The following is a 114,781-nucleotide window of genomic DNA, read 5'->3' on the forward strand; positions in this document are numbered from 1 at the left end:
GCCCTGTTCGGCCACCGTGGGCACATCGGGGTTGGAGGCCGCGCGGCCTTTGGTGGTGACAGCGAGCGCGCGCAGGCGCCCGTCCTTCAGGTTGCCGATCAAGGGCGGCAGGTTTTCCATCATGGCGTCGACGTGGCCTCCCAGCAGGTCGGACAGTTGCGCGGCTGTCGCCTTGTAGGGAATCTGGCGCACGGCGGCGCCGGTCTGGGCGATGAAGAGCTTCACGCCGACCTCGCTGGTGGTGCCGGGATCCGCCGATGTCATGGTCAGGCGGTCGGGCTGGGCGCGGCTGGCGTCGATGAAGCTCTTGAGGTCGCGATAGGGCGAGGCGGCATTCACCACGATCACGTTCGGGGTTTCGGCCACCAGGCCGATGGGCGTTACGTCGCGGTCCAGGTCGTAGAGCTGTTGCTTGAACAGGAATCGGTGCAGCACCAGCGTGCCGACGTGGGCATAGCCGATGGTGTAGCCGTCGGCCGGGGCGCGCACCACCGCTTGCGTGCCGATGCGGCCGCCTGCGCCGACGCGGTTTTCCACCACGACGGGCTGGCCAAGCTGGCGGCTCATTTCCTGGCCGATCAGGCGAGCGGTGATGTCCGCGTTGCCCCCGGCAGCGGCCGGCACGATCAGCGTAATGGCACGCTCGGGATAGTCGGCTTGCGCGGAAGGCGCGGCAAGGCAAAGCAACAGGGCGGCAAGGCAGGCATTGCGTTTCATGACGATTCCCGAGGCGTTGAGAGCTGCGCCATTGTGGGGGCGCCGCCAGGAGAATCCGTTTGCCTTGATCAGATGGATGTTCAGTAAAAACTAATGGTCGTCGGGCTTGCGTGCGTCGGCCTGCTTACCCAGGCCGTAACCCACGGCGGCTGCGCCCAAGGCGACCGCCGCGCCCAGCAGCGCGATCAGCGCCGCGCCATAACCCAGCATGTCGACGCCCGCCTTGACCCACCCGCTGGCCGCGTCTCCGCCGCGGTAGACCACGGTGTCGATCACGCTCTTGGTCTTGTACTTGTCTTCGGGTGGAACCGCCGTGAACAGCATTTCGCGCCCGGGCCGGATCAGCGCGTATTCCCCGGCGCGGCGCAGGATCATCGCGGCCGCCAGCACCCCAAAAACCGGAAAAGCGGCCAGCGCCAGGAACGACAGGCCCACGGCCAGTGGCACGGCAGTCAGCAGGAAGCGCAGGCCCAGGCGGGCGGCGACCCGGCCCGTGATGAAGACCTGCGACAACAGCGCCAGCGTCTGGACGGTGAAATCCAGCGCGCTGAAGACCCGGATGCGTTGGGCGGTGTCGGCAAACGTGTCGGCCACCAGCCGCGCCTGCTCCATGTACAGAAACGTATTCAGCGTGGCCAGCAGCACGACCAGCAAGGAAATGCCCAGCAGGTAGCGCGAGCGGAAAATACGCGAAATGCCGGCCAGGACGGTACCTTCAATGGGATGCCGCATGTCTTCCAGCCCGGTTTCAGCGCGCGTGGCGGCGCGCCAGCGCAGCAGCCATTGTTTGAGCGGCAGCGTGGCCGTCAGCAGCAGCGCCGACAGGAGGAGCAGTCCGGCCGGCCCCAGGCTGCCCGCCAGCAGGGCGCCCAGCAACGGGCCGCACAGTCCGCCTGCGCTGGCGCCCGCGGCGATCAGCGCGAACAGGCGTTTGGCCGATTCCATGCGGAACACGTCGGCCATCAGGCTCCAGGCAATGGAGACCACGAACAGGTTGAACACGGACAGCCAGACGTAGAACGCGCGTGCCGCCCAGATGCTGTCTGGCCGCAGATGAAGCAGGGCGGCGAAGCCCGCCATGGTCAGGGCGAAGAGGCTGTAGACCCAGGTCAGCAGGGTGGCGCGCGGCACGCGTGCCGAGAGCCAGCCGAACAGCGGCACCACGGCCAGCGTGGCGACGAAAGTGGCGGTGAACAGCCATTGCAGCTGGTTCACGCCGGCCTGGATGCCCATGGTCTCGCGGATCGGCCGTAGCATGAAATAGCCGCAGAACAAGAAGAAGAAAAAGGCGAAGCCGCAGGCGGCCGGTGCGATTTCCTCGCCGTGGATGCCCAGCGCCCGCGCCGCGCGTTCGCGCAGGGAGGAGGGGGCGGCGGCTGCCATGGCGCTAGGCCAGCAAGGCGGCGATGCGTTCGCGCAGGGCTGCGTCCGGCTGGCGCCCGAACCCGGCCCGCGCGTTGTCGGCCATATTGGCGGGTTTGGACGTGGCGGGGATGACGGCCGTGACGGCTGGATGGCCGATGATGAATTTCAGGAAAATCTGCGCCCAGCTCGTGCAGTCGATCTCGGCGGCAAGCGCCGGCAGGGCGCGGCCCTTGACCTGCCGGAACAGCGCGCCGTCCTGGAACGGGCGGTTGATCAGCACCGCGACGCCGTTGGCCTGGCAGGCGGGCAGCAGGCGCTTTTCGGCATTGCGCGCGCCCACCGACAGGTTGACCTGAAGGAAGTCGGGTTTTTCGCGTTCGACCAGCTCGGTCAGTTCGTCGTGCGCGGAGTCGGTGTAGTGCGTGATCCCGATGTAGCGGGTGACACCTTGCTGCTTGAATTCGCGCAGCAGCGCCAGCTGGTTGCGGGTGTCGATCAGGTTATGCACCTGGATCAGATCGAGTTTGTCGCTGCCCAGCTGCTTTTGCGACTGCCGCACCTGGTTCATGGCGGATTCGCGGCCGTGGGCGCCGATCTTGGTCGCCAGGAAATACCGGTCACGCACGCCACCGTGCCCGGCCAGCAGCGAGCCGACAACCGCTTCGGCCTGCCCATAGCTGGGGGCGGTGTCGATGAGGAAGCCCCCTTCCCGGGTGAAGATGTCCAACACTTGCGCCAGCGGCTCCATCGCCGCCGTGTCGCCGGGCGAAACGTTGAAGGTGTCTGCGGTACCCAGGCCGATGACGGGGATCGAGTCGCCCGAGGCGGGGATGGCGCGGCTCAGCATGGCCTGTTTGACGCTGAGCGCTCGCGCCGTGCCGGCAGATCCCAGCAAGGCGGCGCAGGCGGCGGTCTGAAGAAATCGGCGGCGGTCGTGCATGACGAGGGGCGCTCCAAAGAAAAAAGGCCTACACGCGAATGTAGGCCTTTTGCAGGGGTCTTTCGACCGGTGCTTACTCGCGGTTGCCGCCGAAGATGCCCAGCAGCATCAGCAGGTTCGAGAAGACGTTGTAGACGTCCAGGTAGATAGCCAGCGTGGCGGACACGTAGTTGGTTTCGCCGCCGTTGACCACGCGTTGCAGGTCAACCAGCATGAAGGCCGAGAAGACCAGGATAGCCATGACCGAGATGGTCAGCATCAGCGCGGGCAGTTGCAGGAAGATGTTGGCCAGCGCGGCGATCAGGATGACCACGGCGCCGATGAACAGGAACTTCTGCATCCCGGACAGATCGCGCTTGATGGTCGTGGCCAGCGTGGCCATCGTACCGAATACGATCGCCGTGCCGCCGAAGGCCGTCATGACCAGTTGCGAGCCGTTGCTGAAGCCCATCACGAAGCCGAGCAGGCGCGACAGCATGACGCCCATGAAGAACGTGAAGGCCAGCAGCAGCACCACGCCCATCGAGTTGTTCTTGTTCTTCTCGATGGCGAACATCAGGCCGAACGCGCCCACCAGGAACACGATGGCGGACAGGCCGGGGCTTGCGCCCATGACGCGGTTGATGCCGGTGTAGAGGCCGACAGCGGCGCCCAGGACCGTGGGGATCAGCGACAGCGCCAAGAGCCAGTAGGTGTTGCGCAGGACCTGGTTGCGAGCGACCTCGCCCGGCGCGCCGGCAACTGCACCGGAACGGTTAAAAGGGGACGGACGATATTCGTTCATGGAGAACTCCTGTGTACGGCAAAAATAGTGATTGCCTAGAAGGCTTAGATGGGAAGGATACCTTACAGTTCCCTGAAGAATCCAGTTTTGGAAGATTTAGACTGGTTGCCGGACGCCCGCCGCCAGCCGGTTCACCCCGGCCTGACATCTTTCAGCACACGGGCAACGATACCCGGTAATTCGGCATCCATGCGGCTTTGAATCTGCTCGATGGCTTGCGCCAGCGCCTGGCGCATCAATTGCTCGACCTCGGCCTGCAGGCGGGCCGTCAGGACGGTGGGATCGGGCAGGGCGGCCACGGCGGCCTCGGCTTGCGCCTGGGCATCGGCTTCAGCCTCTTGCTCGTGGGCAACCTCGGTCAAGAGGGGAAACGCATCGTCGTCGAACGCGGGATCGGCGTCATCGGCCAATTCCGTCAGCAAGGGCGCGTCCGCCTCGTCGGCCGGCAGGGGGTAGAGCGTCGGCTCGGCCCGCTGGGTCAGGGTGGGGATGCCGGGATCGTTGGGGCGAGTAGGCATGGGGGCTTTCCGAATATCGATGGGCGGGGCGGCAGGGCCCGCCAGGGCGGGCAGGGCGTTCAGTCGCCGGACGGCTGGCGGCTGAGGTCGTGGCTTTGCGGCGTATGGCCGGCGTTCAGGTACACGCGCCAGCGTTGGCGCGCCGCCTGCTTGTCGTCAGGGTCGTCCGACACGATTTCAAGCAGGCGCTCGAAGGCGTCAAAGCCCGGGGGGCACTCGTTGTCCAGATTCAGCAGCCAGGGCAAGGGCTGGTCGGCGCCATCCGCCGGCCGGGCCGCCTGCGCGGCTTGCTGCGGATCGCCTGCCGTCAGCACCACCGGCGTTTCAGGCGCCAGCGGGTCATTGGCCAGCACGTGCGGCACGAACGACGTATCGTCGAACGCCCACAGCATGCGGTCAAAAGCAGCCAGGCGGGAACCGTCTCTACAGTACACCACCAGCCGTTGGCCGGCCAGGAAGCGCTTGCGCACGACCTGGCAGGCCATGCGCAGGCGGTCGGGCGCGCCGAAGGCGAAGTCGATCCGCGTCATGCCCGGTTCCGTTGCAAGCGCTTCAAACCTGGTCCAGCAGGTATTGCATCAGCAGGGGCACGGGGCGGCCAGTGGCGCCCTTGTCCTTGCCGCCGCGCCAGGCAGTGCCGGCGATGTCCAGGTGGGCCCAGCGGTAGGCCTTGGCAAAGCGCGACAGGAAGCAAGCCGCGGTGACCGCGCCGGCCGGAGGGCCACCAATGTTGGCCAGGTCAGCGAAGTTGGACTTCAGCTGTTCCTGGTAGGCGTCGTCCATCGGCATGCGCCAGGCGGTGTCCAGCGACTGGCGGCCGGCGGCAGCCAGGGCGTCGGCCAGCGCGTCGTCCTTGGAGAACAGGCCGGTGTTGACGTTGCCCAGCGCCACGACGCAAGCGCCGGTCAGCGTGGCGATGTCGATGACGGCGGACGGCTTGAAGCGTTCGGCGTAGGTCAGGGCGTCGCACAGGACCAGGCGGCCCTCGGCGTCGGTGTTCAGGATTTCGATGGTCAGGCCGGCCATGCTGGTGACGACGTCGCCCGGCTTGTTGGCCGTGCCGCTGGGCAGGTTCTCGCAAGCCGGGATCAGGCCGACGACGTCCAGCGGCAGCTCCAGTTCGGCCAGGGCGCGGAACGAGCCCAGCACGCTGGCGGCGCCGCACATGTCGTACTTCATTTCGTCCATGGTGGCGGCAGGCTTGAGCGAGATGCCGCCCGCGTCGAACGTGATGCCCTTGCCGACCAGCACGATCGGGCCCTGGGCGGCGCGCGCCCCCTTCTTGGCGGCGGCCTTGGCGCCGGCGTGGCGCAGCACGATGAAGCGCAGCGGTTCAGCGGAGCCGCGTGCGACGGACAGGAACGAGCCCATGCCCAGCGCTTCGACCTGCTTCTTGTCCAGCACTTCCACCTTCAGCGACTTGAATTCGCGGGCCAGTCGCTTGGCCGTGTCGCCCAGGTAGGTGGGGGTGCAAATGTTGCCGGGCAGGTTGCCCAGCGTGCGGGTCAGTTCCATGCCGTTGGCGATGGCGCCGCCTTCGCGCAGGCCCTTCTGGACCTGGGCGGCTTCGGCGCGCTCGACGATCTGGACGATCTTCTTCAACTTGGGGCGCGCGTCGCGGTCGGGTTTGCCGAAGCTGGCGTCGTAATGGTAAGTGGCGTTGCCGGCCGCGATGGCGGCGCTGCGGGCGCGGGCAATGACGGCCACGTCCGTGACGGGGTTGGCCACCAGCGTGGACACGCCTTCAGTCAGTTGAGCGGCGACGCAGACCGAGGCGAATGCCTGTTCGGCCGACGCGTGGGCGCGTGCCGAGTATTCGTCCTGCTTGCCCAGGCCCACCAGCACCACGCGCTGCGCGGTCACGCCGGGCAGCGCGCGCAAGGTCAGGGTGGAACCGGCGCGGCCGCGGAACTCGGCCTTGACCGCCGCCCGCACGGCGCCGTTGGAGGCGCGGTCGATGATGTCGGCGGCGGGGCTCAACACGCCATCCGCGTATACGCCGACAGCCAGGGCGGCGGTTTTGACTTGGTGCAGGGAAGCAGTGGTCTGTGTGCTAAATTCCATGAGGGTTTCCCGTGTGCGTCTGTGTATGATGCGGTCGATTATCCCGCATATTCTCCCATGTCTCTATTTAAACGCTCTGTCGTCAGCGAGATCACCAGTCACGCTGGCGTTGTCTTTTCCACGTTGCTCGTCGTGTGGCTCAGCGTGCTTCTTGTGCGCCTGCTCGGTGAAGCCGCGGGCGGCAACATCGGAGCCGACGTCGTGCTGGTGCTGGCCGCGCTGTCGACCATCACCGCCTTGCCGACCATTCTGGCCGTCTCCGTGTTCATCGCGGTGCTGACGACGGTCACGCGCAACTACCGCGAATCCGAAATGGTGGTGTGGTTCGCCAGCGGCCTGTCGCTGGCCGACTGGTTAAGGCCCGTGCTGCGGGTGGCCATCCCCATCGCCTTGGCGGTGGCCGGGTTGACGCTGGTGGCCGCGCCCTGGGCGTACCGCCAGATCGGCGAATACCACGAACGCTTCGAGCAGCGTTCGGACCTGTCCAAGGTTACGGCGGGACAGTTCGCGGAATCTTCCGGCGGCAACCGCGTGTTCTTCTCGGAAGACCCGGCCACGCCGTCCGACGAACTGGGCAACGTGTTCGCGCGCGAAATCGGGCCGGAATGGCTGAGCGTGCTGACCGCAAGCAGCGCGCACAGCGAGACGCTGCCCAACGGCGATCGTTTCCTGGTGCTGGGCGAAGGCCATCGCTATGACCTGAAGCCGGGCACGCCCGAAATCCGGCTGGTCCACTTCGACAAGTATGGCCTGCGCCTGGAAAGCAAGGCCGGCGGCGATCCCATTGGTGAAGCCCGGGCCGCCGCCGAGCGTTCGGCCAAGGCCCGCACCACCATGCAGCTGATGGCGGACAACACCGATAGCAGCTGGTCGCAGGTGATGTGGCGGGTGTCGCTGCCGCTGGCCGCGCTGAACCTGGCGCTGCTGGCCATTCCGCTGGGGGCAGTGAACCCGCGCCTGGGCCGTTCGGGCGACCTGCTGATCGCAGGTCTGGTCGGGCTGCTTTATATGAACCTGATCAACCTCTCGCGCGCCTGGATTTCCAACGGCAAGCTCAGCTTCGGCGTCGGGGTGTGGGCCATCCACGGGGTGGTGGCCTTGCTGACCGTGTTCCTGCTCATGCGCCGCCTGCGGGTGAAGGCGCCCAAGAACAGCGCGCCGGCATAGCGGGGACGGGGCCCTGGCCCCGCTTCACCCCGCGCCCGTCCCGCCCGTTACGGCAGGTATTTCATCGTGCCGCGCTTGCCGGCCAGGAGGTCGGCATTCTTCAGTACCGATTTCCGGATGAACTCCCACAGGACCGTCACGCGCTTGAGCTTGCGCAGGTCTTCGTGGCAGTACATCCAGAACGAACGCGTGATCTCCACCTCGTTCTCCAGCACCGGTTTCAGCCGCGGATCCTGCGCGGCGATGAAGCAAGGCAGGATCGCCAGCGACTGGCCCTGCAAGGCCGCGTGGTATTGCGCGACCACGCTCGTGCTGCGTAGCACCACCTTGCTGGCCGGCAGCAAGTCCTCCAGATAGCGCAGGCGTTCACTGAACAGCAGTTCGTCCACGTAGCCGATGAAGGTATGGTCGGCCAGGTCCGCGCGGCTTGTGATCGGCGGGTGGCGCGCCAGATAGCCCGGCGTGCCATACAGCCGCAATGTGTAGTCGCACAGCTTGCTGCAGACGTAGGGGCCGCGCTGCGGGCGTTCGATGGTGATGGCCAGGTCCGCCTCGCGCTTGGACAGGCTGACAAAGCGCGGCACCGGCAGGATGTCCAGCGTGATATGCGGATAGCGGCGTTGGAAATCGGCCGCCAGCGGCGTCAGCACATAGCTGCCGAACCCTTCGGTTGCGCCGATGCGCAGGTGGCCCGACAGGGCCTGGCCGATGCCCGACAGGTTTTCGCGGGCGGTGTGCACCGTGCTTTCCATCTGTTCGGCGTGCACGAACAGGCGTTGGCCGTCGTCGGTCAGTACAAACCCCGCGCTGCGGGATTTCTCGAACAGCAGGGTGTCGAGCTCGGTTTCCAGTGCCCGGATGCGTCGCGACACCGTGGTGTGTTCGACCCCGAGCTTGCGTGCCGCCGCGCTGACCCGCTGGGTGCGGGCCACTTCCAGGAAATATCGCAGGCTGTCCCAATCAAGCACGTTCCGGCTCTCCAGGCGCCTCGCGCCAACTGGCGGGAGGCACAAATATTGATTGTGCATGAATGCATAAGGAATGTGCATTTCTAGTGTTGCTTGTTGATTTTCACACATCTACACTGGGTCGGCAGGCCTCGGGGCATTGCCCTGAGGTCGCAGGCCGCACAGACGGCGCATAACGCTAAAAATCAGCGCATAACACTCAGGAGACAAATCCATGAAATTGCACGCACGCGGGCTGGCCGCAGGCTTGTGTCTGGGCGCATTGTTGGTGAGCCAAGCGCAAGCGGCGGATAAGCCGCCAGTGAAGATCGGCATTCTGACGGATATGTCCGGCACCTACGCCGGCATGGGGGGCGCGGGTTCCGTGGCGGCGGCGCAGTTGGCCATCGACGACTGCCTGGCGGCGGAATGCAAGGGCATGAAGATCGAACTGGTGTCCGCCGACAATCAGAACAAGGCGGACGTGGGGGCGGCGAAAGCGCGCGAATGGTTCGACCGCGACGGCGTGACCGCGATCGCCGACCTGACCAATTCCGCGGTGGCGCTGGCAGTGCAAGGCATTGCGCGCGAGAAGAACAAGGTCGTGATGTTCTCTGGCCCGGCCACGACGGCGCTGACCAACAAGGAATGCTCGCCTGTTGGTTTCCACTGGATGTTCGACACCTATTCGCAGTCCGCGGGCGGCGCCAAGGCCACCGTGCGGGCGGGCGGCAAGTCCTGGTACTTCATCACCGTCGACTACGCCTTCGGCCATTCGCTGGAAGCGGACACGGCCAAGGCGGTGCAGGCGCTGGGCGGGACGGTTGCCGGCAGCGTGCGCCACCCGTTGAACGCGCCTGATTTCGCGTCCTATCTGCTGCAGGCGCAAAGCTCCAAGGCGCAGGTCGTGGCGCTGGCAAACGGCGGCCAGGACACGGTCAATGCGGTCAAGCAGGCGCGCGAATTCGGCATCGTGGCCGGCGGGCAGCGCCTGGTGTCGCTCTTGATCTTCCTGTCGGACCTGCGTGCGCTCGGCCTGGAAAGTGCCCAAGGCCTGTCCTATGTGGACGGCTTCTATTGGGATTACGACGATGCGTCGCGCCAATGGTCGTCGCGTTTCGAGAAGGCCTTCCGCGGCCTGAAGCCCACGATGACGCAGGCCGGCGTGTATTCCAGCGTGCTGCACTACCTGCGTTCGGCGGCGGCAGCCGGCAGCACCGATGGCAAGGTGGTGGCGGACAAGATGCGTGAGCTGCCCATCAAGGACCCGATCATGCGCAATGCGTCGATCCGTCCCGACGGCCGCGTCATCCACGACATGTACCTGTACGAAGTGAAGAAGCCCGCGGAATCCAAGGGCGGCTGGGACTATTCCAAGCTGGTGGCCACCATCCCGGCCGCCGAAGCGTTCCAGCCCCTGGCCGATTCGACCTGCTCGCTGGTGAAGAAATAACCCCTTGCGCGCCGGCCGGGCCCTTGCCCGGCGGCGCGCCGCAAGATTCATGAACGCGGATTCCATCCGCATCGACTACGCAGTGTGAGGAGCATCAAATGAGTGAAGTCCCCCGCGTTCCGCTATTGATCGGCGGCAAGCTTGTGCAGTCCAAATCCACCGAATGGCGAGACGTGATCAACCCCGCCACCCAGGAGGTCGTGGCCAAGGTGCCCTTCGCGACGCGCGAAGAGCTGGACCTGGCCGTCTCCAACGCCAAGGAAGCTTTCAAGACCTGGCGCAACAGCGGGCAGGGCACGCGGATGCGCGTCATGCTGAAGTTCCAGGAACTGCTGCGCGCCAACACCGGCAAGCTGGCCGAGATGATCACCCGCGAACACGGCAAGACCCTGCCGGACGCCGAGGGCGAGATCGGGCGCGGCCTGGAAGTGGTCGAGCACGCATGCTCGATCGCCAACCTGCAGTTGGGCGAGTACGCCGAGAATGCCGCTTCGGGTATCGACGTCTACACCCTGATCCAGCCGCTGGGTGTGTGCGCGGGCATCACCGCGTTCAACTTCCCGGTGATGTTGCCGTGCTTCATGTTCCCGATTGCTGTCGCCTGCGGCAACAGCTTCGTGCTCAAGCCCTCTGAACAGGATCCGACTGCGTCGCTGTTCCTGGCCCAGCTGGCGCTGGAAGCCGGCCTGCCGCCGGGCGTGCTGAACGTGGTGCATGGCGGCCCGGATACCGCCAACGGCCTGTGCGAACACCCCGACATCAAGGCGGTGTCGTTCATCGGTTCGACCCGCGTGGGCACCGAGATCTACAACCGCGCTTCGGCGGCCGGCAAGCGCTGCCAGTCGATGATGGGCGCCAAGAACCACTGCGTGATCCTGCCGGACGCCGATCCGGAAGTCGCGCTGAACCAGTTGGTCGGCGCCGCATTCGGCGCGGCGGGCCAGCGTTGCATGGCCTCGTCCGTGGCCGTGCTGGTGGGCGACGCCCGCAACTGGCTGCCCGACTTCGTCGAGCGCTCGAAGAAGCTGAAGGTGAATTCCGGCACCGACCGCGAAGCCGACCTGGGCCCGCTGGTTTCGCCCAACGCCAAGAAACGCGTCGAAAGCCTGATCCAGAAGGGCGTGGACGAAGGCGCCAAGCTGCTGCTGGACGGCCGCAATCTGAAGGTGTCGGGCTTTGAGCAAGGCAACTTCGTGGGCCCCACGATTTTCGACGGCGTGGACGAAAACATGACCATCTACACCGAAGAAATCTTCGGGCCGGTCCTGTGCTGCGTGGGCGTGGAAACGCTGGAAGACGCGGTGGCGTTCATCAACCGCAACCCCAACGGCAACGGCGTGGCGCTGTTCACCCAGGACGGCGGCGCGGCGCGCTACTTCCAGAACAACATCGACGTCGGCCAGGTCGGCATCAACGTGCCGATCCCCGTGCCGGTGGCGTGGTTCAGCTTCACGGGTTCGCGCGGCTCCAAGCTGGGCGACCTGGGCCCCAACGGCAAGCAGGCAGTCCAGTTCTGGACGCAGACCAAGACGGTCACCGCCCGCTGGTCGGCTCACGCCAAGACCGTGAACACCACGATCTCGATGCGCTGAAACAGGGACGCCTTGCTCCTAAGCTTATATAAATAAGTCATATAACAAGGCGTCCTTATTACTTATAATTGGCCCATCTATTAGGGGCCAATTAATGAACCTCCAGCAATTTCGTTTTGTGCGTGAAACCATCCGGCGCGACTTCAACCTGACTGAAGCTGCCCGGATGCTCTATACCTCGCAGCCTGGAGTCTCCAAGGCCATCATCGAGTTCGAAGACGAACTCGGCATCAAGATCTTCGAACGCCACGGCAAGCGCATCAAGGGCTTGACCAAGCCCGGCCTGGCGGTCTCGCAGGTGATCGACCGCATCATGCGCGAAGTCGACAACCTGAAGAAGGTCAGCGACGAGTTCGCGCGCCGCGACGAAGGCGGCCTGGTGATCGCGTGCACGCACACCCAGGCGCGTTATCTGCTGCCGCGTGTGATTCCGGCATTCCGCAAGCAATTCCCCAAAGTGCATCTGTCGCTGGCTGAAGGCAGCCCCGCGCAATTGGCCGAGATGGTGCTGCACGAGCAGGCCGACCTGGCGCTGGCGACCGAATCCCTTGCGCTGACGCCGGGCCTGGCGACGTTGCCGGTGTATGCCTGGGAGCACACCGTCGTGGTGCGCCCCGACCATCCGCTGGCGGAACTCACTTCCAGCGCCGCCAAGCGCCTGTCGCTGACGCAACTGGCGGAATACCCCATCGTCACTTACGACCGCGCGTTCACGGGCCGCAGCACGATCGACGAAGTCTTCGCCAACCAGGGCATCCATCCGGACATCGTGCTGGAAGCCATCGACGCCGACGTGATCAAGACCTACGTGGACGTTGGCCTGGGCATCGGCATCATCGCCGGCGTGGCTTATGACCCGCGCCGCGACTCCAACCTGGTGGGTCTGCCGGTGGGGCACTTGTTCGGCACGCACACGACCCGCGTGGGCGTGAAATCGGGCGTGTTCCTGCGTGACTACGTCTACACATTCCTGGAAATGCTGGCGCCGTCGCTGACCCGCGCGGTGGTGACCGAAGCCGTGCAGGGCGCGCCGAAGTAGGGCGGCCAGGACGGTCTTGGCCTACAGCAAAAAAAGCGCGGCATTCCTGGAATGCCGCGCTTTTTCTTTTGGGCCCCGCGGCGCTGACTCGCCGGAAAGCCGCGAGTTCCCTGGCTGATAGCAAATCTCGCTATCCCTTTCGTGAAGCTCATTAATATTATTAAATAAGAACCGATCTCATTTAAGTTGACTAAAAAATAGGAATCATTATCATTACATCCAGGCTCAACGACCAGTGAGGTTCATCATGACGGCAGGACTCAGTGCAGTAGTGGTTGGCGCAGATCGACTGGGCAACATCCCGGATCTGCTGAAAGGACACAATATTTCGATCACGCACCACATCAGTGGCCGCGATCCTTCGCATCAGAAGAAAACGCTTCAACTTCCGTCGGGCACGCAGCTGGTCATCCTGCTGACCGACTTCCTGGGGCACAACGTCATGAAGACCTTCCGCAACGCCGCGCAGCGCGGCGGCATCCGGGTCGTGGCTTGTCGCCGTTCGGTATGCAGCATGCAGCAGGCCCTGCAGCAATGCGGCCTGTGCCCGCGCGCAGGCACCGTGCACTGATTTCCGGTTGCCGCTGGAACACAAGAACTGGGGAGGCCGAAACGGCCTGCGGCTTGGCACATGAATCCCCAAGCCGCGAAGAGCAAGAAAAAACGCCGTCAGACTTCAGTCTGACGGCGTTTTGCTTTTGGGGGATGGCGCCGGGCAACCTGCTTATGCGAGGATGCCGGAAACCGAATTCAATTCGCGGCGCGGGCGGACGCCATCAGGCTGTTGTCCAGGCGGCGGGCGCCGTTGTAGCGCTTGGTCCAGTAGGCCATGGTCATGCTTTCGACGCGGACGACGCCACCGGCGCTGGGCGAGTGCACGAAGCGGTCGTCGCCCAGGTAGATGCCCACGTGCGAATAGCGGCGGCCCATCGTGTTGAAGAAGACCAGATCGCCGGCCTTGAGTTCGTTCTTGGCGACGGAGACGCCTTGCTGGGCGATTTCGGCGGCGTTGCGAGGCAGCTTCAGGCCCAGCGAGCGCTCGGCGGAATAGGCGACCAAGCCGCTGCAATCGAATCCGGTATCGGGGGAACTGCCGCCGAAGCGGTAGCGGATGCCCAGGTAGTTGAGGGCTTCGCTGACCATGGCGTTGTCGCTGTTGGTGCCAGTGTGGTTTTGCTGGCGGTCGCGCTTGAATTTGTGCGTGACCAGCATGCCGATGGGGTCATCGGCGGTGGCGACCCACTCCATTTCGTACGGATCAATCTCGGACGTATGGGCGGTTGACTTCTGGCCAGTGCCGGCACAACCTGCCAAACCCGCCACACATGCCATTAACGCGAGCGTACGCAGACCGCGGTACGCTTGGCCATTGGATGAATTGAATCGCGCGAGTATGGAGTGTCGATGCATTCGCCTGGGATGACTTGCCGAGATGACAGCAAAAACCACGGGATTAGCCGTGGATCGAGCCGAGATGTCAGCAAAATCAACAATTATCTACAACTTCGCGGGCATTCTACCAAACTTTCAAGACCGGTCAGTGACAGATCGGCTATTTATCCATGACGCGTGGATATTTGGTGGAACATTTTTGACTTGTGGCAAGCCTCGTGCAAGGTTCGCCTACCAGAATGACCAAATGATTCGAAAGAAATCAATCAGCCTTAAGGCGTATGAACAATACCAGGAGACACAAATGCAAAAAACCCGGGATTTCCATTACAGATCATTGCATGACCGCGATGGCTTCTGGCGCGAAGAGGCTGGCCGCATCCACTGGGAGACGCCCTTCGAGTCTGTCCTGGACTTCTCGCGGCCGCCATTCGCCAAGTGGTTTGTAGGCGGCAAGACCAATCTTTGCTACAACGCGGTCGACCGGTGGCTGCCGACGCAGGCTGACCAGCCGGCCCTGATCTGGGTGTCCACCGAAGTCGACCGGGAACAGGTCTACACCCGGCAGGACGTCTATGAAGAGGTCAACGCGGCCGCCGCCATGCTCAAGGAGCTGGGGGTGGGGCGCGGCGATCGGGTGCTGCTTTATATGCCGATGGTGCCGGAAGCGGTGTTCACGATGCTGGCCTGCGCCCGGATCGGCGCGGTGCACTCGGTGGTGTTCGGCGGATTCGCGTCAGTCAATCTGGCCCAGCGCATCGACGACGCCGCGCCCAAGGTGGTGGTCTGCACGGATGGCGGGTCGCGAGGCGGCAAGGTCGTGCCCTATAAGCCGTTGCTGGATCGTGCGCTCGCCCTGGCCAAGACACCGCCGGCTGCCGTCGTGGTGTTCGACCGCGGCCTGGCGCCGTTCGAACCCGTGGCCGGGCGCGACCTGGACTACGCCACCCTGCGCGAGCGCCACCGCGGCGCGCGCGTGCCGGTGCAATGGCTGGAATCATCCGAACCCAGCTACATCCTCTATACGTCCGGGACGACTGGCAAGCCCAAGGGTGTGCAGCGCGACACCGGCGGCTATGCCGTGGCGCTGGCCTCGTCGATGGAATACCTGTTCAACGGGCGCGCCGGCGACACTTTCTTCTGCACCAGCGACATCGGCTGGGTTGTCGGACATTCCTACATCATCTACGGCCCCTTGATCGGCGGGCAGGCGACGGTGCTCTACGAGGGCACGCCCGTGCGCCCGGACGGGGCCATCCTGTGGAAGCTGGTCGAGCAGTACGGCGTGAATACGCTGTTTTCGGCGCCGACGGCGGTGCGCGTCCTGAAGCGCCAGGACCCGGCGCTGCTAAAGCGCCATGACCTGTCCAGCCTGCGCGCCGTCTACCTGGCGGGCGAGCCGCTGGACGAACCGACCGCCCACTGGATATCGGAAGGCCTGGGCAAGCCCATCATCGACAACTACTGGCAGACCGAATCCGGCTGGCCCATCCTGTCGGCCCAGCCGGGGGTGGAGCGCGTGCCGACCCGATTCGGCAGCCCGTCCTTTCCGGTGTACGGGTTCGACGCGCGCATCGTCAGCGAATCCACGGGCGAAGACCTGGGGCCGGACGAGAAGGGCGTGGTGGCGATTGTGCCGCCGCTGCCACCGGGTGCCATGTCCACCATCTGGGGCGACGACGCGCGTTTCGTGCAGACCTACTTCACGTCGATCCCCGGACGCCAGGTGTATTCGACCTTCGACTGGGGGCGGGTGGATGCCGACGGCTACTGGTTCATACTTGGCCGCACGGATGACGTGATCAACGTGGCGGGCCATCGCCTGGGCACGCGCGAGATCGAGGAGTCGGTCAACAGCCACAGCGGAATCGCGGAATGCGCGGTGGTCGGCGTGGCCGATGCGCTCAAGGGGCAAGTGGCCATGGCGTTTGCCGTGCTGAAGAATCCTGCCAGCGCCGACACGGAGCAAGGGGCAAAGCAGCTGGAAGGCGATATCATGCGGCTAGTGGAAGATCAGCTGGGAGCGGTGGCCAGGCCCGCCCGGATCCGGTTCGTGGGTGCATTGCCCAAGACCCGGTCCGGCAAGGTGCTGCGCCGTGCGATCGTCGCGGTATGCGAAGGACGCGATCCCGGAGACCTGACGACCATTGAAGATCCTAACGCCCTGGAACAGATCAAGGAGTCGCTGCAATGAATACCAAACCCGTGCTGAGCGCCGAAGACGTCAAGAAGATCCTCGCCGCGGCCGAAGCACACGCCGTGCAGAACAAATGGGCCGTGACCATTTCGGTGGTCGATGACGGTGGCCATCTGCTGGGCATGCTGCGCCTGGACGGCGCAGCCCCGATCTCGGCGCACATTTCGCCCTCGAAGGCCAAGACGGCCGCGCTGGGCCGCCGTGAATCGCGCATCTACGAAGAGATGATCAACACCGGCCGCGTGTCCTTCCTGTCCGCGCCGCTGATCGACGGCCTGCTGGAAGGCGGCGTGCCGATCACCGTCGACGGCCACGTGGTGGGCGCGGTTGGCGTGTCGGGCGTGAAGTCGACCGAAGACGTGCTGATCGCACAAGCTGGCATCGCCGCGCTGGGCCTGTGAGCCAAGCGCAGCAACCGGAGCCGTCTGCCGACGGTTCCGCGCCGAACGCCGGAGCAGGGGACGCAAGCCCCCTGAATCCCGGCGTGGCCAAACGCGAAGTCTGGGCCTGGGCCATGTACGACTTCGCGAATTCCGGCTACACCACCGTGATCCTCACGGCGGTGTTCAGCACGTATTTTGTCGGCGTGGTCGGCGGGCGTGCCCCGTGGGCCACGCTGGCCTGGACCGCGGCGCTGTCGCTGTCCTATCTGCTCATCATGTTGACGATGCCCACGCTGGGCGCCCGCGCTGATGCGAACGGCAGCAAGCGCCGGCTGCTCTATACCAGCACGATCGGCTGCGTGGCCGCGACTCTGGTGCTGACCCAGGCGGGGCCGGGCGATGTCTGGCTGGCGCTGGCCGCCATCGTCGTATCCAACTATTGCTACTGCGTGGGCGAGTCCGTGGTGGCGGCATTCCTGCCCGAACTGGCCAGGCCTGCGGCGCTGGGGCGCGTGTCGGGCTGGGGCTGGAGCTTCGGCTATTGCGGCGGGATGCTCACGCTGGGCCTGTCGCTCGTCGTCGTCACGCTGGCCGAGGGGCGCGGCATGACGGCGGAACACTTCGTGCCTTGGGTCATTGTCGTCACCTGCGCGGTGTTCGCGCTGGCGGCGCTGCCGTCCTTCTTCCTCTTGAAAGAGCGCACGCGCCCGCAAGCGGACAAGCCCGAAGCGCTGCACATGCTCAAGCGCCTGGCCTACGCCTGGCGCGAGACGGGCCAGCACTTTCCCGAATTCCGCCGGCTGCTGATGTGCATTGCCTGCTATCAGGCGGGCATTTCAGTCGTCATCACGCTGGCGGCCGTGTACGCGTCCGAAGTCATGGGCTTCACGACGCCGCAGATCATGCTGCTGGTGTTCACCGTGAACATCGGTGCGGCGCTGGGCGCGTTTTCGTTCGGCTATGTGCAGGACCGCATCGGCCACAAACCGGCTCTGGCCATCACGCTGTGTGGCTGGATCGTGATGGTGCTAGTCGCGTATGCCGCAACCACGGCGCCCGTGTTCTGGGTGGCCGCCACGCTTGCCGGCCTGTGCATGGGCACGACCCAAAGCGCGGGCCGCGCCATGACGGGTGCGCTGGCGCCCGCCGGCCGCCTGGCCGAGTTCTTCTCGCTGTGGACCTTCGCCGTGCAATTGGCCGCGGTGATCGGCCCGCTGACCTACGGTCTGGTGACCTGGGGCACGCACGGCGACCACCGCCTGGCCATCCTCGTGACCGGCCTGTTCTTCGTGGGCGGCCTGGCCCTGCTGTCGCGCGTGGACATGAAGCGCGGCCTGGCCCGCCGTCCCGCCGTCTGATGGAACGCCGCGCCACCGCCTGCCGCGGCTGCGGCCGGGCTGCTATCCTTATGAACTGCCTTTGATGCGTCGCGTGCCACGCGACCCATCAAGCGGATTGCTTTGCACTGCTATGCAGGTGCGTTGTCAGCTTGTGCGTGCCGCTGGGGTCGACGCCGTTCCGGTGTTTCCCGCCCTGAGCCGGCGCTGTCAGGTCTCTGCGTTCCCATGCGTATGCGGGCTCCGGCCCGCATTTTGCGTAAGGTGCCCGTAAGAGCGCGGCGATACGGTGGCGGGTGGGTAATAAAACAGCAGCACAAACAAACAGAATCACCGATTGGAGACAAGATCATGTCGAATGCCATTGAGTCCGTACTGGTAGAAACCCGCGTCTTCCCGCCGCCCGAGCGTGCGGCGCAGGGCGCGGCGATTCCCAGCATGGACGCCTATAACGCGTTGTGTGCCCAGGTCGAAAATGATTTCGACGGCTTCTGGGCCGGCCAAGCCCGCGACAACCTGACGTGGACCAAGCCGTTCACGCAGGTGCTGGACGAAACCGACGCCCCGTTCTACCGCTGGTTCGGCGACGGCGAACTGAACGTCTCGGCCAACTGCCTGGACGTGCACCTGACCAACGGCAACGCTGACAAGACCGCCATCATCTTCGAAGGCGACGACGGCACGGTGAACAAGGTCAGCTACCGCGAACTGCTGGCGCGCGTGTGCCGCTTCGCCAACGGCTTGACCGCGCTGGGCTACAAGAAGGGCGACCGCGCCATCATCTACATGCCCATGTCGATCGAAGCCGTGGTGGCCATGCAGGCCTGCGCGCGCCTGGGCGTGACGCATTCGGTGGTGTTCGGTGGCTTCTCGGCCAAGAGCCTGCAAGAGCGCATCGTGGACGTGGGCGCATCGCTGGTCATCACCGCCGACGAGCAAGTACGCGGCGGCAAGACGATTCCGCTGAAAGTTGCGGTGGAAGACGCCATCGCGATGGGCGGCTGCGAAGCCATTTCCAAGGTCATCGTGTACCGCCGCACGGGTGGCAAGGTCCAGTGGACCGAAGGCCGCGACCTGTGGATGCACGAGGTCGAGGCCGGCCAGCCCGACACCTGCGAGCCCGTGCCGGTCAACGCCGAGCATCCGCTCTTCATCCTCTATACGTCCGGTTCCACCGGCAAGCCCAAGGGCGTGCAGCATTCGTCGGCGGGCTACCTGCTGTGGGCGCTGCTGACCGTGAAGTGGACGTTCGACGCCCGCAAGGACGACGTCTACTGGTGCACCGCCGACGTGGGTTGGGTCACCGGCCACACCTACATCACCTACGGCCCGCTGGCCGCCGGCCTGACGCAGGTCGTGTTCGAAGGCGTGCCGACCTACCCGAACGCCGGCCGCTTCTGGGACATGATCGCGCGCCACAAGGTCACGACGTTCTACACGGCGCCCACCGCCATCCGTTCGCTGATCAAGGCGTCCGAAGCGACGCCCGACGCCCATCCGAAAAACTACGATCTGGACAGCCTGCGCATCATCGGCACGGTGGGCGAGCCCATCAACCCCGAAGCCTGGATCTGGTATCACAAGAACGTCGGCCGCGAACGCTGCCCGATCGTGGACACGTGGTGGCAGACCGAAACCGGCGGCCACATGATCACCCCGCTGCCGGGCGCCACGCCGACCAAGCCGGGTTCGTGCACGCTGCCGCTGCCGGGTATCGCCGCGGCCATCGTGGATGAAACCGGTGGCGACGTCGACAAGGGCAATGGCGGGTTCCTCGTCATCAAGCGTCCGTGGCCCGCGATGATCCGCAACATCTGGGGCGACCCGGAACGCTTCAAGAAGAGCTACTTCCCGCCGGAACTGCGCGGCTACTACCTGGCCGGCGACGGCGCGCAGCGCGACGCGGACGGCTACTTCTGGATCATGGGCCGCATCGACGACGTGCTGAACGTGTCGGGCCACCGCCTGGGCACGATGGAAGTCGAATCGGCGCTGGTGGCGCACGAGCTGGTGGCGGAAGCCGCCGTGGTGGGCCGCCCGGATGACACGACCGGCGAAGCCGTGGTGGCGTTCGTGGTGTTGAAGCAGGCGCGTCCGGAAGGCGAAGAGGCGCAGGCCATCGCCAAGCTGTTGCGCGACTGGGTGGCCAAGGAGATCGGCCCCATCGCCAAGCCCAAGGACATCCGCTTCGGCGACAACCTGCCCAAGACGCGTTCGGGCAAGATCATGCGCCGCCTGCTGCGCGTGGTGGCCAAGGGCGAGGAAGTCACGCAAGACGTGTCCACGCTGGAGAATCCCGCCATCCTGGAACAGCTGGCCAAGCCCCTGTAAGTGCCTCCGGCCGTGACGGGCCGGAGCCTTGCAGCGCGAGGGGAGCATAATGTCAGACGCCCGCACCGGTAATTGCCGGTCCGGGCGTCTTGTCTTTTTGCACCCCTCACTTGAATGGAGCCACGGACGTGAGCCGCAGCAGTTTTGATCGCGCCGGATTAGCGCTGATGCTCAGCACCATTGTGGTCTGGGCAGGCAGTTGGATCGCGATGAAACTGATCGTGCCCTACATCGGCCCGTTCGACTTCGTGGCGCTGCGTTATGTGACGGGCAGCATCGTGCTGTTCGCGCTGGCGATCGCCACGCGCCGGCCGCTGGCCATGCCGCCGTGGAAGCTGACGCTGCTGATCGGATTGACGCAGACGGCAGGGTTCCAGGGGTTCGTGCAAACGGCGCTGGTGTCGGGCGGCGTGGGCAAGGTGTCGCTGATGGCGTACACCATGCCGTTCTGGGTGGTGCTGTTCGCCTGGTGGCTGCTGGGTGAACGTCCGTCGATCCGGCATGGCCTGGGCATCGGCCTGGCAGCAGTCGGGCTGGTCTGTTTCGTGGAGCCCTGGAATGGCCTGGGCGACATCCGTCCTGTGCTGCTGGGGCTGGGCAGCGGCCTGTGCTGGGGCGTCGGCACCGTGTTGTCCAAGCGGATGTTCGAACGCCATGCTCCCGACGTGATGACGTTCACCGCCTGGCAGATGCTGTTCGGCGGTCTGGTGATGGTGCCTGTGGCCTATCTCGTGCCGCAGATGACCGCGCAATGGGGCTGGCCGCTCTGGACCGGCATGACCTACATCGTGCTGATCGCCACGGCGGCTGGCTGGTTGCTGTGGCTGCAGGTGGTGCGCCGCGTGCCCGCGTCGATCGCCGGGCTGTCCAGCCTGGGCGTGCCGGTGGTCGCCATGCTGCTGGCCTGGGCGATCCTGTCCGAGCGCCCCTCGTGGGGCGAAGTGGGCGGCATGGTCCTGATCCTGGCCGGCATCTTCATCGTCAGCCGGGCGGCGCCGGCGGTACGTGCTTCGTGACCCGGCTTGCCGGCAAGCGCTCCCGATACTCATCCCCCAAACTCCATTCCCTATCCAAGGATTTCCCATGATCGATCTGCGTAGCGACACAGTCACACGGCCTTCGGCTGCCATGTTGCAGGCGATGGTTTCCGCCCCGTTGGGTGACGACGTGATGGGCGACGATCCCACCGTGATCCAGCTGCAGGCGGCCGTGGCCGAGCGCGCGGGCAAGGCGGCGGGTCTGTTCTTTCCGTCCGGCACGCAAAGCAATCTGGCCGCGTTGATGGCGCATTGCGATCGGGGCGACGAATACCTGGTGGGGCAACAGGCCCACACCTACAAGTACGAAGGCGGTGGCGCGGCGGTGCTGGGCAGTATCCAGCCGCAACCCATCGAGCACGCGGAAGACGGTTCGCTGCCGCTGGACAAGCTGGCTGCCGCGGTCAAGCCGTTGGGCGACGCGCATTTCGCCCGCACCCGCTTGCTAGCCTTGGAAAACACGTTCCACGGCAAGCTGATCCCGGCCGCCTATATCCAGGCGGCGACGGCATGGGCGCGGGAGCAGGGCCTGGGCACCCACCTGGACGGCGCGCGCGTGTTCAACGCGGCCGTCGCCAGCGGCAAACCGCTAGTCGACATGTGCCAGCCGTTCGACTCGGTGTCGATCTGCTTTTCAAAGGGCTTGGGCGCGCCTGTCGGTTCGGTGCTGGTGGGCAGCGACGAGCTGATCGCCCGCGCGCGCCGCTGGCGCAAGATGCTGGGCGGCGGGCTGCGGCAGTCGGGCGTGCTGGCGGCCGCTTGCCTGTACGCGTTGGAGCACAACGTCGAGCGGCTGGCGGATGACCACGAGAACGCCCGCGCGCTGGCCGACGGCTTGCGCGGCATTGCCGGCGTCAAGGTCTTGAGCCAGGACACCAATATGCTGTTCGTGGAATTCGAGCCGGCACGCTGCGAGGCGTTGACGGCCGCGCTGGCCAAGGAAGATATCCAGATGCGCGCCGTGTACGGCGGGCCGACGCGGCTGGTGACGCACCTGGACGTGTCCGCCGACGACGTGCGGCGGGTCGTCCAGGCCGTGGCGCGCCATCTGGCCTGAGCGGATCAGGCGCTGGCGCGCAGTACGTCCGCCAGCACCGTGAAGAGCTCGTCGATCTGGGCGCGTTCGATGATGAGCGGGGGCGACAGCAGCATCGTGTCGCCCGCCGAACGGATCAGGCATCCGCGTTCCAGGCAGGCCTTGTGCACCGCATAAGCGCGCTGGCCGGGCTGGCCTTCCAGCGGCGCCAGCTCGATTGCGGCCAGCAGGCCGATGTTGCGGATGTCGACGACATGCGGCAGCCCCTTCAGGCTGTGCGCCGCATCCTCCCAGTAGCGTGACAGTTCCTGGCTGCGTTGGAACAGGCCTTCGCGGCGGCAGAGGTCCAGCGTCGCCAGGCTGGCGGCGCACGCGACGGGATGGCCTGAATAGGTGTAGCCGTGCGCAAGCTCGATGGCGCTTTCGGGCCCTTGCATGAACGCGTCGTACACGTGCTGCTGCACCAGCGTCGCGCCCATCGGGATGGCGCCGTTGGTCAGGCCCTTGGCGCTGGTGATGATGTCTGGCTTGACGCCGAAGAAGGACGACGCGAAGGCGCCGTCGATGCGCCCGAACGCGCAGATCACCTCATCGAAAATCAGCAGGATGCCGTGCGCGTCGCAGATCTCGCGCAGCCGCTGCAGATAGCCGCGGGGCGGCACGATCACGCCGGTGGAGCCGGCCACCGGCTCGACGATGACCGCGGCGATGGTCGAGGCGTCATGCAGCGCCACGATGCGGTCCAGCGTATCGGCCAAGTGGGCGCCCCAGTCCGGCTGGCCGCGCGTATAGGCCATCTGCTGGCGGTCATAGGTATGCGGCAGGTGGTCCACATAGGGCAGCAGATTGCCGAAGGGCTTGCGGTGGCCGCCGATGCCCGACACCGACAATCCCCCGAAACCCACCCCATGGTAAGAGCGTTCGCGTCCGATCAGCCGCACGCGCTGGCCCTGGCCGCGCGCCCGGTGGTAGCCCAGCGCGATCTTCAGCGCGGTGTCGACCGCCTCCGAGCCCGAGTTTGAAAAGAACACGTTGGAAAAGCCTGCGGGCGCTTCGGCGCACAGCGCGTCGGCCAGTTCGAAAGCCAACGGGTGGCTCATCTGGAAGGAGGGCGCGTAATCCAGTTCGTAGGCCGTGCGTGCGATGGCTTCGACGATTTCGGGCCGGCGGTGGCCCGCGTTCACGCACCACAGGCCGGCAATGCCATCCAGCACGCGGCGGCCGTCGGGCCGGATGTAGTGCATGCCTTCTGCAGCGGTGAACAGCACCGGGTCCCGCTTGACGCGCCGGTTGGCGGTAAAGGGCATCCAGAAGGCATCGGAATGGGGGGCGGAGGGGGGAAGCGACGGCATGGGCGATCCTGCAGGAGTCAGTTCAGGGTACGCTTATTTTGTATTAAATAGATGATAAATACAATACTGGCGAAAGCGAAGCGGCGTGCGCCGGCCTGCCGGGCAACGCGGCGCGAAAAGCGGGAGCGTGACGGGTCAGGAGGCTTGCAGCGAGGCTTTCAGGTGGCGGCGCATCAATTGCGCGGCCCATTCCTGGTCGCCCGATTCCAGGGCTTCGATGATCTGCAGGTGTTCGCTGCTGGAGTTGACGAAGCGGGCGTCGCGATAGAACGCGGCGTGCTCTTCCAGACGGCGCAACTGGTTCTGCTGCTGCACCGCCTGCAGGATGTAGCGGTTGCCGGAGAAGCGGGCCAGCAATTCGTGGAAGGATGCGTTCAGTCCGAAGAAATCGGTGGCTGAAATGTCGGCGTCGGCGCGCTGGATCAGCGCTTCGTGCGCCGCGCGCATGCGCGCAAGCGCCGGCTTGTCCACACGGAACGTGGGTTCCAGCAAACCGGCGCATTCGATGGTCATGCGAAAGCGATAGCTCTCGCTAAGCGCTTCGGCGCTTTCCAGCGAGGGGGCGAATTGCCACCCATGCCCTTTGCGTTTTTCGATCAGGCCGTCGGCGGACAGCTGCAGAAGCGTCTTGGCCAGCACGCTGCGCGGCGCGCCATAGCGTTGGAGCAGTTCGCGTTCGGTGAAGGTCTCGGGTAGGCCGCGCGAGGCGCGGTCGTCGATCAGCCGGCGATACAACTCGTTTTGCGTCGGGCCCGCGTCTTCGAACAGGGCGGCGCCCGCGCCCGCGTTTTCCGCCACGGTATAGCCGCTGTTGGGGCGGTGTTTGATCAGGCCCTGGGCGGCCAGCAGGCGCAACGCGCCGCGCACCGGGGTGCGCGACACCTTGTAGGCCGCGGCCAGGGTCTCTTCGGAAAGATGTTCACCCGGCGAGTAGCGCCCAACCGCGAGGTCTTCCGCGATATGGCGCGCCAGATCGACTTGTAGCGGCGTGGGGCGGGCGGGGGCGGCGGTGGACATGGCGCGTTGGCGAAGCGGAAAAGGCGGCGGAGCGGCAATGGTACCGGACACCCGCAGGCCGTTGCAGTGGTGAATGGCTCCGTAATATGAACTTTAATGGAAATTAATACAACGTGATTTGATCCTGTTCGGATCAGTCGTGACGGATGCGGCTGTCGGACGGCGCTTCGTCGCGCTCGGTCATGCCGTAATCGCGCAGCACCTGCGCCACCCGCAACCGATAGTTCTGGAACACGCCACCGCGTCCTGCTTCCTGCGCGCGGCGGTGCGATTCCAGCGATCGCCAGCGCTTGACCGCGTCTTCATCCCGCCAGAACGACAGCGACAGCAGCTTGCCTGCATGAGTCAGGTTCTGGAAGCGTTCGACGGAGATGAATCCATCAATGGCCTTCAGCTCGTCGATCAGGCTTGCGGCGATGTGCAGGTAGGGATCGGGGTTGCCGTTGGCAGGCTCGACTTCGAATATCACGGCGATCATGGCGTGGGTTCCTTTGAGAACGCAAACTGCGGCACGCGGGCATTGGGCAGCGGCCGATAACGAAAATGGGAGGCCAGGGCGGCAGGGTCGACCCCGGCTTGCAGCAGATGCACCAGCGCGTCCGCGGCGTGGCGCTGCGCCAGGCCTTGGCCAGGGCAGGCATGGCCGGGCGCCTCTGAGCTGGGCGCCCCTAGGCCGGGCGCCCCTCTACCGGGCGTCCCTGAGCCGGGCGCCCCTCTACCGGGCGTCCCTAAGCCGGGCGCCCCGAACGTCCAGCCGGCATCAGGGTGGACCGTTGCGGCGGCAGCCAGTACCAGCAGCACGGTCTGCCCGGCTTCGATCCGCTGGCCGTTGATCGTGATCGAGTCGGCCAGGAATCGCCGCGTGTTGTGCAAGGGCGGATCGTGGCGGATGACGTGGTCGATGATCGTCTGGGCATCGGCGCAGGCCGCGTCGGTGGACAGGCCCTGCCTGCCGGCATGGACCAAGGCATTGCCCAGCAACCCGGCGCCGGCCTCGCAGGACTGGAACAGCAGGCCGACAAGGTTCGCGGCCAGCACGGCAGCCGGAATCTGCGCACGCGCGCCGTCCTCGCGCAGCGTGCGTAATGCGGGGGCGGCGTCGCCAGCAGACAGCAAGGATTCCAGGCGGGATTGCAACGCCTGGGCCGCGGCATGACCGGCGGCAATCGCGTCGGCGCCAGCCGTGGCGGGCAGGGCGGCCAGGAAGGCGGCGATCTGCGCCGCGCTGTCGGCCTGTAGAGCGGGGCTCAGCCCCAGGAAGGCCGCTTGCGCATGCACGGGCGCGGCGGTCAGGTAGCGGTCCACGGCGGCCGCATCCCTGGTCGGCATCTCTGGCCAACTCCGCGTACAGGGCTGCGTGCCCTGTACGCGGAGGAATGCCGCCAGCAAGGCCTTGACCCGCGTGTGCAAGACGCTGTCGTTCATGCGCACGAAGCGTCCAAACAGCTCGCCGGCAGGGCCTGGGCACAAGCCCCGAGGCACGGGTTCCGAGGGAGGGCGCACTCGGGCGGCCGGGTCACGAATGACGGCCAGGATCGTGTCTGGATGGCTGGCGACCCAAAGGTCTAGCGCCTCATCCCGATACAGCGGCCTCTCGCGCGCCAGGGCGGCGTAGTAGGGGTAAGGGTCGGCGTGCGTGACAGCAAGCAGGGGATGGGCGGGAAGCATGGCGTGGCCGGCGGTGGATCTGGCTGCCAGTATCCACCGCCCGGACAAGCAACGATTCGGCGCCGGACGAACTATGCCTGCGCTGCGCCGGCGTCGGCCAGCAGGGCCGCGTATCCCACCCGTGAATCCGGCCACTGCAGCGTGAACCCGCTTGCCCGTAGACGGGCATTGCTGAGCTTCTTGCTGCCCACGTTTGCCGGGGCAGGCGCGATGCGCGGGGCAGGCGCGCCGGCCATCGCCGCCAGCTCGGCGTACAGCGCATGCAGCGGCAGCGGCGTGTCGTCGCAGCCGATGTAGACGGGATCGACGTCCGACAGCAACGCCAGATGCACGACCGCGGCCGCTGCATCGTCGATATGGATGCGGTTGGCCCAATGCTCGGGTTGCACGGGCGCGCCCGCCGCCCCGTTGCGCAGCCGCTCGATCAATTGCAGGCGGCCCGGCCCGTACAGGCCGGCCAGCCGCAGCGAGGTGGACGACAGCCCGCGCGCGGCCAGCGCCGCTTCGGCCTCCAGCAGCACCTGGCCGTTGAACCCTTGCGGCGCGGGCGGCGTGTCTTCGTTCACCCAGCCGCCCTCGTGTTCGCCATAGACGGCGCTGGACGACACGAACACCACGCGCTTGAGCCGCGACGCATCCAGTACGTCCAGCACGGCTTGCAGGCCATCAATGAAGACACCCCGGTAGACCGCTGCGTCGCGCGATCCAGGGGCAGGCAGGTGGATCAGGCGGGTCACGCCCGCGGGCAGGGCGGGCAGGCTGGCCGGCTGCGTGATGTCGCCTTGCAGCCACCGGATGCCGCTGTCGTCGTCCTTGGGCGGATGGCGGCGCAGCGCATGGACCTCGTCGCCGCGCGCCAGGAAGCGCCGGGCGACGCGCTGGCCCAGGTCGCCGCAGCCAATGAGTAGTACGCGTTCGGTCATGAAGGTCACCTGAAAAATGAAAAAGCGCCCCAAGGGGCGCCTTGTGGCGGGGCGGGCCCCGGCCGGATCACATGCCGCTATACACCGGCCCTTCGCCGCCTTGCGGTGCCACCCAGACGATGTTCTGGGTCGGGTCCTTGATGTCGCAAGTCTTGCAGTGCACGCAGTTCTGCGCGTTGATCTGCAGGCGGTCGTCGCCGTGGTCGTCCTTGATGAACTCGTATACGCCGGCCGGGCAGTAGCGCGATTCCGGGCCGCCGTACTTGGCCAGGTTGACGCTGACCGGCACCGACGGATCCTTCAAGGTCAGGTGGACGGGCTCGTTTTCCTCATGGTTGGTGTTCGAGATGAACACCGAGCTGAGCTTGTCGAAAGTGAGCTTGCCGTCGGGCTTGGGATAGTCGATGCGGGCGCATTCCGATGCCGGTTGCAGACAGGCGTGGTCGGGCTTGCTGTGGCGCAGGGTCCAGGGCATCTTGCCCTTGAGCAGCAGTTGTTCAACGCCGGTCATCACGGTAGCGATGGTGCGGCCCTTCTTGAACCACTGCTTGAAATTGCGCGCCTTGTTCAGTTCGGCGTGCAGCCAGGAGGCCTCGAACGCCTTCGGATAGGCGGTCAGCTCGTCCTGGCGGCGGTCGGCCACCAGGGCGTCGAACGCGGCTTCGGCGGCCAGCTTGCCGGACTTGATGGCGGCGTGGCTGCCCTTGATGCGGGACGCGTTCAGGAAGCCGGCCTCGCAGCCGACCAGCGCGCCGCCCGGGAAGGTCAGCTTGGGCAACGACAGCAGGCCGCCGGCCGTGATGGCGCGGGCGCCGTAGGCGATGCGCTTGCCGCCTTCGAACGTGCCGCGGATGGCCGGGTGCGTCTTGTAGCGCTGGAATTCATCGAACGGCGAGAGCCACGGGTTGGCGTAGTCCAAGCCGACGATCATGCCCACGGCGACCAGGTTGTTGTCCAGGTGGTACAGGAACGACCCGCCGTAGGTGTCGGAATCCAGCGGCCAGCCGGCCGTATGGATGACGAGTCCGGGCTTGGATTGCGCCGGATCGACTTCCCACATTTCTTTGATGCCGATGCCGTAGGCCTGCGGATCGCGGCCGTCGTCGAGCTTGAAGCGTTCGATCAGCTGGCGGCCCAGTTGGCCGCGTGCGCCTTCGCCGAACACCGTGTAGCGGGCATGCAGTTCCATGCCGGGCTGGTAGTGGTCGGTGTGCGAGCCGTCGCGGGCGACGCCCATGTCGCCGGTGGCCACGCCGCGTACGGCGCCGTTTTCGTCGTACAGCACTTCAACGGCAGCGAAACCGGGGAAAATGTCCACGCCCAGCGCTTCGGCCTGTTCGCCCATCCACTTGACGACGTCGCCCAGACGGACGATGTAGTTGCCTTCGTTGTGGAAACAGGGCGGCAGCAGCCAGTTGGGCGTGGCGCGCGCGCCCGTCTGGGACAGGAACAGGAACTTGTCCTGCGTGACGGGCACGTTCAGCGGCGCGCCTTTTTCCTTCCAGTCGGGGATGAGCTCGGTCAGTGCCAGCGGGTCCATGACGGCGCCGGACAGGATGTGCGCACCCAGTTCCGCGCCTTTCTCAAGGACGCAGACGCCGATCTCCTGATTCTTTTCAGCGGCCAGCTGCTTTAGACGGATTGCGGTGGCCAGGCCGGCGGGTCCACCGCCAACCACAACCACGTCATATTCCATCGACTCGCGTTCAGACATTTGCAAAGCTCCCCGTATGTATTCCATATATGGCTGGAAGTATTATCGGCGATTGTATTGCAGGCGGAGGCCATGTATGCCTTCGTATTTCTTTTAGCCTTCAGGAGTAATTGGTGAACCCGGACAATCTGTCTGCGCGGATTCTGGCGGTGGGCGATACCCATCAGGTGGAATTGCCTTTGCGGTGGGGCGACTCAGACGCCTTGAATCATCTGAACAACACGCTGTATTTCCGCCTGATGGAAGAGGCGCGCATGCAGATCCTGTACGACGCGGGCTTCGAGCTGCCTGCCGACAACGGCGCCATCCTGGCCCATGCCTCGTGCGATTTCCTGCGCCCGCTGACGTATCCGGCGACCGTACGCGTTACGCACAAAGTGACCCGCATCGGCCGTTCCAGCGCGGAATTCGAGCTGCTGCTGGAGAAGGTGGGCGACGATGCCGGCCCCTATGCCCGCGGGCGCAACGTGCTAGTCTGGATGGACTACGTGGCCAATACGTCCGCACCGTGGCCGCAGGAAGTGCTGGCGCAGATGGCGACGCAGTTCAAGGCAGCCGCCTGAGGGCGGGCAATCCCGCAGGGGCGATCCTCCGAAAGCCCGCGCGGAATTGGCCGTCATGCCGTTAAAATCAAGCGCAAAACCAGAATAGAAATAAAGGGGCGCGCCACCCTCGGCGCCGCGACCCAGAGACATCGGGCAATGTCGCGATGCCGTCTGGGGCCGACGCCGGCAGCCGCGCTCCAAGGAAAAACAGGGCCCTCCCCGAATTTCTTGATCCCCAGGCGGGACGGCCGCGCAAGCGGCGGGGCGGGCACTCTTGAGTTCGACCTTAACTAGGAGTTGGAGCGATGGACAAGGTTTTTGCAAGCGCCCAGGAGGCGCTGGCAGGCATCGTCAAGGACGGTCAGATGATCGCCGTGGGCGGTTTCGGCCTGTGCGGTATTCCCGAGGCCCTGATCGCCGCGCTGCGCGATTCGGGCGTGAAGGATTTGACGTGCATCAGCAACAATGCGGGCGTCGACGGTTTCGGCTTGGGCCAGTTGCTCAATACGCGCCAGGTCCGCAAGATGATCGCGTCCTACGTGGGCGAGAACAAGGAATTCGAACGCCAGTTCCTGTCGGGCGAACTCGAGCTTGAGTTCACCCCGCAAGGCACGCTGGCCGAGAAGCTGCGCGCCGGCGGCGCGGGCATCCCCGCGTTCTTCACGCGCACCGGCGTGGGCACCATCGTGGCCGACGGCAAGGAAATCCGCGAGTTCGACGGCCAGCAATACGTGATGGAGCGTTCGCTGGTGCCGGACGTGTCGCTGGTCAAGGCGCACATCGCCGACCGCAGCGGCAACCTGGTGTTCCGCAAGACGGCCCGCAACTTCAACCCGAACGTCGCCATGGCAGGCAAGTTCACGGTGGTCGAGGTCGAAGAGATCGTTGACACCGGCAGCCTGGATCCCGATCAGATCCACCTGCCCGGCATCTATGTGCAACGGATCGTGCTGAACACGACGCCGGAAAAGCGCATCGAACAACGCACCACTCGCCCGGCCTAAGGAGAAGACGACATGGCATGGTCCCGCGATGAAATGGCGGCGCGCGCCGCGCGCGAGCTGCAAGACGGTTTTTATGTGAACCTGGGTATCGGCTTGCCGACCCTGGTGGCCAACCACGTGCCCAAGGGCGTGGAAGTGTGGCTGCAATCCGAGAACGGCCTGCTGGGCATCGGCCCGTTCCCCACCGATGATGAAGTCGACGCTGACCTGATCAACGCCGGCAAGCAGACGGTGACGACGTTGCCGGGCTCGTCGATCTTCTCGTCCGCGGACTCGTTCGCGATGATCCGCGGCGGCAAGATCAACCTGGCCATCCTGGGCGCGATGCAGGTGTCCGAAAAGGGCGATCTGGCCAACTGGATGATTCCGGGCAAGATGGTCAAGGGCATGGGCGGCGCAATGGACCTGGTGGCCGGCGTCGGCCGCGTCGTGGTCCTGATGGAGCACGTGGCCAAGAAGAAGGACGGCACCGAAGACATCAAGCTGCTGCCCGAATGCAATCTGCCGCTGACCGGCGTGGGCGTGGTCGATCTGATCATCACCGACCTGGGCGTGATGGAAGTCACTGAAGGCGGCCTGAAGCTGCTGGAAACGGCGCCGGGCGTGACCGTGGACGAAATCCAGTCCAAGACGCTGGCGAGGCTGGACGTGTCGGCCGTCAAATAAACCGGCCGCCCTCGTTCACGTGACAACGCCCCGCAAGGGGCGTTTTTCTTGCGGCGGCACCAGCAAGGGCAGGGGTGTTCTGTACTGAGAATAAATCTCAGTACAATGGCGGCCGGTTTCAACCTGCCTGCGCCATGCCTGCCTTCCCGTTTGCCGACCGCGATGGATGCCATGCCCGGATTTTCTCCGGGCGGGACCGCGCGCGGGACCCGCAGGGGGACGTCCGGCCATGAGGCGCGGTCCGATGTGGACGCCCGACGGCGCGTCGCCACCGGATGCGGACGCCGAACGCGGTGGCGCGCTCGCCAAGGCCTATGCGCGCTGGCGACTGCCTTTGCTGCGGGGCCTGGCGCGCTTCAAGGGCAGCATCTCCAGCGCCGAGGACGCGCTGCACGACGGCGTTGTGAAGTGGGCAGCGGCCAATCCTGCGCTGCGTTCCACCGATGAGCACGGCGCCTATTTGCGCAAGACTGTACTGAACGGCGTGGCCGACGAGTTTCGCGAGCGCCAGGCGGGGCGACAGGTGCAAGCCATGACGCTGGAGGACGCCGGCGCCGAGGGGTGGGCCACGGGTGCCGAGGCTTGCCCGATGCGCACGGCCGCGCACCGCCAGCGGTTGGAGCGGCTGAGTGACGCCCTGCAGGAACTGCCGGAGCGGCAGCGCGAGGCCTTCGTGCTGAACCGCTTCGATGGGCTGACGCAAGACGAAGTCGCCGAGCGCATGGGCATTTCACGCAGGATGGTCGTCAAGCACCTGGCGCGCGCGATCGCTTATTGCGAAGTGCGCGTGCACTATGCTACGGCTACGCAAATGGCCCAGCACCACCGCGCACCCGGCGTGGGCGATGGGCAGGACAACAAGAACGATAGCGACCCCGCTACCCCATGATCCGCGCTGCTACCTCTTCCCCTGCCGGCAGTACCGACCTGCGCGAAACCGCCGCCGAATGGCTGGTGCGGCGCCAGGACGCGAGCTGGTCGGCCGAGGATGAACGAGAACTGGCTGCGTGGCTGGACGCAGACCCCGCGCATCGGCAAGCCTTCGATAGCGCGTCTCGCACTTGGCAGGATTTTTCGGCGGTGCCACGACCGGTGCTGGCGACCGACGCCACGCCCGCTCGCATGCCAAGTTCCGAATTCAAGCCGGGCGTCAAACCCCGGCCCAAGCTTGAGGGGGGCGGCTTTTGGGCGGCGCTGACCGGCCGTCCCGCCGTTGCGCAGATGGCTGCCACCGTCTGCCTGTTCGTGGCGGTTGGCGCAGGCTATGGGTGGCACCGCTGGCAATACACGCCCGGTTATTCCCTGGCGCTCGCGACTGCTGCCGGCGAAATCCGCCAACTGGACTTGCCCGATGGCACGCACGTTGCGCTGAACGCCGACAGTTCCGTCTCCGTGCGCTATTACCCGCGGCACCGCGAGGTGGTGCTGGATCGGGGTGAAGCCTTCTTCCAGGTGGCGCCCGACGTGGACAGGCCCTTCACCGTGGATACGGGGCCCAGCCGTGTCACCGTGGTCGGCACCGCCTTCGATGTGCGTGCCGCCTCGCCGCACGTCGTCGTCAAGGTGCTGCACGGGCGGGTCCGCGTCACGCCCGATCGCGCCCGGGCGGACGAGACGGTCTCGCTGGGGGCGGAACAAGGCGTGGCGGTCGATCCGGCGACGGGCATGCATCAGCCGGTGGTAGCGGTGGCCGATAGCGTCGGCGGCTGGCGCAACGGCCGGCTGGTGTTCCGCCGCACGCCGTTGGCCGAGGTGGCCGAAGAAGTTGCCCAATACCTGGGCAAGCCCGTCACGTTCGAAGCGCCGCAACTGCGCACGCTGACCGTGTCCGGGTTCGCCACGACCGATGCGCCGGCCGCATTCCTGGAAGCGCTGCCGGATCTGCTGCCGGTTCGCGTCAAGCGTGGCGCCGATGGCGGCTATGTCATCGCGGATCGCTGACCCGTCTGTTTCAATTGCTTTCATTTTGGGGCCTGCCCACGGGTTCCCACCTTTCTCCTGAAATCCGTTTACCCAGGCAGGGCGCATGGAACTGGCGCCGGGTCATGGTGTGGATGCGAAGGCCGATACGGGCCGACAGGAGCAAGCAGGTATGCAAGGCGGGAAATTGAAGGGGGCGATCGCCGGTGGCGCTATGGCGGCCGGGGTGCGCGGCAAGAGGTTGCCGCAGCCGATGCCGATATCCGTGTTGGCCGCGTGCGTGGTGGCGGCAACGGCGGCGCCCGAGGCCAGCCGGGCGCAAGCGGTGCAACAGCAGGAATACAGTATCGAAGCCCAGCCGCTGGACCGTGCATTGCGGTTGTTTTCCGAGCAATCCAGGCATCAGGTGCTCTTCGATGAAGCCGTCGTGACCGGCCGGCAGGCACCCGCCGTGCAGGGCAAATTCACGCCGCGCGAGGCGCTGGACCGTTTGTTGGCGGGGTCGGGGGTGATCGTCAATAGCGCCCGACCTGACGTGTTCACGTTGACCCGGATCACCGGGCCCGCGGCGGACTCGTCCGGTGCGGTCACGCTGCAGGCAGTGACGGTCACCGGCCAGGGTGAACGTACGGCGACGACCGAGCAGACCGGCTCCTATACCAGCCCCGCGCTGACCTTGGGCAAATGGACCCAGTCGATCCGCGAAACGCCGCAATCGGTCAGCGTGATCACGCGGCAGCAACTGGACGACAGGAACCTGACAACGCTGGAGGAGGCGCTTGCGCAAACGACGGGCGTGACGAAGTCCGCGCGGAACTTCGGCAACCACAAGTTCTCCATCCGTGGCTTCAACGTCGACAACGCCAACTACATGATCGATGGTGTGCCCGGCACCGTGTACGCACCGGTGGGCTGGCTACCGGTCGATACGGCGGTGTTCGACCGCGTGGAAGTGCTGCGCGGCGCGGGCGGGCTGGTGCTGGGCGCGGCAGACCCTAGCGGCGCCATCAACATGGTGCGCAAGCGCCCGCGTGGCGAAGCGCATCTGGAGATGGCGGGCTCCGTGGGATCGTGGGACAACTACCGCGGCGAACTGGATGCGGGCGGGCCGCTGAATGCCGATGGCACGGTGCGCGCGCGTTTCGTGACCGCCTATCAGGACCGCCACTTCTTCTACGATGGCTCCGCGTCCCGCGCGCCATTGCTTTATGGGGTCATCGACGCCGACGTGGGGCCGAACACCCTCCTGACGTTTGGGGCGCGCCGGCAAGAGAGCACGACCGACGGCTACTGGCTATTCGGCTTGCCGCGCTATACGGACGGCGGAGCGTTGGACGTGTCGCGCTCGACCTCGCTGATCCAGGACTGGAACCGCCAAAAGGGGGGAGTCAGTGAAGTGTTCGCCGAGGCTGAACACCGCTTTGCCGGCGACTGGAAGGCCAAAGTCTCGTACAACCACACGATCACGGACCTGGACCAGCGGGTGGCCATCCCCGTGGGCGGCGTGGATCGCGCCACGGGCATCGGATCCAGCTTCTACGACATCTATTTCAACCGCATGCATCTTGTCAGCGACGGGATCGACGCGAACACGACCGGCAGTTTCCGCGCGCTGGGCCGCACGCACCAAGTCCTGGTGGGCGCGAACTGGTCACGCCAGCGCACCGGACAGCAGTCGGCGGACCTGACGGCCAATACGCCGATCGATGTATTCAATCCGGATCATTCGTCCATCCCTGAGCCGGAGCGCCCGGACTGGGATAGTCGATCGTCCCTGCGCGAAACGCAATACGGCTTGTACGCCAATGCTCGCCTGCAATTGGCCGACCCGCTGCACCTGATCCTCGGCGGCCGCCTGAGCTGGCTGGAGTACCGGGCGGACGACGACATTACCGGCCGGAAGACCGCCGATTACCAGCAAAAGCACGAGTTCACGCCGTACGCGGGTCTGGTTTATGACCTGGACAATCAGTGGTCTGTCTACACCAGCTATGCCGACACCTTCCAACCGCAGAGTTCGTATGTGACGTCATCGGGAACGCCGTTGGATCCGGCCATTGGCGCCAACTACGAGGCCGGCGTGAAGGGTGAACTGTACGACGGCCGGTTGAACGTGTCCGCCGCGGTCTTTGCCATCCGCAAGTCCGGCCTCGCCGTCGTGGACGAGAACATCGCGGCCAGCTGCCCGGGGTCGCTCGCCTCGCGCGATTGCTACCGCAATGGCGGCAACCTGCGCAGCAAGGGGTTCGAGCTGGAAGCCAGCGGTGAGCTGGCTCCGGGCTGGCAAGTGATGGCCGGCTATACGTATCTGACCAGCAAGGATGACGAAGGCCAATCCATCAGCGCCGAAACGCCGCGCCATCTGCTGCGGCTGTCGACCTCCTACCAGTTGCCGGGCAAATGGAACGCCGTAACGATCGGGGGCGGGGTGTCCGCGCAGAGCGGCTATTCCTACCCGGCCTACGACGATACGTCGGTCAGGATGGGCGCGCCGGGACGCGCGGTGTGGGACCTGCGCGCCGCCTACCGGTTCAACCGGCATTGGACCGCCGCCGTGAACGTCGCCAACGTCTTCGACAAAAGCTACTACGGCATGATCAGCCAGATCCGGCGCGGCAACCACTATGGCGAACCGCGCAACGTCATGCTGACTGTGCGCGGTACGTTTTGAGGTCCATGGCAATGGGGCGTGAAGGCGTGCGGTTGACATGAAGGGCGGCTTTCGCCAGAGCATGTCCTGGTTGCACATGTGGTGCGGCCTGACTTGTGGTTGGCTGCTGTGCGCCATCTTCCTGACGGGTACGGTCAGTGTCTTCCGGGAACCGATCACGCGCTGGATGCAGGCCGGTCCGCTCAAGCCGGTTGCGGCGGCATCGACGCGCGAGGATCAGGCGGCGGCGCTGCAGATCGGGCTGCGGTATCTGGCCGACCACGCGGCCGGCGTCCGGTCCTGGCGCATGGGGCTGCCCGAACGCCAGGGCGGCGCGTTGGCGTTGGCCTGGCGCGATGCGCAAGGCGCTAACCGGTATGCGACGCTAGATGCCGCTACCGGGCAGCCGCTGGCCGAACCGCGAACGCGCCAAACGGAAGGGGGCCGGCATTTCATGTCGTTTCACTACACCTTGCATGGCGGATTGGCGGGTTACTGGCTGGTGGGCTGGATCACCCTGGGCATGCTGGTTGCCCTGGTTTCCGGCGTGGTTGTGCACAAGCGCTTGTTCACGGACTTTTTTACCTTCCGGCAGGGCAAGGGGCAGCGTTCGTGGATGGACGCGCACAACGCCACGGCCGTGCTGACGTTGCCGTTCCTGTTCATGATCGGCTACACGGGATTGGCGTTTTTCTACACCAGCTATGCGCCCTTGCCGCTGCGCGTGGCGTATGGCGCGGACGCGGGCGCCTACGCGCGGTTCCAGGCCGGCTTGGCGCCAGCGCAGACGTGGCCGCGTGAGCCGTCGGCCGTGGATGCACGCATCGTCGACCCCGCGCCGCTGCTTGCCGAGGCAAGCGCGTTGATGGGCGGCCCGGTAAGCCAGGTGATCCTGGATCGTCCGTCCGGCTTGCGGGGCACGATCCGCATGGTCGGGACCGAGCCGGGTGCCGAGGTCTCGCGGCGCCTGCTTCCCACGCCTGGCAGCGTGCGCTTCGATGCGGAAAGCGGCGCGATGCTTGAGGCGCACGCGCCCGATGCGGACGGGCAGGCATCGGCCAAACAGGTCCACGAAGCGATCGAAGCGCTGCACAAAGCGAATTTCGGCGGTTGGACCATGAAGTGGCTGTATTTCCTGTCCGGCCTGGCGGGCACGGCCATGGTCGCCACCGGCACGCTGCTTTTTTCCATCAAGCGCCGCAAACGGTGCGAAGCGGAATTCGGCGCGGCAACCGCACGCGTCTACCGCGGCGTCGAGGCCTTAAATGTGGCATCGCTGGCGGGCGTGGCCCTGGCCAGCATCGCGTATTTCTATGCGAACCGGTTGATCCCTGTGGACCTGGCGGATCGCGCCGCGTGGGAGATCCGCGTGTTTTTCGGGATATGGGCGGCAAGCCTGGCGCATGCCCTGTTGCGGCCTCCGAATCTTGCGTGGCGGGAACAATTGGCGGCCGCGGCGTTGCTGTGCGTGTGCCTGCCGCTGCTGAACTGGGCGACGTTGGGCCAGCATCTTGTGACGTATATGGCCCAAGGCGACCGGGCGCTCGCTGCGGTGGAATTGACGGCGATCGGCTTGGGGCTGTTGTTCGGCGCCGCGGCCAGTCGCTTGCGGCCAGACGCAGGCCCGGCAAGGCGGGGCAAAACATGAGCCGGTTGGCCTCCCCCCGCCCAGGCGGCGGGTATCGATGGCAGGTCGCCAGCCGCGTGCTGGCGGCGGCGGCAGGGGGCTATGCGCTCTCGGCGCTGGCCACGTCAGTGCTTGCGTTGGCGCTGCCGCGCCTGGCCGGCCTGCCGCTGGCCGCGAGCGTCATGGCCGCCACATTGGCAAGTTTTGTCTTGCACACAGGCATCGTGGTGTGGGTGTTCAGCACCGGCAGCGCCACGCGGGCCTGGCTGTGGCTGGGCGCGTGGTCGGCGCTGATGGCGGGGGCGCTGGCGGGCCTGCGCGCGCTGGGGTGATACCGGAATCCGCCAGGCGTATGCGTGGGCTCAGGCGGTTTCGTCCAGCCGCATCCCCACGTGCGGGATGCCGTCCTCGATGTATTCCTCGGTGACCTGCACGAAGCCGTGCCCGCCGTAGTAGTTGCGCAAGCGGGCCTGGGCGCCCAGGTACATGGCGCGGCCGGGCCAGCGCTGGCGCACTTCCTGCATTGCATGGCGGATCAGCTCGTGGCCCAGGCCCTGGCCGCGTGTCCAGGGCGCGGTGATGACGCGTCCGATTTCGATCTGCCCATCTTTCTGCGACGGGTCCAGCATGCGGCAATAGGCGGCCAATTGGCCGTCCTGCCATGCCATCAGATGACACGTCTGGCCGATCAGGTCCTTGCCGTCGACGTCCTGGAAGATGCACTGCTGTTCGATGACGAAAACTTCCGTGCGCAGGCGCAGGATCGCGTAGATCTCCGGCACGGTCAGGTCCTGGTGGGGCTTGCAGATCCATTCGGGCATTGCGTCAATCCAAGGCTTCAGGGGGTGAAAAACAGGGCGCCGTTAGCGTACCTCAAACCGGCCCCGTTTCTTTTGATGCACTGTTACATAAATTCACGGGTATACCCTTACTATGAAAATGAATTTTCTTATCTAAAATTTGTGTGTAAACAGATTTACACAAACCTCAGCTAAGACCCATCCCCCCACCGATGAACAAGGCCGCACTTACGATCGCTGATCGGATCGCCCGGGCTCAGCCCGCGCTGAGCCGGACGCAGCACAAGATGGCCGAGTACGTGCTGGCGCACCAGTTCCGCGCCGCCACGATGACCATCGACGAGTTTGCGGCGGCGGTAGGGGTGTCGGTGGCCACGGCCAACCGCTTTGCGCGCGCCCTGGACCTGCCGGGCTATCCGCAATTCCGCGCCGAACTGGCGCGCGGATTCGAAGCCGCGCTGGAACCCGTCGAAAAGCTGCGTACCGAACTGGCGCATTCCGCCAGCGCCGTGCAGATCTTCGCTGCCACGCTGGAAGAAGACATCCGCAACGCGCAGCGCAACCTGCAATCGCTGGATTCGGCCGCCTGTGAGCAGGCGGTGGAAGCCATCCTGGCCGCCGACCGCGTGTTCATCATTGGTTTCGGGGCCAGCGGCTTTCTGGCCGGCCTGCTGCAACGCGGCCTGTGCATGAGCCTGCATTCCGTCGAATCGTTGGCCGGTCCCGGCGGCGTGTCGCACGCGGCACGCCAGATGTCGCGCATGACCGCCAAGGACCTGGTGATCGCTATCGGTTTCCCGCGCTATCTGGCCGACACCGTGACGCTGGCCGCCGCCGCCAAGCAGGCTGGCGTGCCCGTCCTGGTGCTGACCGACAAACCCACGTCTCCGCTGGCGCCCACGGCATCCGTCGTGCTCTACGCGTTTTCCGCGCGCCAGCTGATTCCCAATTCCGAAACCGCTGCGCTGGGGCTGATCGAAGCCCTGTCCGCCGCGGTGGCCTATCGGGCCAAGAATTCCGTCGCGGCCGCTGCTGGGGTGACCCAGTCCGTGATGCCGTGGCTTATCCATGGAGTAGGTAAACGATGATTCAACCCGTGATTGCCATTCACGGTGGCGCCGGCGCGATGTCCCGCGCGGCCATGTCGCCCGAGAAAGAACAGGAATACCTAGCCGCCCTGGAGTCCATCCTGACCGCCGGCCAAGCCGTGCTGGCCCGTGGCGGCAGCGCCCTGGACGCCGTTACCGAAGCCGTGCGCCTGCTGGAAGATTGCCCGCTGTTCAACGCCGGCCATGGCGCCGTGTTCACCAGCGCCGGCACCCACGAACTGGATGCCGCCATCATGGATGGCGCCACGCTGCGTTCGGGCGCCATCGCCAACGTGAACTGCGTGCGCAACCCTATCTTTGCTGCGCGCAAGGTCATGGAAACCAGCAAGCACGTGTTCTTCGTGGGCGAGGGCGCTGAAACCTTCGCACGTGACGCGGGCCTGGAAATCGTCGATCCGTCGTATTTCTCGACCGAAGCCCGCCGCGAACAACTGCTGCGCGTGCAGCGCGAAACGCCGGAAGCCGCCGTGCTGGATCACGACGGCCAGGCCATGGTCGCGCGCGGCCAGCCCGCACCGGCCGATCCGCTGGATGCCGACAAGAAGTTCGGCACGGTCGGCGCGGTGGCCGTGGACGCCCAGGGCAACCTGGCGGCTGCCACCTCCACCGGCGGCATCACCAACAAGCAGGTCGGCCGCGTCGGCGATGCGCCGTTGATCGGCGCCGGCACCTACGCCAGCAACAAGACCTGCGCCGTCTCCACGACGGGCACCGGCGAGATGTTCATCCGCATGGTCTCGGCTTACGACGTGGCGGCACAGATGGAATATTGCGGTGCGTCGCTGGAAGCGGCGGCGGATCGCGTCGTGATGGAAAAACTGCCCACCATCGGCGGCAAGGGCGGCCTGGTGGCCGTCGACGCCCAGGGCAATGTGGCGTTGCCTTTCAACACGGAAGGCATGTATCGGGGTTACGCCCGCGTGGGCGAAAAGCCGGTTACCGCGATCTATCGTTAAGCGGCAACGGGTTCGTTTTTTCAGTATTTGGGGATATTAAAGAGATGGTTGATCGCGCAAACAGCCTGGCGCTGCCGGAAAACCGCGTGGTCCAGGTCGACGACCTGACGGTGCGCTTCGTAGGTTCGGAGCGCACGGTCGAAGCCGTGCGCAACCTGTCGTTCCATGTGGACCGGGGTGAAACCCTGGCCATCGTGGGCGAATCGGGTTCGGGCAAGTCGGTGACGTCCCTGGCACTCATGCGTCTGGTGGAACATGGCGGCGGCCGCATCGCCCAGGGCAGCATGGCCCTGCGCCGGCGCAACGGCTCCGTGATCGACCTGGTCGGTTCCAGCCAACGCGTGATGCGCAATGTGCGTGGCGCGGACATGGCCATGATCTTCCAGGAGCCGATGACCTCCTTGAATCCGGTGTTCACGGCCGGCGACCAGATCGCCGAATCGATCCGCCAGCACCAGGGCAAGGACGCCGCAGCCGCGCGCGCCGAGGCGCTGCGCATGCTGGAACAGGTGCGCATTCCGGAAGCCAAATCGGTGCTGGACCGCTATCCGCACCAGTTGTCGGGCGGCATGCGCCAGCGCGTGATGATCGCAATGGCGCTGGCCTGCAAGCCGGCGCTGCTGATCGCCGACGAACCCACCACCGCGCTGGACGTCACCATCCAGGCGCAGATCCTGCAATTGATCCGTCAGCTGCAGGAAGAAATGCACATGGGCGTGGTGTTCATCACCCACGACATGGGCGTAGTCGCGGAAGTGGCCGACCGTGTGCTGGTCATGTATCGCGGTGACAAGGTCGAGGAAGGCCCGTCGGAACAGGTCTTCTCCGCACCCAAGCATTCCTACACCAAGGCGCTGCTGTCGGCGGTGCCGAAGCTGGGCGCCATGGAAGGCACCGATTTGCCCGCGCGGTTCCCGTTGCTGCAGGTCGAAGGCCAGGCACAGCCCGTGGCCGAACCCGGCGTCACCAGCACGCAGGAAGTGCCGGCCGCCAAGCGCGAGCCGATCCTGAGCGTGCGCAACCTGGTGACGCGCTTCGATCTGCGCGGCGGTATCCTGAGCCGCGTGCAGCGTCGCGTGCACGCCGTGGAACAGGTCAGCTTCGACCTGTACCCGGGCGAAACGCTGTCGCTGGTGGGCGAATCCGGCTGCGGCAAGTCCACGACCGGCCGTTCGCTGCTGCGTCTGGTGGACAGCCAGGGCGGCGAGATCAAGTTCGGCGGGCGCGACATCGTGCGCCTGAAGAACAGCGAACTGCAATCCCTGCGGCGCGACATCCAGTTCGTGTTCCAGGACCCGTTCGCGTCGCTGGATCCGCGCGTCACGGTCGGGTTCTCCATCATGGAGCCGCTGTTGGTGCACGGCGTGGCCAAGGGCCGCGATGCCGAGCGCCGCGTGTCTGAATTGCTGGAGCGCGTGGGCATGCCGCCGGAAATGGCGCAGCGCTACCCACATGAATTCTCGGGCGGCCAGCGTCAGCGCATCTGCATCGCGCGCGCGCTTGCCCTGAACCCGAAGGTCGTGATCGCGGACGAATCGGTGTCGGCGCTGGACGTGTCGATCCAGGCCCAGATCGTGAACCTGCTGATCGACCTGCAGCGCGACATGGGCATTTCGTTCCTGTTCATCTCGCACGACATGGCCGTGGTCGAACGCGTCAGCCATCGCGTGGCCGTGATGTACCTGGGCCAGATCGTCGAGATCGGCCCGCGCCGCGCCATTTTCGAGAATCCGCAGCACCCGTATACCAAGAAGCTGATGTCGGCCGTGCCGATCGCCGATCCGGCGCGCCGCCATCTGAAGCGCACCTTGCTGTCCGATGAAATCCCCAGCCCGATCCGCAAGCTCGGCGACGAGCCGGTGGTGCAGCCGCTGGTGCAGGTTGGAACCGATCACTTCGTTGCCCGCCATCCGGTCGGCGGCGCGTATTGATTCCGTTGTCGTACTTGTTTTTCTTCCACCAAACCCCCTAATTCCATTTTGGAACCAGGAGTTGCAATGATGAAAGTTCTGCGCCCCACCAAGCTGATGGCCGCCGCTGCGGTGGCCTTCGGTGTGCTCACTTCGCCGTTGGCGTTTGCTGCCAAGGACGTGACGTTTGCCGTCTCCATCGCACTGGAAACGCTTGACCCGTACAATACCAACAGCACCCTGAACCAGGCGGCCGGCAAGGCCTACTACGAAGGCCTGTTCGAATTCGACAAGGACCTGAAGGTCCAGAAGGTCCTGGCGACCGACTACACCGTCAGCGAAGACGGCCTGGTCTACACGTTCAAGCTGCGGCCCGACGTGAAGTTCCACGACGGCACCGACTTCAACGCCGAAGCGGTCAAGATCAACTTCGATCGTCCGGCCAACCCGGAAAACCGCCTGTCGCGCTACATCCAGTTCAGCGTCATCGAAAAGATCGACGTGGTGGATCCGCTGACCGTCAAGATCACGCTGAAGAAGCCGTTCTCGGCCTTCATCAACGCGCTGGCCCACCCGGCCGCCATGATGATCTCGCCGGCCGCCCTGGCCAAGTACGGCAAGGAAATCGGTTTCCACCCGGTGGGCACCGGCCCGTTCGAATTCGTCGAATGGAAGCCGGCTGAATACCTGAAGGTCAAGAAGTTCGACGGCTACTGGAAGAAGGGCTACCCGAAGGTCGACACGCTGACCTTCCGTACCGTGACCGACAACAACACCCGCGCCGCCGTGGTGCAGACGGGCGAAGCGCAGTTCGCTTTCCCGGTGCCGTTCGAACAGGCCGCCGTGCTCTCGAAGAACGACAAGCTGGACGTGGTCGATCATAAGAACTCGATCATGGCCCGCTACCTGTCGATGAACACGCAGCAAAAGCCGTTCGACAACGTCAAGGTGCGTGAGGCGATCAACTACGCCATCAACAAGGAAGCCCTGGCCAAGGTCGCTTTCTCGGGCTACGCCACCATCGTCGACGGCGTCGTGCCGACCGGCGTGGACTTCGCGCACAAGACCGGCCCGTGGCCGTACGACATCAAGAAGGCCAAGGCCCTGCTGGCTGAAGCCGGCTACCCCAATGGCTTCGAAAGCCAACTGTGGTCCGCCTATAACGACGGCACCTCGGTGAAGGTGGTCCAGTTCCTGCAGCAGCAACTGGCGCAAGTCGGCATCAAGGTGTCGGTGGAAGTGCTGGAATCGGGTCAGCGCGTGCAGCGCGTCCAACAGGTGCAGAAGCCGGAAGACGCCAAGGTCCGCATGTACTACGCCGGCTGGTCGTCCTCGACCGGTGAAGCCGACTGGGGCCTGCGTCCGCTCCTGACCACCGCCGCGTTCCCGCCGGTGCTGAACAACGTGTCGTACTACTCGAACAAGTCGGTGGACGACGGCATTCAGCTGGCGCTGGCCACGACCGATCGCGCCAAGAAGACGGAAATCTACAAGAACGTTCAGGAAACCATCTGGAAGGACGCCCCGTGGGCCTTCCTGGTGACCCAGAACAACCTGTACGTAAAGTCGAAGAACCTGTCGGGCGTGTACGTGGAACCGGACACCTCGTTCTGGTTCGGCGACATCGAACTGAAGCAGTAAACCTAGCAGTCACTCTCAGGGCCTTCGGGCCCTTGTAAGGCCACATACGGCGGGGGCGCGGTGTCCCCGCCGATGTTGCAGGAATTTCAATGCTGACCTACATCGTCAAACGTCTTTTGGGCATGATCCCCACGCTGCTGTTGGTAGCCGTGGTCGTGTTCCTGTTTGTGCACATGCTTCCGGGCGACCCGGCGCGACTGGCCGCGGGCCAGGAGGCCGACCAGCAAACGGTTGAGCTGGTGCGCAAGGAACTTGGGCTGGATCTGCCCCTGCCGCAGCAGTTCGTGCGCTATTTCAGCCATATGCTGCAAGGCGACCTGGGTACCTCGCTGCGTACCAAGCGCCCCGTCTCGACCGAGATTTCCGACCGCTTCATGCCCACCCTGTGGCTGACGATGGCCAGCATGGCGTGGTCAGTGACCTTCGGCATGATCATCGGGATCGTGTCGGCCGTCTGGCGTAACCGTTGGCCCGACCGCCTTGGCATGACGCTGGCGGTGTCAGGCATCTCTTTCCCCGCGTTCGCGCTGGGCATGATGCTGATGCAGGTGTTCTCCGTGAACCTGGGCTGGTTGCCGACCGTCGGCGCCTCTAGCTGGAAACACTACATCCTTCCGTCCCTCACGCTGGGCGCCGCGGTGGCCGCCGTGATGGCGCGCTTCACGCGAGCCTCGTTCGTGGAAGTCATCCAGGAAGACTTCGTGCGGACCGCCCGCGCCAAGGGCTTGACCGAACGCCGCGTCGTGATCAAGCACGCGCTGCGCAACGCGCTGATTCCCGTCGTGACCATGATGGGCTTGCAGTTCGGCTTCCTGCTGGGCGGCTCGATCGTGGTCGAGACGGTGTTCAACTGGCCCGGCCTTGGCCGTCTGCTGGTCGACGCCGTGACCCAGCGCGACTATCCGGTGATCCAGGGCCTGGTGCTGCTGTTCTCGCTGGAATTCATCCTGATCAACCTGATTGTCGACGTGCTCTATGGCGTCATCAATCCCAGCATCCGTTACAAGTGAGGCGGCCATGAGCAATACGACACCCGCCACGACCATCGCCGCTGTTCCCAAGAACGACGTGCGCACGCCCGCCACCGAGTTCTGGCGCAAATTCAAGAAACAGAAGCTGGGCGTGGGCGCCGGCATCTTCGTCCTGCTGCTGGTCGTGGTCGCGGTCTTCGCGCCGTGGATCGTGCCGTTCGACGCCGAGAACTTCTTCGACTACGACGCGCTGAACGCTGGCCCGTCGCTGACCCACTGGCTGGGCGTGGATTCGCTGGGCCGCGACATCTTCAGCCGCATCGTCATGGGCGCGCGGATCTCGTTGGCGGCGGGCTTTTTGTCCGTGGCCATGGGCGCCATCGTCGGCACCTTCATGGGCCTGATGGCCGGTTACTACGAAGGCTGGTGGGAACGCATCACGATGCGCATCTCGGACGTGCTGCTGGCATTCCCCGGCATGCTGCTGGCCATCGGCGTGGTCGCCATCCTGGGCTCCAGCATGGTCAACGTGATCGTGGCCGTGGCCGTGTTCAGCGTGCCGGCGTTCGCCCGCCTGGTGCGCGGCAATACGCTGTCGATCAAGCAGATGACCTATGTCGAAGCGGTCAAGAGCGTGGGCGCGTCCGACTGGACCATCATCATGCGCCACATCCTGCCCGGCACGATCTCGCCGATCGTGGTGTACGGCACGATGCGTATCGGCACGTCGATCATCACCGCGGCCAGCCTGTCCTTCCTGGGCATGGGCGCATCGCCTCCCACGCCGGAGTGGGGCGCGATGCTGAACGAGGCGCGCGCCGACATGGTGATCGCCCCGCACGTGGCGATCTTCCCGGCGCTGGCGATTTTCCTGACGGTGCTGGCCTTCAACCTGCTGGGCGACGGCCTGCGCGACGCGCTCGACCCCAAGATCGACCGCAAGTAAATGAGTGCCGCGCCGCGCCGCGCCGCCCCTTTTCGGGGGCAGCTATCCCAAAAGGGGGCGGCGTCAGGCGGCAGGCTCTTCTCGCCGCCGTCCTCGTTTGGATCATGCGCCCCAATTGGGGGCGCATGAGTCGAACGAAGGGCGGCGGCGTTTTGCATTAAGGAGCGTGGCGACACGCGGCAACCATGGATAAACAAGCGCACGAATTTCCCCGCATCGGCGTGCTGCCGTCGGGCCCGCTGGATACGATCTGCGACGTGGGCGATGTCACGGTCGGGCACTGCACGCTGGCCGATGGCCCCCTGCAGACCGGCGTGACCGTGGTGCGCCCGCACGGCGGCGACCCCTATCTGGACAAGGTGCCCGCCGCCGCGACCATCCTGAACGGTTTCGGCAAAAGTACGGGCCTGGTCCAGGTGCAGGAACTGGGCGTGCTGGAAACGCCCATCGCGTTGACCAACACCTTTGGCGTGGGCACCGTCGCCAACGCGCAGATCCGCCAGGCGGTGGCGGCCAACCCCGGCATTGGCCGTGGCATGGCGACCGTGAACCCGCTCGTCTTTGAATGCAATGACGGCTATTTGAATGACATCCAGGCGCTGGCGGTGCAGGAATCGCACTATGCCGAGGCTTGCGCCAACGCTGCCAAGCCGTTCGCGCAAGGCGCCGTCGGCGCGGGGCGCGGCATGTCGTGCTTTTCCTTCAAGGGCGGCATCGGCTCGGCGTCCCGCGTAGCCGCCATCCAGCCCGGCCTGCGCTACACCGTGGGGGCCCTTGTGCTGTCCAACTTCGGCCGCTTGCCCAACCTGACCGTGGCGGGCAGGCCGTTCGGCCGCCGGCTGGCGGACCAGCTGGATCGTGGCCTGGCGCAGCAAGGCGAGAACGCGGTGATCGTGCCGGAGAAGGGCTCCATCATCTTGCTGCTGGCCACCGACGCGCCGCTGGATGCGCGCCAACTGCGCCGGCTTTCCTTGCGTGCGGGCGCCGGCCTGGCGCGCACCGGCTCGGTGTTCGGCCATGGCAGCGGCGACATCGCGCTGGCGTTTTCCACCGCTTATACGATCCCGCAACTGGCCGAGCAGCCGATGCCGGCCGTCGCCATGCTGCATGAAACCCGCATCGACCCCTTGTTCGAAGCGGCCGCCGAGGGCTGCGAACAAGCCATCATTTCCGCGCTCTGGCATGCCGACGGCGTGACCGGGCGCGACGGCCATTACCGCGCCGCCATCCGCGACGCGGCGCCCCAGTGGCGCCAGTGGCTGTCCGACACCGCATTCTGAATCCCCTGAGGGCTGATCCCATGAAGATCCTGATTTCCACCGATATCGAAGGCGTCGCCGGCGTCTTCCATGCTGAACAAGTCCGCGCCGGCAACGGCGAATACGAGCGCGCCCGCGCGTGGATGACCGCCGAGGCCAATGCGGCCGTGCAAGGCGCGATCGCCGGCGGCGCCGAAGAGATCCTGGTCAACGATTCGCACGGGGGCTTTCGCAACCTGCTGCCCGACGGCCTGGACGAACGCGCCCGCCTGGTGCTGGGCAAGCCGCGCTACCTGGGCATGATGGGCGGGCTTGAAGAAGGTTGCGATGCCGTCTTCATGATCGGCTACCACTCGCGCTCGCAAGGTCGCGGCATCCTGGCCCACACGATCAACAGCTTCGCGTTCTCGCGCGTGTTCATCAACGGCATGGAACTGGGCGAAGCCGGCCTGTACGGCGCGCTGGCCGGCGAGATGGGCGTGCCCGTCATCCTGGGCACGGGCGACGACGTCTTCATTTCGGAAACCCGAGACACCTTCCCCGGCGCCGAATGGGTGCAGACCAAAGTGGCGCATGGGCAGGGCAGCGGCATCACCCTGTCCCCCGCGGCTTCCCGCCGCGCCATCGCGGCCGCAGCCGAAACCGCCGTGCGCAACCTGAAGAAGCAGGCCCCCGTTCCTTTCCGCATTCCCGCCCCTATAGAATGCCGGTTGCAGACGCAGAGCGCGGCGCTCGCCGACCTGTTCTGCATGTGGCCCACGCTGGAACGCGTGGACGGCGTCACCTTGCGATTCACCACGGATAGCATGCAGGCCGCCGTCCGTACGCTGAACAGCCTGGCCGCCATGTCTTTCATGTTGCGCTAAGGATCCCATCCCCCATGTCTAGCACCGACGCCCGTATCGCCCAATTGCGGCAGGCCATGAGCCGCCGCGGCCTGTCCGCCTATATCGTCCCGTCTTCGGACCCGCACCTGTCCGAGTACCTGCCGGCGCGCTGGCAAGGGCGGCGCTGGCTGTCGGGCTTCACGGGGTCGGTGGGCACTCTCGTCGTCACGGCAGATTTCGCCGGTCTGTGGGTGGACAGCCGCTACTGGGTGCAGGCCGAGGCGCAACTGGCCGGCACGGGCGTGCAACTGATGAAGATCGCCCTGGCCTCGACCCCCGGGCACGTGGACTGGCTGGCCGCCAACACGCGGGCGGGCGACGTCATCGGCGTGGACGGCCAGGTGCTGGGCCTGGGCGCCTTCCGCGCCCTGTCGGTGGCCGCGGCCACCTCCGGCGCCACGCTGGAAATCCGTGCGGACCTGTTGGACGAGGTCTGGACGGACCGCGCTGGCCTGCCGGACGCCAAGATCTATGAGCACGTGGCGCCCGAGGCCTGCGTAAGCCGTGCCGACAAACTGGCGCAGGTGCGCGACGGCATGCGCGCGCAGGGCGCCGACGTGCACTTCATCTGTACCGTGGACGATATCGCCTGGCTGCTGAATCTGCGCGGCGCCGATGTGGACTACAACCCCGTGTTCGTCGGCCACGCGCTGATCGGCCTGGACCATGCCACGTTGTTCGTGGCCGACGGCAAGGTTGACGACGCGTTGCGCGCCACGCTGGCCGCCGACGGCGTCGAAGTGGCGGGTTATGCCCAGGCCGCCGATGCCTTAGCCTCGCTGGAACTGGACCAGAAGCTGCTGATCGATCCGGCGCGCGTGACCTGCGGCGTGTTCCACGCCATGGATCCGGCCGTGCCGCGCATCGAAGCGATCAATCCGTCCACGTTGCTGAAGTCCCGCAAGACCGACGCCGAGCTGGCCCATGTGCGCCAGGTGATGGCGCAGGACGGCGCGGCGCTCTGCGAATTCTTTGCCTGGTTCGAAGGCGCGCTAGGCAAGGAAACCATCACCGAACTGACGATCGACGAGCAGATCACCGCCGCCCGCGCGCGCCGGCCGGCCTATGTCTGCCCCAGCTTTGCCACCATCGCCGGTTTCAACGCCAACGGCGCCATGCCGCATTACCGCGCCACGCCGGAATCGCACGCCACCATAGAAGGCGACGGCCTGTTGCTGATCGATTCGGGCGGCCAGTACCTGGGCGGCACCACCGACATCACCCGCGTGGTCGCGGTGGGCACACCCAGCGCCGACCAGAAGGTGGACTTCACGCTGGTGCTCAAGGGCATGATCGCGCTGTCGCGCGCTTCGTTCCCGCGCGGCACCCCGTCGCCCATGCTGGACGCCATCGCGCGCGCGCCGATCTGGGAAGGCGGTGCGGAGTACGGCCACGGCACCGGCCACGGCGTGGGCTACTTCCTGAACGTGCATGAAGGCCCGCAGGTCATTTCGTACCGCGCCATGCCGGGCCCGCACACGGCGATGGAGCCGGGCATGATCACGTCGAACGAACCGGGCATCTATCGCCCGGGCCGTTGGGGCGTGCGCATCGAGAACCTGGTGGCCAACCGCAGCTGGCTGACGTCCGAATTGGGCGAATTCCTGTGCTTCGAAACGCTGACGCTGTGCCCCATCGACACCCGCTGCATCGAGCCGTCGCTGATGCGCGCCGACGAGACCGCCTGGCTGAACGACTATCACAAGACGGTGTTTGAACGCCTGTCGCCTTTGGTCGAAGGCGAGGCGCTGGCCTGGCTGATGCGCCGTACCGCGGCGATCTGACCGTCAAGGTCAAGCCCATGAAAAAGGCCGCGGGCGTCATGCCTGCGGCCTTTTTGCTTGTGGGGGCGGTTAGCGCGGGCGGGCGTCAGCCTTCCGACGGGGCTGTTGCCCGGGGGTAGAAAAGAAGCCTGCCGATCAGGCAGCCCAAGGCCAGCAGCGCGGCGTAGATCACGAGCGCCACGACGGGCGCCATCGGCGATAGCGCCGCGTGGATCAATTGATCCCAGGTCATCGCCCGGACGATCAGGAATCCGACCCCGACGCCCAGCGCCTGGGCCAGCCAGAACGCGAGCGTGCCGTGGGCCACCGCCCGGCCCAGCCGCGCCGCGCCGATGGCGCGCGGCAGGAGGTTCCGGCAGAGCAACGCGCACAGCGCCAGCAGGATCACCGGCAGCGCCAGGTAGCCCAGCAAGTATGCCGTCCAGCCCGCGCTCAGGGACTGCATCTGCAGGAAGCCGCCCAGCGAGATCGAGACGCTCAGTTGCCAGATAAGCACGGTCAACCCGGTGATCCAGGCAGCGTGGCGCCGGTCGTAGGCGGGGCCGCCGGCCGGGCCGGCAGGCTGCACGGTCCAGGCGGCGATGCGCACGACGATGCACAGGCCGATGATCTCCAGCACGATGGTCACGACCCGCACGATGAGGCCCAGCGCCATGAACTGGCCGACGACGCCGACGCCCGACCACGCTTCCAGCATGTCGCGGTTGTTCATGACGAACAGCATCAGCGCGTTGTGCAGGAAGGCCATCGCGGCGGCCACGGCCAGCGTATAGACCAGCATCAGGGCGATGAAGGTGCCGAACAGCTTGCGGGGCTCGTCGACCGCCGTCGTATTGTTGCGCGCCAGCCAGCGGCGCATGGCGCCCCACGTGGTCAGCCCGGCGATCGCCGCCGCCGCGGCGATGTGCGCCAGGAGCGGGGCCAGGAACTGCGGCTCGGTCTGCATCTCCTGCATTTGCAGGGACTGCGGCAGGCCGAACATCGTGTAGGCCTGGACAATGGCGGCATATGCCAGGCGCAGCAAGACGGCGGTCAGCGCCAGTCGCCACGCGAGCGAGGTGGGGGATCGGGCGGCATCGGTCATGGGCAGGGGCGCGAAGTGTTGAGAAAAAACAGCAGGTAAAAAAATTAGGGATCGAACATAGCACGATGCCACGCCGCGCCATGCAACGCGCTGGCCGTCGGCGCGTTTCGAGTGCTGCCAAATGTTACGCGTGATCGCTAGGGGAAAACCCAAATAACCTTCGCCTCCCGGCTATAATCCAAATTTCCCGCACGCGCCCGCTCGTCCCGGGTGCTCATTACGATGACCAAATACGTATTTGTCACCGGCGGAGTGGTGTCTTCCCTGGGCAAGGGCATCGCCGCTGCGTCGCTCGCCGCCATCCTCGAGTCGCGTGGTCTGCAGGTCACCATGCTGAAGCTCGACCCGTACATCAACGTCGATCCGGGCACGATGAGCCCCTTCCAGCACGGTGAAGTGTTCGTCACGGAAGACGGCGCCGAAACCGATCTGGACCTGGGCCACTACGAGCGCTTCATCTCCGCCCGCATGCACAAGGTGAACAACTTCACCACGGGTCAGATCTACGAATCGGTGCTGCGCAAAGAGCGCCGTGGCGACTACCTGGGCAAGACTGTCCAGGTGATTCCGCATATCACCAACGAAATCCAGGACTTCATCGCCCGTGGCGCCGAAGCCGGCTGGAACGGCAACACGGACGTCGCCATCGTCGAGATCGGCGGCACCGTGGGCGACATCGAATCCCTGCCTTTCCTGGAAGCCGCTCGCCAGATGAGCCTGCGCATGGGCCGCAACAATGCCGCCTTCGTGCACCTGACGCTGGTGCCCTTCATCGCCTCCGCCGGCGAACTGAAGACCAAGCCCACGCAGCACTCGGTGCAGAAGCTGCGCGAAATCGGCATCTACCCGAACGCGCTGCTGTGCCGCGCCGACCGTCCCATCCCGGACGACGAGCGCGCCAAGATCTCGATGTTCTCGAACGTGCCCCTGGACGCGGTGATTTCCGTCTGGGACGCCGATTCCATCTACAAGATCCCGGCCATGCTGCACAAGCAAGGCGTGGACAACATCGTCTGCGAAGCGCTGGGCCTGACCCCGCCGCCGGCCGATCTGTCCATGTGGGACAACCTCGTTGAAGCGCTGGAGCATCCGCAGCACCAGCTGACGATCGGCATGGTCGGCAAGTACGTCGACCTGACCGAATCGTACAAGTCGCTGACGGAAGCGCTGGTCCACGCCGGCATCCACACGCGCTCGAAGATCAACATCGAGTACATCGACTCGGAAGACATCGAAACCCGCGGCACCGACCAACTCAAGCACCTGGACGCCATTCTGGTTCCGGGCGGCTTTGGCAAGCGCGGCACCGAAGGCAAGATCGCTGCCATCCGCTACGCCCGTGAAAACGGCGTGCCGTACCTGGGCATCTGCTTGGGGATGCAGCTGGCCGTCATCGAGTTCGCGCGCCACGTCGCCGGCCTGGGCGGCGCCAACAGCACGGAATTCGATCCGTCGGCGCCCCATCCCGTGGTGGCCCTCATCACCGAATGGATGGACCGCGAAGGCAAGGTCGAAAAGCGCGACAACACGTCCGACCTGGGCGGCACCATGCGCAAGGGCGCACAACGCGTGCCGATCAAGGCTGGCACCCGCGCGCAGACCATCTATGGCGACGAAGTGAACGAGCGTCACCGCCACCGCTACGAGGTCAACAACGTCTACGTGCCGCGCCTGGAAGAGGCCGGCATGGTGATCAGCGCCCGTACGCCGTCGGAAAACCTGCCGGAAATGATGGAATTGCCCGACCACCCGTGGTTCGTGGGCGTGCAGTTCCACCCGGAGTTCACTTCCACGCCGCGTGACGGCCACCCGCTGTTCTCCAGCTATATCCGCGCCGCCATCGAGCAGAAGGCTCGCCGCGGCCAGGGGGCCTGATGCGCGTCCGCGGTCTCGAGTTCCGCATGCGGATCCTCGGGGCCGCGGGCCCGTCCCCCAGCGTCGGCCTGTACGGCGGCGCTGCTTTCGGATACAACCAATTAGCATCGGATATGCGTCGCCGTGCCGCTTTCAGCGACACTGGCGGCGTTGCCGTATCTGGCGTCAGCTATCCGCTGTAGATACCTACCAACGCAACTGCCCTGAAGGAACCCCATGAGTGCTTACCTCATCGCCGACGTCACGGTGACCAAGCCCGCGCAATACGAGGATTACAAGCGTCTGTCCACGCTCGCCATGCGCGCGTACGATGCGAAGATCCTGGTGCGCGGCGGAGAGTCCAAGCACCTTGAGGGCCGTGAGCCTGGCCGCACCGTCGTCATGGAATTCCCGTCCATGGCCGCCGCCCAGGCCTTCTACGACTCCTGGCAGTACCGCCGTGCCCGCAACGCCCGTGAGGGCGCGGCCGTCATGAATATGTTTATCGTTCAGGGAATGTAAAGTCATGAGTGCAATCGTCGATATCATCGGCCGCGAGATTCTGGATTCGCGCGGCAACCCCACCGTGGAATGTGATGTGCTGCTGGAATCCGGCGCCATGGGCCGCGCGGCCGTGCCGTCCGGCGCCTCCACGGGCGCCCGCGAAGCCATCGAGCTGCGCGATGGCGACAAGAGCCGTTATCTGGGCAAGGGCGTGCTGCGCGCCGTTGAAAACCTGAATACGGAAATCTCCGAAGCCCTGATGGGCCTGGACGCCCAGGAACAGACCTTCGTCGATCGCACGCTGATCGAGCTGGACGGCACCGAGTCCAAGGAACGCCTGGGCGCCAACGCGATCCTGGCCGCCAGCATGGCCGTGGCCCGCGCCGCCGCCGACGAATCGGGCCTGTCCCTGTACCGCTATTTCGGCGGCAGCGGCCCCATGAGCATGCCCGTGCCGATGATGAACGTCATCAACGGCGGCGCGCACGCCAACAACACGCTGGATCTGCAAGAACTGATGATCCTGCCGGTCGGCGCAGGCAGCTTCCGCGAAGCCCTGCGCTGGGGCGCTGAAGTCTTCCACATGCTGAAGAAGCTGATCCACGGCCAGGGCATGTCCACGGCCGTCGGCGACGAGGGCGGTTTCGCGCCCAACGTGCCCAGCCACGAAGCCGCCATCCAGCTGATCCTGAAGGCCATCACCGAAGCCGGCTACGAGCCGGGCACGCAGATCGCCCTGGGCCTGGATTGCGCCAGCTCGGAGTTCTACCGCGACGGCAAGTACACGCTGGCCGGCGAAGGCGGCATCTCGCTGTCCTCGCAGGAGTTCACCAACCTGCTGGCCACCTGGTGCGACAAGTACCCGATCATCTCCATCGAAGACGGCATGGCCGAAAACGATTGGGACGGCTGGAAGCTCCTGACCGACCAGTTGGGCAAGAAGGTGCAACTGGTGGGCGACGACCTGTTCGTCACCAACACCAAGATCCTGCGCGAAGGCATCCAGAAGGGCGTCGCCAACTCGATCCTGATCAAGATCAACCAGATCGGCACGCTGACCGAAACCTTCGCCGCCATCGAAATGGCCAAGCGCGCCGGCTACACCGCCGTCGTGTCGCACCGTTCGGGCGAAACCGAAGATTCGACCATTGCCGATATCGCCGTGGCAACCAACGCGATGCAGATCAAGACGGGTTCGCTGTCCCGTTCGGATCGCATGGCCAAGTACAACCAGCTCCTGCGTATCGAGGAAGAGCTGGCTGAAGTGGCGTCGTATCCTGGCCTGGAAGCTTTCTACAACCTGCGTTGATGGGAAGCGCGGCAGCGGCGCCTGGCGCCGCCGCCGCATCCGCGCCACGACTGCTCTGAGGGTTCTCGCGTATGCGCCTGTTGTTCCTGGTGCTGTTCGTGCTGGTAGGCTTGATCCAATACCCGCTGTGGCTGGGTAAGGGCGGCTGGTTCAAGGTCTGGGATCTGCAACGCCAAGTGGCGGAGCAGCGCGAGACCAATGAAGGCCTGCGCGCGCGCAATGCCGCGCTGGAAGCCGAAGTGCGGGATCTTGAAGGCGGCTCTGGCGCCATCGAAGAGCGCGCCCGCGGCGAGCTCGGCATGATGCGTGATGGCGAAGTGTTCGTGCACATTCTGCCGCAGAACACGCAGCCTCCCGCTGCCGGCGCGTCGCTGGCGACAGACCCCGCAGCCAAACCGCCCACCGCCACGCGCGCAAGCGTGCCGGCGGCCAAGCCGCCTGCCAATCGGGCGGGCAGCCCTGCCGTCAACCCGGCGGCGCCCAAACCGGCCACACCGGCAAACAACGCCACGACCCGCCACTGAGGCTTTTCCTCAGGGGCAGCGGACGTCGCTGCAGGCCCCGGCCACCATTCCTTCCGGTTGAGGGGTCTTGCCCGACCAATCAACCGGATGCGAGTGCATCTCCATCTCCAGCTCTACCCGAATCGGCAGCAGGCCGTGCGCACGCGCTACGCCTGCATAGCTGGCGTCGTCGCGTCCTAAGGCCGCCAGCAGCATGCGTACGGGCGGCAGCAAGGGCCGGTGCAGATAGGTCAGGCGCAGTTTCAGCGTATTCGCATCGAAGATGCTCAAGCCCCCGGGCGGGGGAGGCCGGCGCGCGTGCTGCAGGTCCTGGTAGTCGTTATCGATGGCGCGCAAGCCTGGTGCCGCCGCCACCGTGAGCCCAGCGCGGCCGTGCTGGCGGAAGGCGCGGGCGTCTGGCTGCAGGATTTCAATGCGCCACGGGGTCAGGCCGGTCAGCGCCGCAATACCTGCCTGGGCGCGTTCCCGCCGGCGCCGCGCGTCGGCCTTGCCGGCCGTGCCTTCCCCGCCGGCATGCAGCGGCAGCAACGCCTGTTGAAAAGCGCGCCGCATGCGGGCGGGTTCGCCATGGGCGGTGGCGCCTGCGCGGGCGGCTTCGATCAGCGCCAGGTGCGCCATCTGGCGTACGGCCTGCCAGCGGGCGGCTTCGATCGCCAGCAGGCCCAGCAGCAGCACCACGGCGCCAGCCACGGCGAATTCGATGGCGGCGGCGCCCCGCTGCCGCGAACAGGCAAAGAAAAAGGCGGTCATGGCTGCGCAGTGTGGCGCAGGCATGACCGCCCGTCGATACGGACAATCCGAAGGGGTTAAAACGTCCCGCCAGGCGGGACGCGGGGAATCAGTGCACGGTCGGGGGCGCGTCGTCGGCCGGGGGCTGATTCGGCGCAAACAGGGTGGCGCAGTCGACCGCGTCGAACTTGTAGGGCTTGCCGCAGAAGTCGCACGACACGTCCACCTGGCCGCGCTCGGCCAGGACGCTGTTGACTTCCTCTTCGCCCAGTGAACGCAGCATGCTTGCCACGCGCTCGCGGGTGCAGGGGCAATGCCAGCTTACCGTCACCGGATCGAACGCCAGCAGGGTGTCTTCCCAGAACAGGCGGTGGATCAGCGTGTCGATCTCGGCTTCCAGCAGTTCGTCGCGCTTGAGGGTGCTGGCCAGCGCATTGGTGCGGTCCCAGGTTTCCGCCGCGGCCTGCTCGGTCAACAGCGGCGCATCCGTGCCGCCATGGAAAGGCAGGCGCTGGATCAGCATGCCGGCGGCATGGTCGGCATCCGCCGCCAGCCACAGGCGCGTGTCCAGCTGTTCGGACGCCTTCATGTAGTGTTGCAGGGCCTCGGCCACGGTCTCGCCTTCCAGCGGCACGATGCCCTGGTAGGCCTGCTGGCCCGGCAGCTTGCGCTGCGGGTCCAACACCACGATGAAGCGGCCGGCGCCGCCCGGGTTCAGCAGGCTTTGCATCGTGCCGTCGGCGGGCACGTCATGGCCTTCGCGCACTTTGACGGTGGCGCGCAGGCTCAGGTCGGAACGGCATTCCACCACCAGCAGGGCGATGGGGCCGTCGCCCTGGATCTGGAGCACCAGCGAGCCCTCGAACTTGATGTTGGCGGCAAGCAGGGTGGACGCGGCCACCAGTTCGCCCAGCAGGTGGGTGATGGCGGGCGGGTAGTCGTGGTTGGCCTGGACGGCCTTCCAGGTCGCCTCAAGGCGTACGGCCTGAACGCGGACGCTGCGGTCTTCGGTAAGGTATTTTTTGAGCTGATCGGTCATAGCGGAATGTTAGCCGATCAGGGGCGCGATTCCCCCTGCTGGCAGCAGGGGGTTCAACGGCGCCCTGGGGCGTTCAGGCCAGCCGTTTCAGGGCTGTCTTGTAGTGTTGGCCCCGCGCCACGTAATGGGCGGTGTTTTTGTGCAGATTGGCGATTTCCTCGTCCGAGAGCTCGCGGACGATCTTGCCGATGCCGATCACCAGCGAATTGTCGGGAATGATCCGGTCTTCCGGGATGATCGCGCCGGCGCCGATCAGGCAGTTGCGGCCGATGACCGCATTGTTCAAGACGATGGCCTGCATGCCCACCAGGGCACCCTCGTGGATGGTACAGCCGTGCAGCATGGCCTGGTGGCCCACCGTCACGTTGGGGCCGATCGTCATGGGACAGCCGCTGTCCACGTGCAGGACGCTGGATTCCTGGATATTGGTGCCGTGGCGGATCAGGATGGCGTCGTTGTCGCCGCGGATCGATACGTTGGACCAGATGCTGACGCCCGCTTCCAGCGTGACATTGCCGATGATGTCGGCACTGTCGGCCACGTAGGCGGCGGGGTCGATGCGGGGGATCAGGTCATCAAGCTGGTAAATGGGCATTGCCTCAGGTCTCCGGTTGCTTCTCGGGGCCGCCGTGGGCCGTGTCGACGGTGACGGTCGCGGTCGTGGTTGCGACAGGTGCCGTCGCGACGGGGCCTGCCGCGGCGACCGGCGCCGGGGCGGCGGCGCGGGCGCGCTCTTCTTCGCGCAGGCGCAAGACACGGCGCTGGATCTTACCGGTGGTGGTCATCGGCAATTCGTCGACGAATTCGATCTCTTTCGGGTATTCGTAGGGCGCGAGCCGCTCGCGCACATGTTCCTGCAGGTTTTCGATGACGTCGGCGCGGTCACGATGGGCGAACTCCGGCGTCAGCACGACATAGGCCTTAACCAGGGCGCCACGCTCGGCGTCCGGCTTGGGCACGACGGCGGCGTTGGCCACGGCGGGATGCCCGATCAGGCAGCTTTCGATTTCACCCGGGCCGATCCGGTAGCCGGACGACTTGAACACGTCGTCGGCGCGGCCGGCATACCAGAGGTAGCCGTCGGCATCGAGGGTGGCGAGATCACCCGTCAGGCACCAATCGCCCTTGAATTTGGCCTGCGTGGCCGCTTCGTTGCGCCAGTAGCCCAGGAACATCACCGGGTCGGGATAGCCGTGGATGTCCAGCCGGTTGACGGCGATTTCGCCGGTTTCGCCGGCAGCCACGGGCTGGCCGTCATCGTTTAAGACCGCGACCTGATGGCCGGGGTAGGGCCGGCCCATGCTGCCGGGCCGGGCGGGCCAGCGCTTCTGGCTGTTGCCCACCACGTAGTTCATTTCGGTCTGGCCGAACATTTCGTTGGGCGTCACGCCCAGCGCCGACTGGCACCATTCAAAGACGGTTTCGCCCACGCTTTCACCCGCGCTCATGATGGAGCGCAGGGCCAGCTGGTAGCGGTTGCGGGGTTCCGGCACCGCCTTCATCATCATCTTCAGGGCGGTGGGGAAGAGGAAGGTGTTGGTGACCTGATAGCGTTCCAGCAGCTCGAACGCGCGCTCGACGGAAAAGCGCCCGCGCGTGCCTACGATGGGGTGCCCGAAATACAGGGTGGGCAGCAGCGCGTCCATCATGCCGCCCGTCCACGCCCAGTCGGCCGGCGACCAGAACACGTCGGCCGGCTTGGGGAACCAGTCCTGCGAGGCCACGAAGCCCGGCAGGTTGCCGATCAGCACGCTGTGCGGCAGCAGGGCGCCCTTGGGCGCACCCGTGGTGCCCGAGGTATAGAGCAGGATGGCGGGGTCGGACGACCGCGTCGGGATGGCCTTGAATTCGCTGGGCTGGCGGGCCAGCAGGCTGCGCCAGGGCAGCACGCGCTCGTCGGCGAAGCCGATGCCGATGATCTGCTGCAGGTTGGGGCAGTTGTCGCTGACGGCCAGCAGGTTGGCGCTGGAGGCGTGGTCCACGATGGCGACGCGAGTTTCGGAGTCGCGCAGGCGGGTTTCCAGGGCCTCAGGGCCGAACAGGGTCGATAGCGGCAGCACGACACCGCCCACCGTGTAGATGGCCATGTGGGCGACGACGGTTTCAGGGCGTTGCCCCAAAACGACACCGACCCGATCGCCGCGGCCCACGCCCATTTTCACCAGGCCGTTGGCCAATTGGTTGACGGCCTCGGCCAGTCGGGCATAGGTCCAGACCTCGCGGTTGCAGGACTCATCTTCGTAGTAGATGGCAATGCGCCGCGCATCCGGACTACTGGATGCCCAGCGGTGGCAGCACGCATCCGCAATGTTGAACTGGGTGGGTACCAGCCAGCGGAATGATTGGTAGAGCGCCTGATATTGGTCGTTCATGGCCCTATGTTGTAAGCATGTTGCAGCTGCGTGAACGGGCCAACTCGCCCGTTGCCTCAGATGCAAGCATGACCTAGAGGGCCGTGAACTGCAATATCCCCGTTGCGTAATGGGGACGCATACGGGTTATCACGGGTGTTTGCTTTGGCGGCGTAGTGCGGAGGGCAGGGCGGGCAGGGACAGCGAACGGGGCGGGCGGGCGATCGGTTCCGCCTGCCGTTCGGCCTGGATGGCGGCCCAGTCCAGCAGCTGCAGCTGGCCGTCGTGGGTTTCGGCCAGGGCGGACAGGCTTTCTACCCAATCGCCGTCATTGCAATACAGGATGCCGCCCACGTCGCGCAGTTCGGCCTTGTGGATGTGCCCGCAGACCACGCCGTCCAGGCCGCGGCGGCGCGCCTCGCCGGCCAGCGCTTCCTCGAAATCCGTGATGAAGGAGACGGCGTTCTTGACCTTGTGCTTGAGGTATTGCGACAGGGACCAGTAGTGCAGCCCCAGGCGGTGGCGCAGCCGGTTGAAGTGGTGGTTGATCCACAGCGCCAGCTGGTAGAGGCCGTCGCCCAGGTGGGCAAGCCAGCGGCTGTGCTGGATCACGCCGTCGAACTGGTCGCCGTGCAGCACCAGCAGGCGCAGGCCCTTGGCGGTCACGTGGACGTCTTCGTCCAGGATCTCGATGTCGCCGAACGCGTAGCCGGCGAATTCGCGCGCGAATTCGTCATGGTTGCCGGGGATGAACACCACGCGCGTGCCGTTGCGCGCCTTGCGCAGGATGCGCTGGATGACGTCGTTGTGCGCCCGTGGCCAGTGCCAATGCTTGCGCAACTGCCAGCCGTCCACGATATCGCCCACCAGGTAAAGGGTGTCCGAATCGTTGTGGTCCAGGAAATCGAGCAGGAATTCCGCCTTGCACCCGGCAGTACCCAGGTGAATATCGGAAATCCAGAGAGCACGCCAGTGTGCGGGTCGGATTTCGTTCACGGTCGCTTCCATGTGGGCTGTCGTCATGCCTCAGGATGAAATCATCCGGCGATGACGGGCGTATGAAGAAACCGTGACGCTGTTGTGACGGCGGCGCGGCGCCGGGCGCCGCCACCGTCACAGGCAATGCTCAGGGCTGCTGCGTGTCGGCCTTCTTGCCGCGCAGACGCTTCCACAGTCCGCCGCCGAGTGCGGCCGCGGCCAGGATGCCGACCTTGGCGAACTTGGCCAGGAAGGCGGCGATCACGGCGAACAGGCCCAGCTTCTTGGCGGCCACGCCGGCCACCAGCGCGGCCAGGCCGTATTCCGCGACCTTGTCGGTCGAGGAATCGAAGTCGGCGTAGCGCTTGCCGTCCACGTAGTTCAGGTTGTCCAGCAGCGCCAGCACGGCGGTTTTGTCCTTGGGCACCAGGCTTTGCTGGGTGATGAGATCCAGCGTGATGTAGCCGTCGCGGCCCAGCGCGTAGGTGTTGTAGTTCACCGTGGGGTCTTCCCCGGCTTCGGCGCCCTTGTGCTTGGCCGCCACCGACCAGACCAGCCGCTGCGTGTTGCTGTCGTACTTGGGCGCTTCGACCCAACCGTCCACCGTCAGCTCGGGGAAGCCACGCTTCTTGCGCTCTTCGTTGGACTGTTCGGTGCCTTCCCGCAGACTGTCCAGCAGTTCGCTGACGTTCCAGTTGCGCGCGTCGTCGTCCTTGATGTAGCCGGCCTTGTCGAAGTTGACGGTGACGACCCAGTCATCATCGTCGCTCTTGGGCATCACCACACCCAACAGCGACGGATCCTTGCCGTTGCCGTAGGCCTGCATCAGGCGCTCGGCCTGGAAGCGCGGGACGAAGAACATGTTCTGCGGCAGGTGCACCACGGCCTGATCGCCCAGCTTCACATCCGTCGGCCCTTGCTGGGCGGCGGCGAACGCGGCTTTCATGGCGGATTCGATTTCCTGCTGGGCCGATGCATTCTGGGCCGAGGCCCCGGACGGCAGGAAGAGCAGCGCGCTGGCGGCGGCCAGCGACAGGCGGGAAATGAAAGCGCGCATGGGAGTCTTGAGGCGTCTGTTTAAAAGGGGCCTCATTGTCTTTGCGGGCGACTTTCAACTTTCTGAAAGCAGGCGGCCAAATGGCCGCATGATTTTGCCGTTTGTAATAGTTTGTGTGGGCGCGGTCGGCTTACCGGCTTTTCTGGCGCTGCGGCGCGTTGCGCAGGCGCGTGCCCAGGATGCGATCGTGCAGGAACTGCCCGTCGGGATCAAGCCAGGACCAGATGAAGATAGTGAAGGGCGCGGCCACGATGAACATGTCAACCGAGGCCCAGCCCGTGAGATTGGCGGCGCCCCAGACGACGGCAGCGCCCGCCAGCACCAGCGGCCAGACCAGCACGTAGCGCAAGATCAGGCGGCCCGTGCTGGGCGTGTTGCCGTCCCGGTCGACGAGCCGGATGTTCCAGGTCTTCATGGGCAGCGTCTGGCCGCGGCGGCGCCAGCACAGCACGAAGTAGGCGCCGATGGCGGTAAACAGCCAGGCCTGCCGCGCCCCGCGAAGCTCCAGCGCATTCTTGCTCTGCGTCAACGTATCCAGCAGGTAGCCCGCCAGGAACACCACGCCAAACAGCAGCACGGCTTCGTACATCATGCAGGCGAATCGGCGCAGCCGATTGGGAGTCTGGTCAAGGAGGGCGTCGGTCGTCATGGACGGGCATTATAGAAGAGGGAGGGCCCCCACGCTTCGCGCACTCCGTGCGCTCTCTGCCCCCCAAGGGGGCTTTCCTCCCTTGGGGCGGCCCGGCGGGAGGAAGGCGGCCCCCACGCTTCGCGCCCTTCGTGTGCTCTCTGCCCCCCGAGGGGGCTTTCCTCCCTTGGGGGCGGCCCGGCGGGAGGAAGGCGGCCCCCACGCTTCGCGCCCTTCGTGCGCTCTCTGCCCCCCGAGGGGGCTTTCCTCCCTTGGGGCGGCCCGGCGGGAGGAAGGTGGCCCCCACGCTTCGCGCAAGGGAAGGACGAAAAAAAACCCGCCGGTAAGGGCGGGTCTATAAAAGGGGCTATGCAGCCCCCAAGGGGAAAATCTTTCGGGCCTTAGCGCTTAAGGCCCAGGCCTGTCTTTAGGCTGCGGAGTGCGCGTTCTTGGCGCTCGTCTTGCCAGCCAGGGCCTTCACGCCGTGGGCCAGCTTACGCAGGCCTGCGGCCAACGCCCGCATCGGGTGCGGACGGAATTGTTCTTCAATAGCCTGGAGCATCAGTTGGCGCTCGAGTTCGTCGGTCAGGCGGATGGTGTTGTTCGGGTTGATCACGTTAGCCTCCACGGGCTTGCACAGTTGTTTGCTACTAGGGATAACCCGAATTATAGGGTTTACCCTGAAACTGTGCAAGAGGGAGGTGCAAGCATGTGCAACTTGGCAACACCTTGGTGCTGATAATGCCCCAAAACCGAGCGGCGGGGCACCATAAGCAAAGATACGCGCACCATGTTGCGGCGCTTTTACAACGCGTGAGATCCGGCGGGAAAGCGGCCGGCGCCCGGGCGGAAAGCCGCACCGGGCGCCATGCGATCAGGCGTCGCGGTAGCCGGCGGCGACCAGTTCGAAACCGAACAGGCGGCAGTCCAGCGCACCGTTATGCAGCGGCACGCGGCGCTTGGGCTTCAAGCGCATCTGGTTGGGCAGGGTCAGGTCGCTGGTGATGACGTGCAACTGCCAGCCCGCGAAATTGCGCTTAAGGCAGCTGGCCCAATCGCGCCACAGGTCCGCGTCCTGCTCCGTCAGCATGCGCTCGCCGTAGGGCGGGTTGGTGACGATCCAGCCGTGGTCGGCGGGCGCGGTGATCTCGCGGGCGTCGCCCACTTCAAAGCGGATGGAATCGGCCGTCAGCCAGGCGCGCTCGGCGTTGTTCTGAGCGAATTCAATGGCTTGCGGGTCCAGGTCGTAGCCGACCAGCGGCGCGTCCAGCTGCGGCAGGATGCGCGAGCGGGCGTCGTCCTTCAGGTCGCGCCAGCGGTAGGCGTCATGATCGCGCAGGCGTTCGAAACCGAACGGGCGCGAGATGCCCGGGGGCACGCCCAGGGCGATCCAGGCCGCCTCGATCAGGATGGTCCCCGACCCGCAGAACGGGTCCAGCAACGGCGCCGCCGGGTCCCAGCCTGCCAGGGCCAGCATGCCGGCCGCCAGGTTTTCGCGCAGCGGGGCTTCGCCCTTGTCCAGGCGCCAGCCGCGCTTGAACAGGGATTCGCCGGAGGTATCCAGGTACAGGGTGGCCGTGTGGCCCGTCAGGAACAGGTGAACGCGGGCGTCCGGGCGCACCGTGTCGATGCTGGGGCGTTCGCCTTCCAGTTCGCGCAAGCGGTCGCAAATGCCGTCCTTGGCACGCAGATTGCAGTACTGCAGGCTTTGCACCGGGCTCTTGATGGCCGAGGTGTCCACGCGCAGCGTCTGTTCGGCGCCGAACCAGCGTTCCCACGGGGTATCGCGGGCCAGGTCCAGGATGTCGTCTTCGTGCGAGATTTCAGCGTGTGCCACCTGCACCAGGATACGGGTGGCCAGACGCGAATACAGGTTGGCGCGCTGCACGCCGGCCCAATCGGCCGTGAACGAGCAGCCGGCGCGGCCGGCCTTGGCATCTTCATAGCCCAGCGCCTGCATCTCTGCCGTCAGGGCTTCTTCCAGGCCTTGCGGGCAGGGCGCGAACACCGTAAACACTTCGGCCTGGCGCGGTTGGCGCGGGGCGCGGCTGCGGGTCTCGATGATCGGGGCGCGCTCGCGGTTATCGTCGCGCGCATCGACGAATTCCGGCTGGGCATCCTGGCCGTGATCCGGCACGTCGTCGTGATCGGGTTCGGCGGCGAATTCGGGCGCGGGGCCGTCATCCTCGAACGGGTCGTAGAAGCGTCCTGCCGGCGTGGCGGGGGCGATGTACTGGTCGTCGCGCAGGCGCGGCGCGCGCTGCTGCGGACGCGGGGGGCGCGAGCTGGCGCTGGCGCCCGCATCGCGGCGCGTATCGTCGGAACGGCTGCGGGCCGCAGGCGCGCGATCGGACGAGCCACGGCTGGGCGCGCTGCGTTCGGATGCGCCCCGGCCGGGCGCGCCGCGATCGTACTGGCCGCGTTCGGAAGACTGCCCGCCACGTGGCGCCTGCCCACGGGGGGCTGCGCCGCGGCCGCCGGCGGCCGGCTTGCGGGCGTAGCGTGCTTCTTCTTCCTGGCGGCGTTGATAGCCTTCTGGGTCTTTCTGGCGTTCGACGTTTTCGCGGGTGCGCTCAATTTGCGCGACCAGGCGGGCGCGGGCGCCCGTGCGGGTGCGCTTGGGCGCTTCTTCGGCGTGGGCGTCGCGCGCCGTTTTCTTGATCGTCAGCGTCTTGCGCGGACGGTCGTGTTCATCAGAGGACATACGAATCCTGGCGAATGTGCAAAGGTAGGGGGAATCAGAAGGGTTTGACGACGACCAGCGCCACCACCACCAAGAGCAGCAAGACGGGAACTTCGTTGAACCAGCGATAGAACTTGTGCGAACGGGTGTTTTTGCCCTGTTCGAATTTACGCAGCATCAAGCCACAGGCGTGATGGTAGCCGATGACGAGCAGGACGAAAAAGAGTTTGGCGTGCATCCAGCCGTTGCCCGGGCCTACGCCGATGCGATAGCCCAGGTACAGCCACATGCCGAACACGATGGCGACCACGGCCAGGATGGTGGTGAAGCGGTACAGGCGCCGGGCCATGCCCAGCAGCGTGGCCTGGACAGAGGCGTCCGTCTGCTGGGCCAGGTTCACGAAAATGCGCGGCAGGTAGAACAAGCCGGCAAACCAGGAAGCGATAAAGACAATATGGAAGGTCTTGACCCAGAGCATGGCCATGGCGCGATCCGATCGAGGAAAGCCGCATTGTAAGGCCGGTGCCCGCCTTCATCCGGCCCTGGATATCGCGCGAAGTCGCCGAGCGATTCGTAGGATGGGTGAAGCGCGAGAGTCCTTGAAGAAGAACGCTGCCTTGAGCGCGCGGAACCCATCACGCAGCGCAGGCGTCTTTGCGGAGTCAGCCACAACGCCAGCGCCGCTTGATGGGTTGCGCGCGCTCGAGACCGGGGACCCAAACGCCGGCATCCCGCGCTTCACCCATCCTACGAATCCAGAATCCCGGATCCCGAACCCTGAGTCACGAACGCCAGCTTCCGACGTCCGGCCCTGGAATCAGATCACATACAAGTCCACGTACTCGTGCACCGGTATGGCTTCCAACGCTTTCTGGTCCAGCGATACCTCCAGGATCCGGCGCTGCTGCTTGGCCGGGAATATGCGGGCCAGGTTGGTCCGGAACTTGGCCTCCAGCAGCGGGATGCCGTCCTGGCGGCGGCGCTTGTGGCCGATGGGGTATTCGCAGACGATCTCGTCCAGGCGGGAGCCGTCGTTGAACTCCACGGTCAGCGCGTTCGCGATCGAGCGCTTGTCCGGGTCGTGATAGTCGCGGGTGTACGCCGGGTCTTCCACGCAGACGATCTTGTCGCGCAGCGCGTCGATGCGCGGGTCGCGGGCGATCTCGTCTTCGTAGTCGCCGGCCGTCAGGCGGCCGAACAGCACGGGCACGGCCACCATGTACTGGATGCAGTGGTCGCGATCGGCTGGGTTGTTCAGCGGCCCCTTTTTGTCGATGATGCGGATGCACGCCTCGTGCGTGCGGATCGTGATGGCCTTGATGTCATCCGCGCTCTTGCCCTGGGCACGCAGAAGATCATGGATCTGCATGGCGCATTCCACCGCGGTCTGCGAATGGAACTCGGCGGGGAACGAGATCTTGAACAGCACGTTTTCCATCACGTAGCTGCCATAGGGACGCTGGAACTTGAACGGCTGGCCCTTGAAGAGCACGTCGTAAAAGCCCCAGGTCTTGGCCGTCAGTACCGACGGATAGCCCATTTCGCCGGTCTTGGCGATCAGCGCCAGGCGCACGGCGCGGCTGGTGGCGTCGCCGGCGGCCCAGCTCTTGCGGCTGCCGGTATTGGGGGCATGGCGATAGGTGCGCAGGCTTTGGCCGTCGACCCAGGCCAGCGATACCGCGTTGATCACTTCATCGCGGTCCAGTCCCAGCATCTGCGCCACGACGGCGGTGGACGCCACCTTGACCAGCACGACGTGGTCCAGCCCGACTTTGTTGAAGGAGTTCTCCAGCGCGATGCAGCCCTGGATCTCGTGCGCCTTGATCATGCCGGTCAGCACGTCGCGCATGGTCAGGGGCGGTTTGCCGGCGGCGACCGCGGTGCGTGACAGCCAGTCGGCGGTGGCCAGGATGCCGCCCAGGTTGTCCGACGGGTGTCCCCATTCGGCGGCCAGCCACGTGTCGTTGAAGTCCAGCCAGCGGATGGCTGTGCCGATGTTGAACGCGGCTTGCACCGGGTCCAGCTGGAACGACGTGCCCGGCACCTTGGCGCCGTTGGGCACCACGGTGCCGGGCACGATCGGACCCAGCAATTTCCTGCACGCGGGATATTCCAGCGCTTCCAGGCCGCAGCCCAGCGTGTCGATCAGGCAGTTGCGGGCGGTGTCATACGCCAGACCGCTCTGGATTTCATAGTTCAGAACGTAGTCCGCGATATCGACCAGCACCTGGTCGGGATCGGGACGTACGTTGGAGATCGGGGCAGACATAGCGGTACCTCTCCATAGAATGAATACAGGTGGCCATGCTGCGCCCTCGCTCTCGTCTGGCTTGCGCGGGGCTTACTTGCGCTTGTCCAGCGGCACGAACTTCTGGTCTTCCGGACCCACGTAATTGGCGGTGGGGCGGATGATCTTGTTGTCGATGCGCTGCTCGATGATGTGAGCCGACCAGCCTGCGGTACGCGCAATGACGAACAACGGGGTGAACATGGCGGTGGGCACGCCCATCATGTGGTAGCTGACGGCCGAGAACCAGTCCAGGTTGGGGAACATCTTCTTGATGTCCCACATGACCGTCTCAAGGCGTTCGGCGATGTCGAACATCTTGGTGGTGCCGGCCTTCTTGGACAGCTTCTTGGCCACGTCCTTGATGACCTTGTTGCGCGGGTCGGACACGGTGTAGACGGGGTGGCCAAAGCCGATGATAACTTCGCGGGCTTCGACGCGGCGGCGGATGTCGGCTTCGGCCTCGTCCGGCGTTTCATAGCGCTTCTGCACATCGAACGCCACTTCGTTGGCGCCGCCATGCTTCGGGCCGCGCAGCGCGCCGATGGCGCCGGCAATCGACGAGAACATGTCCGAACCCGTGCCGGCGATGACGCGTGCCGTGAACGTGGACGCGTTGAATTCGTGCTCGGCGTACAGGTTCAGGGAGATGTGCATCGCCTTGACCCATTCGTCGCTGGGCTTTTCGCCGTGCAGCAGGTGCAGGAAGTGGCCGCCGATGCTGTCGTCGTCCGTCTGCACGTCGATGATGCGGCCGTTGTGGCTGTAGTGGTACCAGTACAGCAGGGCCGAACCCAGGTTGGCCATCAGGCGGTCGGCGATGTCGCGCGCGCCCGGGGTGTTGTGATCGTCTTTCTCGGGCAGCACGCAGCCCAGCACCGACACGGCGGTGCGCATGACGTCCATCGGGTGGCTCGAGGCGGGCAGGGCTTCCAGCGCGACTTGCAGCTGGGCCGGCAGGCCGCGCAAGCTCTTCAGCTTTTGCTTGTAGGCGGCGAGTTCGGACTTGTTGGGCAATTTGCCATGGACGAGCAAGTGGGCGATTTCCTCGAACTCGCTCGTGTGCGCGATGTCCAGGATGTCGTAGCCGCGGTAGTGCAGGTCGTTGCCGCTGCGGCCGACCGTGCACAGCGCGGTATTGCCTGCGACCACGCCCGACAGGGCAACGGACTTCTTGGGTTTGAAACCGGCTTTCTCTTCCGGCTTGGCGTCCGATTTGGCTTCTTGCTTCTTGGGAGCCGTGCTCATGTCTCTACTCCTTTCCTTTCGCGATTGACGATATGGGGGAAAAGCTTGGCGCCCCGGGATGGCCGCGGCGCCGGATACCAAAGGCGTTGCGGACTTACGCTTTGCCCTTTTGGAAGAGCGCATCCAATCTGGATTCGAATTCGTGATAGCCGATGCGGTCGTACAGTTCTTCGCGCGTCTGCATCAGGTCCACCACGTTTTTCTGGTGGCCGTCGCGGCGGATGGCGGTGTAGACGGCTTCGGCGGCCTTGTTCATGGCGCGGAAGGCCGACAGCGGGTAGAGCACCATGCCCACTCCCACGCTCTTTAACTCTTCGACCGTGAACAGCGGCGTCTTGCCGAATTCGGTGATGTTGGCCAGGACCGGCACCTTGACGGCCTTGACGAAGCGGTCGTAGGTGGGGAGGTCGTAGGCGGCTTCGGCGAAGATCGCGTCGGCGCCGGCTTCCACGCAGGCCAGGGCGCGCTCGATGGCGGCGTCCACGCCGTGCGAGGCGATGGCGTCGGTGCGGGCGATCAGATAGAAATCGCTGTCGGTGCGCGCGTCGGCAGCGGCCTTGACGCGGTCGGCCATTTCTTCGGTGGTGACGATTTCCTTGCCGGGACGGTGGCCGCAGCGCTTGGCGCCGACCTGGTCTTCGATGTGGCAGGCGGCCGCGCCGAACTTGATCAGGCTCTTGACGGTGCGGGCGATGTTGAAGGCCGACGGGCCGAAGCCGGTGTCGATGTCCACCACCAGCGGCACGTCGCACACGTCGGTGATGCGGCGCACGTCGGTCAGCACGTCGTCCATGGTATTGATGCCCAGGTCGGGCAGGCCCAGCGAACCGGCCGCAACGCCGCCGCCAGACAGGTAGATGGCGCGGTAGCCGGCACGCTTGGCCAGCAGGGCGTGGTTGGCGTTGATGGCGCCGATGATCTGCAGGGGGCTTTCTTCGGCGAGGGCGCGGCGAAAGAGGGCGCCGGGCGATTCGGGTCTGGACATGGAGGTCTCCGTTCTTTCTTATGGCTAGCCCACGACCTTATCGCGGGTCCGGAACATGAATCTGTCCCCTCCGCGACAATCGCCGCAGGCCGGGTGAAGGGACAGGTTCATGCTTCGGCAATGATGTGGCGGCCTTGCTTAGGAATTGGGCCCGCATGAACGGGCCCAATTCTTCACTCAACCGCTGCTTACTTCAGCAGGTCCTTGACGCCGTCGCGCTCTTCGAGGAGCTCTTTCAGCGTGAAGTCCAGGCGCTCGCGCGAGAAGGCGTCGATTTCCAGGCCTTCGACACGCTTGTATTCGCCGTTTTCGGTCGTGACCGGCACGCCGTAGATGATGCCTTCCGGGATGCCGTAGGAGCCGTCCGACGGGATGCCCATCGTGACCCACTTGCCGTTGCTGCCCAGGACCCAGTCACGGACGTGGTCGATGGCGGCGTTGGCAGCCGAAGCGGCCGAGGACAGGCCACGGGCTTCGATGATGGCGGCGCCGCGCTTGCCCACGGTCGGGATGAACGTGTCGCGGTTCCAGGCGTCGTCGTTGATCAGCTTGGACAGCGATTCGCCGCCGACGGTGGCGAAGCGGAAGTCGGGGTACATCGTGGGCGAGTGGTTGCCCCACACGACCAGCTTCTCGATCGCGGCGACCGGCTTGCCCGACTTGGCGGACAGTTGCGACAGGGCGCGGTTGTGATCCAGGCGCAGCATGGCCGTGAAGTTCTTGGCCGGCAGGTCCGGCGCCGACTTCATGGCGATGTAGGCGTTGGTGTTGGCGGGGTTGCCGACGACCAGGACCTTGACGTTGCGGCTGGCCACGTCGTTCAGGGCCTTGCCCTGCGCCGTGAAGATCTGGGCGTTGACCGACAGCAGGTCCTTGCGCTCCATGCCGGGGCCGCGCGGACGGGCGCCGACCAGCAGGGCCACGTCGGCATCCTTGAAGGCGGTGCGCGGGTCGCTGTGGGCGGTCACTTCCTGCAGCAGCGGGAAGGCGCAGTCATCCAATTCCATGATGACGCCCTTCAGGGCCTTTTGCGCTTTCTCGTCGGGGATTTCCAGCAATTGCAGGATGACGGGTTGATCTTTACCCAGCATTTCGCCGGAGGCGATGCGGAATAGCAGTGCGTAACCGATTTGGCCGGCGGCGCCGGTGACGGCGACACGCAAGGCAGGCTTGGACATGGACGTTCTCCGTAATGGTTTGGCGAGAAAAATCTCACCAATCAGTGTAATCGTTAGGCCAGGAATCAAGGGCCCCCACGCCGCACCCGCTGACGCGGACTTGCTGCCCCTTGCGGGGGCATTTTTGCCTTGGGGCGGACCTGCGGCAAAAAACAAATTAGCGCACCAAAAACCCAAGCGGGGGCAGGGGCCTGACAGCCGTGAATCCTAGATCGATTTTACGGGTGCGTCAAACGCTCTTCTATCTTATATAAGACATAAGACGTTGGACAGTATCTCCCCCGATATGCCACAATAGAGCGTTTATTCGAATGCGTTGCAGCCCGGTCGGTTGTGCCCCTGACAGCGCATTGCGGATGTGGGTTTGCATCCTGTTTTGCGCTGCCTCCCATCATCCGGATGAACATGACACTTTCAAGAAGATCCATGGCAGAGCCTCGGCCCGAAACCTCCTTACGCACTCGCGCCGCCCGTTCAACGGGCGAGGGGGCCGCTTTCAGTCCGCTCTACCGCCAGATCAAGGATCTGCTCGTTCAAAGCCTTGAGCGCGGCGAATGGAAGCCCGGTGAACTCATCCCCAGCGAAATCGATCTGGCCGCCCGTTTTCAGGTGAGCCAGGGCACGGTGCGCAAGGCGGTCGATGAGTTGGCAGCCGAGCACATGCTGCTGCGCCGCCAGGGCAAGGGCACCTTTGTCGCCACCCACCACGAAGCCCGCGTGCGCTACCGTTTCCTGCGCCTGGCCGCCGACGAAGAAGGCGAGCCCGGCCGTGCCGAAAGCCGCATCCTGGAATGCCGGCGCCTGAGGGCGCCCGCCGAGATCGCGCGCGCCCTCGACCTGCGCGCAGGCGAGACGGTCGTCATGATCCGCCGCCTGCTGTCCATGGGGCAGACACCCACCGTCGTGGACGACATCTGGCTGCCCGGCACCATTTTCCGTGGACTGACCCTGGAGCTGCTGACCGCCAACAAGGCGCCGCTCTATGGCCTGTTCGAATCCGAGTTCGGCGTCAGCATGGTGCGCGCGGATGAAAAGCTGCGCGCGGTGATCGCGCCGGCCGAAGTCTGTCCGCTGCTTAATGTTCCCGCCGGCACGCCGTTGTTGCAGGTGGATCGGGTGTCGTACACCTATGGTGACCGCCCCATGGAAATTCGCCGGGGTTTGTACTTGACCGATCGATACCACTACCGCAATAGTCTGAATTGATGAGCTTTTACACTACGATTTGATACCAACCCAATCTCTGGGCGAAAATACCGTGTTTGCCCGAAAGGGCCACGGCATTCCCGCCGTCACGATTCCCTAGTTCAGAAACACCGAGGCCGTCATGTCCGACACCGCTGCCAAGCCACGTCCGCAGTTTCGCAATATTGGGCTTGCCCAAGTTGCGTTCTCTTATCGCCTGCCCCTGGCCGGCAAGCTGTCCATCCTGCACCGCATCAGCGGCATTTTGCTGTTCCTCTGTTTGCCCTTGGTCATCGTTCCGCTGTTCGCGGCGAGCGTGGCCGCACCGCAGTCGTTCGCCTGGATCGCCTCCATCGCGGCCAACCCGATCGTCAAGCTTGTCTTCCTGGTCCTGATCTGGGGCTACCTGCACCACTTCTGTGCAGGCATCCGCTACCTGCTGCTGGACCTGCACATCGGTATCGACAAGCTGTCGGCCAAGAAAAGCGCCGGCGTGGTCTTCGGTGTCAGCCTGGCGCTGACGCTGGTGTTCGGTCTCAAACTGTTCGGAGTGCTGTAAATGGCCGCCGCTAAAAACTACGGACCCAAGCGCCTGGTCGTCGGCGCTCACTATGGCGTCATGGATTTCATCATCCAGCGCATCACCGCCGTCATCATGGCCGTGTATACGCTGGTACTGCTCGTCGGCATCCTGACGATGCCTGCCTTTACGTATGAACACTGGGTCAAGCTGTTCAATTTCTACGTGGGCTTCATTCCGGTGGGCCAGATCCTGGCCTCCCTTGCATTCATTGCGTTGGCCTGGCATGCCTGGATTGGCGTGCGCGACATCTGGATGGATTACGTCAAGCCGGTGGGCCTGCGCCTGCTGCTGCAAGTGCTGACGATCCTCTGGTTGATCGGTACGGTCGTTTACTTCGCGCAAATCCTCTGGAGCATTTAAGCCGTGGTCTCTGTCATGAAATCCTTGCCGCGCCGCCAGTTTGATGTGGTGGTCGTTGGCGCCGGTGGAGCCGGCATGCGTTGTTCGCTGCAACTGTCCCAAGCGGGCCTGTCGGTTGCGGTGCTGTCCAAAGTGTTCCCCACGCGTTCGCACACCGTTGCCGCGCAAGGCGGCGTGAGCGCCTCCCTGGGCAACATGAGCGAAGACAACTGGTACTGGCACATGTACGACACCGTCAAGGGGTCGGATTGGCTGGGCGACCAGGACGCTATCGAATTCATGTGCCGTGAAGCGCCGAACGCCGTGTACGAGCTCGAGCACTTCGGCATGCCGTTCGACCGCAACCCCGACGGTACGATCTACCAGCGTCCGTTCGGCGGCCACACCGCCAACTTCGGTGAAAAGCCGGTGCAGCGCGCCTGTGCCGCCGCCGACCGCACCGGCCACGCGCTGCTGCACACGCTCTACCAGCGCAACGTCGCTGCGCGCACCCAGTTCTTCGTCGAATGGATGGCGCTGGACCTGCTGCGCAACGAGGCTGGCGACGTCGTGGGCGTGACCGCCCTGGAAATGGAAACGGGCGAGATCTACATCCTGGAAGCCAAGACCACGGTGCTGGCCACCGGTGGCGCCGGCCGCATCTGGGCCGCTTCCACCAACGCCTTCATCAACACCGGTGACGGCCTGGGCATGGCTGCGCGCGCAGGCATCCCGCTGCAAGACATGGAATTCTGGCAATTCCACCCGACCGGCGTGGCCGGCGCGGGCGTGCTGATTACCGAAGGCGTGCGTGGCGAAGGCGGCATCCTCTTGAACAAGGATGGCGAACGCTTCATGGAGCGCTATGCGCCCACGCTGAAGGATCTGGCTCCGCGCGACTTCGTGTCCCGCTCGATGGACCAGGAAATCAAGGAAGGCCGCGGTTGCGGTCCGGACGGCAGCTACGTCGTCCTGAAGCTGGACCACCTGGGCGCCGACGTCATCAACAAGCGTCTGCCCTCGATCCGCGAAATCGCCATCAAGTTCGGCAACGTCGACCCGATCAAGGAACCGATCCCCGTCGTTCCGACCATCCACTATCAGATGGGCGGCATTCCGGCCAACTACCACGGCCAGGTGCTCTCGCGTGAAAACGGCGAGAACAAGGTCGTCAACGGCCTGTACGCCATCGGCGAATGCGCCGCGGTGTCGGTGCACGGCGCCAACCGCCTGGGCACGAACTCGCTGCTGGACCTGATCGTGTTCGGTCGCGCCACCGGCAACCACATCGTGAATTCGCACCCGGAGCGCCAACGCGCCCACCAGGAGCTGCCGAAGGAAGCCGTCGACTTCTCGCTGGACCGCGTGAACAAGCTGGAATCGCGCACCTCGGGCGAAAAGACGCAAGACATCGGCAACGCCATCCGCTTCTCGATGCAGCGCCACTGCGGCGTGTTCCGCACGCTGGAACTGCTGAACGAAGGCGTGACGCAGATCGAAGATCTGGCCAAGCAAGCCGACAATATCTACTTCAAGGACAAGTCCAAGGTGTTCAACACCGCGCGCGTCGAAGCGCTGGAACTGGCCAACATGACCGAAGTGGCTCGCGCCACGATCAAGTCGGCCGCTGCCCGCACCGAAAGCCGCGGCGCGCACGCGTTGGACGACCATCCGACCCGCGACGACGAGAACTGGCTGAAGCACACGCTGTGGTACTCCGAAGGCAGCCGCCTGGATTACAAGCCCGTGCAGATGAAGCCTTTGACGGTTGAGTCCTTCCCGCCCAAGGCGCGTACCTTCTAAGTCCGGATAGAGCCCATTATGAGCACCAAGAGAATCGTCAAGTTCGAAATCTACCGCTACGATCCGGACAAGGACGAGCGCCCGTACATGCAGAAGCTGGACGTCGAACTCCAGCCGACCGACAAGATGCTGCTTGATGCGCTGGTGCGCATCAAGAACGACGTTGATGACAGCCTGGCCCTGCGCCGCTCGTGCCGTGAAGGCGTGTGCGGTTCGGACGCCATGAACATCAACGGCAAGAACGGCCTGGCCTGCACGACGAACCTGCGCGAACTGAAGGAACCCATCGTTCTGCGTCCGCTGCCGGGCCTGCCCGTCATCCGCGACCTGATCGTGGACATGACGCACTTCTTCAACCAGTACCACTCGATCCGCCCGTACCTCATCAACGACGCGCCGCCGCCCGAAAAAGAGCGCCTGCAGTCGCCCGAGGCGCGCGAAGAGCTCGACGGCCTGTACGAGTGCATTCTGTGCGCGTGCTGTTCCACTTCCTGCCCGTCGTTCTGGTGGAATCCGGACAAGTTCGTCGGCCCGGCCGGCCTGCTGCAAGCCTACCGCTTCATCGCCGACAGCCGCGACGAAGCCACGGGCGAGCGTCTGGACAACCTGGAAGATCCGTACCGCCTGTTCCGTTGCCACACCATCATGAATTGCGTCGACGTCTGTCCCAAGGGACTGAACCCGACCAAGGCAATCGGCAAGATCAAGGAACTGATGGTCCGCCGCACGGTCTAGTTTTTAGTGTGAAGACTTTTGTATTTATGGTGTAACGATGAGCAGGCTAACTGAACTGGAGCGGGCGCGTCTGCGTTGGCGGGCGCGCCGCGGCCTGCTCGAAAACGACTTGATCATCACCCGGTATCTTGACGCTTACGAGGCCGAACTTACCGATGATGATGTGGCCGCATTGACCCAGCTGTTCGAGATGGGAGACAACGACCTTCTCGACCTGCTGCTGGCCCGCAAGGAACTCGAAGGCGACCTGGATACGCCCAGGCTTCGGGGGATTATTGGCCAGATGCGCGCACTCTGATTAATGTGAGAGGAAATAACATGAACCTGTCTGACAAAAAAGCCACTCTATCCTTCTCGGATGGCAGCGCACCCATTGAGTTCCCTGTCTACAAGGGCACGGTCGGTCCGGATGTGATCGACATCCGCAAGCTGTATGGCCAGACGGGCATGTTTACGTTTGACCCGGGCTTCATGTCCACCGCGGCTTGCGAATCGGGTATCACGTACATCGACGGCGACAAGGGCGAACTGCTGTACCGCGGCTTCCCCATCGAGCAATTGGCCGTCAATTGCGACTTCATGGACATCTGCTACCTGATCCTGAACGGCGAACTGCCGAACGAGGCTCAGAAGGCTGACTTCGACTCGCAAGTGACCCATCACACGATGGTCAACGAGCAACTGCATTTCTTCCTGCGTGGTTTCCGCCGCGACGCCCACCCGATGGCCGTCCTGACGGGCCTGGTCGGCGCGCTGTCCGCGTTCTACCACGACTCCACCGACATCACGAACCCGCAGCATCGCCACATCTCGGCCATCCGCCTGATCGCCAAGATGCCGACGCTGGTTGCGATGGCGTATAAGTACTCGCAAGGCCAACCGTTCATCTATCCGCAGAACGACCTGTCCTACACGGGCAACTTCCTGCGCATGATGTTCGCCACGCCGTGCGAAGACTACAAGGTCAACGAAGTCGTCGAGCGCGCGCTGGACCGCATCTTCATCCTGCACGCCGACCACGAGCAAAACGCGTCGACCTCGACCGTGCGCCTGTGCGGTTCGTCGGGCACCAACCCGTTCGCCGCCATCTCGGCTGGCGTGGCTTGCCTGTGGGGCCCGGCTCACGGCGGCGCCAACGAAGCTTGCCTGCAGATGCTGGAAGAGCTGCAAGCCAACGGCGGCATCGACAAGGTCGGTGAGTTCATGGAGAAGGTCAAGGACAAGAACTCGGGCGTGCGCCTGATGGGCTTTGGCCACCGCGTCTACAAGAACTACGACCCGCGCGCCAAGCTGATGCAGGAAACCTGCAAGGAAGTGCTCTCGGCCCTGGGCCTGGAAAACGACCCGCTGTTCAAGCTGGCCATGGAACTGGAACGCATCGCCCTGTCCGATCCGTACTTCGTGCAGCGCAAGCTGTACCCGAACGTGGACTTCTACTCGGGTATCGTCCAGCGCGCCATCGGCATCCCGACCTCGCTGTTCACGGCCATCTTCGCGCTGGCCCGCACGGTGGGCTGGATCGCCCAGTGGAACGAAATGCTGTCGGATCCCGATTACAAGATCGGCCGTCCGCGCCAGCTGTTCACGGGTTCGGTCACCCGCGACGTGCCCCCGATGGACAAGCGTTAAACCGCTTTTCGCTTCGACAAGAAACCGCCTTCGGGCGGTTTTTTGTTGTCGGAGATATCATCTGGGCCATGATTCCCATCGCGCTCCCCTCCGCCAGCTTCTACCTGCTGCTCACCGTTTCCTTTTTCGCGGGCGTCCTGCTTTTCGGATGGTTGCTGGCGCTGGCGTCCAGCGCAGGAATGCGCCGCGCCGTGCGCCTGCACTGGAAGAAATCCGCCGTGCTGTTCGTGCTGCTGGCGGTGCTCTTCAGCTACTACGCGTGGTTCCAGGCGATTATCTGGCAGGTGGAACACGAGAGCGAACGGCAGGAGGCGGCGCGCAACGTCACGCTGGCGCAGGCAACGACTGTGGGCGGCACCGACATGCCCGCCGGCACGCGGTTGAAGCTGCAGGACGAAGGGCAGCTTGACACCTATCTGGACGCCGAGTTTCCTCAACCGGTACCCGTATACGGCATCCAGGCAACGCAGGTGCGGCGCTTCCTTGGCACCGACTACGACGATGACACCTATGCGCTGATCGCCCGTTATCCCCGCACCGTCATCCTGCGCGGTGCGGGAGACCAGGCCGTGCAAGGCTGGCAGTGCGACGCCACGCAGGACATCGAATTCGATGCCGAGCGGGACGGCGCCATGAAGGCGCTGAACCAGTGTCAGCTGGGCCGCGGCAACCATGTTGGGGATATGGAGATCGCGCCGGGATCGATCCTGTATGGCTCGGAAGGGACGGTCTACGTCGACGGCTTCAAGGACCCGGACCGCTGGCGCATCGAAGTGAAGGACCCTGTGGCGGTGAAGGCCTTCGGGCTGATGCTGAGCAACCCCAGGATCTACCTGGACGCAGACCGCCGCCTGCTGCGGGTCAGCGATACCGAACTGGCATGCGACGTGCAGTGGGGAGACTTCCGCCATGCCGCGGGCACGCAGGTCAAGACGGTGCGGCGTGTGCAAGGCGCTGGCCGCGAACCGTTTCCAGGCGTCATCGTCTTCAGTCCGAGCAACGGGCAGCCGGCCAAGCGCGATGGCCATGACGACGTGTCCAAAGGCATGTCGGTGATGCAGGGCCTGGATGGGTCGTTTGCCGGCATCGTGAAAAACGAGGAAGTCGGCGTGTTCGAGTTCGCGACGTTCGTCGTCGGCGACGAGGAACCGGAAGCTCCGGTGCGCGCCCGTTGCCCGGCGCCTGCGGCCACCGGGCCGCGTTAAGAAATTCTTAAAAGTCTCTTCCGACAATGCGGCTTGCCGGTGGCGTTCCGCGCCGGCCCAACCGTCAGGGAGTGATGCCGGATGAGACGCCCGTGAGACGCCTGCACAGCATGGAGCTGTTCGCAGAGGTGGCCAAGGCGCGCAGCTTCAGCCGCGCCGCCATCGTGCTGGGGCTGCCGAAATCGACGCTGTCGCGTCGCGTGGCGGAGCTGGAGCGTTCGGTTGGCCTGAGCCTGCTTAACCGCAGCACCCGCAAGGTGGAGCTGACCGGGGCAGGCGAGGTGTATCTGGAGCGCTGCCTGCGTATCGTGGAAGAGGCGCAAGTCGCGCACGAGGAACTGCAGGCGCTGACCGCCAAGCCGTCCGGCCTGTTGCGCGTCAATATGCCGGCAACATTCGCGACCGACGTGATGGCGGAGATCTTCCTGGGCTTTTCGCGCCGCCACCCGGAGGTCGCGTTTCACCTGAATCTGGCCAGCCTGGAACACGCCGACCGGGTTGCCGAGCCCAGCGACCTGACGATCAAGATCGGCGATATGCCGGATTCCACGCGCATCGCCCGATGCCTGGGCTACCTGAATGTTCATCTTTACGCGTCGGAAGACTATCTGGCCGCCCACGGCGCGCCGGCCCATCCGTCGGAACTGGCTGCGCACGATTGCATCGGCTTTCGGGCCGACGCGAATGGCGCCGCCACGCGCTGGCCGCTGGCGCGGGGGCACGAACAGGTCAACGTGATGCCGGGCGGCCGGTTTTCGGTCAACGAAGCCGGCATGGCGCGCCGGCTGGCGATGCTGGGCGCGGGCATCGCCGCGCTGGGCGGCGACCAGACCGAACTCGAGCGTTCGGGCGGCCTTGCGCGGGTCTTGCCGGATTGGAGCCTGGGACCGTTTCCGGTCCATGTCGTGACAGAGTCGCGGCTGTTGCCGGCCCGGGCCAGGGCATTCGTCGATTACCTGATGATGCGCCTGGCCAAGGGCTGGCCGGGACCTGCGTTTACACGCTGATGTGCCGCGCCATCAGGACCGCGAACAAAGGCAGGAAAATGAACAGGTGCGATTCGATCATGACCCAGCGCCGCACCCGCTTGATCTCGGGCAAGGCGGGTACGAAGCCCGGCTGCTGGCGCGACTGCTTTGCCCAGCGCAGCACGGCCAGCGTGGGCGGGATCGAACAGAGCGCGATGATGACGAAAAGCGTGATCTTGGCGTGGAACCAGGGGCTGCTCATATAGAACGCGGCGCCTTTGATCCCCTGCGTCAGCCGCAGCAGGCCGGTGATCAGCACGAGGACGGCACTGACGCCATACAGGCGGTCATAGATGACCAGCCGCTTGACGCCGGCCGCCGTCAGGTCGGGGCGCAGCAGCACGGCTTCGGCGGTCAGGACCACCACCATTACAAAGATCGCCAGATAGTGGAACCAGGCGTACAGGGCATCGGCCAGCATGTCGTCTCCAGGAAAAGGGGCAAGCTTGGGTTGTACCATCCGCTTGCCAAGGAGGACTACCGTTGCGCCTGCCCACCCTTGATGCCGCGTAAAGAAAAACGGGCGCCCCGCAGGGCGCCCGTTCGGTTACCGCGTGGCGGCGATCAACGGCGCTTGCGGGCGGCCTCGGCGGCTTCCTGCTGCGCATCCACGACGGCGAGCGCCGTCATGTTGACGATGCGGCGCACGGTGGCGCTGGTCGTCAGGATGTGCACGGGGCGCGCGGCGCCCAGCAGGATCGGACCCATCGCGACGCCATTGCTGCCCGTCATCTTCAGCATGTTGTACGTGATGTTGCCGGTGTCCAGATTCGGCATGACCAGCAGATTGGCGCGACCCTTGAGCGTGCTGTCCGGGTAGGCCAGTACACGGATCTTTTCCGACAAGGCGGCGTCGGCGTGCATTTCGCCGTCCACTTCCAGGTCGGGCGCGCGCTCTTGCACCAGCTTGCTGGCAGCAGCCATCTTGCGCGACGATTCCGTCACGCGGCTGCCGAAGTTCGAGTGCGACAGCAGGGCGATCTTCGGCACCACGCCAAAGCGCAGCATTTCGTCGGCGGCCTGGATGGTGATGTTGGCCACTTCTTCCGACGTCGGGTTTTCGTTGACGTGGGTGTCGGTGACGAACAGCGTCTGGTCAGGCAGCATCAGCACATTCAGGGCGGCGTACGTCTGGCCTTCCTTCTTGCCGATGATTTCGTCGATGTACTTCAACTGGTTGTCGTACTTGCTGGCCACGCCGCAGAGCAGGGCGTCGGCGTCGCCGCGACGCAGCAGCATGGCGCCGATCAGCGTGTTGTGCTTGCGGATCATCGCCTTGGCGATGGCCGGCGTCACGCCTTCGCGGCCCTTCAACTGGTAGTACGCGTTCCAAGTTTCGTTGAAGCGGTTGTCGTCTTCCGGATCCACGATCTCGAAGTGCTGGCCGGCGATCAGGCGCAGGCCGGCCTTCTCGATGCGCATTTCGATGACGGCCGGGCGGCCGATCAGGATCGGGAATGCCAGCTTCTCGTCGGCCACGGTCTGCACCGCGCGCAGGACGCGTTCGTCTTCGCCGTCGGCGTAGATGACGCGCTTGGGCGCCTTCTTGGCCTGGGCGAACAGCGGACGCATCAGCTGGCCCGAGTGGTACACGAAGCCCATCAGCTTCTGGCGGTAGGCTTCGATGTCTTCGATCGGGCGGGCAGCCACGCCGGAGTCGGCGGCGGCCTGCGCCACGGCCGGCGCGATCTGGACGATCAGGCGCGGGTCGAACGGCTTCGGGATGATGTAGTCGGGGCCGAAGGACAGTTCCTGGCCGGCGTAGGCGCGGGCCACTTCATCGTTCTGCTCGGCTTGCGCCAGTTCGGCAATGGCCTTCACGCAAGCCAGCTTCATTTCTTCCGTGATGCGCGAAGCGCCGGCATCCATGGCGCCGCGGAAAATGAAGGGGAAGCACAGCACGTTGTTGACCTGGTTCGGGTAGTCCGAACGGCCGGTGGCGATGATGCAGTCGGGGCGCGCGGCCTTGGCGACTTCCGGGCGGATTTCCGGTTCCGGGTTGGCCAGCGCCAGGATCAGCGGGCGGTCGGCCATGGTCTTGACCATGTCGCCGGTCAGGACGCCAGCGGTCGAGCAGCCCAGGAACACGTCGGCGCCGTTGACCACGTCGGCCAGCGTGCGCGCGTCGGTCTTCTGCGCGTAGCGCTTCTTGTTGGCCTCCATGTTTTCATCGCGGCCATCCCAGATCACGCCGCGGGAGTCCACCACGTAGATGTTCTCGCGCTTGACGCCCAGGTGGACCAGCAGGTCCAGGCAGGCGATGGCGGCGGCGCCGGCGCCCGAGCAGGCGAGCTTGACCGAGCCGATGTCCTTGTTCACGACCTTCAGGCCGTTCAGGATGGCGGCCGACGAGATGATGGCGGTGCCGTGCTGGTCGTCATGGAAGACGGGGATCTTCATGCGCTCGCGCAGCTTCTTCTCGATGTAGAAGCATTCGGGCGCCTTGATGTCTTCCAGGTTGACGCCGCCCAGCGTGGGTTCCAGCGCCGCGATGATGTCGACCAGCTTGTCGGGATCGTTCTCGGCCAGTTCGATGTCGAACACGTCGATGCCGGCGAACTTCTTGAACAGGCAGCCCTTGCCTTCCATGACCGGCTTGGCGGCCAGCGGGCCGATGTTGCCCAGACCCAGGACGGCGGTGCCGTTGGTGATCACACCCACCAGGTTGCCGCGCGAGGTGTACTTCGACGCGGCGTCATCGCCCTGGTCGAAAATGGCCATGCAAGCGGCGGCCACGCCGGGGGAGTAGGCCAGGGACAAGTCGTCCTGGTTGGCCAACGTCTTGGTCGGGACGACCGAGATTTTGCCGGGGGTGGGATAGGCGTGGTAATCCAACGCCATTTTGGTAAGAGTTTCGTCCATGGGATCGGGGCCTCTGAGGCACTAACTGAAAAAGAAAACGGGATGACAAAAGGCGGGCTCGCGGCCCGCCGGTTTCTTTGCGAAATGCTTAGGGAACACCCGTATTTCACCAGAAAGCGCGGGTGCTTGGTTGTTGCAGTGCAGCGAAGCGGCTACAGCTCCCAGGGCGGCGTCTGCCGCGCGCGCGAGTTCAAGGACTGGCGCAGCGTGTCGGCGTCGGCCTGGCGGCCCAGGCTGTCCAGCGCGTACAGCACGATCCAGTCGGCGCTGACTTCGAAGAAGTCGCGCAACTGGGCGCGGGTGTCGCTGCGGCCGAAGCCGTCCGTGCCCAAGGTCCGGTAGGGGGCGGGCACCCAGGCGCGGATCTGTTCAGGGACGGCGCGCACGTAGTCGGTGGCCGCGATGACGGGCGCGTCGCTGGTTCCCAGGCACTGGCGGACCCAGTCCACGCTGCCCCCGGCATCAAGCCCCAGCACCCGGGCGCGCTCGGCCTCGCGGCCGTCGCGGGCCAGCTCGGAAAAGCTGGTGACGCTCCAGACCTCGGCGTCCACGCCATAGCGTTCGCGCAAGCGATCGGCCGCCATTTCGGCTTCGCGCAGCATCGGGCCTGCGCCCAACAGACGCACCTGGGCTTGCCCGTGCGCCGGACGCAGCCGGTACATCCCGCGCAGGATGCCCTCGCGCACGCCGGCGTCCGCCGGCATGTCGGGCTGCGCCAGGTTTTCGTTCGTGACCGTGAGGTAGAAGAATTCATCGCGCTGCTCGTCCAGCATGCGGCGCATGCCGTATTCGACGAGGACGGCGACTTCGAACGCGTAGGCCGGGTCGTAGGCGCGGCAATTGGGCACGGCGGCGGCCATGATGTGGCTGGAGCCGTCCTGGTGCTGCAGGCCTTCGCCGCCCAGCGTGGTGCGCCCGGACGTGGCGCCGATCAGGAAGCCGCGCGTGCGCTGGTCGGCGGCAGCCCAGATCAGGTCGCCGATGCGCTGGAAGCCGAACATCGAGTAATAGATATAGAACGGCAGCATCGGCAGGCCGTTGACCGAATAGCTGGTGCCGGCCGCGGTCCAGGACGAGATCGCACCCGCCTCGGTGATGCCTTCCTCCAGGATCTGGCCGTCGCGCGCTTCGCGGTAGTACAGCACCGAGCCGATGTCCTCGGGCTCGTACAGCTGGCCTTGCGCCGAATAGATGCCGATCTGGCGGAACAGGTTGGCCATCCCGAACGTGCGCGCTTCGTCCGCGACGATCGGCACGATGCGCGAGCCCACGGTGGCGTCCTTGAGCAGCGCGGTCAGCATGCGCACGATGGCCATGGTCGACGACATTTCCTTGCCGTCGGCGGCCAGCGCAAAGCGTGCCCAGTGTTCGGCATCGGGCGGCGTCAGGCGCGGGGCCTGCGTGCGGCGGCGGGGAATGTGGCCGCCCAGCGCCGCGCGGCGCGCTTGCAGGTGGCGCAGTTCAGCGCTGTCTTCGGCCGGGCGGTAGAACTTGAGCGCCAGGCAGTCGGCGTCCGAAATCGGCAGCGCGAAGCGGTCGCGGAAGGCCAGCAAGGCCTCGTCGTCCAGCTTCTTCTGCTGGTGCGTCGTCATCTTGCCCTGGCCGGCCGAACCCATGCCAAAGCCTTTCTTGGTCTGCGCCAGGATCACGGTGGGTTGGCCGCGGTGTTGCGCCGCCCGGTGGTAGGCAGCATGGATCTTCACCATGTCGTGGCCGCCACGGTGCAGGCGGTCGATGGCCTCGTCCGTCCAGTCGGCCACCAGTGCGGCCAGCTCCGGGTTCTGGTTGAAGAAATGGGCGCGGTTGAACGCACCGTCGTTGGCGGCGAAGGTCTGGAACTGGCCGTCCACCGTGTTGGCGAAGGCGCGGGCCAGCGCGCCATTGGTATCCCGGCGCAGCAGGGCGTCCCAGTCGCTGCCCCATACCAGCTTGATCACGTTCCAGCCCGCGCCCGCGTACAGCGTTTCCAGTTCGTCGATGATGCGGCCGTTGCCGCGCACCGGTCCGTCCAGCCGCTGCAGGTTGCAGTTGACGACGAAGACCAGGTTGTCGAGCTTTTCACGCGCCGCCAAGGTCAGCGCGGCGATGGATTCGGGTTCGTCCATTTCGCCGTCGCCAAAGATGCCCCAGACCTTGCGGTCGCCGCCGGGCACGAGCGAGCGGTGTTCCAGATAGCGCATGAAGCGCGCCTGGTAGATGGCGTTGATGGGGCCGATGCCCATGGAACCGGTGGGGAACTGCCAGAAGTCCGGCATCAGCCACGGGTGGGGATAGGACGACAGCCCGCGCAGGCCGTTCGCCGTGGCGGTGATTTCCTGGCGGAAGTGCGCCAGGTCGTCTTCGCCGAGGAAGCCTTCGAGGTAGGCGCGGGCATACACGCCGGGCGCCGAATGGGGCTGCATGTAGACCAGGTCGCCCGGGCCGTCGGCGGACTGCGCGCGGAAGAAGTGGTTGAAACCGACCTCGAACAGGTCGGCGGCCGACGCATAGCTGGCGATATGGCCGCCCAGCTCGCCATGCGCCTGGTTGGCGCGCACCACCATGGCCAGCGCGTTCCAGCGGTTGATGCGGGCGATGCGTTCTTCAACGGCCAGGTTGCCGGGGAAGGGCGGCTCCTGGTCGGCGGGAATGGTGTTCAAGTAGGCGGTGCGGGTCTGGCTGTTGGCGCGCAGGCCCAGCGTCGCAGCGTGCCCCAGCAGGCTGTCCAGCACGTAGCCGGCGCGGCTTGCGCCGCCGGCCTCGACCAGCGACTGCAGGGCGTCACGCCACTCGGCGGTTTCCGAAGGGTCGGCGTCGTGCCGGTCGTCTTGCCCGGCGATAGGGTGGCTGGCGTCGCGCATGGTCGTGATGTCTCCTGTTATCGCTCAATGCTAGACCTGTGTGGCAGGCATGAGTCATCAAATTCCAGGGCTAATGTGCCAGCTTTCAGCATAATCTTTTGCGGGTATATGCATTGCCGGCAGCATCTGCCGCCAGGCGGCGTTTACGCGTGGTGACCACTGGGTGGACGCCGAAGCGCTAGAATGCGCGGTTTAGCGAAATTCCCATCGGGAGACTTCAATGACACAACCCGTCAGCGTCCCGGCAAACGTCACCCTTCCGGAACTGACGTTCCGCGGCGTCTTGCTCGGCGCCCTGATCACCGTGATCTTCACGGCCTCCAACGTCTTCCTGGGGCTGAAGGTCGGCCTGACGTTCTCGTCCGCCATTCCCGCGGCGGTGATTTCGATGTCGGTGCTGCGCCTGTTCAAGGACGCCAACATCCTTGAAAACAACATGGTGCAGACGCAGGCCTCGGCGGCCGGCACGCTGTCTTCCATCATCTTCATCCTGCCCGCGCTGGTCATGATGGGGCATTGGCAGGGCTTCCCGTTCTGGCAGACGCTGGGCATCTGCGCGGCCGGCGGCATGCTGGGCGTGATGTTCACCATCCCGCTGCGCCACGTAATGGTGGTGCAAAGCGACCTGCCGTACCCCGAAGGCGTGGCGGCGGCCGAGATCCTGCGGGTGGGCAGCGCCGAACGCGCGCAAGACGCCGCCGACGAGTCGTCGGGGAAGTCCGATGCCAAGCCTGCTGCAACCGGCATGGGCGACATCGTGACCGGCGGCGTCGTGGCCGCAGTGGTCAGCTTTGCCGCCAGCGGCCTGCGCGTGCTGGGCGACGGCGTGAGCGGCTGGTTCGCCCTGGGCGGCGCGGTGTTCCGCCTGCCGATGGGCTTTTCGCTGGCGCTCCTGGGTGCGGGTTACCTCATCGGCATCGTCGCGGGCCTGGCCATGTTGACGGGCCTGATCATTTCGTGGGGCATCGCGGTTCCTGTCCTGACGGCCATGGGCGACATGCCCGCCGGGCAGACGCTGGCGCAATACGCCACCGGGCTGTGGTCGTCGCAGGTGCGCTTCATCGGCGCAGGCGTGATCGGCGTGGGCGCGATCTGGACGCTGGCGACCCTGTTCATGCCGATGGCGCGCGGCGTCAAGGCGTCGTTTTCGGCATTGACGAAGGCCGGCGCCGCCCGGGCCGGCCAGGCGCCGCGTACCGAGCGCGACCTGTCGGCCGGGTGGATTTCGGTCGTGACGCTGGTGCTGGTGGCGATTCTGGTGATCACCTTCCAGGTGTTCCTGTCGGGCGCGCCGCTGTCGGCCGCCGCCATCTGGAAGCTGGTGGCCTACGCCGTGCTGTTTGCCTTCGTGTTCGGCTTCCTGGTGGCGGCGGCCTGCGGCTACATGGCGGGCCTGGTGGGCTCGTCGACCAGTCCGATCTCGGGCGTGGGCATCGTGGCCATCGTGCTGGTGTCGCTGCTGATGCTGGCCCTGAGCGGCGAATTGCTGGGCGTGCAGAACGGCGTGCAGATGGCGATCGCGCTGTCGATCTTCAGCACGTCGGCGGTGGTGGCTGTGGCGTCGATCTCGAACGACAACCTGCAGGATCTGAAGACGGGCTGGCTGGTGGGTGCCACGCCGTGGCGCCAGCAGGTGGCGCTATTGATCGGCTGCGTGGTAGGCGCGGCGGTGATCTCGCCGGTGCTGGAACTCTTGTACAACGCCTACGGTTTCGCGGATGCGATGCCGCGCGACGGCATGGACCCGGCCCAGGCGCTGTCCGCCCCGCAGGCCACGCTGATGCTGGCGATTGCACGTGGCATCTTCACCCACCAGTTGAACTGGACCATGATCCTGATCGGCATGGCCGTGGGCGTGGGCCTGATCGTGGTGGACGAAATACTTAAGCGTACCTGCCGCGTGGCCCGCATTCCGGTCCTGGCGGTGGGCATCGGCATCTATCTGCCGCCGACGGTGGCCGCGCCCATCGTGGCCGGCGCCGTGCTGGCATGGCTGCTGGAACGGGCGTTGCGGCGCCGCGCCGCAGCCGCCGGCAAGCCCTATGAGCAATTCGCGGATGCGCCCAATCGGCGCGGCGTGCTGATTGCGTCTGGCCTGATCGTGGGCGAAAGCCTGGTGGGCGTGCTGATGGCCGCGGTGATCGGCGCCAGCGGTTCGGACGCGCCGTTGGCGCTTACCGGCCCGGGCTTCGCGGAGATCGCCTCCTACCTGGGACTGGCCGCGTTCGTGCTGGTGGCCATGCTGTTCTGGCGCCGGGTGATGCGCCTGGCCTAGTGCTGGCCCGGGGCGGCGGGGCGGTCATCGACCGCCTGCCGTCCCGGAGTGATGCGCGCAGGCGGATCAGGCCGGCTTGAGCAGATCGGACAGCGTGCGCGCAATGACTTTCGTCGCGCGGCGCAGATCTTCCAGCACCACGCGTTCATCATTGCGCTTGGCGTGCGATTCCAGCACCGTGCGCGGGCCGGCGCCGTAGATCACGCCGGGGATGCCGGCCTCGGCATACAGGCGCACGTCGGTGTATAACGGGGTGCCCATGGCAGGGATGGGTTCGCCGAAGAGGGCTTCCCCGTGCTTCTGAATGGCGCTGACCAGCGGTTCATTGCCGGGCAGGGGGCGCATCGAGTTGGCCAGCAACAGGCGCTTGATCTCGACCGTGATGCCTGGGGACGAGGCGGCGGCTTCCTGGATGATCCGGCGGATGTCTGCTTCGACTTCGGTGGCGTTTTCCTCCGGGATCATGCGGCGGTCCAGCTTGAAGCTGACCTTGCCGGGCACCACGTTGGTGTTGGTGCCGCCTTCGATGCGTCCGACATTCAGATAGGGGTGCGTGATGCCCGGCACGTCTGATGTCACTTGCTGGTACCGCGCGTTCTGCGCATACAACGCGTTCAGGATCTTGACCGCGCCTTGCAGCGCGTCCACGCCGCTGGTCGGAATGGCGGCATGCGCCATCTTGCCGTGCACGGTCACTTCCATTTGCAGGCAGCCGTTGTGCGCCGTCACCACTTCGTAGCTGAAGCCCGCGGCGATCAGCAGGTCGGGCTTGGTCAGGCCCTGGGCCAGCAGCCAGCCCGGCCCGAGCAGCCCGCCGAACTCTTCGTCATACGTGAAGTGCAGCTCGACCGCGCCATGGCTGGGCTTGGCCACGGCTTCCAGCGCGCGCACCGCGAACGTGAAGGTGGCGAAGTCGCTCTTGCTGACGGCCGATGCGCGGCCGTAGAGGCTGCCGTCTTCGATTTCGCCGCCATAAGGGTCGTGCTGCCAGCCGTCGCCCGGGGGCACCACGTCGCCATGGGCATTGAGCGCGATGCGGCGGCCAGGGCCGTATTCGCGCCGCACGATCAGGTTGGTGATGGATTCCAGGCCGTAGTCCTGCACCGCGTCCGCCGGTACCGGATGCGCTTCGGCGTCAAAGCCAAAGTCTTGCAGCAGTTCGGCGGTGCGCGCCGCGTGCGGCGCATTGTTGCCGGGCGGCGTGTCGGTGGGGACGCGCACGAGCGACTGCAGGAAGCGGACTTCCTCGTCAAAGTGGGCATCAACCCAGGCGTCCAGGCGGTCGTAGTCGGTCATTTTGAAGGTGAGGAGTCGTTGGCAAGGTCGTCCAGCAGGCGTTGCATGGCAAACGCGGCAAGCTGGATGTCGTCGCTGGTGGTGGATTCACGGGGGTTGTGGCTGATGCCGGCGTTCTGGCCGCGCACAAACAGCATGGCTTGCGGCATGACCTCGTGCAGCTTCATCGCGTCGTGGCCTGCGCCGCTTGGCATGCGGTAGAGGGGAACGCCAAGCGCGTCGACCGCGCGTTCCCAGCGCAGTTGCCACGCGGGGTCGCTGGGGGCGGCGGCGGCGCGCATCGTTTCTTCCAGGGTGTAGCGCACGCCGCGCCGCTGGCAGATGGCGGCCAGCTCGGTCAGCACGTCGTTGACCAGCGCATCGCGTTGCGGGTCGCTGGGGGCGCGCAAGTCCAGGCTGAAGCGGCATTCGCCCGGCACGACGTTGATCGAACCGTTCGGCACTTCAAGCATCCCGATCGTGCCCACGGAGTCGCCGTCCTGAGCTGCGCGCCGTTCGACGTACAGCGCCAGTTCGGCCGTGGCCGTGGCGGCGTCGCGGCGCCGGTCCATCGGCGTGGTGCCGGCATGGCAGGCCATGCCAAATATCTGCACCATGTAGCGCACGCTGCCGTTGATGGACGTGACGATGCCCAGCGGCAAGCCCATTTCGAACAGCACCGGCCCTTGTTCGATATGCACTTCGATAAAGCCCAGATAGCGGGAGGCATCGCGGCGCAACGTCGGAATGTCGTCGATGCGCAGGCCGGCGTGCTGCATGGCCTCGCGCATGGTGATGCCTTGGGCGTCTTTCTGGTCCAGCCATTCGGGCTTGAAATCGCCGATCAGCGCGCCCGAACCCAGGAAGGTGGCGCGGTAACGCTGGCCTTCCTCTTCGGCAAAGCCGATCACTTCCAGGTGGTAGGGCAAGCGCCTGCCCTGGCGGTGCAATTCGCGCACGCACGCCATTGGCACGAAGATGCCCAGCCGGCCGTCGTATTTGCCGCCATTGCGCACGGTGTCGAAATGGCTGCCCGTCATCAGCGTGGGGGCGTCGGCACGGTCCGCGTGGTAGCGGCCGACCACGTTTCCGACCGCGTCGATGTCAACCTCGTCGAAGCCGCAATCGCGCATCCATTGCGAGATGCGCTGGGCGCAGGCGCGGTGGGCGTCGGTCAGGTACGTGACGGTGAGCTGGCCCTTTTCGGCGTAGCCGGGATCGCTGTGCTGACTGAGCGCCTCGTGCCAGTCCCAGATGTCGTTGCCTGTCGAGAGATCGATGCCGAAGTCGCCGCCCAACCGGATTTCGGCCATGCGGTGAATGCTGCGCAGCGCTTCCTGGTGTTCGACGTCTGCCGGGTTGTCCAGGCGGCGCACCAGTTCGTCGATGATCTGCTGGGGAGTGAGCGGGACGCCGCGCGGGTCGCGCCCGGCCAGGACGAACGGAAAGCCGAAGCGGTCACTGTAGTGCGCGCGCAGTTGCTGAAGGCGCGTCAGCGCGTCGGGAGTGAAATCGGTCACGTCCGACAGTTCTGGCTGGGCGCGGATCAGCGCGAGCCGGGTGTCGGCATCCGCGCTGTCGACGACGTGGCGCAGCTGGTGCTGCAACTGCGCCAGCGACCGGAAGGGGCGCGCCCGTAAGGCCTGGCGGGCGATCCATGGCGACTGCGCATACAGGCCGTCGAGCATGGCCGCAGCATCGTCGTGCGTGGCGGCGTTAAGTTGTTCCAGGGTTGAAACCATGGTCATTACCCTTAGCGATTCGGAAGATAGGGATGCGTGGCCTTCCAGTGGCGGGCGATGTCCAGCCGGCGGCACACCCATACGCGGTCATGGCTGGCGATGTGATCCAGGAAACGTTGCAGCGCGGTGATGCGCCCCGGACGCCCCAGCAGGCGGCAGTGCATGCCGATGCTGAGCATCTTGGGCGAGTCCTCGCCTTCGGCGTAGAGCACGTCGAAGCTGTCTTTCAGGTATTGGAAGAACGGATCGGCGTGCGAATAGCCTTGCGGCAAGGCGAAACGCATGTCGTTGCAGTCCAGCGTGTAAGGCACGATCAGTTGCGGCACGACGCTGCCGTCGGTTTTTTGCACTTGCATCCAGAAGGGCAGGTCATCGCCGTAGTAGTCGCTGTCGTACTCGAAGCCGCCGTCGTCGGCCACCAGGCGGCGGGTGCGCGGGCTGTCGCGCCCCGTGTACCAGCCCAGGGGGCGGGTGCCGGTAAGGCGGGTGATGGCGTCCATGCCCAGGCGCATGTGTTCGCGCTCGGTGGCTTCGTCCACGTTCTGATAGTGCACCCAGCGCCAGCCGTGGCATGCGATCTCGTGGCCGAGTTCGACGAATGCCGCGGTCAGCTCGGGGTGGCGTTGCAATGCCATGCCGACGCCAAAGACCGTCAGCGGCAGCTGCCGCTTTTCGAATTCCCGCAGGATGCGCCAGACGCCCGCGCGCGATCCGTATTCATAGATGCCTTCCATGCTGAGGTGGCGATCGGGGTAGCTGGCGGGGTTGAACATTTCGGACAGGAACTGTTCAGACCCGGCGTCGCCGTGCAGCACGCTGTTCTCGCCGCCTTCTTCGTAATTCAGCACGAATTGCACGGCGATACGGGCGCGGCCGGGCCATTGGGCGTGCGGCGGATTCCGGCCGTAGCCGATCAGGTCGCGGGGATAGGCAAGCGTGGAGTCGTAGGTATGCATGAAGGAGGCGGGCAGAGGGCCGGATTCGACAAGCGGGCGCCGCAGGGCGGTCGCGTCATGTTCGGCTAAACAATAGCGGGAAAGCAAGCCTCTGTATACAATTTATGTACATCACTGAGGAAAACGCTAATGTCGGCGTACGTTTCCACGCACGCCGGCATCGTTTAACGCAGATCACCTGCGGGCCAGCCCATGGCCCCGAAGCCAGCCTCAGCCGTTGCGGTAGAGAAAGCTGTAGGCGTTGATCGCCGGCACCCCTCCCAGGTGCGCATACAGGATCTTCGATCCCGCCGGGATTTCGCCGCGGCGGATGATGTCCATCATCCCCTGCATGGATTTCCCTTCGTAGACCGGGTCGGTCATCATGCCTTCCAGCCGCGCGCAGGTGCGGATGGCGTCGTTGGTTTCGGCGGAGGGCAGGCCGTAGGCGGGGTAGGCATAACGCGTGTCCAGCACCACGTCGCGGTCGGTGATGCCTGTCTCCAGCCCAACCAGATCCGCGGTGCGGCGCGCGATGCGCAGGATCTGCGCACGCGTCTGCTCAGGCGTGCCAGAAGCGTCAATGCCGATGACGCGGTCGGCGCGCCCGTCGGCGGCAAAGCCCACCACCATGCCGGCCTGGGTGCTGCCGGTGACGGCGCACACGACGATGTAATCGAACTTGAACCCCAGGTCGGCTTCCTGGCGCCGCACCTCTTCGGCAAAGCCCACGTACCCCAGGCCGCCCAGTTCATGGTCGGAGGCACCCGCAGGAATGGCATAGGGCTTGCCGCCGCGCTTTCTCACGTCTTCCAGCGCTTCTTCCCAGCTGCGCCGAAAGCCGATGTCGAAGCCCTGGTCCACCAGTCGCACGTCGGCGCCCATCAGGCGGCTCATCATGATGTTGCCGACGCGGTCATAGACCGCGTCCGAATAGTCCACCCAGTTTTCCTGGACCAGCACGCAGGCCAGTCCCAGTTTGGCGGCCACGGCGGCCACCATGCGAGTGTGGTTGGACTGGATGCCGCCGATGGTCACCAGCGTGTCGCAGCCTTGCTCGAGCGCTTGCGGGATCAGGTATTCCAGCTTGCGCAGCTTGTTGCCGCCGAAGGCCAGGCCGCTGTTGCAGTCTTCGCGCTTGGCGTAGATATCGACCTTGCCGCCCAGGTGGGCGGACAGCCGGTCGAGCTTTTCAATGGGGGTGTCGCCGAAGGTCAGGCGGTGGCGGGGAAATCGTTGCAGATCCATGCGGACTCCTGGGAAAAAGGTCCGGGCCGGGCGGGTGGCGCGGATGGAGAAATCATAGGAATCGCCGGGATTTGCGGTCAATTGCGTTATTTGTCCGTTTTTCGTTTTTAAAGTTATTAATAATGGTTGTTTGGAATTCAATATTTCGAATATAAAAACAACAACGAAATTAAATTTTCAGGGACATATCAAATGACCGTCGCCTCGGGCCTGGACCGCATCGACCGCCACATCCTGCGCGTGCTGCAGGACGACGCGCAGATCACGAACCTCGACCTGAGCGCGCGCGTGCACCTGAGTCCCGCCGCCTGCCTGCGCCGCGTGGAAAAGCTCAAGGCCGAAGGCGTGATCAAGAAGACGGTCGCGTTGCTGGAACCGGCAGAGGTCGACATGGCCACGCTAGTCATCGTCGGCGTGGTGCTGGACCGTTCCACGCCCGAGTCCTTCACCGATTTCGAGGAAGCCGCGCGGGGCATCAGCGGCTGTCTGGAGTGCCATCTGGTAGCCGGCGAATTCGACTACTTCCTGATGTTGCGCATACGTGATCTGGAACGCTTCAACAAGCTGCATGCGGGCGAGATCATCAAGCTGCCCGGCGTACGCCAGATCCGCACCTTTTTCGTGTTGAAAGAGATCCTGTCCACGACTTCGCTGCCGGTATGACGCGGCTATTGCGCAACACTCTGGTGTGGAGTGCCTGAAAATGACGCGCTGCGGCATTTTCGATTGACGGAATTTGATGGCGTGTAGACGGCTGGATTGCAGGCGTTCGACGGACATTCCAAAGCCGCATGCAGACATTCCGATTCGGCTTTTGCGTCACAGAAACGCAAGAAGACGCCCATAAACTCAAAGGGTTATACTTTCAACCATACGGCTATCAAGGCTTGTACGCGCCTTCTGCCCCTGCGATCCGCTTAACGGGAAGCCCGTGCTGCGGAAGGTTTTCCTGCATCGTGTCGAGTGAAGCACTCGTAAAGGTGAAGCGATATGTCTTCGGAAATAGAATCTCTATCCACGTCTTATCTCTTTGGGGGTAACGCCCCTTATGTTGAGGAGCTTTACGAAGCCTACCTCGACAATCCAGGTTCGGTACCTGATAACTGGCGCGAGTATTTCGACCAGCTGCAGCATGCTCCCGCAACCGACGGCCAGGAATCCACTCGCGACCAGGCCCACGCTCCCATCGTCGAATCGTTTGCCCAGCGCGCCAAGGCCAATGCCTTCGTGCAACGCTCGGCCGAACCCGACCTGAGCGTCGCCAGCAAGCAGGTTTCGGTGCAGTCGCTGATTGCCGCCTACCGCTCGCTGGGTTCGCGCTGGGCCGACCTGGATCCGCTCAAGCGCCAGGAACGTCCCCCGATCCCGGAACTCGATCCCGCCTTCTACGGCCTGACCGAAGCCGATCTGGACCAGACCTACTCGGCCACCAACACCTACTTCACGACCGCCAGCACGATGACGCTGCGCGACATCCTGAAGGCGCTGCGCGACACGTATTGCCGCAGCATCGGTGCTGAATTCACGCACATCTCCGACCCCGCCGCCAAGCGCTGGATCCAGGAACGCCTGGAAACCACCCTGGGCGCGCCCGCCTACTCGGTCGAAGAAAAGCGCCACATCCTGCAGCAGCTGACCGAGTCCGAAGGGCTCGAGCGCTTCCTGCACACCAAGTACGTCGGCCAGAAGCGCTTCTCGCTGGAAGGCGGCGAAAGCTTCATCGCCTCGATGGACGAAGTGGTGAACCACGCCGGTGAAAACGGCGTCCAGGAAATCGTGGTCGGCATGGCCCACCGCGGCCGCCTGAACCTGCTCGTGAACATCATGGGCAAGATGCCTGGCGACCTGTTCGCCGAGTTCGAAGGCAAGCACGCTGAAGGCCTGACCGACGGCGACGTGAAGTACCACAACGGCTTCTCCAGCGACCTGTCCACCCGTGGCGGTCCGGTCCACCTGTCGTTGGCCTTCAACCCGTCCCACCTGGAAATCGTCAACCCCGTGGTCGAAGGCAGCGCACGCGCTCGCCAGGAACGCCGCGGCGACGCCGAAGGCAAGCAAGTGCTGCCGGTGCTGGTGCACGGCGACGCGGCTTTCGCCGGCCAGGGCGTGGTCATGGAAACGCTGAACCTGGCGCAGACCCGCGGCTACGGCACGGGCGGCACGCTGCACATCGTCATCAACAACCAGATCGGCTTCACGACGTCTGACCCGCGTGACTCGCGTTCGACGCTGTATTGCACCGACGTGGTCAAGATGATCGAAGCCCCGGTGTTCCACGTCAACGGCGACGATCCCGAAGCCGTGGTGTTCGTCACCAAGCTGGCGCTGGACTACCGTCTGCAATTCCGTCACGACATCGTGGTGGACATCGTTTGCTTCCGCAAGCTGGGCCACAACGAGCAAGACACCCCGTCGCTGACGCAGCCCCTGATGTACAAGCGCATCGGCCATCACCCCGGCACGCGCAAGCTGTACGCCGACAAGCTGACCACGCAAGGCGTGCTGGCTGAAGGCGAAGCCGATCAACTGGTGAAGGACTACCGCCAGCTGATGGAAGACGGCCAGCGCACCATCGAACCGGTGCTGACCGACTACAAGAGCAAGTACGCGATCGACTGGTCGCCGTTCCTGGGCGCCAAGTGGACCGATCAGGCCGACACGGCCGTGCCGCTGGCTGAACTCAAGCGCATCGGCGAACGCATCACGACGGTTCCGGAAGGCTTCACGGTGCACCCGCTGGTCGCCAAGCTGCTGAACGATCGCCGCACGATGGCCAAGGGCGAAATGAACCTGGACTGGGGCATGGGCGAACACCTCGCCTTCGCGACCCTGGTGTCCTCGGGCTACGCCATCCGCATCACCGGCCAGGACTCGGGCCGCGGCACGTTCACGCACCGCCACGCCGTGCTGCACGACCAGAACCGCGAACGCTGGAACGACGGCACGTACATTCCGCTGCAGAACGTGTCGGAAGGCCAGGCGCCGTTCACCGTCATCGACTCCGTGCTGTCCGAAGAGGCGGTGCTGGGTTTTGAATACGGCTACTCCAGCGCTGAACCGAACACGCTGACCATCTGGGAAGGCCAGTTTGGCGACTTCGTCAACGGCGCCCAGGTCGTGATCGACCAGTTCATCAGCTCCGGCGAAGCCAAGTGGGGCCGCCAGTCGGGCCTGACGCTGATGCTGCCGCACGGCTACGAAGGCCAGGGCCCCGAGCACTCCTCGGGCCGCATCGAGCGCTTCCTGCAGCTGTGCGCCGACAACAACATGCAAGTGGTCCAGCCGACCTCTGCCTCGCAGATCTTCCACGTTCTGCGCCGCCAGATGATCCGCCCGTTCCGCAAGCCGCTGGTGCTGTTCACGCCGAAGTCGCTGCTGCGCAACAAGGATGCAGGGTCCCCGCTGACCGATCTGGCCGGTGGCAGCTTCCAGCCGGTGATCGGCGAAGTGGACGACACCATCGACGCCAGCAAGGTCAAGCGCGTGCTGGCTTGCTCGGGCAAGGTGTACTACGACCTGGTCAACGCCCGCCGCGAGCGTGGCGCCGACAACGTCGCGATCGTCCGTGTCGAACAGCTGTACCCGTTTGCACACAAGTCGTTCGAAACGGAACTGCGCAAGTACCCGAAGGCAACCGAAGTGATCTGGGTTCAGGACGAACCGCAGAACCAAGGCGCCTGGTTCTACGTTCAGCATCACGTGTACGAGAACATGGTCGAAGGCCAGAAGCTGGGCTACGCTGGTCGTGCCGCGTCGGCATCGCCGGCCGTGGGCTACCTGGCCAAGCACCAGGAGCAGCAGAAGGCCCTGATCGAAACGGCCTTTGCGCCCAAGTTCAAGGTCATGTTGACGAAGTAACCCTGGCTTGATGCACGCGCCGCGGGCGGCAAGCGTTCTGGAACCCCGTTTCGAACCTTGCCGCGCCGCGTGACCAGAACACAACTTTACGGAACAAATAAAATGGCTATTACCGACGTCGTTGTCCCCCAACTTTCCGAATCCGTCTCCGAAGCGACCCTGCTGACCTGGAAGAAGCAGCCGGGCGCTGCCGTTGAAGCGGACGAAATCCTGATCGAAGTCGAAACCGACAAGGTCGTGCTGGAAGTGCCGGCTCCCGCCTCGGGCGTGCTGGCCGAAATCGTCAAGGGCGATGGCAGCACCGTGACCTCGGGCGAAGTGCTGGCCCGCATCGACACCGCTGGCAAGGCCGCCGCCGCCGCGACCGCTCCGGCTGCCGCCGCCCCGGCCGCTGCCCAAGCTGCTGCTGCTCCGGCCGCAGCTGCCCCGGCTTCGACCGCCGCCGCTGGCGTGGCATCGCCCGCCGCTTCCAAGATCCTGGCCGAGAAGGGCGTTGACGCCGCTTCCGTGGCCGGCACCGGCCGTGATGGCCGCGTGACCAAGGGCGACGCCCTGGCCGCCAGCGCTCCCGCCGCCAAGGCCGCTCCGGCTAAGGCCCCGGCTGCCCCCGCCCCGACCACGCTGTCGCTGGACGGCCGTCCGGAACAGCGCGTGCCGATGAGCCGCCTGCGCGCCCGCATCGCCGAGCGCCTGCTGCAATCGCAGCAAGAAAACGCGATCCTGACCACGTTCAACGAAGTGAACATGCAAGCGGTCATCGATCTGCGCAGCAAGTACAAGGACAAGTTCGAAAAGGAACACGGCATCAAGCTGGGTTTCATGTCGTTCTTCGTCAAGGCCGCTGTGGCCGCGCTGAAGAAGTACCCGCTGATCAACGCGTCGATCGACGGCAAGGACATCATCTATCACGGCTACTTCGACATCGGTATCGCTGTCGGCAGCCCGCGTGGCCTGGTGGTGCCGATCCTGCGCAACGCCGACCAGCTGTCCATCGCTGAAATCGAAAAGACCATCGCTGACTTCGGCCGCCGCGCCGCTGACGGCAAGCTGGGCATTGAAGAAATGACCGGCGGCACGTTCTCGATCTCCAACGGTGGCGTGTTCGGTTCGATGCTGTCGACCCCGATCATCAACCCGCCGCAATCGGCCATCCTGGGCGTGCACGCCACCAAGGATCGCGCCGTTGTCGAAAACGGCCAGATCGTCATCCGCCCGATGAACTACCTGGCGCTGTCCTACGACCACCGCATCATCGACGGCCGCGAAGCCGTGCTGGGCCTGGTCGCCATGAAGGACGCCCTGGAAGATCCGCAGCGTCTGTTGCTGGACCTGTAATCTCGACGCTCCGCGCGTGGCGCCGCACCCGGCCTTCGGGCCTGCGGCGCCCCGGCCGGCTCTCAGCCGGCCTCCGGCAACACCGCGTCGGGCGGGGCGTGTTCCACCCCTCATCTCACCCGCGAGAACACTATGTCCAAACAATTTGACGTCGTCGTGATCGGCGCAGGCCCTGGCGGCTACATTGCCGCCATCCGTGCAGCGCAACTCGGCATGTCGGTCGCTTGCATCGACGCCTGGCAGAACGGCCAAGGCGGCCCGGCTCCTGGCGGCACCTGCACCAACGTTGGTTGCATCCCGTCCAAGGCGCTGCTGCAATCGTCCGAGCACTTCGAACAAGCCAACCACCACTTCGCCGAGCACGGCATCGAAGTCAAGGGCGTCAGCCTGAAGCTCGACACGCTGATCGGCCGCAAGAACACGGTGGTCAAGCAGAACAACGACGGCATCCTGTACCTGTTCAAGAAGAACAAGGTCACGTTCTTCCACGGCAAGGGCGCGTTCAGCGGCCAAGTGGAAGGCGGCTGGGCCATCAAGGTCACCGGCACCACGGAAGAAGACCTGGTTGCCAAGCACGTGGTCGTGGCCACGGGCTCGTCGGCGCGTGAACTGCCCGGCCTGCCGTTCGACGAAAAGGTGGTGCTGTCCAACGACGGCGCATTGAACATCGGCGCCGTGCCGAAGACGCTGGGCGTGATTGGCGCTGGCGTGATCGGCCTGGAAATGGGCAGCGTGTGGCGCCGCCTGGGTTCTGAAGTCACCATCCTGGAAGCGATGCCGGAATTCCTGGCTGCCGCTGACGGCCAGGTGGCCAAGGAAGCCCTGAAGGCTTTCACCAAGCAAGGCCTGAACATCCAGATGGGTGTGAAGATCGGCGAGATCAAGGCCACCGCCAAGTCGGTGACCGTGCCCTACGTCGACGCCAAGGGCGCCGAGCAGAAGCTGGTGGTGGACAAGCTGATCGTCTCGATCGGCCGCGTGCCCTACACCGGCGGCCTGAACGCCGACGCCGTGGGCTTGAAGCTGGATGAACGCGGCTTCGTGGCCGTGGACGCCGACTGCAAGACCAACCTGCCGAACGTGTGGGCAGTGGGTGACGTTGTGCGCGGCCCGATGCTGGCGCACAAGGCCGAAGAAGAAGGCGTGGCGGTTGCCGAGCGCATCTCCGGCCAACATGGCCACGTCAACTTCGACACCGTGCCGTGGGTCATCTACACGTCGCCGGAAATCGCCTGGGTGGGCAAGACCGAACAGCAACTCAAGGCCGAAGGCCGCGAGTACAAGGCCGGCAGCTTCCCGTTCCTGGCCAACGGCCGCGCCCGCGCGCTGGGCGACACGACCGGCTTTGCCAAGGTCATCGCCGACGCCAAGACCGACGAAGTCCTGGGCGTGCACATCGTGGGCCCGATGGCCTCGGAACTGATCTCGGAAGCCGTGACCATCATGGAATTCCGCGGCGCCGCCGAAGACATCGCCCGCATCTGCCACGCGCACCCGACCTTGTCGGAAGCCGTGAAGGAAGCCGCTCTGGCCGTGGACAAGCGCGCGCTGAACTTCTAAGCGACGCTTGAGCTGAGCAAGACAGGGGGCGGGTTCCAGGACCCGCCCTTTTTTTATCGCCGGGCCGACCCAAGAGAAGAGCGCCCCTTTGGGGCAGCAAGCATGCCAGGCATGCGTACCGTGGGGGCCCAGTCAAGGTTATCCGATCCACATGAACGTCCGCGAATACTACGAACAGGCATTGGCCGAGCGAGGCTACGAGCCCGATGCCGCCCAGAAGCTGGCGATCGACCGCTTGCAGCGCTACTACGACGAATGGCTCAAGTTCAAGTCGATGCGCTCGAACGCGCTGAAGAAGCTGCTGAACCGGCCTGACGTGCCGCGCGGCGTGTACCTGTGGGGCGGAGTGGGGCGGGGCAAGAGCTTCCTGATGGACGCGTTCTATGCCACCGTGCCGGTCGTGCGCAAGACGCGGCTGCACTTCCACGAGTTCATGCGCGGCGTCCACCGCGAGCTGGAAGAAGTCAAAGGCATGCAGGATCCGCTGGATGAAGTGGCCAAGCGGGTTGCCAAGCGCTACCGCCTGATCTGCTTCGACGAGTTCCACGTGTCGGATGTGGCCGACGCGATGATCCTGCACCGCCTGTTGCTCAAGCTGTTCGAGTACGGCACGTCGTTCGTGATGACGTCCAACTACGAGCCGTCCACGCTGTATACCGATGGCCTGCACCGCGACCGCGTGTTGCCCGCCATCGCGTTGATCCAGTCGCGCATGGACGTGATGAACGTGGATGCCGGCATTGACTACCGCCGCCGCTCGCTGGAACAGGTGCAGTGCTATCACACGCCGCTGGACGAACATGCGCAAGCCGCGTTGCAGAAGGCGTTCGACAGCCTGGCGGATACCCCGCCGCAGGAACCGCTACTGCACATCGAGCACCGCGAGATCCGCGCGCTGGCGCTGGCGGGTTCGGTCGTGTGGTTCGATTTCGCGACCCTCTGTGGCGGCCCCCGTTCGCAGAACGATTACCTGGAACTGGCGAACCGGTTCCACGCCGTGATCCTGTCCGGCGTGCCGAAGATGGGGCCGCGCCAGGCGTCCGAGGCGCGCCGCTTCACGTGGCTGATCGACGTGTTCTATGACCACCGGGTCAAGCTCATCATGTCGGCCGAATGCGAGCCCGAAGCCATCTACACGGAAGGCGCGCTGGCTAACGAGTTCCACCGCACGGTGTCGCGCATCCTTGAAATGCAGTCGCGCGAATACCTGGAATCGGAACGCCGGCTGACCGTGACGTTGTAGTTATGCCGCATCTAGCCCCTGTTGCAGGGGCCGGACGGACATAGAATTGGTAACGCAAGTCATTATCAATTAAGATTTTGAGACTTCTGGTCCCGCACCGCCGTCTCAATCGTGTCCTCCCCCTATCTCCCCGCATCGATCCCGTGCGCCGACTCCGCCATCGCGCCCGTCGATGGCTTGTATCGCGACCACCGCTCCTGGCTGTTCGGGTGGCTGCGCCGCAAGCTGGGATGCGAGCACCGCGCCGAGGATCTGGCGCAGGATGTTTTCGTACGGGTGATCCAGGGGCGCAAGGCGGTGCGCGTGAACGAAGCGCGCGCCTTGCTGACCACGATCGCCAAGGGGCTTGTGGTGGACCACCAGCGCCATGCCGCGCTGGAGTACGCCTACCTGGCGTATCTGGCCACGGTGCCGGAAGCCTATGCGCCGTCGCCCGAGGTGCAGGCCGAGCAACTGCAATCGTTGATGCAGCTGGACCGGTTGCTGGATGGCCTGCCGCCCAAGGCGCGATCGGCCTTTCTGCTGTCGCAGCTGGATGGCCTGACCTATCCCGAAATCGCCCAGCGCCTGGGCGTGTCCTTGAGTTCCGTTCAACAGTACATGGTGCGCGCGATGTCCGCGTGCTACGTGGCGTTCTATGAGTGACGCCGCGCGCGGCATGCCGCCGGACCCGGTCGTGCGCCAGGCCATCGCCTGGTGGGCCAAGCTGCAATCCGGCCTGGCCGACGCGCACGACCGGGAATCCTGTCAGGCCTGGCTGGAAGCGGACGCCGCGCACCGGCAGGCCTGGGACCGATTGCAGGCCATCGGCCGCGATGCGCGCCGGGTGCCGCCGGCGTTGGCCCATGCCGCCTTGAATGCGCCTCGGTCGCCCGGACGCCGCACCGCGTTGCGCGGCCTGCTGGCGTTCACCGGGCTGGCGGCCACGGGTTGGGCCGGTTACCGGCACACGCCCTGGCAGCGTCTGGCGGCCGACCTGAGCACAAGCGTGGGAGAGCGCCGCACCGTGGCGTTGGCCGAGGGCTTGAACATCACCCTGAACAGTGACAGCGCGGTGCGCCTGCATCTGACCGCACAGGCGCGCGGCATCGACCTGCTTCGCGGCGAGATGCTGGTGCACACCGTAGCGCGCCCGGGTATCGGCGCGTTGCGCGTAGACACCGGCTACGGCGAACTCCACGCGGAACAGGCCCGGTTCGACCTGCGTCGCACCGACGAAGGTTCGCGCCTGGGCGTATACGAAGGCAGCGTCGCCTTGCTGCGCGATGGCGTATGGACGCATGCGTCCGCCGGCGAACGCCTGGCCTTTGCGGACGGCGGCCAGATCGGCCGCCACGCGTCCGACCCGGATCGTCTGGCCTGGGTGGACGGCCTGGTGGTGGCCAAGGACTGGCGCCTGGATGACTTCGCCGAGTACCTGGCGCGCCAGCGCGTGGGCCTGATCCGCGTGGATCCGGCCGTGGCGGACCTGAGGTTGTCCGGCGTCTTCCCGCTGGACGACGCCGAACGCGCGTTAAAGGCGTTGGAGCCTGCGCTGCCTATCACCGTGACGCGGCACACGCAATACTGGCTGCAAGTCGGGCCGCGTCAGATCTGACCGTTACAACTTTTTTGCCCGACGCATTGCAGGTTTTTGATCCCCATACGGAAAGGCAGAGATAGACCACCGTACAGGGAGAGTTTTTTGTCTGCTTCATCTCATGCGCGCCTGCGCGCCACGCTGACCACCGGCCGCATGGCCGTGTTGGCCGCCACTTGCGCGGGCGCGCTTGCCGCCGGCATGCCCGCCGCCTGGGCGCAATCCGCACCGGCTGCCGCCGCCAGTGCGTCGCGCACGTATCAAATTCCCGCCGGTCAGTTGGCCGATGCGCTCACGCAGTTCGCGCGCAGCGCCGGCGTCATCCTGTCGTTCGACCCCGCGCTGGTGCGCGGCCAGCGCTCGGACGGGCTGAACGGCGCGTATTCGGTGGGCGCGGGTTTTGCCCGCCTCCTGTCGGGCAGCGGCCTGCAGGCGCGCGCGCAATCGGGCAACACCTGGACGCTGGTGCCGGCGCCCGTGTCGTCGTCGGGCGACACGCACGTGCTGGCGCCGGTGACGGTGTCCGGCATATCGGACAGCGCGCTGGCGCCCACGGTGGGCTACGTTGCCCGCGCCAGCGTCAGCGCGACGAAGACGGACACGCCGCTGATCGAGACCCCGCAGTCGGTGTCCGTCGTGACGCGCGATCAGATCACGGAGCAGGGCGCGCAGACCTTGAACCAGGTGCTGCGCTACACGGCGGGCGTGGCGACCGAATCGCGCGGCGCGACCGCCACGCGCCTGGACCAGTTCACCGTGCGCGGCTTCTCGGCCTCGACCTACCTGGACGGCCTGCGGGTATTCGGCGGACGCGACGCCTTGCCGCAAGTGGACGCCTATCGCCTGGAGCGCGTGGACGTGCTGAAGGGGCCGGCATCGGTCATGTATGGCCAGGGCGGCCCGGGCGGCGTGGTGAACCAGGTCAGCAAGCGCCCGCTGGAGGAGACGCTGCGCGAAGTGGAAGTGCAGGTCGGCAACTATGACTACCGCCGCGCCAATTTCGATTTCGGCGGCCCGGTGGACGAAGAAGGGAAATACCTCTATCGCCTGGTCGGCTCCGGCTACATGTCCGACGGCCAGGTGAAGGACACCAAGGAACGCCGCTACTTCGTGGCACCGGCCTTCACGTGGAAGCCCAACGGCGATACCTCGTTGACCGTGCTGACGAATTTCCAGCGCGATCCCGACATGGGCTCGTACGGCAGCGTGTCGTCGATGCGCACGCTGCTGTCCGCGCCCGACGGCATCCGCCTGCCGTCGGACTATTACGACGGCGATGCCAATTTCGAAAAGAGCGACCGCAAGAGCTACTCGCTGGGCTACGTGCTGGACCACCGCTTCAACGACACGTTCAAGGCGACGCAAAGCCTGCGCTGGACGCGTTCCGAGGCGAAGTACCGCAGCATCTACGGTGCGTCCAATCCGAACTTCGGCTATCTGGACCCGGACTACCTCTATCAGCAACGCGCTTCGATCGCGACCGACGTGGATGTGGGCGCGTTGACCATCGACAACAACCTGCAGGCGCGCTTCAACACCGGCGCCTTCGGCCACACGGTGCTGCTGGGCTTCGATTACCAGCACGTCAAGACCGATACGCTGTCCGGCTTCGGCAGCGCGCCGCCGCTGTACGTGCTGAACCCGGATAACCACCAGAACATTCCGGTGCCGGCCTTCTCGACCGACGCGACGTCCCGCCAGTATCAGACGGGCCTGTATTTCCAGGACCAGATCAAGATCGACCGCCTCTCCGTGCTGCTGGGCGGACGCTATGACTGGTCGCGCACGGTGGGCGAGACCACCACCATCGCGACCGGCCGGGTCGCGCCGTCCGCGCTGAACGCCGAGGCGTTCACGGGCCGTCTGGGCGTGATCTACAACTTCGACAATGGCGTGGCGCCGTACTTCAGCTATTCGGAGTCGTTCGAGCCGCAATCGGGAACGGGCTGGCAGAACGTGCCCTTCAAGCCGATCGAAGGCAACCAGTACGAGGTGGGCATCAAGTACCAGCCGCCGGGCAGCGCCACGATGCTGTCGTTTGCGGCGTTCGATATCCGCCGCGAGAACATGACGACGACCGATCCGGATCCGACGCACATCTGCGGCACGGCGGGCGGCCGATGCTCGATCCAGGCGGGCGAACTGCGCACGCAAGGGATCGAGCTGGAGGCCAAAACCGAGCCGCTGCGCGGCCTGACGCTGGTGGCGGCGTATTCGTTGATGGACAACGAATACTCCAAGGCCAACCCCAGCCTGACCGGATTGAACCTGAAGGGCAAGACGCCGGTGGGCGTGCCGTCGCAACAGGCGTCCGCATGGGCGCGCTACCAGTTGCAGGACGGTCCGCTTGCAGGCATGGGCGTGGGCGGCGGCGTGCGCTACATCGGGTCTTCTTACGTGAACGACACCAACACCATGAAGGTGCCGTCCGTCACGTTGTTCGACTTGATGCTGGACTACGACCTGGGTCGCGTCTCGCCGACGTTGAAGGGCATGCAGGTGGCGCTGAACGTGCAGAACCTGTTCGACAAGGAATACATCGCCTCGTGCTCGGGGGACTCCTGGTGCTGGTACGGCTATCAACGTTCCATCAAGGCCAGCTTGCGGTATCGCTGGTAAGCGGGGCAGGGGAAGCGGTCTGCAAGGGCCGTTTTCCCTTGCGGTCGAGGCCCAAGGCATCGATCCCCAATTATTTGGCGTCTTCGGTAGTGAGAATGGTTATAATTCAGACCCACCTGACAGGCATAGGCCGCGGGGCTTGCCTGCTTGGGTCATCGGACCAGTCTTCGGACTAAAGGAAAAAACCAAAATGAAATTCGCTAGGACTTTGGCCGCGATTGCCCTGTTGGGCAGCGCGGGCGCCGCGCAGGCGCACTTTGTTTGGCTGGAACGCAGCGCCGAGGGTCCGGCCAAGGCGTACTTTGGTGAATGGGCCGACGATCTGCGCGAAAAGCGCGATGGCCTGCTGGGCAAGGTCCTGGTGGCGCCGGTTGTGACGGGCGCGGATGGCAAGGCGCTGAAAGCGTCGGCCGAAGGCGCCGATTTCGTGGAGTTCGGCGCGACGGGCAAGGGCGACGTCCGCCTGGCGGCACCCATCCAGTTCAAGGAAACACTGGTCAAGTACAACGCCAAGGCGGGCCGTGCGGACACGCAAGGCAAGCTGGACCTGGAACTGGTGCCGACGGCTGCGGACGCCAACACGTTCGTCCTGCAATTCCAGGGCAAGCCGCTCGCCAAGACCGAAGTTACCGTGTTCGGTCCGCCCAAGTGGGAAAAGCGTTTCCACAGCGACGAGAACGGCCGCATTGAAATCACGACGCCGTGGCCCGGCCAGTATGTGCTGGAAGCCGCGCACGTCGAAGAGAAGGCGGGCGAGGCCGATGGCAAGTCCTACGCCAAGATCCGCTACGTATCCACCCTGACCTTCAACGTGTCCAAGTGAAAGCTCCCGCAGCCGGCGCAGGCATGATGCGCTACCGAATGGCCGTTTTTTCCAGGATGGCTGCGGCCATCCTGGGCGGCTATGTCCTTGCCTCGGCGGCTGCGGCGTGCCTGGCCGTCTGGCTGCCCATGGGGCGGGCGGACGCCGTCACCGCGGCGCAGATGTTGTCCTTCGTGTTCTACGCCTGTGGCGTGATCTGGGTATTTGCCACGCGCAACGCCTGGCGCGCCTGGATGGGGATCTTGCTGCCGGCCGCCGTGCTGGGCGGCCTGTTCCTGGCGGGGCGCATGATGGGGGCGGCATGAAGGCAGGCAAAGCCCGCGCGCAGGGTGAAGAAGGCCTGCGCCAGTCCATGTCGTGGCTGCACACCTGGGCCGGCCTGATCTTCGGCTGGGTGCTGTTCGCGATGTTCCTGACGGGGTCGCTGGCGTTCTTCCGCCCCGAGATCACGCGTTGGATGCAGCCCGAGATCGACGTCAGGCCGGTGCCTGCCGTGCAGGCCGTGGAGATGGGGCAGCGCTACCTGAGCGAACATGCGCCCGATGCCAAACGCTGGTTCATCACGCCGCCGTCGAACCGCGAGCCGCTGATCCTGATGCTGTATCAGTTGCCCAAGCCCAAGCCGGGCGAACGCGGGTTCGTGCGCGTGAAGCTGGACCCCGCGACGGGGCAGGCCGTGACGGGCCGCGAGACGCGCGGCGGCGAATTCTTCTACCGCTTCCACTTCGAACTGGAAACCGCATTCCCGTGGGGGCGCTGGCTGGCGAGTATTGCCGGCATGTTCATGCTGGTGGCGATCATCAGCGGCATCATCACGCACAAGAAGATATTCACGGATTTCTTTACCTTCCGTCCCAAGAAGGGCGGTCAGCGCGCCTGGATGGACGGGCACAACGTGTTGTCGGTGCTGGGGCTGCCGTTCCACCTGATGATCACATTCAGCGGGCTGGTGCTGTTCATGTTCATGTTGATACCCGCGGGTATCCATGCCGTGTACGAAAACCCCCGCCAGTATTCGGACGACGTCTTCAAATCCTTCAAGGTCACGCCGCCGCTGAACCAGCCGGGGACCCTGATCGCGATCGCGCCGCTGGTGGAACAGGCCCAGCAGCATTGGCAAGGCCGCGTCGGCCGCGTCACTGTCAACAACCCGGGCGATGCCGGGGCGACCGTCACGCTGACGCGGGATGCCGCCGATGGCGTGTCGTACGGCCGGCTGGCGCCCTATATGCGCTTTAACGGCGTGACGGGCGAATTCCAGGAAGGCGAGGACGAACTGAGCGCCACGGTGAAGACCGCCGGCGTCATCACGGGCCTGCATCTGGGGCTCTTCGCCGAACCCCTGCTGCGCTGGTTCTATTTCCTCGTGAGCCTGGCGGGCACCGGCATGGTGGGCACGGGTCTTGTCCTGTGGATTGCCAAGCGCCGCCAGAAGACGCGGCCCGGCGACGCCCGCGAAGCCTTCTCCTTGCGCCTGGTGGACGGCCTGAACGCCGGTACCATCGCGGGCGTCGTGTTCGGCGTGGGGGCCTTTTTCCTGGCCAATCGCTTGCTGCCGGCCGACCTGCCTGGTCGTCAGGATTGGGAAGTGCGGGCCTTCTTCTGCGCCTGGGCGGTGTCGCTCGTCTACGCGTTCCTGTTCCAGCGCCGCAAATGGCAGGATCTGCTGGCGGTGGCCGCCGCGTCGCTGGCCTTGGTGCCGGTCGTCAATGCGTTCACCACGTCGCGCCATCTGGGCGTGTCCCTGCCGCAAGGTGATTGGGTCATGGCCGGGTTCGACCTGACCTGCCTGGCCAGCGCGTTGCTGTTCGGCTGGATGGCGATGAAGGCCGCGCGGGTCCGCAAGGCGCCGGCGAAGGTTTCTGCGAAGGCGGCGGCCACGCCCCGCGCCAGCCAGTCGCCGGCCAAGACGGTTTCCCCCCAGGTCGCTGACCCTGAGGCGCCGCGCGCCTCGAACCCCGTCGTCTATGAACCGCGAGGTGACACGCCATGACGCTTGCCGCTTTCTGCCTGGCGTACGCAGGGTTTTCCGCCCTGTGCCTGGGCATGGACCGCCATTACGAAGACCTGTTCGACCGCGCCATGCCGCGGCGCCACCGGGTACCGTTACGGGCATTCGGCTGGATCGCGCTGGCGCTGTCCTTGTGCGCCTCGGCTGCGGTCTGGGGATGGAGCTACGGCACGGTCGAATGGATCGGCATCCTCAGCATCGCAGGCCTGCTGCTGATCTGGTTCCTGACGTTCCGTCCGCGCGCTGCGCTGACCGCGGGCGGGCTCTGCGCGCTGGCGGCGCCGCTGCTGGCCGTCCTGTAGCCCGGCGAATTCGCGTGGGCGGGGCGGAAGCCCCGGCGGCGGCGTGCGCCGGCACGTTACACTGCTTGTTTCCCCTAGCAAACGCCTCTTCGCCTCTATGAATACCCGCGTCCTTACCGGCATTACCACCACTGGAACCCCCCACCTCGGCAACTACGCGGGCGCGATCCGTCCCGCGGTCCAGGCCAGTACGCAGCCCGGCGTGGACGCATTCTTCTTCCTGGCGGATTACCACGCGCTGATCAAGTGCGACGATCCGGCCCGCGTCGCCCGTTCCCGCCTGGAAATCGCGGCAACCTGGCTGGCCGTGGGGCTGGACCACGAACGCGTGACGTTCTACCGCCAGTCCGATATCCCCGAGATCCCCGAACTCAGCTGGTTGCTGACCTGCGTCACGGCCAAGGGCCTGATGAACCGCGCGCACGCCTACAAGGCGTCGGTGGACCAGAACGTGGCCAAGGGTGTGGAGCCCGACGACGGCGTCACGATGGGGCTGTTCTCGTACCCGGTCCTGATGGCGGCCGACATCCTGATGTTCAACGCGAACAAGGTGCCGGTGGGCCGCGACCAGATCCAGCATCTGGAAATGGCGCGCGATATCGCCCAGCGCTTCAATCACCTGTATGGCCGCGACTACTTCGCGCTGCCTGAAGTGACGATCGAGGAAGACGTGGCGACCTTGCCGGGCCTGGACGGCCGCAAGATGTCCAAGAGCTACAACAACACGATCCCGCTGTTCGAAGGCGGCGCCAGCGCGCTGCGCGCATCCGTGATGCGCATCGTGACCGATTCGCGGGCGCCGGGCGAAGCCAAGGACGCCGAAAGCTCACACCTGTACACGCTGTATCGCGCGTTTGCGACGCAGGCTGAATCGGCGGCGTTCCGCAAGCAGCTGGAAGAGGGGATGGGCTGGGGCGACGCCAAGCAAGCCCTGTACGAACACTTGGAAGCGCTGCTGGCGCCGATGCGCGAGAAGTATTTCGACCTGATCGCCAACCCGGGCCGCATTGAAGACATCCTGCAAGCGGGAGCCGCCCGTGCCCGCAAGCTGGCCGTGCCCATGATGCAGGAACTGCGCGAAGCCGTTGGCTTGCGCAACCTGAACGCGGGCGCCGCAGCCGGCAAGGCGCAGGGCAAGAAGGAAAAGGGCAAGGGCGCGCGCTTCGTCAGCTTCCGCGACGAAGACGGCGGTTTCCGTTTCCGTCTGCTGGGGGTGGACGGCGAAGAGTTGCTGCTGTCGCAGCGCTTTGCCGATCCGAAGGAGGCCGGGGCCTTGATGCGCCGCCTGCAATCGGAACCCGCGGATAGCGTGCTGCAGGCCAGCGCCGAGGGTTACGCGGCGATCGTCGACGGGGTGGCGGTCGCCACGGCGCCGGCAGGCGGGCAGGCCGAGTCCGACTCGCAATTGGCGCGCGCGCGCGACGCCTTGGCGTCGCTGTCGCAGGAATAATGGGCAAGCCGGCGGCGCGTTGCGCCGTCGGCGATCATGACGTTGTCGTGGGGGGGCGGTAACCGGCGTGCGTCAGGCCAGCCGGGCGCTTGCCACGATGCGGCCGTCGCGCACCTGGAAGCGCTGCGCGCTGCCCTGACCGGCGATTTCCAGCATGTCGCCTTCCGAATAGCCCGTGACGTTCGGGCAGTCCAGCCATTCCGGGTTGATGAACGGAAAGTACTTCAGCGTGCCGCTGCCTTGGCTGGCGAAGTCGAAGGTGGTGTTGGCGACCACTTCAGGATCCCACTGGCTGGCGTCGAAGACCAGCGCGCAGCCCGTGCCGATGCGATAGACGATGCTGGCGCCCATGCTGGCGAATCCAAGCGCGCCCACGTGCAGTTGCGCGCCGTTGCGCAGTTCGATGATGCGGGTGCCCAGACGTTCCAGCGTGATGTGCTTAAAGGTCACTTCCGCGCCGTCGACGATCAGATGCGCGTATTGGCCTAGCGTGACTTCGTTGTAAGCGCCGCTGTGGCCGGCTTCTTTTTCGGTAATGGTTGCCGCTTCATTGGCGGCAAGCGTAATGGTATTGCGCATGACGGATGGCTCTCCGGGGGCTCTCGGGGTGGGGCGCTGTTATTGTTGTGCTGCGTGCCTGATAGACGGTTCGCGCCGCGTTTCGCCTGATCATGGAATCTGTGTCTGCCGAGTTCCCCTACGCCAGCGGCTTTTATTATTTGGACACAATTCGATATTTTCCCTTATTTTTCTGGTTTGAGGATTGAGGGAGCGCAAGGAAACGACCCGTTTAAGGGAAAGTCCTAAGCCCAAGAAAAAAGCCCGGCGCAGTGAGCGCCGGGCTTTTTTTGGGGCGATCCGGGAGGATCAGCGCTTGAGCTTGGCGAACGCGTCCGCCATGGCGCTGTTCGTTGCGGCGCCGCCGCCCGCGTTGCCGCGTCCGCCGTCACCCTGGGGGCGACGGGGGCGGTCGCCCCCCTTGGGCGCATCGCCACTGCGACGCGCGGGCGCCGCAGTGTCGTTCAGGCGCATGGTCAGGGCTACGCGCTTGCGCGCCGCGTCCACTTCCAGCACCTTCACGCTGACCGTCTGGCCCACGCGCACCACGTCGCGCGGATCCTTCACGAACTTCTCGGCCAGAGCCGAGATATGGACCAGGCCATCCTGGTGCACGCCGATGTCGACAAACGCGCCGAAGTTGGCCACGTTGGTCACGACGCCTTCCAGCACCATGCCCGGGTACAGGTCGTTCAGCGTTTCAACGCCTTCCTTGAACTGCGCGGTCTTGAATTCCGGGCGCGGATCGCGGCCGGGCTTTTCCAGTTCGGCGAAGATGTCGCGCACGGTCGGCAGGCCGAAGCGCTCGTCGGTGAAGTCCGACGGCGACACGCCCTTCAAGGCGTCGCGCTGACCGATGATCTGCTTCACCTCGGCCTTGATCTTGGCCACGATGCGCTCGACGACCGGATAGGCTTCGGGGTGGACCGACGAGGCGTCCAGCGGATTGTCGCCATTGGGAATGCGCAGGAAGCCCGCAGCCTGCTCGAACGCCTTGTCGCCAAAGCGCGGCACCTTGCGCAGGAGGTCGCGGGTGGGGAATGCGCCGTTCTCGTCGCGCCAGGCTACGATGTTCTTGGCCAGCAGCGAGTTCAGGCCCGACACGCGGGCCAGCAGGGCGGCCGAAGCCGTATTCACGTCCACGCCGACGGCGTTCACGCAATCCTCGACCACGGCGTCCAGCGAACGCGCCAGCTCACGCTGGTTGACGTCGTGCTGGTACTGGCCCACGCCGATCGCCTTGGGATCGATCTTGACCAGTTCGGCCAACGGATCCTGCAGGCGGCGCGCGATGGATACGGCGCCGCGCAGGGTCACGTCCAGATCGGGGAATTCCAACGCCGCGGTTTCCGAGGCGGAATACACGGATGCACCGGCCTCGGAGACCACCACGCGGGTGACTTTCAGGTCGGGGAAGCGTTCCATCATGTCGCCCACCAGCTTTTCGCTTTCGCGCGAAGCGGTGCCGTTGCCGATGGCGATCAGGTCCACCTTGTGGCGCGCAACCAGCGCGGCCAGCGTGTTGATCGTGCCCTCGCGGTCGCGGCGCGGTTCGAACGGGTAGACGGTGGTGGTGTCGACGACCTTGCCGGTCTGGTCGATCACGGCGATCTTGCAGCCCGTGCGGATGCCCGGGTCCAGGCCCAGCACGGCCTTGGGGCCGGCAGGCGCTGCCAGCAGCAGGTCCTTCAGGTTGGCGGCGAACACACGGATGGCCTCGGCTTCGCCGCTTTCGCGCAGGCGGCCGATCAGCTCGCTTTCAAACGCCGTCAGCAGCTTGACGCGCCAGGTCCAACGGCACACTTCGCCCAACCAGCGGGCGCGCGGCGTGGCGTCCAGTGCGAACAGGCCGTTGCCCAGCTTCAGGAAGCTGGCGATGCGCGCCACGCACGGGTGCGGCAATTGCGCTTCCAGTTCAGCTTCCAGCCCCAGGCGCAGTTCCAGCACGCCTTGCTGGCGTCCGCGCAGCAGGGCCAGGATGCGATGGGAAGGCAGCGTGCGCAGCGGCTCGTTGAAATCGAACCAGTCGCGGAAGTTCGCGCCTTCGGTTTCCTTGCCGTCGACCATCTTGGAATAGATCAGGCCGGTGGACCACAGGTGCTCGCGCATGTCGGCCAGCAGGTCCGCGTTTTCAGCGTAGCGTTCGGCCAGGATGTCGCGCGCGCCGTCCAGCGCGGCCTTGGCGTCGTTGATGGACGCCTCGGGGTTCAGGTACTGCGCGGCCAGCGCGGCGGGATCGCAGGCCGGATCGGCCAGGATGGCATCCGCCAGCGGCTCCAGGCCTGCTTCGCGGGCGATCTGGGCGCGGGTGCGGCGCTTGGGCTTGTACGGCGCGTACAAGTCTTCCAGGCGCTGCTTGGTATCGGCCGTTGCGATTTCCTGCTGCAGCTCGGGCGTGAGCTTGCCCTGCTGCGAGATGGATTCAAGGATGGAGCCGCGGCGTTCTTCGAGTTCGCGCAGATAACCCAGGCGAACTTCCAGGTTGCGCAGCACGGTATCGTCCAGGCCGCCGGTGGCTTCCTTGCGATAGCGCGAGATGAAGGGCACGGTGGCGCCGTCATCCAGCAGTTCCACCGCCGAAGCGATCTGGGAGGCGCGCGCGCCGAGCTCGGTAGCGAGCTGCGCGACGATGCGGGCGTTGTCGACGCCGGCGGCGACGTTCGTGATAGCGGAAGTTTCAGACATCTCTATACGACGACAAAAAGGAAAAACAAGGGGCGGATTGTGCCATAAGCCACTGTTACAGAACGTGCCAGAGTGGACCGATCCGTCCCTGCGCGAACCGAAGGCGGGCCCGGCAACGGGTATCATTTGGTCCTTTCCCACATCAGTGTCTGGCGCCCGAACCGTAACCGGTACCGGTTCACCATAGACTCCGACCGACACTAGGCTGCCGTAATGCTGGACCTGGATATTTCCGAATTTTTTGACGAGGACGGGCCCCTGGCCACGGCCATGCCCGGCTACAAGCCACGCCCTTCGCAGGTGGAGCTGTCGCAGGCCATCGGCGACGCCATCCAGGACCGCGCCACGCTCGTGGCCGAGGCGGGCACCGGCATCGGCAAGACCTGGGCCTATCTTGTACCCGCCTTCATCCAGGGCGGCAAGGTGCTGATTTCCACCGGCACCCGCACGCTGCAAGACCAGCTGTTTGCGCGTGACCTGCCGCGCGTGCGCGCCGCGCTGGCCGCTCCGGTGACGGCCGCGCTGCTCAAGGGCCGCGGCAACTATGTCTGCCACTATCACCTGGAACGCCTGCAGGGCGACGAGCGCGCGCTGAAGTCACGTACCGAGATCCAGCAACTGCGCCAGATCCAGGTCTTCGCGGGCATCACCAAGACGGGCGACCGCAGCGATCTTGCGCAGGTGCCCGAAGACGCCGACATCTGGCAGCGCGTGACCTCCACGCGCGAGAACTGCCTGGGCCAGGAGTGCCCGCGCATCCGCGACTGTTTCGTGGTGAAGGCGCGCCGCCAGGCCCAGGAGGCCGACGTGGTGGTGGTCAACCACGCGCTGTTCATGGCCGACCTGGTGCTGCGCGAAGAGGGCGTGACCGACCTGCTGCCCGAAGCCGACACCGTCATCTTCGACGAAGCGCATCAGCTGCCCGACACCGCCACGCGGTTCCTGGGCAGCAGCGTGTCCACGCACCAGCTGATGGATTTCGGCCGCGCGCTGGAAGTGGCCGGCCTGGCGTATGCGCGCGAGGCCGCCAAATGGAGCGACGTCAGCCGCCACCTTGAAACCGCGGCGCGCGAGCTGCGGCTGACCTGTGCGCCGCTGGACCGGATGCCGGGCCGCAAGGCCACGTTCGACGCGATCCCCAACCCCGAGGAATTCGACGAGGCGCTGGCCGCCTTGCGCGAGGCCGTCGACACGGCCACCAAAGCCTTGGGCGCGGTGGCGGAAAAGCATCCCGACCTGATGGCCGCGGCACGCAGCGGCGCCGAAATTTCGGTGCGGCTCAAGCGCTGGGCCACGCCGGGGCGCGCTGATGCCGGCTTGGCCGACGAAGGCTGGGGCCGCGACGACCAGTCGCCCGAACCCGCCGCCTCCGACCTGGGAGACGGTCCGTCCACGCCCGCCGCCATCCTGGAAGGCGTGGCTGCGGCCGCCGAGCAATGGACGGGTCCTGCCGTGCGCTGGGTCGAGCACGGCCAGCATCACGTGCGCCTGCATTCGGCGCCGCTGTCGGTGGCGCAGGCGTTCTCCAAGTACCGCAAGCCGGGCCAGGCCTGGATCATGACGTCGGCGACGCTGTCGGTGAACGGCGAGTTCACGCACTTCACCAGCCAGCTAGGGCTATCGAGCGCCCGCACGGGCAAGTGGGAATCGCCGTTCAACTATCCCGAACAGGCGCTGCTCTTCGTGCCGCGCGGCATGCCTGAACCGCAATCGCCGCAGTTCCTGGACCGTTTCGTCGAAACGCTGATGCCCCTGCTCGAAGCCAGCCCCGGCGGCACGCTGGTGTTGTGCACGACGCTGCGCGCGGTCGATAAGGTCGCGACCCTGCTGGCCGACGCCTTTGACGACGCCGGGCACGACTGGCCGTTGCTGAAGCAGGGCGAGGGCACGCGCCGCGATTTGCTGGACCGCTTCTGCAAGCTCAAGCATCCGGTGCTGGTGGGCAGCGCAAGCTTCTGGGAAGGCATCGACCTGCCTGGCGACGTGTTGACCTTGGTCGCCATCGACAAGCTGCCGTTCGCGCCGCCCGACGACCCCGTCATCGAAGCGCGCCTGCGGGCCTGCCGGGCCCAGGGCGGCAATCCCTTCTCGGAATACCAGTTGCCCGAAGCCGCGATCTCGCTCAAGCAGGGCGCGGGCCGCCTGATCCGTACGGAGTCCGACTGGGGCGTGCTGATGGTGGGCGATGCGCGTCTGGTCGAAAAGCCCTACGGCAAGCGCCTGTGGCGCGGCCTGCCGCCTTTCGCACGCACGCGCGAACTGGAAGAGGTGCTGGCGTTCTACCGCCGCAAGCAGGAAGGCGAGGGCAGCGACGCCTAGCGCCAGGCACGCGCGCCGGCCCGGCCGCTTGCGGTAGTCAAAAAGAAAGCCCCTCTTTCGAGGGGCTTCGCTTTTCCCATGCGGGGAGAATCCGCAGATCAATCAGTCAAACGGGTTCCACCAGCTGCGATCGGCCTTCAGGCCCTTGGTCTTGAAATCGCTGTTGGGGAAGTTCTTGTCGTAGACGCGTTGGGCGTCGTTCTTCAGTTCCGTCATGCCCAGTTTGTCGTAGGACTCGACCATCAGGTAGAGCGCCTCTTCGGTGGCGGGGGCGCCTTCGAAGTCGGTGATGACGGTTTGCGCGCGGTTGGCGGCGGCCACGTAGGCGCCGCGCTCGTAGTAGTAGCGGGCAACGTGGACTTCGTTCATGGCGATGGTGTTGACCAGCCATGCGACGCGCTTTTCGGCATCCACCGTGTACTTGCTGTCCGGGTAGCGCTTGATGAGTTCATTGAACGCGTCGTAGGACGCGCGCAGGCCCTTGGGATCGCGCTCGGCGGGATCCTGGCCGGTGATGTTGCTCATGAAGGCGCTGGCCGGCGTGAAGTTGATCAGGCCCTTCAGGTACAGGGCGTAGTCGGTGCCGGGATGGTTGGGATACAGCTGCTGGAAGCGGTCGATGGCGGCCAGGGCCTGTTCGTTCTCGCCGTCCTTCCAGTTGACGTAGGC

At 65.3% G+C, this 114,781-nt stretch carries 97 protein-coding genes (2 of these 97 only partly in view); 56 read left to right on the plus strand and 41 right to left on the minus strand.

The genetic code is table 11. The features are described from left to right. The 7 genes from AC3WMU_RS21795 to AC3WMU_RS21825 all read right to left on the minus strand — a co-directional run. Positions 1–717: the 5' portion of a Bug family tripartite tricarboxylate transporter substrate binding protein gene (locus AC3WMU_RS21795; RefSeq protein ID WP_280025576.1), read on the minus strand. Its footprint begins 240 nt before the window's first position; only the first 717 of its 957 coding nucleotides appear in the window; it begins with the start codon at positions 715–717; its stop codon lies off the left edge, out of view. A gap of 90 nt (positions 718–807) precedes the next feature. After that, entirely contained in the window at positions 808–2,100 is a 1,293-nt protein-coding gene (locus tag AC3WMU_RS21800) for an NTP/NDP exchange transporter (RefSeq protein WP_492282967.1), read from the minus strand. 4 nt (positions 2,101–2,104) lie between these two features. Next, positions 2,105–3,022: an aldo/keto reductase gene (locus tag AC3WMU_RS21805; RefSeq protein WP_280025572.1), complete on the minus strand. Its 918-nt coding sequence runs from the start codon at positions 3,020–3,022 to the stop codon at positions 2,105–2,107. A gap of 73 nt (positions 3,023–3,095) precedes the next feature. Then, a complete protein-coding gene (locus AC3WMU_RS21810; protein WP_006223844.1) occupies positions 3,096–3,806 on the minus strand; it encodes a Bax inhibitor-1/YccA family protein in 711 nt (236 codons plus the stop codon). Positions 3,807–3,937: 131 nt separating this feature from the next. Then, the gene (locus AC3WMU_RS21815; RefSeq protein ID WP_006223845.1) at positions 3,938–4,324 is read right to left on the minus strand and encodes a hypothetical protein; all 387 of its coding nucleotides are present in this window, start codon (positions 4,322–4,324) and stop codon (positions 3,938–3,940) included. A 59-nt stretch (positions 4,325–4,383) separates the two neighbouring features. Further along, positions 4,384–4,854, minus strand: a complete 471-nt coding sequence (locus AC3WMU_RS21820; protein WP_006223846.1) for a DNA polymerase III subunit chi — start codon at positions 4,852–4,854, stop codon at positions 4,384–4,386. 22 nt (positions 4,855–4,876) lie between these two features. Continuing rightward, positions 4,877–6,388, minus strand: coding sequence for a leucyl aminopeptidase (locus tag AC3WMU_RS21825; protein ID WP_492282968.1), 1,512 nt, complete (start codon positions 6,386–6,388; stop codon positions 4,877–4,879). A 57-nt stretch (positions 6,389–6,445) separates the two neighbouring features. On the opposite strand from AC3WMU_RS21825, the gene lptF reads away from it, so the two are divergent. Further along, positions 6,446–7,555, plus strand: a complete 1,110-nt coding sequence (gene lptF / locus AC3WMU_RS21830) for an LPS export ABC transporter permease LptF (protein WP_052017846.1) — start codon at positions 6,446–6,448, stop codon at positions 7,553–7,555. A gap of 47 nt (positions 7,556–7,602) precedes the next feature. Here the strand turns inward: lptF and AC3WMU_RS21835 are convergent, their stop codons facing one another. Further along, on the minus strand, positions 7,603–8,523 hold the full coding sequence (locus AC3WMU_RS21835; protein WP_006223849.1) for a LysR family transcriptional regulator: 921 nt from the start codon (positions 8,521–8,523) through the stop codon (positions 7,603–7,605). Positions 8,524–8,737: 214 nt separating this feature from the next. On the opposite strand from AC3WMU_RS21835, the gene AC3WMU_RS21840 reads away from it, so the two are divergent. The 4 genes from AC3WMU_RS21840 (at position 8,738) to AC3WMU_RS21855 (ending at position 13,157) form a co-directional block, all read left to right on the plus strand. Next, positions 8,738–9,955, plus strand: coding sequence for an ABC transporter substrate-binding protein (locus AC3WMU_RS21840; RefSeq protein WP_006223850.1), 1,218 nt, complete (start codon positions 8,738–8,740; stop codon positions 9,953–9,955). A gap of 98 nt (positions 9,956–10,053) precedes the next feature. Beyond that, positions 10,054–11,547, plus strand: a complete 1,494-nt coding sequence (locus AC3WMU_RS21845; RefSeq protein ID WP_006223851.1) for a CoA-acylating methylmalonate-semialdehyde dehydrogenase — start codon at positions 10,054–10,056, stop codon at positions 11,545–11,547. Between the two features lie 94 nt (positions 11,548–11,641). After that, positions 11,642–12,586 (plus strand): CysB family HTH-type transcriptional regulator, encoded by a 945-nt coding sequence (locus AC3WMU_RS21850; protein WP_006223852.1) that lies wholly within the window; start codon positions 11,642–11,644, stop codon positions 12,584–12,586. A gap of 247 nt (positions 12,587–12,833) precedes the next feature. Continuing rightward, on the plus strand, positions 12,834–13,157 hold the full coding sequence (locus tag AC3WMU_RS21855) for a DUF2325 domain-containing protein (RefSeq protein ID WP_035212827.1): 324 nt from the start codon (positions 12,834–12,836) through the stop codon (positions 13,155–13,157). 179 nt (positions 13,158–13,336) lie between these two features. On the opposite strand, the gene AC3WMU_RS21860 is transcribed toward AC3WMU_RS21855, so the two are convergent. Next, the gene (locus AC3WMU_RS21860) at positions 13,337–13,996 is read right to left on the minus strand and encodes a C40 family peptidase (protein ID WP_492282969.1); all 660 of its coding nucleotides are present in this window, start codon (positions 13,994–13,996) and stop codon (positions 13,337–13,339) included. Positions 13,997–14,225: 229 nt separating this feature from the next. On the opposite strand from AC3WMU_RS21860, the gene AC3WMU_RS21865 reads away from it, so the two are divergent. The 6 genes from AC3WMU_RS21865 to ltaE all read left to right on the plus strand — a co-directional run bounded on the left by AC3WMU_RS21865 (position 14,226) and on the right by ltaE (position 22,320). After that, positions 14,226–16,172, plus strand: a complete 1,947-nt coding sequence (locus tag AC3WMU_RS21865; protein WP_081534089.1) for a propionate--CoA ligase — start codon at positions 14,226–14,228, stop codon at positions 16,170–16,172. Next, a complete protein-coding gene (locus tag AC3WMU_RS21870) occupies positions 16,169–16,576 on the plus strand; it encodes a GlcG/HbpS family heme-binding protein (RefSeq protein WP_006223856.1) in 408 nt (135 codons plus the stop codon). Before AC3WMU_RS21865 ends, AC3WMU_RS21870 begins: the two co-directional genes overlap by 4 nt. Before the next feature lie 113 nt (positions 16,577–16,689). Continuing rightward, complete coding sequence (locus AC3WMU_RS21875) at positions 16,690–17,916, plus strand: MFS transporter (RefSeq protein ID WP_035212829.1); 1,227 nt, start codon at positions 16,690–16,692, stop codon at positions 17,914–17,916. Positions 17,917–18,246: 330 nt separating this feature from the next. Next, the gene (gene acs / locus AC3WMU_RS21880; RefSeq protein WP_280025557.1) at positions 18,247–20,226 is read left to right on the plus strand and encodes an acetate--CoA ligase; all 1,980 of its coding nucleotides are present in this window, start codon (positions 18,247–18,249) and stop codon (positions 20,224–20,226) included. 128 nt (positions 20,227–20,354) lie between these two features. After that, entirely contained in the window at positions 20,355–21,242 is an 888-nt protein-coding gene (locus AC3WMU_RS21885) for a DMT family transporter (RefSeq protein ID WP_088587997.1), read from the plus strand. A gap of 67 nt (positions 21,243–21,309) precedes the next feature. Continuing rightward, complete coding sequence (gene ltaE / locus AC3WMU_RS21890; protein ID WP_492282970.1) at positions 21,310–22,320, plus strand: low-specificity L-threonine aldolase; 1,011 nt, start codon at positions 21,310–21,312, stop codon at positions 22,318–22,320. Between the two features lie 5 nt (positions 22,321–22,325). Here the strand turns inward: ltaE and aptA are convergent, their stop codons facing one another. The 6 genes from aptA to AC3WMU_RS21920 all read right to left on the minus strand — a co-directional run bounded on the left by aptA (position 22,326) and on the right by AC3WMU_RS21920 (position 28,973). Next, complete coding sequence (gene aptA, locus AC3WMU_RS21895) at positions 22,326–23,651, minus strand: omega-aminotransferase AptA (protein ID WP_424626422.1); 1,326 nt, start codon at positions 23,649–23,651, stop codon at positions 22,326–22,328. A gap of 135 nt (positions 23,652–23,786) precedes the next feature. Continuing rightward, on the minus strand, positions 23,787–24,668 hold the full coding sequence (locus AC3WMU_RS21900; RefSeq protein ID WP_424626423.1) for a GntR family transcriptional regulator: 882 nt from the start codon (positions 24,666–24,668) through the stop codon (positions 23,787–23,789). 133 nt (positions 24,669–24,801) lie between these two features. Next, positions 24,802–25,146 (minus strand): antibiotic biosynthesis monooxygenase family protein, encoded by a 345-nt coding sequence (locus tag AC3WMU_RS21905; RefSeq protein ID WP_492282971.1) that lies wholly within the window; start codon positions 25,144–25,146, stop codon positions 24,802–24,804. After that, complete coding sequence (locus AC3WMU_RS21910) at positions 25,143–26,336, minus strand: cytochrome P450 family protein (protein WP_492282972.1); 1,194 nt, start codon at positions 26,334–26,336, stop codon at positions 25,143–25,145. Before AC3WMU_RS21910 ends, AC3WMU_RS21905 begins: the two co-directional genes overlap by 4 nt. Before the next feature lie 71 nt (positions 26,337–26,407). After that, positions 26,408–27,259 (minus strand): NAD-dependent epimerase/dehydratase family protein, encoded by an 852-nt coding sequence (locus AC3WMU_RS21915; RefSeq protein ID WP_492282973.1) that lies wholly within the window; start codon positions 27,257–27,259, stop codon positions 26,408–26,410. A gap of 67 nt (positions 27,260–27,326) precedes the next feature. Next, positions 27,327–28,973 carry an electron transfer flavoprotein-ubiquinone oxidoreductase gene (locus tag AC3WMU_RS21920; RefSeq protein ID WP_006223866.1) on the minus strand — a complete coding sequence of 549 codons (1,647 nt, stop codon included), beginning with the start codon at positions 28,971–28,973 and terminating at the stop codon, positions 27,327–27,329. 113 nt (positions 28,974–29,086) lie between these two features. On the opposite strand from AC3WMU_RS21920, the gene AC3WMU_RS21925 reads away from it, so the two are divergent. From AC3WMU_RS21925 to AC3WMU_RS21960, 8 genes are all read left to right on the plus strand, one after another. Next, positions 29,087–29,536: an acyl-CoA thioesterase gene (locus AC3WMU_RS21925; RefSeq protein WP_035212832.1), complete on the plus strand. Its 450-nt coding sequence runs from the start codon at positions 29,087–29,089 to the stop codon at positions 29,534–29,536. A 287-nt stretch (positions 29,537–29,823) separates the two neighbouring features. Next, complete coding sequence (locus AC3WMU_RS21930; RefSeq protein ID WP_054423951.1) at positions 29,824–30,522, plus strand: CoA transferase subunit A; 699 nt, start codon at positions 29,824–29,826, stop codon at positions 30,520–30,522. Between the two features lie 12 nt (positions 30,523–30,534). Then, positions 30,535–31,188 carry a CoA transferase subunit B gene (locus AC3WMU_RS21935; RefSeq protein WP_427939715.1) on the plus strand — a complete coding sequence of 218 codons (654 nt, stop codon included), beginning with the start codon at positions 30,535–30,537 and terminating at the stop codon, positions 31,186–31,188. A 244-nt stretch (positions 31,189–31,432) separates the two neighbouring features. After that, complete coding sequence (locus AC3WMU_RS21940) at positions 31,433–32,077, plus strand: RNA polymerase sigma factor (protein ID WP_006223870.1); 645 nt, start codon at positions 31,433–31,435, stop codon at positions 32,075–32,077. Next, positions 32,074–33,129, plus strand: coding sequence for a FecR family protein (locus tag AC3WMU_RS21945; protein ID WP_280025539.1), 1,056 nt, complete (start codon positions 32,074–32,076; stop codon positions 33,127–33,129). Before AC3WMU_RS21940 ends, AC3WMU_RS21945 begins: the two co-directional genes overlap by 4 nt. Before the next feature lie 151 nt (positions 33,130–33,280). Beyond that, on the plus strand, positions 33,281–35,779 hold the full coding sequence (locus AC3WMU_RS21950) for a TonB-dependent siderophore receptor (RefSeq protein ID WP_006223872.1): 2,499 nt from the start codon (positions 33,281–33,283) through the stop codon (positions 35,777–35,779). Positions 35,780–35,840: 61 nt separating this feature from the next. Further along, positions 35,841–37,406: a PepSY-associated TM helix domain-containing protein gene (locus AC3WMU_RS21955; protein ID WP_492282974.1), complete on the plus strand. Its 1,566-nt coding sequence runs from the start codon at positions 35,841–35,843 to the stop codon at positions 37,404–37,406. Beyond that, on the plus strand, positions 37,403–37,717 hold the full coding sequence (locus AC3WMU_RS21960) for a hypothetical protein (RefSeq protein WP_006223874.1): 315 nt from the start codon (positions 37,403–37,405) through the stop codon (positions 37,715–37,717). Before AC3WMU_RS21955 ends, AC3WMU_RS21960 begins: the two co-directional genes overlap by 4 nt. 30 nt (positions 37,718–37,747) lie before the next feature. Here AC3WMU_RS21960 and AC3WMU_RS21965 read toward each other — a convergent pair whose 3' ends face one another. Further along, a complete protein-coding gene (locus AC3WMU_RS21965) occupies positions 37,748–38,206 on the minus strand; it encodes a GNAT family N-acetyltransferase (protein WP_006223875.1) in 459 nt (152 codons plus the stop codon). A gap of 191 nt (positions 38,207–38,397) precedes the next feature. Here AC3WMU_RS21965 and AC3WMU_RS21970 point away from each other — a divergent pair, with 191 nt between their 5' ends. From AC3WMU_RS21970 to AC3WMU_RS22010, 9 genes are all read left to right on the plus strand, one after another. After that, complete coding sequence (locus AC3WMU_RS21970; RefSeq protein ID WP_006223876.1) at positions 38,398–39,273, plus strand: MurR/RpiR family transcriptional regulator; 876 nt, start codon at positions 38,398–38,400, stop codon at positions 39,271–39,273. Continuing rightward, positions 39,270–40,250 (plus strand): isoaspartyl peptidase/L-asparaginase family protein, encoded by a 981-nt coding sequence (locus tag AC3WMU_RS21975; protein WP_006223877.1) that lies wholly within the window; start codon positions 39,270–39,272, stop codon positions 40,248–40,250. The genes AC3WMU_RS21970 and AC3WMU_RS21975 overlap by 4 nt, the downstream gene beginning before the upstream one ends. Before the next feature lie 44 nt (positions 40,251–40,294). Further along, positions 40,295–42,181, plus strand: coding sequence for a dipeptide ABC transporter ATP-binding protein (locus AC3WMU_RS21980; protein ID WP_006223878.1), 1,887 nt, complete (start codon positions 40,295–40,297; stop codon positions 42,179–42,181). A gap of 66 nt (positions 42,182–42,247) precedes the next feature. Continuing rightward, positions 42,248–43,801, plus strand: a complete 1,554-nt coding sequence (gene gsiB, locus AC3WMU_RS21985) for a glutathione ABC transporter substrate-binding protein GsiB (protein WP_006223879.1) — start codon at positions 42,248–42,250, stop codon at positions 43,799–43,801. Between the two features lie 89 nt (positions 43,802–43,890). Continuing rightward, positions 43,891–44,811, plus strand: coding sequence for a glutathione ABC transporter permease GsiC (gene gsiC / locus AC3WMU_RS21990; RefSeq protein ID WP_006223880.1), 921 nt, complete (start codon positions 43,891–43,893; stop codon positions 44,809–44,811). 7 nt (positions 44,812–44,818) lie between these two features. Then, positions 44,819–45,718, plus strand: a complete 900-nt coding sequence (gene gsiD / locus AC3WMU_RS21995) for a glutathione ABC transporter permease GsiD (protein WP_006223881.1) — start codon at positions 44,819–44,821, stop codon at positions 45,716–45,718. Positions 45,719–45,903: 185 nt separating this feature from the next. Beyond that, positions 45,904–46,998: a DmpA family aminopeptidase gene (locus tag AC3WMU_RS22000; RefSeq protein WP_492282975.1), complete on the plus strand. Its 1,095-nt coding sequence runs from the start codon at positions 45,904–45,906 to the stop codon at positions 46,996–46,998. Positions 46,999–47,018: 20 nt separating this feature from the next. After that, positions 47,019–47,843: a M55 family metallopeptidase gene (locus AC3WMU_RS22005; RefSeq protein ID WP_006223883.1), complete on the plus strand. Its 825-nt coding sequence runs from the start codon at positions 47,019–47,021 to the stop codon at positions 47,841–47,843. Between the two features lie 14 nt (positions 47,844–47,857). Next, the gene (locus tag AC3WMU_RS22010) at positions 47,858–49,648 is read left to right on the plus strand and encodes an aminopeptidase P family protein (protein WP_492282976.1); all 1,791 of its coding nucleotides are present in this window, start codon (positions 47,858–47,860) and stop codon (positions 49,646–49,648) included. Positions 49,649–49,733: 85 nt separating this feature from the next. Here the strand turns inward: AC3WMU_RS22010 and AC3WMU_RS22015 are convergent, their stop codons facing one another. Beyond that, positions 49,734–50,732, minus strand: a complete 999-nt coding sequence (locus AC3WMU_RS22015) for a hypothetical protein (RefSeq protein ID WP_492282977.1) — start codon at positions 50,730–50,732, stop codon at positions 49,734–49,736. Positions 50,733–50,954: 222 nt separating this feature from the next. Between AC3WMU_RS22015 and pyrG the strand changes: the two genes are divergently transcribed. The 4 genes from pyrG to ftsB all read left to right on the plus strand — a co-directional run bounded on the left by pyrG (position 50,955) and on the right by ftsB (position 54,923). Beyond that, positions 50,955–52,607: a CTP synthase gene (gene pyrG / locus AC3WMU_RS22020; protein ID WP_006223886.1), complete on the plus strand. Its 1,653-nt coding sequence runs from the start codon at positions 50,955–50,957 to the stop codon at positions 52,605–52,607. 216 nt (positions 52,608–52,823) lie between these two features. Then, entirely contained in the window at positions 52,824–53,108 is a 285-nt protein-coding gene (locus AC3WMU_RS22025; RefSeq protein ID WP_006223888.1) for a DUF1330 domain-containing protein, read from the plus strand. 4 nt (positions 53,109–53,112) lie between these two features. Next, positions 53,113–54,399, plus strand: coding sequence for a phosphopyruvate hydratase (gene eno / locus AC3WMU_RS22030; RefSeq protein ID WP_006218107.1), 1,287 nt, complete (start codon positions 53,113–53,115; stop codon positions 54,397–54,399). 71 nt (positions 54,400–54,470) lie between these two features. Beyond that, on the plus strand, positions 54,471–54,923 hold the full coding sequence (gene ftsB, locus AC3WMU_RS22035) for a cell division protein FtsB (protein ID WP_492282978.1): 453 nt from the start codon (positions 54,471–54,473) through the stop codon (positions 54,921–54,923). 9 nt (positions 54,924–54,932) lie between these two features. Here the strand turns inward: ftsB and AC3WMU_RS22040 are convergent, their stop codons facing one another. The 14 genes from AC3WMU_RS22040 to AC3WMU_RS22105 form a co-directional block, all read right to left on the minus strand. Continuing rightward, positions 54,933–55,673 carry a TadE/TadG family type IV pilus assembly protein gene (locus tag AC3WMU_RS22040; RefSeq protein ID WP_492282979.1) on the minus strand — a complete coding sequence of 247 codons (741 nt, stop codon included), beginning with the start codon at positions 55,671–55,673 and terminating at the stop codon, positions 54,933–54,935. A gap of 88 nt (positions 55,674–55,761) precedes the next feature. Further along, positions 55,762–56,691 carry an Hsp33 family molecular chaperone HslO gene (gene hslO / locus AC3WMU_RS22045; protein ID WP_006223891.1) on the minus strand — a complete coding sequence of 310 codons (930 nt, stop codon included), beginning with the start codon at positions 56,689–56,691 and terminating at the stop codon, positions 55,762–55,764. A gap of 73 nt (positions 56,692–56,764) precedes the next feature. Then, positions 56,765–57,286, minus strand: coding sequence for a gamma carbonic anhydrase family protein (locus tag AC3WMU_RS22050; RefSeq protein WP_006223892.1), 522 nt, complete (start codon positions 57,284–57,286; stop codon positions 56,765–56,767). A 4-nt stretch (positions 57,287–57,290) separates the two neighbouring features. Further along, the gene (locus tag AC3WMU_RS22055) at positions 57,291–59,063 is read right to left on the minus strand and encodes an acetate--CoA ligase (RefSeq protein ID WP_492282980.1); all 1,773 of its coding nucleotides are present in this window, start codon (positions 59,061–59,063) and stop codon (positions 57,291–57,293) included. A 129-nt stretch (positions 59,064–59,192) separates the two neighbouring features. Continuing rightward, positions 59,193–60,065, minus strand: a complete 873-nt coding sequence (locus AC3WMU_RS22060; RefSeq protein ID WP_492282981.1) for a UDP-2,3-diacylglucosamine diphosphatase — start codon at positions 60,063–60,065, stop codon at positions 59,193–59,195. Positions 60,066–60,168: 103 nt separating this feature from the next. After that, positions 60,169–61,077 (minus strand): DUF2167 domain-containing protein, encoded by a 909-nt coding sequence (locus tag AC3WMU_RS22065; protein ID WP_492282982.1) that lies wholly within the window; start codon positions 61,075–61,077, stop codon positions 60,169–60,171. A 130-nt stretch (positions 61,078–61,207) separates the two neighbouring features. Then, positions 61,208–61,726 (minus strand): RDD family protein, encoded by a 519-nt coding sequence (locus AC3WMU_RS22070; RefSeq protein WP_035212794.1) that lies wholly within the window; start codon positions 61,724–61,726, stop codon positions 61,208–61,210. Positions 61,727–62,132: 406 nt separating this feature from the next. After that, positions 62,133–62,321, minus strand: a complete 189-nt coding sequence (locus AC3WMU_RS22075; RefSeq protein ID WP_035212795.1) for a hypothetical protein — start codon at positions 62,319–62,321, stop codon at positions 62,133–62,135. 258 nt (positions 62,322–62,579) lie between these two features. Further along, a complete protein-coding gene (locus AC3WMU_RS22080; RefSeq protein ID WP_424626448.1) occupies positions 62,580–63,935 on the minus strand; it encodes a THUMP domain-containing class I SAM-dependent RNA methyltransferase in 1,356 nt (451 codons plus the stop codon). Between the two features lie 508 nt (positions 63,936–64,443). Continuing rightward, positions 64,444–64,872, minus strand: coding sequence for a CopD family protein (locus tag AC3WMU_RS22085; RefSeq protein ID WP_175216749.1), 429 nt, complete (start codon positions 64,870–64,872; stop codon positions 64,444–64,446). A gap of 333 nt (positions 64,873–65,205) precedes the next feature. Further along, complete coding sequence (locus tag AC3WMU_RS22090; protein ID WP_424626438.1) at positions 65,206–66,657, minus strand: bifunctional 2-methylcitrate dehydratase/aconitate hydratase; 1,452 nt, start codon at positions 66,655–66,657, stop codon at positions 65,206–65,208. A 72-nt stretch (positions 66,658–66,729) separates the two neighbouring features. After that, positions 66,730–67,923 (minus strand): bifunctional 2-methylcitrate synthase/citrate synthase, encoded by a 1,194-nt coding sequence (gene prpC / locus AC3WMU_RS22095; RefSeq protein WP_006223901.1) that lies wholly within the window; start codon positions 67,921–67,923, stop codon positions 66,730–66,732. 94 nt (positions 67,924–68,017) lie between these two features. Continuing rightward, a complete protein-coding gene (prpB, locus tag AC3WMU_RS22100; RefSeq protein WP_006218121.1) occupies positions 68,018–68,908 on the minus strand; it encodes a methylisocitrate lyase in 891 nt (296 codons plus the stop codon). A 188-nt stretch (positions 68,909–69,096) separates the two neighbouring features. Then, the gene (locus AC3WMU_RS22105) at positions 69,097–70,086 is read right to left on the minus strand and encodes a malate dehydrogenase (RefSeq protein WP_006223902.1); all 990 of its coding nucleotides are present in this window, start codon (positions 70,084–70,086) and stop codon (positions 69,097–69,099) included. A 426-nt stretch (positions 70,087–70,512) separates the two neighbouring features. On the opposite strand from AC3WMU_RS22105, the gene AC3WMU_RS22110 reads away from it, so the two are divergent. The 9 genes from AC3WMU_RS22110 to AC3WMU_RS22150 all read left to right on the plus strand — a co-directional run bounded on the left by AC3WMU_RS22110 (position 70,513) and on the right by AC3WMU_RS22150 (position 78,572). Then, positions 70,513–71,292: a GntR family transcriptional regulator gene (locus AC3WMU_RS22110; protein WP_006223903.1), complete on the plus strand. Its 780-nt coding sequence runs from the start codon at positions 70,513–70,515 to the stop codon at positions 71,290–71,292. Positions 71,293–71,413: 121 nt separating this feature from the next. After that, positions 71,414–71,830, plus strand: coding sequence for a succinate dehydrogenase, cytochrome b556 subunit (sdhC, locus tag AC3WMU_RS22115; RefSeq protein ID WP_006223904.1), 417 nt, complete (start codon positions 71,414–71,416; stop codon positions 71,828–71,830). Next, the gene (gene sdhD, locus AC3WMU_RS22120) at positions 71,831–72,214 is read left to right on the plus strand and encodes a succinate dehydrogenase, hydrophobic membrane anchor protein (protein ID WP_006223905.1); all 384 of its coding nucleotides are present in this window, start codon (positions 71,831–71,833) and stop codon (positions 72,212–72,214) included. It begins immediately after the preceding gene. 3 nt (positions 72,215–72,217) lie between these two features. After that, positions 72,218–73,996: a succinate dehydrogenase flavoprotein subunit gene (gene sdhA / locus AC3WMU_RS22125; protein ID WP_315135236.1), complete on the plus strand. Its 1,779-nt coding sequence runs from the start codon at positions 72,218–72,220 to the stop codon at positions 73,994–73,996. Between the two features lie 18 nt (positions 73,997–74,014). Next, positions 74,015–74,731 (plus strand): succinate dehydrogenase iron-sulfur subunit, encoded by a 717-nt coding sequence (locus AC3WMU_RS22130; protein ID WP_006218127.1) that lies wholly within the window; start codon positions 74,015–74,017, stop codon positions 74,729–74,731. Between the two features lie 37 nt (positions 74,732–74,768). Further along, positions 74,769–75,029 (plus strand): succinate dehydrogenase assembly factor 2, encoded by a 261-nt coding sequence (locus tag AC3WMU_RS22135; RefSeq protein ID WP_006218128.1) that lies wholly within the window; start codon positions 74,769–74,771, stop codon positions 75,027–75,029. Between the two features lie 20 nt (positions 75,030–75,049). Continuing rightward, a complete protein-coding gene (locus AC3WMU_RS22140; RefSeq protein WP_006223907.1) occupies positions 75,050–76,360 on the plus strand; it encodes a citrate synthase in 1,311 nt (436 codons plus the stop codon). Between the two features lie 68 nt (positions 76,361–76,428). Then, positions 76,429–77,565: a LapA family protein gene (locus AC3WMU_RS22145; RefSeq protein ID WP_492282983.1), complete on the plus strand. Its 1,137-nt coding sequence runs from the start codon at positions 76,429–76,431 to the stop codon at positions 77,563–77,565. A gap of 110 nt (positions 77,566–77,675) precedes the next feature. Further along, positions 77,676–78,572 carry a LysR family transcriptional regulator gene (locus AC3WMU_RS22150; RefSeq protein ID WP_006223909.1) on the plus strand — a complete coding sequence of 299 codons (897 nt, stop codon included), beginning with the start codon at positions 77,676–77,678 and terminating at the stop codon, positions 78,570–78,572. On the opposite strand, the gene AC3WMU_RS22155 is transcribed toward AC3WMU_RS22150, so the two are convergent. The 3 genes from AC3WMU_RS22155 to mdeB all read right to left on the minus strand — a co-directional run bounded on the left by AC3WMU_RS22155 (position 78,562) and on the right by mdeB (position 84,295). Then, entirely contained in the window at positions 78,562–79,014 is a 453-nt protein-coding gene (locus AC3WMU_RS22155) for a DUF2214 family protein (protein ID WP_006223910.1), read from the minus strand. The two genes, AC3WMU_RS22150 and AC3WMU_RS22155, sit on opposite strands and share 11 nt — an antisense overlap. Positions 79,015–79,157: 143 nt before the next feature. Further along, positions 79,158–81,455, minus strand: coding sequence for an NADP-dependent malic enzyme (locus AC3WMU_RS22160; protein ID WP_035212796.1), 2,298 nt, complete (start codon positions 81,453–81,455; stop codon positions 79,158–79,160). A gap of 152 nt (positions 81,456–81,607) precedes the next feature. Then, positions 81,608–84,295: an alpha-ketoglutarate dehydrogenase gene (gene mdeB, locus AC3WMU_RS22165; protein WP_454676338.1), complete on the minus strand. Its 2,688-nt coding sequence runs from the start codon at positions 84,293–84,295 to the stop codon at positions 81,608–81,610. A gap of 220 nt (positions 84,296–84,515) precedes the next feature. Between mdeB and AC3WMU_RS22170 the strand changes: the two genes are divergently transcribed. Then, positions 84,516–86,570, plus strand: coding sequence for an OPT family oligopeptide transporter (locus AC3WMU_RS22170; RefSeq protein ID WP_492282984.1), 2,055 nt, complete (start codon positions 84,516–84,518; stop codon positions 86,568–86,570). Between the two features lie 66 nt (positions 86,571–86,636). Here AC3WMU_RS22170 and AC3WMU_RS22175 read toward each other — a convergent pair whose 3' ends face one another. From AC3WMU_RS22175 to AC3WMU_RS22190, 4 genes are all read right to left on the minus strand, one after another. Then, positions 86,637–87,866, minus strand: coding sequence for a M20 family metallopeptidase (locus AC3WMU_RS22175; RefSeq protein WP_006223914.1), 1,230 nt, complete (start codon positions 87,864–87,866; stop codon positions 86,637–86,639). After that, positions 87,863–89,587 carry a hydantoinase/carbamoylase family amidase gene (locus tag AC3WMU_RS22180; protein ID WP_006223915.1) on the minus strand — a complete coding sequence of 575 codons (1,725 nt, stop codon included), beginning with the start codon at positions 89,585–89,587 and terminating at the stop codon, positions 87,863–87,865. Before AC3WMU_RS22180 ends, AC3WMU_RS22175 begins: the two co-directional genes overlap by 4 nt. An 11-nt stretch (positions 89,588–89,598) precedes the next feature. Continuing rightward, positions 89,599–90,543: an allantoinase PuuE gene (gene puuE / locus AC3WMU_RS22185; RefSeq protein ID WP_035212840.1), complete on the minus strand. Its 945-nt coding sequence runs from the start codon at positions 90,541–90,543 to the stop codon at positions 89,599–89,601. Positions 90,544–90,753: 210 nt separating this feature from the next. Beyond that, positions 90,754–91,770, minus strand: coding sequence for a 1-aminocyclopropane-1-carboxylate deaminase (locus tag AC3WMU_RS22190; RefSeq protein WP_006223917.1), 1,017 nt, complete (start codon positions 91,768–91,770; stop codon positions 90,754–90,756). A gap of 192 nt (positions 91,771–91,962) precedes the next feature. Between AC3WMU_RS22190 and AC3WMU_RS22195 the strand changes: the two genes are divergently transcribed. From AC3WMU_RS22195 to AC3WMU_RS22255, 13 genes are all read left to right on the plus strand, one after another. Then, positions 91,963–92,433 carry an Lrp/AsnC family transcriptional regulator gene (locus tag AC3WMU_RS22195; protein ID WP_280025486.1) on the plus strand — a complete coding sequence of 157 codons (471 nt, stop codon included), beginning with the start codon at positions 91,963–91,965 and terminating at the stop codon, positions 92,431–92,433. Between the two features lie 327 nt (positions 92,434–92,760). Continuing rightward, positions 92,761–95,628: a 2-oxoglutarate dehydrogenase E1 component gene (locus AC3WMU_RS22200; protein ID WP_006223919.1), complete on the plus strand. Its 2,868-nt coding sequence runs from the start codon at positions 92,761–92,763 to the stop codon at positions 95,626–95,628. Positions 95,629–95,730: 102 nt separating this feature from the next. Continuing rightward, a complete protein-coding gene (gene odhB, locus AC3WMU_RS22205; protein ID WP_006223920.1) occupies positions 95,731–96,963 on the plus strand; it encodes a 2-oxoglutarate dehydrogenase complex dihydrolipoyllysine-residue succinyltransferase in 1,233 nt (410 codons plus the stop codon). Positions 96,964–97,095: 132 nt separating this feature from the next. After that, complete coding sequence (lpdA, locus tag AC3WMU_RS22210) at positions 97,096–98,523, plus strand: dihydrolipoyl dehydrogenase (protein ID WP_006223921.1); 1,428 nt, start codon at positions 97,096–97,098, stop codon at positions 98,521–98,523. Positions 98,524–98,674: 151 nt separating this feature from the next. Further along, positions 98,675–99,766 (plus strand): cell division protein ZapE, encoded by a 1,092-nt coding sequence (zapE, locus tag AC3WMU_RS22215; protein WP_315846454.1) that lies wholly within the window; start codon positions 98,675–98,677, stop codon positions 99,764–99,766. 111 nt (positions 99,767–99,877) lie between these two features. Further along, the gene (locus AC3WMU_RS22220; RefSeq protein ID WP_492282985.1) at positions 99,878–100,411 is read left to right on the plus strand and encodes a sigma-70 family RNA polymerase sigma factor; all 534 of its coding nucleotides are present in this window, start codon (positions 99,878–99,880) and stop codon (positions 100,409–100,411) included. Next, on the plus strand, positions 100,404–101,363 hold the full coding sequence (locus tag AC3WMU_RS22225; protein WP_492282986.1) for a FecR domain-containing protein: 960 nt from the start codon (positions 100,404–100,406) through the stop codon (positions 101,361–101,363). The genes AC3WMU_RS22220 and AC3WMU_RS22225 overlap by 8 nt, the downstream gene beginning before the upstream one ends. Before the next feature lie 138 nt (positions 101,364–101,501). Then, positions 101,502–103,964 carry a TonB-dependent siderophore receptor gene (locus AC3WMU_RS22230; protein WP_492283048.1) on the plus strand — a complete coding sequence of 821 codons (2,463 nt, stop codon included), beginning with the start codon at positions 101,502–101,504 and terminating at the stop codon, positions 103,962–103,964. Between the two features lie 190 nt (positions 103,965–104,154). Then, positions 104,155–104,787 carry a DUF4198 domain-containing protein gene (locus tag AC3WMU_RS22235; RefSeq protein WP_035212797.1) on the plus strand — a complete coding sequence of 211 codons (633 nt, stop codon included), beginning with the start codon at positions 104,155–104,157 and terminating at the stop codon, positions 104,785–104,787. A 23-nt stretch (positions 104,788–104,810) separates the two neighbouring features. Beyond that, positions 104,811–105,092 (plus strand): DUF3649 domain-containing protein, encoded by a 282-nt coding sequence (locus AC3WMU_RS22240; RefSeq protein ID WP_006223927.1) that lies wholly within the window; start codon positions 104,811–104,813, stop codon positions 105,090–105,092. Beyond that, complete coding sequence (locus AC3WMU_RS22245; RefSeq protein ID WP_492282987.1) at positions 105,089–106,780, plus strand: PepSY-associated TM helix domain-containing protein; 1,692 nt, start codon at positions 105,089–105,091, stop codon at positions 106,778–106,780. Before AC3WMU_RS22240 ends, AC3WMU_RS22245 begins: the two co-directional genes overlap by 4 nt. After that, positions 106,777–107,100 (plus strand): DUF3325 domain-containing protein, encoded by a 324-nt coding sequence (locus AC3WMU_RS22250; protein ID WP_006223929.1) that lies wholly within the window; start codon positions 106,777–106,779, stop codon positions 107,098–107,100. The genes AC3WMU_RS22245 and AC3WMU_RS22250 overlap by 4 nt, the downstream gene beginning before the upstream one ends. 97 nt (positions 107,101–107,197) lie before the next feature. Beyond that, the gene (locus AC3WMU_RS22255; RefSeq protein WP_492282988.1) at positions 107,198–108,550 is read left to right on the plus strand and encodes a tryptophan--tRNA ligase; all 1,353 of its coding nucleotides are present in this window, start codon (positions 107,198–107,200) and stop codon (positions 108,548–108,550) included. 72 nt (positions 108,551–108,622) lie between these two features. Here AC3WMU_RS22255 and AC3WMU_RS22260 read toward each other — a convergent pair whose 3' ends face one another. After that, entirely contained in the window at positions 108,623–109,129 is a 507-nt protein-coding gene (locus AC3WMU_RS22260; protein ID WP_088590137.1) for a hypothetical protein, read from the minus strand. Positions 109,130–109,417: 288 nt separating this feature from the next. Next, the gene (tex, locus tag AC3WMU_RS22265; RefSeq protein WP_006223932.1) at positions 109,418–111,793 is read right to left on the minus strand and encodes an RNA-binding transcriptional accessory protein Tex; all 2,376 of its coding nucleotides are present in this window, start codon (positions 111,791–111,793) and stop codon (positions 109,418–109,420) included. A 213-nt stretch (positions 111,794–112,006) separates the two neighbouring features. On the opposite strand from tex, the gene yoaA reads away from it, so the two are divergent. After that, entirely contained in the window at positions 112,007–114,112 is a 2,106-nt protein-coding gene (gene yoaA, locus AC3WMU_RS22270) for a DNA repair helicase YoaA (protein ID WP_280025471.1), read from the plus strand. Between the two features lie 102 nt (positions 114,113–114,214). Here yoaA and AC3WMU_RS22275 read toward each other — a convergent pair whose 3' ends face one another. After that, positions 114,215–114,781, minus strand: partial view of an outer membrane protein assembly factor BamD gene (locus tag AC3WMU_RS22275; RefSeq protein WP_006223934.1) — the 3' portion only. Its footprint extends 222 nt past the window's final position; 567 of the gene's 789 nt are visible here — the last part of the coding sequence; its start codon lies off the right edge, out of view; it ends in the stop codon at positions 114,215–114,217.

It is taken from the genome of Achromobacter sp. FW305-C-13 (genome assembly GCF_058783475.1).

What these genes read in the sequence shown, in the direction of transcription:
- AC3WMU_RS21800 (WP_492282967.1), bottom strand. Translation starts at nt 2,100, where the DNA reads ATGGCAGCCGCCGCCCCCTCCTCCCTGCGCGAACGCGCGGCGCGGGCG.
- AC3WMU_RS21805 (WP_280025572.1), bottom strand. Translation starts at nt 3,022, where the DNA reads ATGCACGACCGCCGCCGATTTCTTCAGACCGCCGCCTGCGCCGCCTTG.
- AC3WMU_RS21810 (WP_006223844.1), bottom strand. Translation starts at nt 3,806, where the DNA reads ATGAACGAATATCGTCCGTCCCCTTTTAACCGTTCCGGTGCAGTTGCC.
- AC3WMU_RS21815 (WP_006223845.1), bottom strand. Translation starts at nt 4,324, where the DNA reads ATGCCTACTCGCCCCAACGATCCCGGCATCCCCACCCTGACCCAGCGG.
- AC3WMU_RS21820 (WP_006223846.1), bottom strand. Translation starts at nt 4,854, where the DNA reads ATGACGCGGATCGACTTCGCCTTCGGCGCGCCCGACCGCCTGCGCATG.
- AC3WMU_RS21825 (WP_492282968.1), bottom strand. Translation starts at nt 6,388, where the DNA reads ATGGAATTTAGCACACAGACCACTGCTTCCCTGCACCAAGTCAAAACC.
- lptF (WP_052017846.1), top strand. Translation starts at nt 6,446, where the DNA reads ATGTCTCTATTTAAACGCTCTGTCGTCAGCGAGATCACCAGTCACGCT.
- AC3WMU_RS21840 (WP_006223850.1), top strand. Translation starts at nt 8,738, where the DNA reads ATGAAATTGCACGCACGCGGGCTGGCCGCAGGCTTGTGTCTGGGCGCA.
- AC3WMU_RS21845 (WP_006223851.1), top strand. Translation starts at nt 10,054, where the DNA reads ATGAGTGAAGTCCCCCGCGTTCCGCTATTGATCGGCGGCAAGCTTGTG.
- AC3WMU_RS21850 (WP_006223852.1), top strand. Translation starts at nt 11,642, where the DNA reads ATGAACCTCCAGCAATTTCGTTTTGTGCGTGAAACCATCCGGCGCGAC.
- AC3WMU_RS21855 (WP_035212827.1), top strand. Translation starts at nt 12,834, where the DNA reads ATGACGGCAGGACTCAGTGCAGTAGTGGTTGGCGCAGATCGACTGGGC.
- AC3WMU_RS21860 (WP_492282969.1), bottom strand. Translation starts at nt 13,996, where the DNA reads ATGCATCGACACTCCATACTCGCGCGATTCAATTCATCCAATGGCCAA.
- AC3WMU_RS21865 (WP_081534089.1), top strand. Translation starts at nt 14,226, where the DNA reads ATGATTCGAAAGAAATCAATCAGCCTTAAGGCGTATGAACAATACCAG.
- AC3WMU_RS21870 (WP_006223856.1), top strand. Translation starts at nt 16,169, where the DNA reads ATGAATACCAAACCCGTGCTGAGCGCCGAAGACGTCAAGAAGATCCTC.
- AC3WMU_RS21875 (WP_035212829.1), top strand. Translation starts at nt 16,690, where the DNA reads ATGTACGACTTCGCGAATTCCGGCTACACCACCGTGATCCTCACGGCG.
- acs (WP_280025557.1), top strand. Translation starts at nt 18,247, where the DNA reads ATGTCGAATGCCATTGAGTCCGTACTGGTAGAAACCCGCGTCTTCCCG.
- ltaE (WP_492282970.1), top strand. Translation starts at nt 21,310, where the DNA reads ATGATCGATCTGCGTAGCGACACAGTCACACGGCCTTCGGCTGCCATG.
- aptA (WP_424626422.1), bottom strand. Translation starts at nt 23,651, where the DNA reads ATGCCGTCGCTTCCCCCCTCCGCCCCCCATTCCGATGCCTTCTGGATG.
- AC3WMU_RS21900 (WP_424626423.1), bottom strand. Translation starts at nt 24,668, where the DNA reads ATGTCCACCGCCGCCCCCGCCCGCCCCACGCCGCTACAAGTCGATCTG.
- AC3WMU_RS21905 (WP_492282971.1), bottom strand. Translation starts at nt 25,146, where the DNA reads ATGATCGCCGTGATATTCGAAGTCGAGCCTGCCAACGGCAACCCCGAT.
- AC3WMU_RS21910 (WP_492282972.1), bottom strand. Translation starts at nt 26,336, where the DNA reads ATGCTTCCCGCCCATCCCCTGCTTGCTGTCACGCACGCCGACCCTTAC.
- AC3WMU_RS21915 (WP_492282973.1), bottom strand. Translation starts at nt 27,259, where the DNA reads ATGACCGAACGCGTACTACTCATTGGCTGCGGCGACCTGGGCCAGCGC.
- AC3WMU_RS21920 (WP_006223866.1), bottom strand. Translation starts at nt 28,973, where the DNA reads ATGTCTGAACGCGAGTCGATGGAATATGACGTGGTTGTGGTTGGCGGT.
- AC3WMU_RS21930 (WP_054423951.1), top strand. Translation starts at nt 29,824, where the DNA reads ATGGACAAGGTTTTTGCAAGCGCCCAGGAGGCGCTGGCAGGCATCGTC.
- AC3WMU_RS21935 (WP_427939715.1), top strand. Translation starts at nt 30,535, where the DNA reads ATGGCATGGTCCCGCGATGAAATGGCGGCGCGCGCCGCGCGCGAGCTG.
- AC3WMU_RS21940 (WP_006223870.1), top strand. Translation starts at nt 31,433, where the DNA reads ATGTGGACGCCCGACGGCGCGTCGCCACCGGATGCGGACGCCGAACGC.
- AC3WMU_RS21945 (WP_280025539.1), top strand. Translation starts at nt 32,074, where the DNA reads ATGATCCGCGCTGCTACCTCTTCCCCTGCCGGCAGTACCGACCTGCGC.
- AC3WMU_RS21950 (WP_006223872.1), top strand. Translation starts at nt 33,281, where the DNA reads ATGCAAGGCGGGAAATTGAAGGGGGCGATCGCCGGTGGCGCTATGGCG.
- AC3WMU_RS21955 (WP_492282974.1), top strand. Translation starts at nt 35,841, where the DNA reads ATGTCCTGGTTGCACATGTGGTGCGGCCTGACTTGTGGTTGGCTGCTG.
- AC3WMU_RS21960 (WP_006223874.1), top strand. Translation starts at nt 37,403, where the DNA reads ATGAGCCGGTTGGCCTCCCCCCGCCCAGGCGGCGGGTATCGATGGCAG.
- AC3WMU_RS21965 (WP_006223875.1), bottom strand. Translation starts at nt 38,206, where the DNA reads ATGCCCGAATGGATCTGCAAGCCCCACCAGGACCTGACCGTGCCGGAG.
- AC3WMU_RS21970 (WP_006223876.1), top strand. Translation starts at nt 38,398, where the DNA reads ATGAACAAGGCCGCACTTACGATCGCTGATCGGATCGCCCGGGCTCAG.
- AC3WMU_RS21975 (WP_006223877.1), top strand. Translation starts at nt 39,270, where the DNA reads ATGATTCAACCCGTGATTGCCATTCACGGTGGCGCCGGCGCGATGTCC.
- AC3WMU_RS21980 (WP_006223878.1), top strand. Translation starts at nt 40,295, where the DNA reads ATGGTTGATCGCGCAAACAGCCTGGCGCTGCCGGAAAACCGCGTGGTC.
- gsiB (WP_006223879.1), top strand. Translation starts at nt 42,248, where the DNA reads ATGATGAAAGTTCTGCGCCCCACCAAGCTGATGGCCGCCGCTGCGGTG.
- gsiC (WP_006223880.1), top strand. Translation starts at nt 43,891, where the DNA reads ATGCTGACCTACATCGTCAAACGTCTTTTGGGCATGATCCCCACGCTG.
- gsiD (WP_006223881.1), top strand. Translation starts at nt 44,819, where the DNA reads ATGAGCAATACGACACCCGCCACGACCATCGCCGCTGTTCCCAAGAAC.
- AC3WMU_RS22000 (WP_492282975.1), top strand. Translation starts at nt 45,904, where the DNA reads ATGGATAAACAAGCGCACGAATTTCCCCGCATCGGCGTGCTGCCGTCG.
- AC3WMU_RS22005 (WP_006223883.1), top strand. Translation starts at nt 47,019, where the DNA reads ATGAAGATCCTGATTTCCACCGATATCGAAGGCGTCGCCGGCGTCTTC.
- AC3WMU_RS22010 (WP_492282976.1), top strand. Translation starts at nt 47,858, where the DNA reads ATGTCTAGCACCGACGCCCGTATCGCCCAATTGCGGCAGGCCATGAGC.
- AC3WMU_RS22015 (WP_492282977.1), bottom strand. Translation starts at nt 50,732, where the DNA reads ATGACCGATGCCGCCCGATCCCCCACCTCGCTCGCGTGGCGACTGGCG.
- pyrG (WP_006223886.1), top strand. Translation starts at nt 50,955, where the DNA reads ATGACCAAATACGTATTTGTCACCGGCGGAGTGGTGTCTTCCCTGGGC.
- AC3WMU_RS22025 (WP_006223888.1), top strand. Translation starts at nt 52,824, where the DNA reads ATGAGTGCTTACCTCATCGCCGACGTCACGGTGACCAAGCCCGCGCAA.
- eno (WP_006218107.1), top strand. Translation starts at nt 53,113, where the DNA reads ATGAGTGCAATCGTCGATATCATCGGCCGCGAGATTCTGGATTCGCGC.
- ftsB (WP_492282978.1), top strand. Translation starts at nt 54,471, where the DNA reads ATGCGCCTGTTGTTCCTGGTGCTGTTCGTGCTGGTAGGCTTGATCCAA.
- AC3WMU_RS22040 (WP_492282979.1), bottom strand. Translation starts at nt 55,673, where the DNA reads ATGACCGCCTTTTTCTTTGCCTGTTCGCGGCAGCGGGGCGCCGCCGCC.
- hslO (WP_006223891.1), bottom strand. Translation starts at nt 56,691, where the DNA reads ATGACCGATCAGCTCAAAAAATACCTTACCGAAGACCGCAGCGTCCGC.
- AC3WMU_RS22050 (WP_006223892.1), bottom strand. Translation starts at nt 57,286, where the DNA reads ATGCCCATTTACCAGCTTGATGACCTGATCCCCCGCATCGACCCCGCC.
- AC3WMU_RS22055 (WP_492282980.1), bottom strand. Translation starts at nt 59,063, where the DNA reads ATGAACGACCAATATCAGGCGCTCTACCAATCATTCCGCTGGCTGGTA.
- AC3WMU_RS22060 (WP_492282981.1), bottom strand. Translation starts at nt 60,065, where the DNA reads ATGACGACAGCCCACATGGAAGCGACCGTGAACGAAATCCGACCCGCA.
- AC3WMU_RS22065 (WP_492282982.1), bottom strand. Translation starts at nt 61,077, where the DNA reads ATGCGCGCTTTCATTTCCCGCCTGTCGCTGGCCGCCGCCAGCGCGCTG.
- AC3WMU_RS22070 (WP_035212794.1), bottom strand. Translation starts at nt 61,726, where the DNA reads ATGACGACCGACGCCCTCCTTGACCAGACTCCCAATCGGCTGCGCCGA.
- AC3WMU_RS22085 (WP_175216749.1), bottom strand. Translation starts at nt 64,872, where the DNA reads ATGGCCATGCTCTGGGTCAAGACCTTCCATATTGTCTTTATCGCTTCC.
- AC3WMU_RS22090 (WP_424626438.1), bottom strand. Translation starts at nt 66,657, where the DNA reads ATGTCTGCCCCGATCTCCAACGTACGTCCCGATCCCGACCAGGTGCTG.
- prpC (WP_006223901.1), bottom strand. Translation starts at nt 67,923, where the DNA reads ATGAGCACGGCTCCCAAGAAGCAAGAAGCCAAATCGGACGCCAAGCCG.
- prpB (WP_006218121.1), bottom strand. Translation starts at nt 68,908, where the DNA reads ATGTCCAGACCCGAATCGCCCGGCGCCCTCTTTCGCCGCGCCCTCGCC.
- AC3WMU_RS22105 (WP_006223902.1), bottom strand. Translation starts at nt 70,086, where the DNA reads ATGTCCAAGCCTGCCTTGCGTGTCGCCGTCACCGGCGCCGCCGGCCAA.
- AC3WMU_RS22110 (WP_006223903.1), top strand. Translation starts at nt 70,513, where the DNA reads ATGGCAGAGCCTCGGCCCGAAACCTCCTTACGCACTCGCGCCGCCCGT.
- sdhC (WP_006223904.1), top strand. Translation starts at nt 71,414, where the DNA reads ATGTCCGACACCGCTGCCAAGCCACGTCCGCAGTTTCGCAATATTGGG.
- sdhD (WP_006223905.1), top strand. Translation starts at nt 71,831, where the DNA reads ATGGCCGCCGCTAAAAACTACGGACCCAAGCGCCTGGTCGTCGGCGCT.
- AC3WMU_RS22130 (WP_006218127.1), top strand. Translation starts at nt 74,015, where the DNA reads ATGAGCACCAAGAGAATCGTCAAGTTCGAAATCTACCGCTACGATCCG.
- AC3WMU_RS22135 (WP_006218128.1), top strand. Translation starts at nt 74,769, where the DNA reads ATGAGCAGGCTAACTGAACTGGAGCGGGCGCGTCTGCGTTGGCGGGCG.
- AC3WMU_RS22140 (WP_006223907.1), top strand. Translation starts at nt 75,050, where the DNA reads ATGAACCTGTCTGACAAAAAAGCCACTCTATCCTTCTCGGATGGCAGC.
- AC3WMU_RS22145 (WP_492282983.1), top strand. Translation starts at nt 76,429, where the DNA reads ATGATTCCCATCGCGCTCCCCTCCGCCAGCTTCTACCTGCTGCTCACC.
- AC3WMU_RS22150 (WP_006223909.1), top strand. Translation starts at nt 77,676, where the DNA reads ATGGAGCTGTTCGCAGAGGTGGCCAAGGCGCGCAGCTTCAGCCGCGCC.
- AC3WMU_RS22155 (WP_006223910.1), bottom strand. Translation starts at nt 79,014, where the DNA reads ATGCTGGCCGATGCCCTGTACGCCTGGTTCCACTATCTGGCGATCTTT.
- AC3WMU_RS22160 (WP_035212796.1), bottom strand. Translation starts at nt 81,455, where the DNA reads ATGGACGAAACTCTTACCAAAATGGCGTTGGATTACCACGCCTATCCC.
- mdeB (WP_454676338.1), bottom strand. Translation starts at nt 84,295, where the DNA reads ATGCGCGACGCCAGCCACCCTATCGCCGGGCAAGACGACCGGCACGAC.
- AC3WMU_RS22170 (WP_492282984.1), top strand. Translation starts at nt 84,516, where the DNA reads ATGACACAACCCGTCAGCGTCCCGGCAAACGTCACCCTTCCGGAACTG.
- AC3WMU_RS22175 (WP_006223914.1), bottom strand. Translation starts at nt 87,866, where the DNA reads ATGACCGACTACGACCGCCTGGACGCCTGGGTTGATGCCCACTTTGAC.
- AC3WMU_RS22180 (WP_006223915.1), bottom strand. Translation starts at nt 89,587, where the DNA reads ATGGTTTCAACCCTGGAACAACTTAACGCCGCCACGCACGACGATGCT.
- puuE (WP_035212840.1), bottom strand. Translation starts at nt 90,543, where the DNA reads ATGCATACCTACGACTCCACGCTTGCCTATCCCCGCGACCTGATCGGC.
- AC3WMU_RS22190 (WP_006223917.1), bottom strand. Translation starts at nt 91,770, where the DNA reads ATGGATCTGCAACGATTTCCCCGCCACCGCCTGACCTTCGGCGACACC.
- AC3WMU_RS22195 (WP_280025486.1), top strand. Translation starts at nt 91,963, where the DNA reads ATGACCGTCGCCTCGGGCCTGGACCGCATCGACCGCCACATCCTGCGC.
- AC3WMU_RS22200 (WP_006223919.1), top strand. Translation starts at nt 92,761, where the DNA reads ATGTCTTCGGAAATAGAATCTCTATCCACGTCTTATCTCTTTGGGGGT.
- odhB (WP_006223920.1), top strand. Translation starts at nt 95,731, where the DNA reads ATGGCTATTACCGACGTCGTTGTCCCCCAACTTTCCGAATCCGTCTCC.
- lpdA (WP_006223921.1), top strand. Translation starts at nt 97,096, where the DNA reads ATGTCCAAACAATTTGACGTCGTCGTGATCGGCGCAGGCCCTGGCGGC.
- zapE (WP_315846454.1), top strand. Translation starts at nt 98,675, where the DNA reads ATGAACGTCCGCGAATACTACGAACAGGCATTGGCCGAGCGAGGCTAC.
- AC3WMU_RS22225 (WP_492282986.1), top strand. Translation starts at nt 100,404, where the DNA reads ATGAGTGACGCCGCGCGCGGCATGCCGCCGGACCCGGTCGTGCGCCAG.
- AC3WMU_RS22230 (WP_492283048.1), top strand. Translation starts at nt 101,502, where the DNA reads ATGGCCGTGTTGGCCGCCACTTGCGCGGGCGCGCTTGCCGCCGGCATG.
- AC3WMU_RS22235 (WP_035212797.1), top strand. Translation starts at nt 104,155, where the DNA reads ATGAAATTCGCTAGGACTTTGGCCGCGATTGCCCTGTTGGGCAGCGCG.
- AC3WMU_RS22240 (WP_006223927.1), top strand. Translation starts at nt 104,811, where the DNA reads ATGATGCGCTACCGAATGGCCGTTTTTTCCAGGATGGCTGCGGCCATC.
- AC3WMU_RS22245 (WP_492282987.1), top strand. Translation starts at nt 105,089, where the DNA reads ATGAAGGCAGGCAAAGCCCGCGCGCAGGGTGAAGAAGGCCTGCGCCAG.
- AC3WMU_RS22250 (WP_006223929.1), top strand. Translation starts at nt 106,777, where the DNA reads ATGACGCTTGCCGCTTTCTGCCTGGCGTACGCAGGGTTTTCCGCCCTG.
- AC3WMU_RS22255 (WP_492282988.1), top strand. Translation starts at nt 107,198, where the DNA reads ATGAATACCCGCGTCCTTACCGGCATTACCACCACTGGAACCCCCCAC.
- AC3WMU_RS22260 (WP_088590137.1), bottom strand. Translation starts at nt 109,129, where the DNA reads ATGCGCAATACCATTACGCTTGCCGCCAATGAAGCGGCAACCATTACC.
- tex (WP_006223932.1), bottom strand. Translation starts at nt 111,793, where the DNA reads ATGTCTGAAACTTCCGCTATCACGAACGTCGCCGCCGGCGTCGACAAC.
- yoaA (WP_280025471.1), top strand. Translation starts at nt 112,007, where the DNA reads ATGCTGGACCTGGATATTTCCGAATTTTTTGACGAGGACGGGCCCCTG.